Origin of the sequence: Sphingobium sp. LMC3-1-1.1 (genome assembly GCF_040676285.1) — a bacterium.
Taxonomy (GTDB): domain Bacteria; phylum Pseudomonadota; class Alphaproteobacteria; order Sphingomonadales; family Sphingomonadaceae; genus Sphingobium.
The window spans coordinates 275,200-390,542 of record NZ_JBEGHQ010000001.1 but is presented as its reverse complement, the minus strand read 5'-3'; the positions used below and the strand labels follow the sequence as shown (position 1 = coordinate 390,542).

Sequence of the window (115,343 nt, the reverse complement as noted above, 5' to 3'; positions counted from 1 at the left end):
GGTCTGCGCGTGGAAGGCGATCATCGGACCATCGCCTTCCTTGAATTTCAGCGTGTCGGCCGAGGCCAGGTCGCGATGCCCGCTCATCGCCCTGATCCAGCCGCGTTCGGACAGGATCACGGTGATCGGCTCGCGCTCGATCATCGCCTCCAGCGGGATTTCCCGCGCCGGCGCCGCTTCCTCGACCAGCGTGCGCCGGCGGCCGAAATCGCTTTCGGGCGAATAGCGCTTGCGAAGGTCGGCCAGGTCCTTCTTCAACCGCGTCCGCTGCCGCGCCGGGCTTTCGACCAGCCTGGTCAGCTCGTCGCGTTCCTTCAGCAATTCGGAATGCTCGCGCCGCAGTTCCATCTCCTCCAGCTTGCGCAAGCTGCGCAGCCGCATGTTGAGGATCGCCTCGGCCTGCCGGTCGTTCAGGCCGAACTCGGCCATCATCACCTCCTTGGGCTCATCCTCGGTCCGGATGATCTCGATCACCCGGTCCAGGTTCAGATAGGCGATGATATAGCCGTCCAGCAGCTCCAGCCGCGCCGCGATCTTGTCCAGCCGGTGCTGCGCGCGCTTCACCAGAACGTCGATCTGGTGCCTCAGCCATTCGACAAGGACGGTCTTCAGGCCCAGAACGCGGGGCGTGCGCGTCGCGTCGAGCACATTCAGGTTCAAGGGAAAACGGTTTTCCAGATCGGTCAGCCGGAACAGGCTGTCCATCAGCACGTCCGGATCGACGGTGCGCGCGCGCGGCTCGATGACGATGCGGATCTCCGTATCGCTCTCGTCGCGCACATCGGCCAATATGGGCAGCTTCTTGTCGTTGATCAGCACGGCGATCTGCTCGATCAGCTTGGATTTCTGCACCTGAAAGGGGATCTGTGTGACCACCGCGACCCAGGTACCGCGCCCGCCATCCTCCTTGTGCCAGCGCGCACGAGTTCGAAACGATCCCCGCCCCGTCGCATAAGCCTCTGAAATCATGGAAGCACTGTCCACCAGCACGCCACCAGTGGGAAAGTCCGGACCGCGCACGATCTGCATCAGCTCGGCATGTTCGGCTTCCGGATTTTCGATCAGCAGGCTCGCCGCATCGATCAGTTCCGCGACATTGTGCGGCGGGATGCTGGTCGCCATGCCGACAGCGATACCGGTGGCGCCGTTGGCCAGCAGATTGGGGAACAGGCCGGGAAAGACCTCCGGCTCCTGGTCCTCGCCATTATAGGTCGGGCGGAATTCGACGGTGCCTTCGTCCAGCCCCGCCATCAGGTCGGCCGCGGCCTGGGTCAGCCGCGCCTCGGTATAGCGCATCGCCGCCGCATTATCGCCGTCGATATTGCCGAAATTGCCCTGCCCATCCACCAGCGGCGTGCGCAGCGAGAAATCCTGCGCCAGACGCACCATGGCGTCGTAGACCGAGGCATCGCCATGCGGGTGATATTTGCCGATGACGTCACCAACCACGCGGGCGCATTTCTTGTACGACGTGGTGTTGCGCGCCGGATTGGCGACCAGCACGTCGGGCGACGCGCCGCCCGGCTCCATCCGCAGCAGCCGCATCGCCCACAGCAGCCGCCGGTGCACCGGCTTCAACCCATCGCGCAGGTCCGGCAACGACCGCGCCGTGATGGTGGAAAGCGCATAGACGAGATAGCGCTGGGACAGCGCATCGTCGAACGGGTGATCCTTGATAGCGTCGAACGGGTCGCGAAATTCGGTCATCGCAGGGGGGAATAGCAGTGCCGCGACAAAACGGAAACGGGGTTTAATCCCGAAGATGCCGACCGGAATGGCTCAGGCCGGTCGCAACCTGCCCCGCAACCGCCACGCGCGCCTGCCTCTCCGCCGTGCTCCCACCATCCCGCCGTGCTCCTGCGAAGGCAGGAGCCCAGTTCCGACGCCGCGATTTCATGCCGCGACAGAAACAGCATCCCATAAACCGCTAGCCCGCGTCCCACCCCTCCGCAACACCACCCCCATCATCGCGGCAGAAACCGGGCCTCCGGGTCCGCGGCGATTTCCCGCCTGAATTCCGCGGAAATCCAGTCGCGAAAGGCCTTCACCTTGGCCGTGTTGCGGGCGTGGGCAGGATAGACCACCCAATAGCTCGCCCGTTCCCGGACATAGGATGGCACCGCCTCCACCAGCAATCCCGCCTCCAATTCCGTCCTCCACATGAAGGGATTGACGATGGCAACGCCATGCCCGGCCATCGCGGCGCGGCCCTCCATCACCTGGGAATCGAGCGCGATGGCGGGCGGCAGCCCCCTACCGTCCTCGTCCACCCCCATGGCGACGAACCATTCCTGCCACCAGCTATCGCCGGGCGACAGCCGCGGCATGGCGTGCAGCACCCGCGCATCGGCAATCGGCCCATTGGCCGCCAGCCATGACGGGCTGCAAAGTGGCGCCAGCCGGTTATGGGTCAGCAGCTTGGCCTCCAGTCCCGGCCATTCGCCCCGCCCGCCCCGCACCGCCACGTCGACGCCGTCGCGGGCGAAGTCCACCACCCGGTCGGTCGCGTCGATCCGCACGGCCAGCCCCGGCTGGCGCATCTGGAACGTCCCGATCCGCTGCGCCAGCCAGAGATGGGCGAAACTGTTGGTGCAACTGATCGTCAGGATGGTCGAATGATCCTGCGTCAGCGCGGCGAACCCCTCCCGCATCTGGTCGAAGGCGCGGGACACGACCATGGCGATCTCGCGCCCCTTCTCGGTCAGCGTCACCTTCCGCCCCGTCCTCTGGAACAGGCTGATGCCCAGCCGCTCCTCCAGCAATTTCACCTGATAACTGACAGCCGCCTGCGTCATCCCCAACTCCTGCGCGGCGGCCGTGAAATTCTCCAGCCTTGCCGCGGCTTCGAACACGCGAACGGCCGACAGGGGAGGCAATGGGTTCATCCGGTCCAGATAAGCCAGACTTATGATTCGCGTCCATCCTTTTGTTGGCTGCCGCTACGGAAATCAGCGATAGGAATTGCCACGAAACGCAATCCATTCACCGGATCATTCATGGAAAGGCACGTCATGCACTTGTCGAACGACGCCCGGTTGCCCACCCGCAGCCATGAAACCACCAGCGGCCTTTCAGGCCTCCTCACCTCCATCATGCAGGCCTTCTGCGCGCTTCATCGCATCAGCTGGTCGGCCCCCTGGACGGAGCAGGGGCAATGAGATCCCCCAAAAATCGCCAGGATCGTTCAACAGGGCTTGCACTATCCGCGCCACGCGCCAACTTGCGCCCGTGCACGATTCCCGTCTTTCCCCTGTTCCCGATCTTCCCCCTCCGCCGCCCGGGCTGCTGACCGGCGCCGCCTTGTTCCTCGATTTCGATGGAACCCTGGCTCCCATAGCGGATACGCCCGACGGGGTGGTGGTCGATGACGATCTGCTCACCCTTCTGGAGCATTTGCGCGACCGGCTGGATGGCCGGCTTGCCATTGTCAGCGGCCGTTCCGTCGCGACGCTGCGCGATTTCGGCTTCGGCCAATTCCTGCTGGCCGGCACGCACGGACTTGAGCTGGCGGAACCCGGCCGCCCGGTCGAGGCGCCTGCCCGCCTCCCCGCCATCAACGAGGCCGAAGCCGCCTTCCAGACCTTTGCCGCCGGAAAGGCCGGCGTCCTTGTCGAACGCAAGACAATCAGCGTCGGCCTTCATTTCCGCGGCGCACCACAATGGGGTCAGGAGGCCGGCGACCTCGCCACCGGCCTGGCGGATCGGCTCGACCTTGCCCTGCAACCGGGCAAGATGCTCTACGAATTGCGCCCCGGCGGCGCCGACAAGGGCAGCGCCATCCGCGCGCTGATGCGCCGCACGCCCATGGCAGGCGGCACACCGCTGTTCATCGGGGACGACGTGACCGACGAAGAGGGTTTCGCCGTGGCGCGCGACCTGGGCGGCGCCGGCATTCTCGTCGGCGTGCCCAGGGCAACGCTCGCCGCATTCTCTTTGGAACAGGTTGCCGCCGTCAGGCATTATCTTGCCCAGGGGGTTGCTGGCGCCGTCTGATCCGATCGTCCGGCACCCCTGTCGTGCACGAACAAGGGGGACGGACCAATAGAAACGCAGAAAAACGACCTTCCGGGCGGGAATGAACGCTCGCTCGACCTGTGGCCCATCGGCAATTGCCAGGCATCAGCGCTGATCGACCGCGCCGGGCGCATGATATGGGCCTGCGTGCCCCGCGTCGACGGCGACCCCGTATTCTCGGCCCTGCTGGACGACGGGGCCTGGGACGAGCCGGATTCGCGAGGCTTCTGGGCCATAGAGCTCGAGAATTGCGTCCGGATCGAGCAGCATTATATCCGCAATACTCCCGTGCTGGTGACGCGCCAGACCGATGGGCAGGGCAATGCGATCGAGCTCTATGATTTCTGCCCGCGCCACAAGCATCAGGGCCGGATGTACCGCCCGGTGGCGTTCGCCCGCGTCGTCCGGCCGGTGTCAGGCAGCCCGCGCGTACGGGTCAGATTGCGTCCCACCACCTCATGGCATTCGGAACGGGTGCCGATCAGCTATGGCTCCAATCACATCCGGCTGGTACTGTCCTATATGGCAATGCGCGTTTCCACCAATGCGCCCATCGGCCTCATTTCCCAGGAAAGCTGGTTCCGGCTGGAACATGACATGCATTTCTTCCTGGGTCCGGATGAGAGCTTTTCCGACGCCCTTCGCCCCGCCGTGGAGCGGATGCTGGACGACACGATCCACGAATGGCAAATCTGGGTCCGCGGCCTGGCCATTCCGGCCGAATGGCAGGAGGCGGTGATCCGCTCCGCCATCACGCTCAAGCTTTGCCAGCATGAGGAAACCGGCGCCATCGTCGCCGCGCTGACGACCAGCATCCCCGAACATGCCGACAGCGGCCGCAACTGGGATTATCGCTATTGCTGGATCAGGGACGCCTATTACACGGTGGAGGCGCTGAACCGGCTGGGCGCGCTGGACGTTCTGGAAAGCTATCTCGTCTATCTCCGCAACATCGTCGATGGCGCGCGGGGCGGCCATATCCAGCCCCTCTACGACGTGCGCGGCAAAGCCACGCTGGAGGAGCGGGAGGCGCAGAACCTGCCCGGCTATCGCGGCATGGGACCGGTTCGCGTCGGCAATGCCGCCTATTCCCAGGTGCAGCATGACGCCTATGGCCAGATCGTCCTGTCCTCCGTTCAGGGTTTCATCGACCAGCGCCTGCTGCGCATGGCGGGACTGTCGGACTTCGAGGCGCTGGAGGCGGTCGGCGAACGGGCGTGGCAGGTCTATGACCAGCCTGACGCCGGCCTGTGGGAATTGCGCACCCGGGCCCATGTCCACAGCTATAGCGCGGTGATGTGCTGGGCGGCATGCGACCGCCTCGCCCATGCAGCAGCCGCTCTCGACCTGCCGGAACGCGAGGTTCATTGGCGCAAGCGGGCGGAGGTCATGAAGGCACGCATCCTCCAGTCAGCGTGGCGGACCGACAGCAATGCCATCTCCGCCAATTTCGAGGACGATGCCAGGGACGCCTCCCTGCTCCAGTTGATCGACCTGCGTTTCCTGACGGCCGACAATCCCATGTTCCTGGGAACGCTGAAGGCGCTGGAAAAGGATCTGCGCCGCGGCAATGACATGTTGCGCTATAGCGCGCCGGACGATTTCGGGGAGCCGGTCACGGCCTTCAACGTCTGCACCTTCTGGCTGATCGAGGCGCTGCACCGTACGGGACGCGGCGAGGAAGCCCGCGCCCTGTTCGAGGAGATGCTGTCCCGCCGCACCGCCGCCGGGCTGCTTTCCGAAGACATCGATCCCGTTACCGGAGAATTGTGGGGGAACTATCCCCAAACCTACTCATTGGTCGGCATCATCAATTGCGCCGTGCTCTTGAGCAAACCGTGGAGCGTGATGCGATGAGGCGATTGCTGTGGAGGCGCTCGGCATGAGCCGCCTGATAGTCATTTCCAACCGGGTCAGTCGCCCGACCAAGACCGGCAACCAGGGCGGCCTCGCTGTCGCGCTTTCCCAGGCCCTTAGGGAAAGCAGGGGCATATGGGTCGGCTGGTCCGGAGAGGTCACCGAGAATTTCACCGGCCAGATCGGCTTTTCCGAGGATGAAGGGGTCAAGACCGCGACGATCGACCTGGAAGAGCAGGATGTCGACGAATATTATAATGGCTATGCCAACAAGACGCTGTGGCCGCTGTTCCACTTCCGCATCGACCTGGCCGAATATGCCCGCGATTTCGAGGGTGGCTACAACCGTGTCAATCAGCGCTTCGCCGACACGACCAGCCCGCTGATCGAACCGGACGACATCATCTGGGTCCAGGATTATCACATGATCCCGCTCGGCCGGATGCTGCGCGACCGGGGCCATGACAATCGCATGGGATTCTTCCTGCACATTCCCTGGCCGCCTACGCGGCTGCTGGTGTCGCTGCCCCATCACAGCAAGCTGGTTCAGACGCTGTTCGCCTATGATGTCGTCGGCTTCCACACGGAGGAATGGCTGGAGTCCTTCCGCCACTATGTGGAGCGGGAGATGGGCGGATCGGTGGACGGCGATTTCGTGACGCTGGGAAACCGCACGATCCAGGCGATCGCCTGCCCGATCGGCATCAACGCGCAGGAATATGCCAGCGCCGCCGTCAGCGACGCGGCGAAGGATATGTATGAAAAGGTCCGCCGTTCGCTTCAGGATCGTCCCATGATCGTGGGCGTCGACCGCCTCGACTACAGCAAGGGGCTGGAAGAGCGGTTCAACGGCTATGCCCGCTTCCTGAAGGATCATCCTGAACAGCATCGCAACATCGTGCTGACGCAGATCGCGCCGCCCTCCCGCGGGGAGGTGGAAAGCTATCAGCAGATCCGCGCCACGCTCGACGCGCTGGCGGGCCGCATCAACGGCGAATATAGCGACGTCGACTGGACGCCGATCCGCTACGTGAACCAGGGCTATCCGCGCGACAAGCTGGCAGGGATATATCGCGCGGCGAAGATCGGCCTGGTCACGCCGCTGCGCGACGGCATGAACCTGGTCGCCAAGGAATATGTGGCGGCACAGGATCCCGACAATCCGGGCGTCCTCATCCTGTCGCGCTTCGCCGGCGCCGCGCAGCAGCTCAAGGACGCGCTGCTGATCAACCCCTACAGCCCGGAGGAGATGTCGGACGCGATCACCCGCGCCCTTGCCATGCCGCTCGACGAACGCAAGCGCCGCTGGCGCGCCATGATGGACATCGTCGAGAAACAGGACATCAGTTGGTGGCGGCAGCGCTTCACAGAACGGTTGATGGCGGTACAGCGCAATGGCGAGCTGAAGCCGGAGGCGCAGCCCGCTTAACTTTCCCGCACATGCCGCTACTGTAGGTGCAATGGAAGACGAGGAAGAAGCGGGCGGCACCCTTGCCGCCATTCGCGCCAGATCAGGTGTCATATTGGGCATTCTCGGCCTCGCGGCGTGGCTGGCACTGATCTGGTTCATGTTCGGTGACGTGTTGTAACGAACTTCGGCGCCTGAAACGGGGCCATTTGCACCCCCGCTCCTTTTGGTCTAAGGGCCAGCCCAAGCAGCCCCGGCACCCGCTGATCCCTCCCGATTCGCGTTTGCCGGGGCACATTCTTTCCGGAGCAGGCCATGATCCGATTCATCGGTTATGGGCCTGCTCCAGTTTTTGATTCACCGCGTTTTTGAAGCAGGTGATTCCACCTGCTTCAAAAACGCTCCAGGGAAGACAGGAACCGCATATGGCCCGTCGCCGCCAGATCTATGAAGGCAAGGCAAAGATCCTTTACGAAGGCCCCGAGCCGGGTACGATCATCCAGTATTTCAAGGATGACGCGACTGCCTTCAACGCCCAGAAGAAGGGCACGATTTCAGGCAAGGGCGTCCTTAACAACCGCATTTCCGAGCATATTTTCACGCTGCTCGGCCAGATCGGGGTTCCCACCCATTTCATCCGCCGGCTCAACATGCGCGAGCAGCTCGTCCGCCAGGTCGAGATCGTGCCGATCGAGGTCGTAGTGCGCAACGTTGCTGCCGGCTCGCTCAGCAAGAAGCTCGGCATCGAGGAAGGGACGCAGCTTCCCCGCACCCTGATCGAATATTGCTACAAGGACGACGCGCTGGGCGACCCGCTGGTGTCCGAAGAGCATATCGCCTGCTTCGGCTGGGCCAGCCAGGACGAGATGCATGACATTGCCGACATGGCGATCCGCATCAACGACTTCATGTGCGGCCTGTTCGCGGGCATCGGTATCCGCCTGATCGATTTCAAGCTGGAGTTCGGCCGGTTGTGGGATGGCGAATATAGCCGCATCATCCTGGCTGACGAGATCAGCCCCGACGGTTGCCGCCTTTGGGACATGGCCACTGGCGAAAAGCTGGACAAGGATCGTTTCCGCCGCGATCTGGGCGGCGAAGTCGAAGCCTATCAGGAAGTCGCCCGGCGCCTGGGCCTTATGCCCGAGGGCGTTGATACGACGGTCCTGGACCTCGACACCCACCGCAAGAAGCGGAGCAAGGACTGACGCGAATGGCGGACGCGCCGTTCAGGCGAGCAGCGCGTCCGCCATCAGCTTGATCCCCAGCAACACCATCAGCACATAGATGAGCGTGTAAAATCGCGCGGCATCGACGCGACGCACCAGTACGACGCCCGCCAGAGTCGATGCGATAGCCACGGGGATCAGGGCCGCCGTCGCTAGCAGATTGGCCCTGGTGAACTGCCCCAGCGCCGCATAGGCGGGCACCTTGATCCAGTTCACCGCGGCAAATGCGATGGCGGTAGTCCCGATGAGCGTGTCGCGCGGCAAACGCTTGGGCAATACCCACATCTGGAACGGCGGAGATCCGGCATGGGCAATATGGCTGGTGAAGCCGCTCGCCACGCCGAACAGCATGCCGATCCAGCCCGGCGAATTGGACGGCAGCACCATCGCACCGCCGCGCTCGGCCCATAGTCGTTGAAGCCCGAAAAGAGCCGAAATCAGGCCCAGTACACCAAGCACCGCGACTTCGGACACCTGGGCCGCAAAAAGATAGCCGATCGCAACCCCTGCGGCCATTCCTGGCAACATAACCATCAGAACATGCCTGTCCCAGTGATGGCGGAACGACCAGACACTGACGACGTCCTGCAGGATCAAAATGGGCAGCATGATCGCCGCCCCCCTCACTGGATCCACGCCCAGTGCCATGATGGGCATGGCGAGTGCCCCGATCCCGGCAAATCCGCCCTTGGCGAGACCAGTGAGGATCACGGCGGTGATGGCGCAGGCATAATAGAAATAGTCCGGATTCATGGAGCCCGCCTAAAGCAAAGCATCCCATCCGGGGAGCAAATTTTGTTGTCGAACAATCAGCTCTGGGCGCGATAGCCGATCAGGACGCCGAAGGTGAAGGTCGCAAGGAGCGTCAGTTGAACCCGGCCATGAGGATCATCATAGCCCATGATCTGCTGACCAAAGGCGAAAAGCCCCACGAACATCGCCAAAGCAAGACCGGCCATGCGAAAATCCTTCCCTCCGCTGGCCACCATAGGGGCACGGCGCTAACAAAAGCATAATGCCAGGGTTAAGGCCGCGCAGCACCTGGGCGTTACCAAGAGGCTGATGCCTCAGCATCACTGCATCCTGGTATAATGCCTTGCCTGCGGAGCGCTCCGCGACTAGAGGGCTGGACGATTCAAACGATCGCCAGCCCTCCGGTTTTCGCGGCTTGCGCATTCTGCAAGCAGGATGCCCTGGGGGCGCGAAAGACTGTCTTATGGAGTCCCACGCTCATGAAAGCCCGCATCTTCGTCACCCTCAAGGGCGGTGTCCTCGACCCGCAGGGCAAGGCGATCCATCACGCGCTCGAAGGCCTGGGCTTCGCTGGCGTCAATGATGCGCGCGCGGGAAAGCTCATTGAACTGGATCTGGCCGACGGCACCAGCGACGAGGATATTGACGCCATGTGCCGCAAGCTGCTGGCGAACACGGTGATCGAAAATTACCGCATCGAAAAGGTGGCCTGAGCCATGAAGAGCGCCGTCATCGTCTTTCCCGGCAGCAATTGCGACCGCGACCTCGCCGTGGCGTTCGAGAAAGCGACCGGCGCGAAGCCTGCCATGATCTGGCATCGCGATACGGAACTGCCAGACGATATCGACCTGATCGGCGTGCCGGGCGGTTTTTCCTACGGCGACTATCTGCGTTCGGGGGCGATGGCGGCCCGCTCGCCGGTGATGCAGGCGGTGGCGAAGGCGGCGGATCGGGGCGCCTATGTGCTCGGCATCTGCAACGGCTTCCAGGTATTGACGGAAAGCGGGCTGCTGCCCGGTGCGCTGCTGCGCAATGCGGGCGGGCATTTCGTCTGCCGCGACGTGGCGCTTACGGTTGATAATGCGCAAAGCGCTTTCACCAGCCGTTATGGGGCGGGGGAAGCGATCAACTTCCCGGTGGCGCATCATGACGGCAATTATTTCGCCGACGCGGAAACGCTGGACCGGCTGGAAGGCGAAGGCCGCGTGGCGCTGCGCTACGCGGAGAACGTTAACGGATCGGCGCGGAACATTGCGGGCATCCTGAACGAAGGTGGCAATGTGCTGGGCATGATGCCGCACCCGGAGCGCGTGATCGAGACCGCCCATGGTTCGACCGACGGCCGCCGGCTGTTCGAAGGATTGGTGGAAGGGCTGCTTACCCAAGCCTGAGTCCGACGGATATCGCGTTCGACAACTCGACCGGGTCTGGCAAGCAGGGACGGCCTTGTACCCGTCATTCGCACGATCATTCTTAGCGCACTAAGCAAATTTTCCGTCTTAGTCGCGCCGCGCTACTTGGCTCACCCGCCACGATGATAGTCATATTCAAAGGCACGGCCTTCCTGTTTGGTGAGGATCGCGCCAATGATCGCCCCGCCCGCCCGGCGCAACCGATCGACGGCGACGCGCAGGCCGCCATGATGATTGCGTCCCCATTCGACGACCAGCAGCGTCACCTGCGCCTTGCTCGCCAGCAGGCAGGCGTCGGACAGGCCCAGAACGGGCGGCGCATCGATCAGCACGGTGTCGTACCGCCCCCGGACGGTTGCCAGCAGGGAGTCCATCGCGGGCGTCACCAGTAATTCGGCGGGATTGGGCGGGATCGCGCCGCAGGGCAGCAGGGCTACCCCCGGCAAGCCGCTGTCCACGACAACCTCCTCCATCTTCGCCTGGCCCGTCATCAGTTCGCTGATCCCCCGCGCCGGCGAGATGCCGAACAGGCTGTGCTGCTTGGGCCGACGCATGTCGGCATCAATCACCAGCACGCGCTTGTCCAGCTTCGCCAACGCCTTGGCCAAGGCATATAGGGTAGAGGACTTCCCCTCCCCCTCCTGCGCACTGGTGACCAGGATGGAACGCGGCAGCCCCGCTGCGGACCCCAGAAGCAGGGAGGAAGCCATCGGCGCGAAAATCTCCGCCGCCGGCTTCTCGCCCGCCGGGACCGCGCCGAGCAAAGGCAGGTTCACCCGCTCCGCCAGCGTGTCGGCAGACGTAACGGCGTCATCAAAAATATGCCGCCCGACCACTGCCATCAGCCCGAGGATCAGCCCGCCCAGCGAAGCGAACAGCATCGTGATGCCGATATTGGGCGAGGATGGCCGGGAGGGCACGGCCGCCCGGTCCAGCGGCTGGATACGCCCCGCCTGGAACCCAGCCTGCGATGCCATGTCGCGATAGCGCTGGAGCAGGCTATCGTGCAGCAGGCGATAGGTATCGACCTGCCGTTCCAATATGCTCATCTGCACGCCGCGTCCACGTTCCGCCGTGGCCTGCCGCTCGACCTTGGCGATCTCGGACTGGATCTGCTTTTCGCCATGGACGGCGACGTCATATTGTTCCTTGAGCGACGCGCGGATCGTGCCCGCCATTGCTTCGGCCTGATCATCCAGCGCCGCGAGCCGGGCGCGCGCCTCGCGCATCTCAGGATGGGCGTCCTTGCGGAACTGGCGTTCCTGCACGACCTGAGCCCGCGCCTGCGCCCGTTCCGTCATGATCTGCTGCATCGCGCCATTGTTCAGCACTTCGGGCAGGGTCTCGACACTCGACATGCGGGCGCTTTCCCAGCGCTTTTGCGCCGCGATCCGATCCGCTGTCGCCTGCGCGCGGAAGGCGTTGAGCTGGGCAAGCCGCGTTGCCGTAGTGCCATCGGGCGCGGGATCGGCGCCGCCATTGCGATCGGATTCGGGTGGCATCATGGCTCCGGCATTGGCCGCATAGACCGCCAGGTCGCGCTCCGCCCGTTCCAGATCCTTGCGCGCGCCGTCCAACTCTCCCAACAGGAATCGTCGGGCCTGAACCCCGGATTCGAATCCACGCTTCAAGTCCGTCCGGATCAGGCTGTCCGCATAGCTGTTGGCAACCCGCGCCGACAGCACCGGATCAGCGCTTGTGAAGCTGATGCGGATGACCCGCGACTTGCCGGGCAACTCAACGTGCAGATTGTCGCGTAGCAGGCTGACGACGGTTTCGGTTTCGACCTGCCGCTGGCTGAGCGAGCCAGTCCCCTGTTCCGGCCGCCGGACATTCATGCCCTCGAAGAAGGTTCGACTGCCGATCAAGGCCAGTTCGCGCGCCACATCTTCAGCCAGAGCACGGCTGCGCAGCACTTCCAGTTCGGTCTGCATCAGCGCTTCATTGTCGGACGGCGCCGTCTGCCGCTGCGCTGCGGCAGCTCCCGCGGCACCAGCCGGGACATCCTCTACCTCCACGGAAGCGGTGGCGCTATAATCAGGCGTGGACAGCAGGATGAAGACCACGCCAGCCAGCACGCAAAGCGCCATGGTGACGAACAGGATGATGCGATGCCGCCGTACCGCCGTCCACGCCGCGCCGGCCGTTGTCGCGAAACGCGCGGCGCGCCCCTCCATGGAGGAAGAGGCGCCGCTGTCGTCGATCAGCAGTCCCGAGCGCGCCATCAGAGCCCTCCATCCAGCGCGACGAACCCTGCACCAACGGCAGGAAGCGCCAACAGCGCGCCACCCAGGATCGCCTTCGCGCGCGACAGGCCGACGATGATGGTGTCGCCCGGCAGGATTTCGGGATCGGGCGCCTCTCCCTTGCGAATCGCGCCAAGGTCGAACATCGCGGCCTTGCGCTCTCCCTCCGCTTGCCGGACCACGACGATCTGCCCCATGCTGGCAAGGCGGGTCGGGCCCCTGGCCATCGCGATCGCCTGCAGGAGTCCGACGCGACCGTCCACGGGAAACAGGCCCGGCTCGCGAACCTCTCCATCCACGGTGATGCGGCGGCCCACCGCCTTCTTGATGAACACCGTCACCTGTGGCGAGACGAGATAGCGCTCACCGAGGCGCCCGGCGATGACATCGGATGCTTCACTGGCGGAGAGGCCAGCCACGGAAACGTCGCCGACCAGTGGCATGCGCACCATGCCTGCGGCTGTCACCTGGGCGTCCTCAAGGGACAGGCCGGGTTCGTGATAAACCTGTATGCGCAGGACATCGTCGGGCGAGATGCGATAATCCATCCCCACGGCAGGAGCGGGCGGGATGACGGCATAAGCCGCCTCGCCCTTCGGCGCATCCTCCACGGTCGAGCAGGCGCTGAGCAAGAGGCAGGCCGTGACCATGATCCTCGCTCGGCTCTTGCTGTCGGTCGGCCACCTCATGCCGCTAAAGTCCCCCGCAATTCAGTGGGCACGCGCAAAGCCTGCCATTGCGGGCGGGGTTAACGACGCGACGGGGACATGGCAACCATTCGCCGGGCGAACGCGGCGCCGATGCGCCGGATCAGATGGCGATCCGGGCCTGTTCCGGGACGGCCTGACCCGAGGTCGGCCGTCGGGGCTGATCCGGCCAGACGCCGCGGGTGTCGTAGACCGCCTTGTCGGCGCGTTCGTCCACCGGAACCGATTTGAACATGTCATGATCGACAAGAATGACGAAAACGCCGCATTGTTCCAGAGCCGTATCGAGATCGGTCAGTTCAGCGCCGGTTCCGGCAAATTCCATCGGCAGGTCATGGGCATAGGGTTCGACCAGCCTGATGCGGCGGCCATAACGCTTGGCGAGGCGCGCCGCGACCTTCACGGCCGGGCTCTCGCGGAAATCGTCGATATTGGGCTTGAAGGCAAGACCAAGGCAGGCGACCGCTTCGCCCGGAAATTCATCGATCAGGTCGGACGCCTTTGCCACGACATAGTCGGTCTTGCCGTCATTCACTTCGCGAGCCGTGCGGATGAGACGGCTGTTTTCCGGATCGCCATGGACGATGAACCAGGGGTCGACAGCGATGCAATGCCCCCCGACGCCAGGCCCGGGCTGAAGGATGTTGACGCGCGGGTGACGGTTGGCGAGGCGGATGACCTCCCACACGTCGATGTCCATCCGCTCCGCGATGACGGACAGTTCGTTGGCAAAGGCGATATTGACGTCACGGAAGCTGTTCTCGACCAGCTTCACCATTTCCGCCGCGCGGGCGGACGTGGTGATGCAGGCACCGCGAACGAACTGGCGGTAGAAACCCAGCGCCTTGCGGGCACAGCGCGGCGTGATGCCGCCGATGCAGCGGTCATTGTCGATCAGTTCGACCAGAATGCGTCCGGGAAGGACGCGCTCCGGACAATAGGCGACGGCGATGTCGCCCGCGACGCCAGGCTCCGGCATTTTGAGATCGGGGCGAAGTTGCGCGAAAAGGTCGCGCATGGCTTCGGTGGTGCCGACGGGGGAGGTGGATTCGAGGATGACGGTGTCCCCAGCCTTCAGAACCTGCGCGACCGTACGAGCGGCCTTGAGGACATGGCTGATGTCAGGGGCGCGATCTTCAGCCACGGGAGTTGGCACGGCGATGATGAAGACGTCGCTGGCTTCTACTTCCAGGCTGGCGCGGAGATTGCCGCGGGACACGACACCCTGGACCAGGCCATCCAGGTCGACTTCCTCTATATGGACGCGGCCGGAATTCACCGTCTCCACGACATGGGCGCTGACATCCACGCCGACGACCTGCGCGCCGCCGCGGGCGATCAGGGCGGCGGTCGGCAGGCCGATATAGCCGAGGCCGATGACGGATACCTTCTGCTGGAGTTTATCGAGGGGCATTGGGCGGGGTCCTGGGGAAGCCGATGATCTGCACCGGTTTGTGACGGGAAATGCTGAAGATTTGGGTAACGGAACGTCGAGTCCCATCGCCAGTTCGTCGCGGGCCTGCGCTCAGGCGGCCCGTTCCAAATTCCCTTGCGATCTTGCGCTTGCGGCTATGATGCCCGCAATGCGTTCCGACGCATGGCCGTCGCCGAAGGGATTATGCGCGCGCGACATGGCGGCATAGGCAGCATCATCATCCAGCAAGGTGACAACGGAGCGGACGATCCTGGCGCGATCCGTGCCAACCAGCTTCGCCGTGCCGGCCTCCACCCCTTCCGGACGTTCGGTGGTTTCGCGCATCACCAGCACCGGCTTGCCGAGTGAGGGAGCCTCCTCCTGCACGCCGCCGCTGTCGGTCAGGACCAGGTCGCTCATGTCGAGCAGGCGTACGAAATGCGGATAGTCCAGCGGCTCGATCATCGCGACGTTGGCAAGGCCGCCCAGCACGGCGTCCATCACCGGGCGGACATTGGGATTGGGATGGACGGGGAAGATCACGGCGACGTCGGGGCGCGCCGCAATGTCGGCCACCGAACGCGCAATCGCCTCCATCCCGCCGCCGAAATTCTCGCGGCGGTGGCTGGTGACCGCAATGATGCGCTTCCCGGTGAACCGCCGCGCAAGGCCGTCCAGGCCCGATGCAAGAGGGGGTTCGGACAGCACCCGTTCGCGAGTGGCGAGGAGCGCGTCGATCACCGTATTGCCGGTCACGAATATGCTGGCCGGATCGCGATTTTCCGCCAGCAGCGCATCCGCGGCCGCCTGGGTCGGCGCGAAATTCATGTCCGCAATGCAGGCGACCACACGGCGGTTCACCTCTTCCGGCCAGGGGTGATGAATATCGCCGCTGCGCAGGCCCGCCTCGACATGAGCCACGGGAATCTTGCGATAATAGGCCGCCAGGCTGGCGACCATGGTGGTCAGCGTATCGCCATGCACCACCACACGGTCGGGCTTTTCCGCGTCGAACGCCTTCCCCAGTTCCACGATCAACTTCGCCGTCAGGCCATCCAGAGTCTGGTTCGGCGTCATCACGTCGAGGTCTATGTCAGGCACGATCCCGGCGATCTCCAGGACCTGATCCAGCAGGCCTCGATGCTGCGCGGTCACGATGACGCGCGGCTCTACATCGTCCCGGGCCTGAAGCGCGTGTATCACGGGAAACAGCTTGATCGCCTCAGGGCGCGTCCCGAACACCAGAGCAACCTTCATATCTTACCCTTTGCAAGCCGTCTTTCGGGTAAGTGCTTGGCAGAAAATGGTAACCATCCCCTGAACATGAGTACTCCCGACGCCCGCTTTCGCTTAGGCAAGTAGCTGTGCTAGAGGCCAGCCGGACCTTTTCCCATTCGAGGGCTCAGTTACTATATGAAGATCACGATGATCGGCACGGGCTATGTTGGGCTGGTGTCAGGCGCCTGCTTTGCCGATTTCGGCCATGACGTGGTGTGCGTGGACAAGGATGCCGGCAAGATCGCCGCCATCGAATCGGGCCGCATGCCGATATATGAGCCGGGCCTCGACCATCTCGTCGCGAGCAATGCTTCGGCAGGGCGGTTGAACTTCACCACCGATCTGCCGGCAGGCGTGAAGGGCGCGGATGCGATTTTCATCGCCGTTGGCACGCCTTCACGACGCGGCGATGGGCATGCGGATCTGAGCTATGTCTACGCAGCGGCGAAGGAAATCGCGGATTCGCTCGACGGGCCTACCGTCATCGTGACGAAATCCACCGTGCCGGTCGGCACTGGCGATGAGGTCGAACGGATCGTCCGGGAAGCCCGACCCGATCTGGACATACAGGTCGTGTCCAACCCGGAATTCCTGCGCGAAGGCGCAGCCATCGGGGATTTCAAGCGGCCAGACCGCGTCGTGGTCGGCACCACCGGGAGCCAGCGCGCGATCGACGTCATGGGGCAGATCTACCGTCCGCTGAACCTCAACCAGGCGCCTGTCATGTTCACGGGGCGGCGAACCGCTGAACTGATCAAATATGCCGCAAACGCCTTCCTTGCGACGAAAATCACCTTCATCAACGAAATGGCGGACCTGTGCGAAGCCGTGGGCGCGGAGGTACAGGACGTGTCGCGGGGGATTGGGCTCGACAACCGCATTGGCGCGAAATTCCTGCACGCGGGTCCGGGCTATGGCGGCTCCTGCTTCCCCAAGGATACGCTGGCACTGGTGAAGACCGGCCAGGATTATGACACACCGATCCGTATCGTCGAAACCGTGGTGCAGGTGAACGATCTGCGCAAGCGAGCCATGGGACGAAAGATCGTGAAGGCTCTGGGCGGCGACGCGCGTGGCAAGAAAGTTGCGCTGTTGGGCCTGACCTTCAAGCCCAATACCGACGACATGCGCGATGCGCCGAGCCTTGCCATCGTGCTGGCGCTGGAAGATGCGGGCGCGCAGATCGTCGCCTATGACCCGGAGGGCATGGATGTCGCCGCGCCGCTGATGCCGGGCGTGACCATGACGAAGGATGCCTATGAAGCCGCGACCGGTGCCGACGCGCTGGTGCTGGTGACGGAATGGGATGCATTCCGGGCACTGGATCTGAAACGTCTGGCCGCCTTGATGAACGAACCCGTGCTGGTCGACCTGCGCAACATCTATCCGCGCAGGGAGGCGGAAACGGCCGGCTTTGCACTCACGCGGGTCGGCGGCAAGGGCGTCCTGGCCTGATGCTGCTGAAGCCAAGGGAAGGACGCGATGAGCCCGCCCTTCCCCGGTTGCATCATTGGCTGGTGGCGGCCATTGCCTTGTTCGCGATCATGCTGATCGTACCCGTCATTGCCGGGCTGACCTGATCCGGTCCGGCCGGTTTCAAGTTCAGGCTTACGCCTTCAGCTTCCAGCCGCGCTTGAGCAGCACATAACACAGCACGCCCAGTGCGACATTGAGTCCCAGCAGAACCACGCTGCCCACCACGACATCGCCGTCCGCCGCAGCGACGAAACCATAGCGGAAGCCCGAAATGGCGTAGAAGAAGGGATTGGCATGACTGATCGCGCGGAAAATAGGGGCAAGGCGATCGATCGAATAGAAGGTGCCCGACAATAGCGTCATCGGTCCGATCACGAAATTGGTGATGGCGGCGGCATGATCGAACTTTTCCGCCCAGATCGACGTCAGCACGCCGATAAAGGCCGTCAGCCCTGTACCCATCAGACCGAACCAGAGGATGGCCCAGGGATGCGCCGGAGTTACGTGCACGCCCGGCCACAGCGCCATCGCGCCCCATAGGGCAAGGCCGACGCAAAAGGCCCGGGTCACCGCCGCGCCGACCAACGCCAGCAGCAGCTCGCCGACCGACAGCGGCGGCATCAGATAGTCGATGAGCGTCCCCTGCATCTTTCCCGCAAGCAGGGAGAAGCTGCTGTTCGCGAAGGCATTGTTCATCATTCCCATGATCATCAGGCCCGGCGCGATGAAGTCGGCAAAAGGAACGCCCAGCACATGGCGATTGGCTCCGCCCAGCGCCAGGGTGAAGATGACGAGGAACATCAGCGTCGTGACGGCTGGCGCCCAGATGGTCTGGAGCTGCACCTTCATGAAGCGTCGCACTTCCTTGCGATAGAGCGCGCGGGTGCCGGCCCAGTTCACATTGCGGATGACCAACTCCCCAGGTTCGTGGAAAGGCGCCTGATGCGATGGGGAGGCAGCAATTTTGGACTGGTCGTTCATGGTCGGATCGACTATCGGCTGAGGGGTTGTGCCGCAAGGGCGTTGTGCACGGGAAATTGAACCCGCGCTGGCGCGCCCCATATAGGGTGCGAATTTGAAATTTTGAGGAGTCATTCATTGTCCTGGACCGACGAGCGCATCGACCAGCTCAAGGCAATGTGGGAAAGAGGCCTGACCGCCAGCCAGATCGCCGACGAACTGGGCGGCGTCAGCCGCAACGCCGTGATCGGCAAGGCTCACCGGCTGGGCCTGCAATCGCGTCCTTCGCCGGTGAAAGCCAACGAAGTACCCAAAAAGGCGGCCCCGCCTCTGCGCAAGCCAGCGCCCGAAGCCGAAGCGCCAAAGCCTGCCGCGCCTGCGCAGCAGGCCGCGCCCGCGCCCGTTCGTCCGACCGCGCCTGCGCCAACCCCTGCCGTTGCAGCTCCCGCAGCAGAAGCGCCGGCCACGCCGCAGCCGCGCATCATCTCGGTCGGCCCCGGCGGCTTTCTACGCCAAGGTCCGGGCGACCAGCAGGCACCGATCCCGCCCGCCCCGCCACGCCGTCTGGTGCCGGCAAAGCCCAGCCCTGACATTGCCGGCAAGACCACGTTGCTCGATCTCACGGAACGCATCTGCAAATGGCCGATGGGGCATCCGGGCGAGCCGGATTTTCATTTTTGCGGCGAAGCGGTGAACCCTGGCTTTCCTTATTGCGTCGAACATTGCGGGCGCGCCTATCAGGCACAGTTGCCGCGCGGCACCCGCCGTCCGCCGCCGCCCCTGCCCTTTGGTGGCCCGCGGGTTCGCTGATCGCTGGCTCCCCAACATGAAAAGGGTCGCCCCTCCGGGAGCGGCCCTTTTTGCTGGGCAATGCAGTGATCAGCCCCAGGCTGCTGCTTTGCGGACCAACGCGCTTGCGCCCGCCGTCCGCCGGCTTATAGCTTGTGCCCATGTCTGAAGACCTGTTCGCAGCCAACACCTCCTCCACGCCGCAATATGACGCCTCCGCCATCGAAGTGCTGGAAGGGCTGGAGCCGGTCCGGCGCCGCCCCGGCATGTATATCGGCGGCACGGACGAACGGGCGCTGCATCATCTGGCGAGCGAAGTGCTGGACAACAGCATGGACGAGGCGGTGGCAGGACATGCGACGCGGATCGAGGTGTTGCTGGAGCCGGGCAACAGGCTGACCGTCATCGACAATGGCCGCGGAATCCCGGTCGATCCGCATCCGAAATTTCCGGGCAAGTCGGCGCTGGAGGTGATTCTGACCACGCTCCATTCCGGGGGCAAGTTCACCGACAAGGCCTATGCCACCTCTGGCGGTCTGCACGGCGTGGGCATCAGCGTGGTCAATGCGCTATCAGTCGTCACCGTCATCGAGGTGGCGCGGAACAAGGAATTGTTCCGCCAGAGCTTTGCCCAGGGCTTGCCCACCAGTGGGCTGGAAAAGGTCGGTGCCGCCCCCAACCGGCGCGGCACGTCGGTCAGCTTCATCCCCGACCACGAGATTTTCGGGGAGCAGAAGTTCAAGCCCTCTCGCCTCTATCGCCTCGCGCGGTCCAAGGCCTATCTGTTCGCGGGCGTGGAAATCCGCTGGAAATGCGCACCGGAACTCATCACGGACGACACGCCGCCCGAGGCGGTGTTCCAGTTTCCCGGCGGCCTTGCCGATCACCTCAAGGAACAGGTGGGTGACCGGGAATGCGCCACCAGCGCCTTTTTTTCCGGATCCCAGGATTTTCCGGACGCCGCAGGCCGGGTGGAATGGGCCGTGGCGTGGCCGCTCTGGTCGGACGGTTCCTATTCCTGGTATTGCAACACCATTCCGACGCCCGACGGCGGCACGCATGAAACGGGGCTGCGCGCTGCATTGGTTAAGGGCATCCGTGCCTTTGGCGAACTGGTCGGAAACAAGAAGGCGAAGGACATCACCGCCGACGACATCGTGACTTCTTCGGAAATCATGCTGTCGGTCTTCATCCGCGATCCCCAATTCCAGAGTCAGACCAAGGACCGACTCACCAGTCCGGAGGCAGCGCGGCTGGTGGAAAATGCGGTGCGTGACCATTTCGACCATTACCTCTCCGACCATATGGAGCGTGGCAAGGCACTGCTCGCCTATGTGCTCGACCGGATGGACGAGCGGCTGAAACGCAAGCAAGAGAAGGAGGTCAAGCGCAAGACCGCCACCAGCGCGCGCAAGTTGCGGCTGCCGGGCAAGCTGACCGACTGTTCGAACGACGATCCGGAGGGAGCGGAAATCTTCCTGGTCGAAGGTGATTCAGCCGGCGGCTCGGCCAAGCAGGCCCGTGATCGCAAGACGCAGGCAATCCTGCCCCTGCGCGGCAAGATATTGAACGTCGCTTCCGCCAATACCGCCAAGATCCTGGCCAATCAGGAGATTGCCGACATGATCCTGGCGCTGGGCTGCGGCACGCGCAAGGACTGCAATCCCGACAATCTGCGGTACGAACGCATCGTCATCATGACCGACGCCGACGTCGACGGCGCGCACATCGCGACGCTGCTGATGACCTTTTTCTTCCAGGAAATGCCGGAACTGGTGCGGCGCGGCCATCTCTATCTGGCGCAGCCGCCGCTTTACCGCCTGACCGCCGGCGGCAAGAGCCTCTACGCCAGGGACGACGCCCATCGGGAAGAAATACTGGCCAAGGAGTTCAAGGGCAAGAAGGTCGACATCAGCCGCTTCAAGGGCCTGGGGGAGATGAACCCGGCGCAGCTTCGCGAAACGACAATGGATCTCAAGACCCGCAGCCTGATCCGCGTCACCCTGCCCGACGACATTGAGGACCGGCAGCAGGTCCGCGAACTGGTCGACCGGCTGATGGGCACCAACCCGGCGCATCGCTTTGCCTTCATTCAGGAGAATGCGGCAACAGTCGATGAGGGGGCAATCGACGCCTGACGAGTGATTTTCCGGGAAATCCCGGAAAACCGGATTGTCGTGATTTGCCTCAAAAATGGCCGGGCAAAAATTTGCCGGCAATTTTTTGCCTACTGCCGCGTTAACCAGCGCGGGGCACCGGATGTTCAATTTTCGGCGCGATACGGGCAAGCATGTCAGGCTTCGTCCCGCTCACTCGCTCATCGGTCCTGCGCCGCCTCGCGCTTGGTACCACCTCCTCTCTGCTATTGGTTGCAGCGAGCGGGCATGCGCTGGCGCAGGCGCCCCTGGGGGCGTTTCCGGACGTCTCCGCGCAAAATCGAACGGCCTACGCGCCCGCCGACCGCGTCACCGCAAATCTCCTCGCGGGCGGTATGAGCCGTCTGGCGGCCATCAGTGCGCAGCAAGGGGGCGCGGTCAGTTCGGTGCCCTGGGGCACACAGCCGGTCGCACCGGATACGATCGTCAACGATTGGCGCATCAACGACTTCAGCGGCAAGTTGCCCGGCTGGCGGCTGGAGGGCGTCCAGCTTTCCGTGCTGAGCTTTCGTCAACCAATGCTGGTGCCGGGCTTCATGCAGGGATTTTTGACGACGCAGACGGCTACCGAAATGCCGCAGGGCAGTGCCTTCGTCATGCCGGCACGATCGATCCACGCGCCTTCGGACCGGATGATCGCACCGCGCAATGGGCAGCCTGACGTTTTCAGATCGGTCGCCATGCCGATTTCCCGAACATTGCTCGACAGCAAATGGGCTTCCGTTTCCACAGCGCTGCCCGGCAAGGGGGTGTGGAGCGCTATTCTGAACACGGCGCGCGGTTCGGCGGCACAGCAGCAGGTGGAAACGATCAACAGCTGGGTCAACCGCCGGCTGCATTTCGTCGACGACAGGCAGGGTGGCGACAACTGGGCATCGGCAGCGCATACATTGCAAAGCGGCACCGGCGATTGCGAGGATTATGCCATCGCCAAGATGAAGCTGCTGGAAGCGGCCGGCTTCGACCGTCACGCCATGTTCCTGGTGATCGCCCGTGATCTGGTGCGACAGGCTGACCATGCCGTCCTGGCGGTGCGGATCGGCGATGAATTGATGATCCTCGACAATATGACCGACCGGGTGCTGCCATCCTCCAGCGTCAGCGACTATCGCCCGATCATGAGCTTCAACGCCTTTGGCCGATGGACCCACGGCTATCGCGTGACGTCGCCTGCAAAGGTGCAGTTCGCGTCGCGGTGAAACTCAAGCGCACCCACCCTTTCAAAGGAAAGTGCCGCTCTCTGGCAGGCTCAGAGCGAAGGGTGAATTTCGTCACCTTTCCCTGAGCGCTTCCGATCGAGCCTTCATGATCGGCTTCAGCAGGTAGGCCAGCACTGATTTGCGGCCGGTCAGTATCTCCACATCGCATACCATGCCGGGCGTGATCGGCAGCTTGTGCGCGCCCGATCCGAGCCAGGCGCGATCCGTCTCCACGACCACGGTGAAATAGGCCTCCCGCGTCGCTTCGTCATAGACGCTGTCGGCCGACACCTGCTGCACCGTGCCGGTCAGCCCCCCATAGATCGAGAAGTCGTAGGCGGTCACCTTCACGACCGCCCGGTCGCCGGTCTTGATGAAGGCGATGTCGTTCGGCTTGACCCGCGTCTCTACCAGCAGCTTTTCGCCAATGGGCACGATCTGCATGATCTTCTGACCCGGACTGACATAGCCGCCGATGGTCGTCACCTGCACGTCATTGACCACACCGTCGACGGGCGAGCGGATCTCCGCCCGCTGCGCCCGTCCCCTCGCGCCCCGAAGAGACTCGCTGTTGACGGCGATCTTCGCCTCCAACTGGCTACGCTCGTTGAGCGCGTCCTGACGGAACTGGAAATTCGCTTCCGAAAGCTGTGCCTGCGCCTCGCGGATCGCAGCCCCGGCGCGGGAGGCCTGCTGCTGCGCAGCGTTCAGGCGACCCTGCGCGTCGACCAGCTCACGCCGGGCATCGAGCAATTCGGTCTGCGGGATGATCGACTTGGCGGCGAGCGGTTCCAGCATCGCCACGCGCTGACGGGCCAACTGAACGCTGCCGGTCAGGCTGTCGATGGTCGCCTGCGCCTCGCCCTGTTCGCGGCGGCGCTGGTCGACCTGGGCCGCCATCGCATCCTGCTTGCTGCGAAGCGCCGACTGGCGAACGGCGGCGAGGGCCTGCTCCTGCTGGCATTCCGGCCCGCCGGTCGTGCAGGCGGCGCCCTCACCTGTACCCTCCCTCTCCAAACGTCCGGCGCGGGCGGTCAGCGAACGCGTCTCCGCCTGAAGCTGGCCCAGTTCGGAGGCGAGCATCGCATCGTCAAGCCGAACCAGCAGCTGCCCCTTGCTCACCTTCTGACCGGAGCGGACCAGGATTTCCTCGATCGTGGTCGGCTCTGCGGACTGTATGACCTGCGCCTTGCTGGACGGGATCACCCTGCCCTGCCCGTGTGTCACCTCATCCACTGGGGCGAGGCTGGCCCACATGAGGAAGACCAGCAGGCCGCCGCCGCTGTAAAGGATCACCTGCTTGTTGCCCGGTTGCCCCCGCAGCCAGCTTATCCAGCGCGAAATCATGGTTGCACCCCTTGGATATGATGGTCGTCAGCGGCCAGCGTCACTGGCGCGGCCTTCTGCTGGGCGGCGAGCAAATTGCTCAGGGCGCCCTTTGTTTCTGCAGGATCGGGAATGGACAGCTTCCACCCCTTGGTCGGATCCATGCGCCCGCCGACATCATTGACCGCCCGACGTTCGGGCAGCGCAGCGACCGGCGGATAGTCGATGACTGGCTGGGACGCGGCGGCAAAGCGCGACGGATCGAAGGCCGGAATGATCTCGCCGCCGGCATAGCGGCCCGTGAAGGCCGTCGGCTGGCCCCAGCCTCCTGGCCAGCGATAGAAGATATGCGCGCCGATCTGCGCCAGCTTCGCCAGATGCGGCGCCCAGCGCGGGAAGACATAATCGGCGTGATAATGGGTCGCGGTGCCCACCTGCTTCTCGACCCGCCCACTCAGCGCGTCGGCAGCGATCCGCTTCGCCCGATTCCAAAGGTCTGGCAGGGGATGCCGCGCCAGCGATCCGTCACAGACGAAGCTGAACTGGCAAACGGACGCGTCGAAACGCTGATAGACCACGCCGCATACGGTCTTCGCAAAGGCGGGATGGCGAACGCGGTTCAGCACCACTTGCGCGACGGCACGCTGACCGCTTTCCGGCTCGCGGGCGGCTTCATAATATACCGCCTGGGTCAGACATTGGAGCGCGTGATCATGATCCTCACCAGCCGCAATCAGCGCGCGAAACGGCTTGGCGACGCCGATCACACCGCCGGAGAAGCCGAGACGCTGATTTTCCTCGCGAGCCCTGTCACCTTCTGCGGCCGGGGTGCTCTGCTCCGTCATCTGAACAAGAGCGAGATATTGGCGGGGAATGGCGGGGGCGGTTTCCACGATCTTCGTCTGAATGGCGGGGCGCTGGGACTCATGAGGCCAGAGAAAAACCGCCGCCATCGTTGCGATTCCAAGCCCAAGGAACCACGCGCTCCAGGTTCCTGCGAAGGCAGGAACCCAGTTCAGACGGCGGGGCTGGGTCGAGCCAAGCGACTTGTCTCGCCTCGATGCCTTCGCAGGAGCACTTCGGATGGAATGGACGGGATGAGTGCTCATTGCCCGGCCACCCGCTGGAGTTGGCCAATGATCTCGTCACGTGGCCCATCCGCCAGCACCACACCCTGATCGATCACGATCAGTCGATCCACGATCCGCAACAACGCATGACGGTGTGTCGACACCATCAGTGTCTGGCCGGGATCGAGCGCCTTCTCCAGATGATCGATGAAGAGATTTTCGGTCTGGTTGTCCATCGCGCCGGTCGGCTCGTCGAGGAAGAGCAGCTTTGCAGGCTCCACCAGAGCGCGCGCCAGCACCAGAAAGCTGCGCTGACCGCCGGACAGGCGGTTGCCGCGCTCTCCTATATGCAGGTCGAACCCCGCCGCATCGCGTCCGAAGAACCGCGCCGCCCCCGATCTCTCCAGCGCTTCCAGTAGCTTTTCGTCGCTGGCCTCGCGGGCGCCCAGCAGCAGGTTTTCGCGCACCGACCCGCTGAACAGTTCGGAATCCTGCCCGACATAGCGGAAGGCGGAGCGGAGTTCATGGGGATGATATTGACGGCTGTCGATCTCATCCAGGTTGAGGGCGCCGCCGGTCGGCGGATAGAGACCACAGATCACGCGACCCAGCGTCGACTTGCCCGACGCCACGCGGCCGATGATGCCGATGCGCTCGCCCGGCTCGATGCGCAGGTTAATGCCCTTGAGGCTGGGCTGGCTGGAGCCCGGATAAGCAAATTCAAGGCCCTCTGCGACAATGGCACCCTTGCGGATCCTGGGGATGATGCCGCGCGCGCCGTCCAGCCTTTCGTCGGGCTGGTCGATCAGCGTCTGCAGGCTGTCGAGCGTCGTCATCGCCTGCCGCGCCCGCACGATCACGAAGGCAAGCTGCCCTACCGGCGCCAGCGAACGGCCGGCCAGCATGACGATGGCGATGATCGCACCCATTGAAATGTCGCCTGCCGCGAACATGTAGAAGCCGCCGATGACCAATGCGATGCTTGTCACCTGCTGGCACAGCGACGCCAACGTCACGCTCTTGGACGACAGGCGCCGCAGCTTTTCCTGCGTGGCCGCGCTCATCCGGGCATAGCGGCGCCAGCGCTCCAGCATTCGTCCTTCGGCACGGCAGGCCTTCAGCGTCTCAATGCCGCCGATGGCCTCCACCAGCGCGGCGCTTTGCAGGCTGGAATCCGCCTGCGCATCGCGGGACAGGCGGGCCATGGACCGTTGCAGGAACCATCCCGCAGTCGCCATGATCCCCATCATCACGACCGGTACGATCGCGAGCCAGCCCCCCAGGAGCGCGATGATGGCGACGAAGAAAAAGAGGAAGGCGATGTCCACCACCAGGACCACGGTGGTCGAGGTGAAGAATTCGCGCACGGATTCGAATTCCGACACGCGCCGCGCCAGCGCCCCGGTGCTGCCGGAACGGCTTGCGAGCGGCGTGTTCAGCACCTTTTCAAACAGGCGTTGCGAAAGGCGTTCGTCAATCTCCCGCCCCGCCTCGTCCACCAGTCTTGCCCGGGCGATGCGCAGTGCGAAATCCAGGCTGAAGGCCAGCATCACGCCGATGCCAAGCACCCAGAGGCTGGAGGCCGCCTTGTTCGGAATGATCCGGTCATAGACGTTCATCGTGAACAGCGGCAGCGCGAAGGCGAGCAGGTTGATGATGCCCGCCGCCAGCATGACATAGCCGAAGCCGCCGCGTGCACGCCAGACTTCGCGCCAGAACCAGTGCTGCCGCACCCGTTCGTCCCAGGGACGCTCCTCTGCCCGTTCACGACCGTGATCGGCCATGACGACAAGCGCTTCCCCGGTGAAAACGCCTTCCAGATCGCTCAACGGCGCCCAGACCGCTTCATCCGCATGAGGAAGCTGGACCAGCGCGTCGCCGGCCTTGATGTCCATCAGCAGCAGGAACCGCCCGCCCCGCAGCGGCAGGATGGCCGGCAGATTGCCAGGACGCCATTTGTCCAATCGACCGCGGACGTGGTCGCTCAGCAGGCCGATCTGGTCGAGCGCCGATTCCGCCTGATGAAAGGGCAGGCGCCCGGATTCATCTACGGCGAGGCCGGCTCGCAGTCCCACTATGCCGGGCGAACGGTCGAAATGCCGCGCCGCATGGGCGATGCTCTCGACCAGTTCGTCACCGGGCGTGCCTTGATGGTCCAGCCATTCGGCCAGACTGAGTGTGCTTCGTTCCAACATTGTTTACCCCGCGCCATCCCGGCTTGCGCCAGGATGGCCCCCAATAATGAAACTCAGCCCGGATAGCGCCGCCGCTGCAATTCAGCGGGCGGCAGATCAGGGACATTATAGGTCTTCCGCGCATCGGCCTTGGCGTCCGAAGGCGTGGCCAGGCCCAGCGTATCCAGCAGCGTGTTGGTGGCCGCCAGGATCTGATATTGCGCGAACATTTCCGAGAAGCGGGCCGTTTCCGTCCGCACCTGCGTGTTGAAGCGGGTGTTCTGGCTGTCCAGAACGTCCAGCAGCGAGCGCCGGCCCACGTTGAACTGCTCGCGATAGGAAACCAGCAGTCCGTCGGAGACCGTGCCCTGACGCGACAGGTCGGTGACGCGCTTCTTTTCCGTATCCCAACGGTTCCAGGCGGTGCGGACATCCTCCTCCGCCTCGCGCAACCGCTGGCTCAGGCGGAAGCGCGCTTCGCTTGCCCGGCGGGTCATTTCCTGGACCTTGGCCCGGTTGATGCCGCCATTGTAAAGCTGCCAGCGCAGGACCACCCGGCCCTGGATGTCGTTGGTGCTGCCCCGGAAGCCGTCGACATCCTGGCCGACGCGGCCGGTGCCCTCCACGGAGACCGTCGGCCCAAGCTCCGACTTGGCCTCATCCACCACGGCATGCGCGGCCTGGATATCGGCCTCAGCCTCGCGAACCAGCGGATTGTGCGTCCGCGCGGCGGCTATGGCTTCGTCCAGCGTCGGAGGCAGAGCGCTCGTCACAGCATCAGGCATGGTCACCTGATCGATCGACAGACCGGTCAGGGTGCGGAACTGAATGGCCGCATTGGTCATGTCCTGCTCCGCCTCGCTCTTGCGGACGAGGGCGGCCTGCAGCCTTTCCTCCGCCTGCTGCTGGTCGGCAATGCTGATGGACCCCTTGCTCACGCCCTCGCCCAGATCACCGAGCAGCTTGCGATGGAAGGCGATATTGTCCTCCGCCGCCGCCACGACCCGCTGCTGGAGCATATAGTCCAGATATTGGCGGGTGACGTTGAGCGCCACGAACTGCGACCGTTCGCCGACACGCAACGCAGCGCCATCGGTGCGGGCGGCCTGCCGGCGCTTCTCAGCGCTGCGATAGCCCGAATCCCAAAGCGTTTCCTCGGCGCGAACGCTGGCTTCAAGCGGCCAGAGAGTCTCATTGTCGAGATTGAGCGCGCGGCGGGTGGCGTTTTCCAGGCGGCGGACGCCAGCCGACCCCTCGACGCTGACGCGGGGCAGGTAAAGACCCTGCGCCTGTTCGCGTTCGAATTCGATGGCCTGCTTGTTCTCTATCGCCTGGTTGATCTCCGGATGGCTGTCGAGTGCAGCAGCGATCGCGCTCTTGAGATCCGTCGTCTGGGCCCAGCCCGTACTCACCATGGCCGCCGCACAAAGGGCGATCAGGCTGCCACATGTTTTGCGCATGATAGTCATGCCGTCCTCCCCTTAATTCGCGCTGGCGGTGATTTCGACCCGACGGTTCATCGGTTCGCGCACACCATCGGCGGTTTCGATCTTGAGCTGGGTTTCGCCCAGGCCGTTGACGGTCATGGCATCCGTGGGGATGCCACCCTGGCTGAGCAGATTGGCGACATTCTGCGCGCGGCGCAGCGAAAGGCCGTCATTATAGCGGTTGCTGCCCGAAGTATCGGTATAGCCGGTCACGCCAAAGCGCTTCCACCCGCATTGCGCCGCCGTCTGGGTCAAGGTCGTGACAGTGTTCACCCCTTCCGGCAGCGGCATGTCCATGTTCCAGTCGAAGAAGATGGACACCGCCGGCGCCGTGCAGTCCAGCGCGGGTGGGGCTGAAGCTGCCGACACCGGCGGCGGTGGCGGCGCCGTGAGGCGTGCCACAAAGTCGTCGCACTTGTTGATGCTTTCCGCATCCTTCGTGCCGGATTTGATGAAGCCGATGGCGATGCCGCACTGGTTCTTCGCCTCCACGGCGTAGGTCCAGCGGCTGTCCTGGGCCGCGCGGATGCTGGCGTCGCCCACGGCCTTGACCGCCGTGTCGTAACGGCTGTCGAGTGCATCCCGCAATTCCGACTTGCCCAGTTGCAGCAAGGGCGAAGCAGGCGCCGCCCAGGCCGCTGTCGTCGTCAGCATGGCGGTCGTCAGCCCAACGGCCACCGCCTTTCCAACAGCATTTCGCATATTCACTCTCCCCAAAATTCCCCGCGAGAAAATTTCTAGATCAACCCCAAGTTCAGGCATGCCCGGCTGCCATCGCTTCATGCGCGACCATCGCCGCGTCGAAGATGGCTGTCGCCGCCGCCAGATGCCCGCTGTCCACTGCCTCGCCCGCGACGGGGTTGAGCAGGAAGGGCGCGGCGGCATGTTCGCCGCCCGGCAGCGCCGCCAGCAGCGCATCGATGTTCGGCGCGTCATGGGCGCCCAGCGCTTCCTTCACGACCTCTGCCGCATCGGCAGCCGGAGCCGCCTGCTGCGCCGCCAGAACCGCCGCGGCATTGCCGTCGAAGGCGGGAGGCAGGTCGATCGATTGCGCCAGCAGCCCTTCATGACCGCTGAGCTCGGGCTGAGCCGCATCCGCCGTTTCGACAGCAGCATGCGCGTCGTTGCCGTCGGACAGGCTGGCATGTTCCGGCGCGGCTTCCTCGCTGGCATGGCCAGTCGGCGCAGGCTGCTCATGCACGGCCTGATCGTCGCTCGCGGCGAGCGTGGTCGGCGCGCTTTCCTGCGTGGCGGTCGGCTCGTCCGAAACGGTATCGGTCGGCGCGGTTTCCGTGACTGGAACGTTGCTTTCGGTCACGGTCGGCTCAGGCTGCTGCTCGGTCGTCGCCTCGGCGGCGCCCGCCACCGCAACCAGGCTTGCCGCAACCAGCGCCTGGTTGAAGCCGCTGCTCGTGCTTTCCGTCTTGCTGGCATCGCTGCTGGTGCCGGTGCGGAAAGTGACGTCGCCGATCGTTCCGGTTGTGCCATCGGTGCGGGTGAAGCTTGCCTCGCCCAGAACCGTCACATCGCCATCGGCAGCGACATAGCCATTGCCATCGGCCGTCAAGTTGATGGAGGCGATGCCCATGTCGGCAAGCGACTTGAACTCGCCCGCATCCACAACGCCGTTGCTGTTCGCATCCTGCCACACGCCGAACTCGGCAAATGCGGTATCCGTTGCGTCGAACACGCCGTCGCCATTGCTGTCATAGGCAAGGCGCAACCCTTCCAGGTCGCTCGACGCATTGGGCGCGTCGTCGGCGAAGACGATGTCGTAGCCGCCGCCCGTCGCATGGGCGAGCAGGCCGTCGTCGGAGGACACCCAGGCGGTGTTGACCGCACCGGCGCCATAGTCGTGCGTGACACCAGCGGAAAGGCCCAGAAACTCCAGCCCGTCTCCATCCAGGTCGATGGCGACCGGTGGAACGGCGACCGGGTTCAGCGTGACGCTGATCGCGCTGTTGACGCTGTCGCCATCGGCATCCGAAGCCACGATGGCATGGTTGATGTTGATCGGCGTGCCGCTGTTCAGCGTCTCGACGGAGAAAATGCCGAGGTCGAACGGATTGTTGACGTGCGGCGATTCCACCAGCACCGCGTCAAAGCCCTGGGCGCCGACAATCTCATATTTGTCGTTCACCTGCAGGCCGGAGATGAAGACGCTGCCGGAGGAGAAGGTGACGCCGAAGCCCGCCTGGGTGCCATCGGCGGTGAAGGTATAGACATTGCCCGTGCTGAAATCGGTCACCGAGACCTTGACGATGCCTACGAAGCTTTCACCCGCCTCTGGAGATGCGGACGAGTAACCCAAATCCTGGTCATTGTCGGCATTGATCGCCGTGACCTTGACCGTCACGCTGTTGTTGGGGCTGCCGCCGACCTGGGCGATGCTCTGCTCGAAGCTGATAACGCTCTGGTGATCGACATAGGCGAAGCCCGTCGTCGTGCCCGCGCTGGTGGTCAGGGTCTTCACCAGGTCGATGCGAACCGCTTCATCGGGATTGACCGAGTTGTTATCGACGCCGATGGAGTCAGCGTCGGTATTGATCGACCCACGCCCACCGGAAGAGTTGCGTCCGGAGAGGAGTACGTCGATGGCGTCGGTGGTGTCGACCCCCAGCCCGCGATAATCGGTATTACCGGCCTTGGCGGAACTGAAGCTGCTGATCGAGATTTCGCTGCCATTGGTGATCGTGCCATGCAGGTCGAACACATATTTGTCCGTCCCCGGCTGCAACGTCACCGTATAGCCAATGTCGCCATCGGCCGTCCTGGCGGTCAGCACATTGGTGCCATTGCCGAAGATGAACAGGTCTTCGCCATTGAACCGCAGCGTTGCGCCGCTGGTGTCCTTGGCGGGCGCACCATCGGTGATGTTGAACAGCGCATCGCCGACACCGTCAGCCCCCGCCACGCTGGCAAAGTTCAGGTTGAAGGCCGTCGCCGGGCTGTCATTGTTGGCGACCGCCCCGGCCGCAGGCGTGAAGGCGCTGGGCATATCGTCGTCAAAGCTGATGTTGAGCTGGCCGACCGCCGACGATGTCGGGTTGGTCGACAGATCATAATCGCTGTCGGTGACGAGGAAATTGAGGCTGACGGAGGCATCATTCTCATTCCCGCCCGCCGCATGCAGGACGTTGTCGAGCAAGGTCACCGTATAGGCGCCGGTCGTGGGGTTGACGACCACCTGGAACAGCGGCGTACCGCGCCCGCCAACCGTCGTGATGGTCGCGGTCAGCGTGTTGCTGGCGCCGTTCCAGCTATAGGAAACCGTGTCCGTGCCAACAGTGCCGGTCAGGCCGTTCATGTTGGCGAAGGTCACGCTGCCGCCGCCGTCATCACCGAAGGTGAATCCCAAAGTGCCGCTGAAGCTGGCCTCGCTGGGGCCTGCGTCGTTGTCGCCCACATTGGCGTCGACATCGCCAATCGTGCTCAGCGGATTGCCGCCGGTCAGGCCATCATCGTCCAGCTTGGCGGCGGTGTTGTCCGCCGTCGGCTTGTTCGCGTCGCCCTGGAAGGTGAACTTCAGCGTCGCGCTGGCCGTGTCGTTGTCGGCATCGCGCATGACATAGGTGAAGCTGTCGGTCGATCCCGAAGGGACCGAAACCTTGGGCGTGTAGATGTAGCTGCCGTCTGAGAACAACTGCAACGTACCATAGGTACCGACGATCGTCTGGCTGCCGCCCAGCGTTATGGCGCTGCCGCTAACCGAAACCACCGCGCCGGGCGTGTCCGCGCCGACATGATCGTTGGTGAGGACATTGCCGGTCGATGCCAGCGCCTTTTCGATGGTCGTAACATTGTCATCGGCGGCTGTCGGGCTGTCATCCTCGATAGTGACGGCTATGCTGGTGCCGACCGTCGTGGTGCCGTCGCTGACATTCACGGGGACCGAGAAATTCTTCAGATCCTCTACATTGATGCCGCTGTGATCGACGGACTGGAGCAGCGTGACCGTATAGGCGCCCGCATTGTTGATCGTGATCGTGATGACCGGCACACCGCCAGCCGATCCGGTCAGGGACTGCGTGCCGACACCAGTCCAGGTGACGGGCAGGCCGTCAGCGCTGAGTACCGCGCCGGGGTCGCCCAGGGTCATGGTGACGGCATCGCCATCCACATCGGTTGCGGTGATCGTGCCGCCCGCCGTCACCGAGTTCGTCGTATCGCTGGGGGTGCCGGCCGTGTCCGCATTGGCGCCTGACAGCCCCTCTTCGGAAACCACCGCAACCCCGCTGCCGACCTGCGGCGCGTCATTCGTGCCCTGGATCGTGATGGTCAGCACGGCAGTGGTGCTGTCCCCGTCCCCATCGGTGATGGTGTAGGTGAAGCTGTCCTGCAGCGTTTCGCCATCGTCCAGTTGCTGGACGGCGGCCAAGCCGTTGTTCAGCGTATAGGTATAGCCGCCCGTGGAATTGAGGACGAGCGAGCCGTAGCTGCCGATGGCATTGCCGCCGATGGCGCCCCCGGTGACCGCCGTGACCGCGCCACCCGCCGCCGGGCCATCGGCGCCCAGCGAGTCCGCACCCGCCGGATTGCCGTCGCTGCCCGCGCCCGTCAGCACATTGCCGCTGGCGCTCAGCGTGACGTCTTCCTTCACGACGTCGGTATCGTTGGCCGCGACCGGCGTGTCGTCGTCGACATTGATGGTCAGCGTGCCGGTGGCGGTGTCATTGTCGGCGTCGCTCACCCGATAGGCGATGTCGAAGCTGACATTATTCTCGTCGCCGCCAAGCGGATGGACGATGGCGGCATTCTGCACCACCGAATAGGTGCCCGCGACCGGATCGGTCAGCGTCACGGTCAGCACGGTGGTGCCGCCCTGCTTCACCAGCAGGACAGTGCCATTGCTTTCATAAGTGAAGCCGACCGGCGCGCCCGTGCCGAGCAGGGTAATGCCGCCCGGACCGTCCGCGCGATAATCATGCGCGAGCGTGCCCGTGGCGTTGACGCTGTTCGCATCGTCGCCCGTGCCATTGGCGTTGCCGCCCAGCGCATCGTCGTCCAGTTGCACGGTCGGATTGGCGCTGACGACCGGCAGATCGTCGGACACGCTGACCGACACGGTGCCGGTGGCGGTGTCGCCATCGCTATCCTGCGCGATCACCTGCACCGAACCAAGCGCGACCAGATCATCGGCATTGATACCCGGATGGGTGTCGTAATTGTCGTTCAGCGTGGCCGTCACGGTTGCAACGGTGCCGACGACCGACAGGTTCAGCGTCACGACGACGCCGCGCTCATCCGAACCGGTGATCTGCGTGTCGGACACCCGCAGCCAGGTCAGGTCGCCCGTCAGGCTGCCCGTGCCGCCGAAAACGATCGAGACGATCGCATCCGAACCGGGTGTGAAGGTGATGGAGCCGCTGTCGAAATCAGGGTTAGCCTCGCTGGTACCGCCAGCCAGGTTCTGGTCGTCCAGCGCCAGGCTGATCGGGCCGCTCGCGGTCGGAATCGCACCATCGGTGACCGTGATCGGCTGGTTCGCCGTCGACTGGTCGCCATCGCCATCGGTGATGACATAGGAGAAGCCCGCGTCGACACCGCTCGCATTGTTGAGGTTGGTGGACGGGTTGAAGGTCCAGGCACCCGCCGCCGTGAACGTGTAGGCGCCGAACGCCGTGTTCACATTGGTCGTGCCCACAGCGTTGATCGCCGTGGTGACGCCGCCGATGGTGACCGAAGTCAGCGTGGCGCCATCCGCGCCCAGCGTGTCGTTGGCCAGGACATTGCCGTTGATGTCTGCGCCATCCTCCGCCACGGTCCGGGCCGCGTCGTTCACGGCGGTCGGAACATCGTCCACCACATCGATGGTGATGGTGCCATTGGCGACATTGCCCGCACCGTCGACCGCCTGATAGGTGAAGATTTCGGCGCCCAGGAAAGTCTGCGGACCGTCATTGGTGGTCGGGCCATCGACAGGCGAAGTCAGCGTATAGGTATAGCTGCCATTGCTGTTCAACTGGATCTGCCCATAGCCGCCATTGGCGGAGCTGGTCAGCGTGTAGCTGACGGCGCCGGTGACATTGAGCTGACCAGTCGTCGTCTCGGTGGTTTCGCCGGGCGTGCTGCCGGTCACGCTGCCCGCCGCGATGTCGTCGCCGGTCACGCTGGTGTCCAGTGCCGCCTCATAGACAGTCTTGGTCTGGTTGTCTGCCGGCAGGGCAACGTTCGCGACGTCGATGGTCAACGTCGCCGTCGCCAGATCGCCGTCCGCGTCGCGGATCGTGTAGACGAACACGTCCTGCTGATCCGCAGAGATCGCGTTGGGCGTCGCATCATAGCGATAGCTGCCGTCCGCGAAGAGGGTCAACGTGCCGTAGTTGCCCGCGACCGCCGTGCCGACATGGCCGCTGACGGGGGTGTTCGCATCGCTGCCCTTCGCCACGCCGACCACACCCGGCGCATAGCCGTCCGCGCCCGGTTGGTCGTTGACAAGCACGCCATTGGCCGCCGAGACGATCAAGGAGCCGCCCTCATCGACCGAGCCGCTGTCCGCTACCGCGATGGGCGCATCGTCCAGCACGGTCACGTTGATCGCATCGGCTGGCGAGACATCGCCATCGCTGTCCGTCACGCGCACGGCGAAGGCATCGCCCGCCTGGGGGTCGGCCGCGCCGCTGATCCCGTCGCCGTCCAGCGGATCATTGTCGGGATGGGTGGGATCGTTGACCGCCAGCGTATAGCTGTAGCTGTAATGGCCCGCCCCGTCCGAAGTCACGGTCAGCGTGCCCGCCGCGCCCGCGACCACGACCGGCGTTCCCGCCGTCGCCGCGGTCACATCAACCCAGGCACCGTTCTTGTCCTGCACCTCTACCTTGGTCAGCGTGTCGCCGCCGGTCGCGATGGTCATGGAACCGGTCGCCGTCTCGCTGTCCCCGGCTGCCTGCGTGCCGCCGGGCAGGCCAGCTTCCGACACAGTCATGTCGGTGACGCTGACGGTCGGCGTCGAATCCCTGAGCAGGTTGATCGTCACCGTCGCGGTCGACGTGTCGCCATCGCCGTCGGTGATGGTGTAGGTGAAGCTGTCGCTGCCCTCAGCGCCCGCATTGGGGGTATAGAGGAATACGCCATTGCCCTGATAGACGACGCTGCCTTTGGCCGCGCCGGTTTCCAGCGCGACGCCGCTGGCGAGGTCGACGCCATCGGCCCCGGCCACGTCATTGGCGAAGACATTGACGGTTACCGACGCATTTTCAGCAAGCTGGCCTGCACTGTCGTTCACCGCGGTCGGCACATCGTCCACCACGCGGACGTCCAGGCTGGCCGTGTCAGTCGATCCGTCGGTGTCGGTGACGACCACCGCAAAGCTGTCCGTCAGGCTGCCATCATTGGCGCCCGCATGCAGCAGCGTATTGTCGTTCAGCGTATAGCTATAGCTGACCGTCCCGCCGGTGACGTCGCCATCCGCGCCGATAACGGGCGTGAAGCCGGTGATGGTCAACGTGCCATAGGCGTTGGACAGGGTGACGCCGCTGATGAAGCCGCTGGCACCGAAGATCGGCTGGCCGCCAACGGTTATGGTCGCCACGCCGTCCGGCGCGGAGAGGGAGAAATTGCCCGTCTGGGTCAGCGCCGCCGCATCCGCCGAGCTGCCGTCCGCCAGATCGTTTTCGAAGACGGTTTCTTCCGCGCCCTCGCCGTCCAGGCCATTGATGGTCACGCCATCATCGCTGCCCTGGATGGTGATGGTGATGGTCGCGCTGGACGGATCGCCATCGCCATCGGTCAGCGTGTAGGTGAAGGTTTCGGTCAGCGTCTGGTTCTTGTCCAGGCCCTGGACCACGCCATTTTCATTGTCCAGCGTATAGGCATAGCTGCCGCCCGGCTGGATCACCAGCGAACCATAAAGACCGGCGAGTGGTGCGCCGACCGTGCCGTTCGTCCCGGCAAAGGCGATGGCGGTGACCTGCGCGCCGTCGGCGCCCTGCACGTCGGCATTGCCGTCGGTGGCGTTGGCGTCCGTGCCGCCCGATCCGGCGATGACATTGCCGTCGGCGACCAGCGGGCCATCCTCACGCACCGAATCCACGTCATTGGTGGCAGTCGGAACGTCATCGATGATCGTGATGGTCAGCGTGTCGGTCGCCTGGTCGCCGTCCACATCGGTGACGGTGACGACGAAGCTGTCGGTCACATCGTCGCCATCGGTATTGGTGGTCAGCGTATAGCTGTAATCGATGCTGCCGTCGCTGATGCCGGTGACGGTCAGAATCCCCTTGTCGGTAACGATCTGCTGGCCGGGGCCAGTGATCAGGACACCGTTGATGGTGACGGTCGCGGGGCCGTCCGGCGCGGTATAGGTGATTGTGCCGTCAGTGGTCTCGACATCGGTGCCCGCCTCTGACCCGACCGGGTCGTTGAGGCCTGCTTCGTCGACGATCGTGCCCTCGCCAACCTTGGGGATGGAGATGATCATGACGTCGCCATCGGCGATATCGATCCGCAATATGGCGCTGGACGTGTCGCCATCGCCGTCGAGCAGCGTGTAGCTGAAGCTGTCGCTGACGCCACCCGGCGTGCCTGCGGCACGGACATAGCTGTAGCTGCCATCCGCATTGAGCGTCAGCGTGCCATATTCGCCTTCAAAGGTGCCGGTGGTTGAAACCATCGCCCCGTCCGCGCCCTTGACGTCATTGGTCACGACATTGCCGGTGACCGGGCCATAGGTGCCCGCGGCAATCGACCCGGCATCGTTGTTGGCGGTCGGGACGTCATCGACGATCTGCACGTCGATACTGGCATTGGCGGTCGATCCGTTGCGATCGGTCGCCACCACGGCAAAGCTTTGCAGGATGCTGTCCGCGCCCGACGCGTCATGGTCCAGGCTGTTGTCGGTCAGCAGGAAGCTGTAGGTGAAGGTGCCCGCGGTCGGCACGCCGCCCTGGGTCGCCGTCGCGGTGAAGCCGGTGATGGTCAGCGTGCCGAGCGGCGTCGTAACCACCTGTCCGGCAACGAAGGCGCCATTGGCCAGCACCGAAACGCCGCCAATGATGACGCCCGACAGGCCGTCCGCGCCGCTGACGGCAAAGGAACCGGTCTTCGTCAGCCCGGTCGCGTCAGGCGAACTGCCGTCCGACAGGTCGTTTTCCAGCACCACGAGTTCGGCGCCCTCAAGGCCGAGCGCGCCGTTCAGGCCGGTGATGGTGATGCCGTCATCGGCGCCGTTGATGGTGATCGTCAGCGTTGCGCTGGACGTGTCGCCATCCGCGTCGGTGATCGTATAGCTGAAGCTGTCGGTCAGCGTCTGGCCAGGCACCAGAAACTGCACCGCCGGGTTGGCATTGGCCAGGGTATAGCTGTAGGCGCCCGACGCCGTCAGCGTCAGCGTGCCATAGGTGCCCTGGAAGGTGCCGGTGGTCGTCACGGCCGCGCCGTCCGCACCCTGCACGTCGGCCACGCCGTCCGTGCCGTTCGCGTCGCTGCCACCGCTGCCGGTCATGACATTGCCATCCGCGACCAGCGGGCCATCCTCGGTCACGCTATCGGCATCGTTGACGGCCGTCGGCGCATCGTCGGCGATGGAGATGGTCAGCGTGGCGCTTGCCTGATCGCCGTCATTGTCGGTGACGACGACGGTAAAGACTTCCGCAGGCGGCGCGCCGACGACATTGTCGCTCAGCGCATAGCTGTAGCCGATCGAACCATCCGCGATCGAGGTGATGGTCAGCACGCCCAGCGGCGTCGTTACCGTCTGCCCCACGGTCGTGATCGCCACACCGTTGATGGTCACGCTCGCCAGCCCGTCATTGGCGTTGATCGCGATGGTGCCGATCGTCCGCTCGCTATCCCCCGCAGCCGCCGAACCGGCCGGTTCGTTGCCGCGCGCGGGAAGGCCCGCCTCGCTCACACCGGCCGTCGCGGCCGTCGCCCCAGCAGGCTGATCGGGCGTGATGATGGTGACTTCCGGCGGATCGTTCGGCGCAATCGGCAGGATCTCGCGCTCTTCGGGCTGGCTGAAAAGCAATTCGGTCGGCGGCAACAGGTCGCCCAGGCCATGGGGATCGCCCACATCGCCGTCAGGACCGATGAAATTGCCGCCGGAACTGCGCGGCGGACCGGCCGCAGGCTGCGGTTCCTCCCCGATCAGGAGAGCCGCCAGGTTGACGGAAGGAATTTCGACATCGCCGACAACCAGGCGCGGCATGACCACCGCCCCCTCCAGGATCACCAGATCGGTGCCATCGGGCAGGTGGACGATCAGATTGCGGCCGGAAACCTCGATCTGGTTGATATCCGTGCCCGCAGGCAGGACAATGGTACCGTCCGGATTGGGCGCGACCGTCCTGACGACATCCGCGGCATGCGACTTTCCGGGCTGGGCCAGCTTGGCCTTCGCCGCCAGTGCGGCTGCCTCCGGGTGAAGGGCCTGCTGATGGTCAGCGGTATCTTTGCCATCCCAATCGCGCTCGTAATCCATTGTCCATCCCACCTGTCGCCATGGGGGCATGGAAGAAGCGCGCAAAAGGGCTTGCCCCGAATGCCTGATGCATTCGGACCTGACGCCTTTTCCCGACATTGCGGCAATCAGCGGATCAGCTATTGCCCCTAGTCAACGTTCTCCCGCCGGCAGGACCGTTTGAAAGTCGGCTGCCGCCCCGGATTAACATTTTGCATCTGTATTTTTACTGACCCGATGGCTGATCTTATTCGTCGTCCTCGAAATGAGTCACGCAGATTCCAGTTTTGTTAACCATTTTAATACGATACAGCCGAAAAAATAACTTTAGGATTATTACTAAGGATATATATAGTTTCAGAAAATTATATCTTTTCGACTATGCCGATCTTGGCCTTGGTTAACAAATTGGGCTGAGGGCATATGCGACTCGGACAATTCGTTTGCGGTTCGACTCGTCGCGAACCTGGCACGAGCGGACTTTGGCAAATAACGAATTTGGATCGGGACCAGATGAAACGACGGGCGCTTTCCATCCGGAAATGGAAACGGGCGGCCGGTTTACGCAACCGACCGCCCGCCCTAATGCGACCCATAGGCTTATCTTTCGGAGCCGTGCTTTCCTTCCCGCGGCTTCGTCCAGTCGGCCTGTGACCGGCGATAAGCTATGGAAATTCAATCCCCCTCCGACAAGAATCAGGAATAACGGTTGCGTAATTTTAAACAATTGACCCGATGACTTATATCCAAGGTTAATCGTTCAAACCACTGCGGCAGAACGCAAGGATATTCTTCGTCAGGGACGAATTTGGTCTATGGCCGTTGCTGCATCGGGCGAAGGTTTTTCCACATCATTCCCCTGCCCTGTGGATTGATCGGACGATTTGATTGCATGATCCTGTTCATTCGCCCCGCCGCCCGCGACAATTTCGACCGATCCGGCGGAAGGGAAGGAATCCATCGTCACAGCGGGCCTGGGCATGTCGGCCAATATCCGTTCCATCCGCTGACTGCGTGCGCTCCCCGAACCGGTGGTGCGCCGGAAACTGGCCAGGGCATAACCCGCCAAAGGCTCAGCTGCGTCATAGCGTTTGCGCGCCATGTAGAAATCAACAAGATTTTCCAGGGCAAGCTGCGTGTTGGGATCGTCACCCCCCCTGGTCCGCAAATAGCTGTCGAACACGCGCCGATACAGGCTTTCCGCCTCCCTGAACTGCCCGATGGATTCCAGTTGCAACGCCAGGTCGTTGGCGGAAATCAGCGAGCGGGGATCATCCGGGCCGAATAGTTCATCGGCCAGCGCCAGGCCTTTCCGTGCGGGATCGATGCCATCGGTCGCCTTGCCCGACGCATAGGCAGCCTGGGACGCCGCCACCAGCTTGCGCCATTCCTTTTCCCGCGCTTCGGTCACGTCCGGGACATAAGGCGCTTGCGCGTGCGCGGGCGAAGCAATGCACAGCAGCAGGGCGCCTCGCACCATCCAGACCCTTTTGCCGACGCCCAAGCCACTCTCCCTTCGCAATCTTTCGGCTGATGGATGCTATGTCCAACAGGCTTAAGAAAGTGCAAGCGCGGACTTTTACGCTGTCAGCGCCTCGACCAAAGCCCTGACCTTCTTTTGCCGCCATTGCGGCAGGGGCGCGATCAGCCAATAGGCCAGTATCGAAGGCGCAGCGTCGCCCACCTGCCGCACGCGCCCAGCCGCGATATCCGCCTGGGCCAGCAGGAAGGGCACGCAGGCATGGCCGAATCCGTTGGCGGCCGCTTCGATCGCCAGCCCCGCATCGGCGACGCGGATCGTTGATGGCACATCCTCCTTGGGACAACCGGGCCATTCGATGCGATGATCGGAACCGTCCTTGACCGCTTCCACGGTTACAAAGGCCGCCTCGCCCAGCTTCACGCCCTCATTCTCGCCCGGCCCCTCGGCCAGACGCAAGGCGAGGTCGAGATTGGCTTCGGTGAAGTCCAGCGCCTCGTCAGCCGCGACTAGCGCGAACTTGAGGTCCGGCTGGCTGGCCGCATAGCCCGCCAGACGGGGCTGGAGCCATTTGGCCGTGATGTCTCGCGGCGCCGCTATGGTGAGCGAACTGCTGGACTGACCCGCCTGCATGGCGCGCACCGCTTCCTCGAACTCCAGGAAACCGGCACGCAGGGCAGCGAGGCCCGCTTCGGTCTCAGGCGTCAGTTCCAGCCCCTTGGGAGTCCGGCGAAACAGGACGACGCCCAACAGATCCTCCAGCGCGCGAATCTGCTGCCCCACGGCAGCTGGCGTCACGGCCAGTTCATCCGCGGCGCGCGTAAAGGACAGGTGCCGCGCCGCGGCATCCAGCACGCGCAGGCCGTTGAGCGGCAAATGGGTACGCTTCATTCGGCCACCGCCGGCGCGATCAGCGCGAAATGCGGGATGGCGATGTCGAACGTCTCGCCGCTGGCGCCGATCATGTGATAATGCCCCTTCATCGATCCCGTCGGCGTATTGAGCGGGCAGCCTGATACATAGTCATAGCTCTTGCCTGGCTGCACCACTGGCTGTTCCCCCACGACACCGTCTCCATCGACACGATGCTGCGTGCCGCGCCCATCGGTAATGATCCAATGACGCGTCAGCAGTTGCACCGGCTGGTCCCCGTCATTCTCGATACGGATATGATAGGCCCAGAACCATCGGCCCCGGTCCGGCTCCGACTGTTCGGGCAGGAATGTGACCGCGACGTGCACGTTGATGTCGCGCGTTGTCGCGTGGAAGGGAAAAAGTGCGTTCACGGGTTAAGAAATGCGCCTTTCACCCCTGTCCCGTCAACGCCCTATCGACTTCAGCGCGCGATCCAGATCCTCGATGACATCCTCCGGATCCTCCAGCCCGACGTTGAGGCGCAACATGTCCTCGGTGATGCCGACCTCCAGCCGCGCCGCTTCCGCCATGCCGTAGTGCGTGGTGGATGCGGGGTGCGTCATCAGTGAGCGGGCGTCGCCGATATTGTTGCTGATGTCGACCAGTTCGAGACCGTTGAGCAGACCATGCGCTTCGGCCCGGCCGCCGCCGACATAGAGCGAGAAGATGGGCCCGGCCATCGCCATCTGCTTCATGGCGAGCGCGTGCTGGGGATGGCTTTCCAGACCCGGATAGAGCACCCGAGCCACCCGGCCTTCCAGGAATTTCGCGACCTTCAATGCATTTTCGCTCTGTCGGCGGATGCGCAGGTCGAGCGTCTCCAGCCCCTTCAGCACCACCCAGGCGTTGAACGCACTGAGCGTCGGCCCGGTGTTGCGGTGAAAGGGCAGCAGCGTGTTGATGATGAAATCTTCCGTGCCGCAGATCGCGCCCGCGAGGACGCGGCCTTGCCCATCCATCATCTTGGTCGCGCTATAGGCCACCACGTCCGCGCCATATTCCATCGGACGCTGGAGCGCGGGCGTAGCGAAGGCATTGTCGACAACGCTGGTGATGCCATGGGCCCTGGCGATGCCGCAGATGGCGGCAAGGTCCACCACGTCCATCGTCGGATTGGCAGGCGTCTCAAAGAAAAACACCTTCGTATTTGGCCGAACGGCAGCTTCCCAGGCAGCATTGTCGGTCGCATCGACCGTGGTCGTCTCGATACCGAATTTGGGCAGCAGCGTGTCGGTCAACCAGCGGCAGGACCCGAACAGCGCCTTGCCCGCTACCACATGATCACCCGCGGAAAGCTGGCACAGCAAGGCAGCCGTCATCGCCGCCATCCCCGTTGCGGTCGCGCGGCAGGCTTCGGCCCCTTCCAGCAGGGCGATGCGCTTTTCCAGCATCTCGACCGTGGGGTTCTGAAGGCGCGAATAGGTCATGCCCTGCTGCTCGCCGGCAAAGCGCGCCGCGGCGTCCTCAGCCCGGTCGTAGCTGTATCCGCTGGTCAGGAACAGCGCCTCGGACGTCTCGCCATATTCGGTCCGGGCGCTGCCGCCCCGCACAGCAAGGGTCGCGGGACGCCAGGTCCGGGTGATTTCGGGATTCTGCCCGCTCTTGCGCTTCATTTCCTTATCCTCGGATCCCGAAATTTCAGACCAGAGCCGCCAGCACGGCATCGCCCATTTCAACCGTATTCATCGTGCCGCCCAGATCGAAACTGCGCGCGCCATCGGCAAGCGCCTTCGCCACGGCGGCGTCGATCCGGTCGGCCTGCTCCGGCATGCCGAGCGAGTAGCGCAGCATCATGCCTGCGGACAGGACCGTTGCCAGCGGATTGGCCTTGCCCTGTCCGGCAATGTCGGGCGCGGAGCCGTGGATCGGCTCATACAGTCCCTGATTACTGTCGTTGAGCGTGGCCGAAGCCAGCATGCCGATGGATCCCACGCACATGCTCGCCTGATCCGAAAGGATGTCGCCGAACATATTGCCGGTGACGATGACATCGAACTGCCCAGGATTGCGCACAAGCTGCATCGCGGCATTGTCGACATACATGTGGCTGAGCGCGACGTCGGGATAGTCCGCCGACACCTCTATCACCACGTCGCGCCAAAGCTGGCTCGTCTCCAGCACATTGGCCTTGTCCACCGAGCAGAGCTTACCCCGGCGCGCGCGCGCTGCCTTGAACCCCTGATGCGCGATCTTGCGCACCTGCTCCTCATTATAGGACATGATGTCATAGCCTTCGCGCAGCCCCTCCGGCGTCTTGCGCATGCCCTTTTCGCCGAAATAGACGTCGCCATTGGTCTCGCGCACGATCAGCAGGTCGATGGCGCTCGCCACCTCCTGCTTGAGGGCGGAGGCGTCAGCCAGCTCGGGAAAGACCTTTGCCGGGCGCAGGTTGGAGAAGAGACCGAGTTCCTTGCGCAGGCCCAGAATCGCCTGTTCAGGGCGGAGATGGCGTTCCAGTGAGTCGCAATCCGGATCGCCCACGGCGCCGAAGAGGATCGCGCTGGCACGCCTGGCAAGGTCCAGCGTTTCGGGCGGCAGCGGATGGCCAACGGCCTTGTAGGCCGCGCCGCCGACCAGCCCTTCCTCATAAATGATGCCATCGATCGCCAGCGCATCGAGCACGCGCCGTGCCTGCGCGACGATCTCGGGACCGATACCGTCTCCGGGGAACAGGGCGATCAACATGGGGCAACTCCTTCAAACGCGTGGCTGCCCCTTATGAAGCGCGTGCGGCCAGCGCAAGCGTTTAGGCGAAGGAGAAAGCGCCCGCTCCCGCAAAGGCAGAAACGTGAAACAGGCAAATTCAGGCAACAGCTCTTTTGAGCCGCTCCACCAGACGCTCCCGCGCGGCCAGCACATCGGTCCGCCAATCGGTCAGCACCGATCGTTCGAGGAAGAAGCCCGTCAACCGCAGCCCGTCCAATATGGCGGGCCAATCCCCTGCTCCACCCTCCAGCAGAAAAGCGGGCAGAGGCAACAGCCGGTCCTCATAGCCCGCAGCGCCCGCGCGGCTGACTCCCGCCGCACTGCGAGGACTGACATAGGCGAGGTCGTCGTTCCCGCCGGTCGCAGCGCACCGGGTTAGATCCAGCCCGAAGCCCAGTTCCGCCAGCAACAGCAATTCATAGCGGACCAGCGCCACTGCCCAGCCCCGCGCGGCGGGCGCGGCCTCCACAGCGCCCAGCACGCCGTCCAGCGCCGCATAAAGCGCTGGATAGGGCGTCCCCTCGGGCAAGGCCACGGCCGTGAGCGCGCAGACCCAGTCGATCGCTGCCGCAGGCAAGGGCTCCGCCAGAAGGGGAGCGCGGCTATGGTCCAGTTCGACTGTCAGTCCGGCCAATTGCTCCTCGGTCCGGGCGCGGAACTCGGCCTTGACGGCATTGCCGGGAAGCAGGACGGGGCGGAGCTGGCGCGACCGTCCGCCTCGGACGTAGCCTGCAAGCAGGCCATGATCGGGCGTCAGAAGACGCGCGACCGCCCCATGTTCGCCATGGGGCCGCAACGCGCACATCAGGGCCGGAGTGATCAGCGTTGCCATATCCCTTCATATCGGCCCGCAGCCCCCCGCGCCATCCATCTCCTCTTCAGCTCGACTGTCCCAGAATCGCGCAGAAATCGCCGCCCAGGGCAAGGCCGCCTTTTGATATAGGTTGCTTTTCCATCAGGCCATGCGCACAATCATGCGGGGACTTGTCGGGGGACAAATTTCACCATGTATCACATGCCCTTGGCATCATCTTCCGCGATGGACCGCTTGGTGCTTTGGCTGGGACGTTCGCCGACGCTGGGTTTTGCCATATCCCGCGTCGCCTTTTCGGCTGCGGCGACGTGGCAGATCGAAGCGATGTTCAGCAACGAGCCGGATTTCGCCCACACGGCCTTGCTGCTGAAGGCTGCCGTGTGGACATGGACGGCGATCAGCATCGCGCAAAATTCGCTGACGCCGCCTCTGGGCCTGCTGCTGCGTCCCATTTTCCTGATATTCGACCTTATCGCCTTCCTGACGGTCATCGTGCTGTGCGAACCCTTGCAGATCGCGGCGCTGGGTTGCCTGTTCTTCGTCGCCTGGTCAGCATCCGACCGTTTCGGTCGCGGGGCGGTCCTCATCCTGGGGATATGCCTGATCTTCGCTTTCATCGCGCGGGGATATTATGAAAGCTGGGCTTCGGCCCGCCACGTGGCCGCAGTGGACCGCGCGATCGACAGCCTGACCATCGTCATCGGCTGCGTCATCGCGGCATCCATGTTGAGCATGAACATATTGGAACGGCGACTGATAAGCTGGTCGGAAAGGCTGCAAGGCGTCGGTCTGTCCTTCCAGAAGTCGCTGGCGCAATTTCTGGTGGAGCAGGTCTCCCAGTTGATGAACTCCCGCTATTGCGCGTTCGTTTGGGAGATGATGGACGATACCACCGTCCACTGCGAACTGTACGACGGCGACGGCGTGCGGCATCTCATTCTGCCACAGAAGCAGATTGACGGGCTGTCGAATGTCACCCCGCGGGAAGCGCCCTTCCTCTATTCCACCCAGTCGCCACGGCTGTTGCTGCGCAGCCGCCTCGGCATATTGCGGAACGAGCGGGCACCGGATCTGGTCGACAGCATATCCGACGTCTTCGGCGCAGGTCAGGGCGCGAGCATTCATATCCAGGCGGGCGAACTGCGCGGCAGGCTGTTCATCGGGACCAGCCATGGCTGGTCGCCCGCCGTGCTGTTGCGTTGCCTTCGCATACAGGAGGGGATCGACCTTTTCCTGGAGCGCCATTTCTTCTTCCTCGCCTGGCGCCAGCGCACCTTTGCCGAAGCGCGCCAGGCGCTGAGCCGCGATCTTCACGACAGCGTGCTGCAGACATTGGCCGCGCTTCGCGTCCGGCTGGCGACCACTATCCATGGCCTCTCCAACGCCGCCGTTCCTGACCAGTTGACGGAACTCAGGTCGATGGAGGAACTGGTGACGGCCGAACAGGCGCATCTGCGTCGGTTGCTAAGCCAGCAAAGTCCGGTTGCGGCTGAGACGGATGTCGACCTTGGCCGGGAGGTCGAACGCTGCTGCCGCTTCATCGCCCTGCAATGGGCGATAGATTGCCGCCTGAACCTGGCCGAACGTTCGATGACCGTATCCGCCGAAACGGCGGCGGAAGTCGAATATCTGATCCGCGAGGCCGCGGCCAATGCCGTCAAGCACGCAAATGCGCGCCACATCACCGTATCGATCGCACAGGTCGAGGATGAGATATTGATTGCATTGAAAGACAATCCCGGGCCGCAGGCGGTCGCCCGCGAAAACTATACCGGCGATTTCGAACTCCAGTCGCAGTCCATCATGAAGCGACTGGGCAAGATCGGCGGAACAGCATATTTTCATAATCTGAGTATGAATTCGCTGATCTCGATCAGATTACCCTCCTCCTTACCAAGGTCTCCGATATGATGGCCCAGATAGCGATAGTCGACGATCATCCGATCTTCCTGGATGGCATGGCCCAGTTCCTGAGCTCCCACGGCCATGACATATTGTTCTGCGCCCGGTCGGTCGAAGAAGCGCTGGAACGGATGCAGGCGGGCGAGCCCGACCTGCTCATCCTCGACGTCAGCATGAAGAGCGGCGGCGGCCTTGCGATCCTTTCTGCCATCCGGAATAGCGGCAGCACCGTACCGGTCATCTTCATGACCGTGCATATCCGCCCGGAACAGACGCTGGAAGCGATCAAGCTGGGCGTTGACGGGGTGGTGCTGAAGGACAGTGACCCCAATGATCTGCTAGGCTGCATCCAGCAGGTCCTGAGCGGCAACAAGAGCATCGCACCCTTCGTCATGGAACAGGCGCTGGTGCACAGCATTTCCGCTCCCGCCAGCGAAGCCAATGTGCTTGCCGTCCTGACCGACCGGGAACTGGAGATCGCCGGCCTGATCCGCGCAGGCCTGCGCAACCGCGAAATAGCGAACCGGTGCGGTTTGACCGAGGGGACAGTGAAGGTCCACCTGCACAGCATCTTCCAGAAATTGAACATCAAGTCGCGATCGGAACTGATCATCATGATGATGTCGATGGACAGCGAAATACCCGCCGTCGGCATGGAGCATTAGAGGACGCAGATCGCGCACTTCAAATCGTTGTTCTCACATCATTTGAAGCGTAATCCGATCCCTACCTTTCTGCTCGATGCTTCCTTGTTTTCAGCGATTTTCTTAACCAGCAACAGGTTGCGATCGCGTGAAAATCGCCATTGTCTTTTAATGCCGCATTTTCCGAGCCGTTGACCGTAAACGGTCGACTTGAAAATACTTTAGAGCATTTTCGGGTTGCGCCGAGTCATATGTTCTGATTCGAAGGTGTCGGTTAATCGGCGAGGCTGAGATGACGGCACCCTTATCCCAGGATTTGCGCAAACGGCTTGTCGCGGCTGTAGCGAAGGCAGTTCTGCCCGCGCGGCAGCGGCCCGGTTTCAGGTGAGCCCGGCAGCGGCGGTGAGCATCGTGCGCCGAGCACGGGAGACCGGTAGTACAGAGCCTGCCCGGATCGGCGGTTATCGTCGGCCGCTTCTGGCGGATCATGAGGCCTTGTTGCGTGAACCGATGTCCACCCGGAAGGGTATCACGCTGGCCGAGATCAGGGCGGAACTGGTCGAACGAGGTATCCAGCCGGGTTCGCTCTCGACGATCTGGTCAACCCTCAAGCGGTTTGGCCTGTCCCATAAAAAAAGTCGCTGAGGGCCGCCGAGCAGGATCGGCCTGACGTTGCCGATCATCGTCAGCGCTGGCGGGTGTGGCAGCGCTTCATGGACCCAGCCGCGCTTGTGTTCCTGGATGAAACCGGCGCGACCACCAATATGGCTCGACGCTATGGCTGGAGTCCCAAGGGCGAGCGCCTGATCGACGCTGCCCCATTCGGTCATTGGCGAACGACGACATTCATCGCGGGCCTGCGTTCGACCGGAATCATCGCTCCGATGGTCCTCGATGGCCCCATGACAGGCGAAACCTTCCGCGCCTATGTCGAACAGTTTCTGGCACCGACGCTGTCGCCGGGCGACGTGGTCGTCCTCGACAACCTGCCGGCTCATAAGGTCGCCGGCATTCGTGAGGCCCTCACCGCCGTTGGCGCCAGCATCCTGTACCTTCCGCCCTACAGTCCGGACCTGAACCCGATTGAGCAATTGTTCGCCAAACTCAAGGCGCTTCTGCGAAAGGCGGCGGCTCGCACCCGCGACGCCCTGTGGGATACCATCGGTCGTTTGCTCCCCGCCTTCAGCCCTACAGAATGCCGCAACTACATCGAAAACTCAGGATATGCCTTCGACTAAAACAAAAATACTCTAGCTGAGCCCGCGAACAAAATCGGGCAGGCGTGCCGCGCCGCTGGGATTGGGGCCGGCCATGTAAAGGGCCATGATCGTGCCCAGGGCAATCGCTACGCCATAGGGTATCGGTCCCTTCTTGTCGAACAAGGCAATGGGGGAGCCTTCCCGTACTCTCTGCGGCACCAGCCGCCGTCCGGCCATGAGCACCAACGCCAGCAAGCCGCCGCCTATGGTGACATAGATCAGCCACGGTATCACGCCCGTCCAGTCAAACCACAGCGCGCATGCTGCCATCAGCTTGACATCGCCACCGCCCATCGCGCGCATGGCGAACAGGCCGCAGCCGACCGCGAACATCCCCAGGAAAACGGTGCCGTTACGCCATATGTCATTTTCCCAGCCGACCGTGGCGACCCAGACCGCATAGAGCCCGACAACCAGCAGGGGAAAGACATTGGATATGCGCAATCGGGCCATGTCCTCCACCGCCGCCGCGATGAGCAGGAGTGAAAGGGCAAGCAGAACCAGATCCTTCATCATTTCCCCGCAGTTTTCATGCCGTCCAAAGCCGCAGCGGCATCCGGCACGAAGCTGTCGCCTTCGGTCATCGCCCGGCTTAGATAGGCCTGCGCCTTGGGCAGGTCGCCCATTCGCATCGCAACCTGTCCGGCGTTGCTGAGCCGGCGCGCCCATTCATCGGCTGTGTCGCCGGGCCGGCGGCTGATATCGCGGCCCGCCATGACATAGGCGGTGTCGCCATTGGCGATGATCCGTACATCGTCCGGCGCGGTTTCGCGCGCCTTGTCGAATATCACCGCGGCCTTCGCTGCCTTCCCCTGCTTGAGCAGCGACAATCCGTAATTGTTGAGAACCTGGGACGGCTTGTCCGTCAATTGATACGCCCGCTCATAAGCGGCATTGCTCAGCGCCCAGGATTGGGCCTCGTCATAAGCAACGGCCAGCGCATTCCAGGAACGCCAGCGTCCCTCGCAATCCGCCACGGCCCGCCGCAACGACTCCAGCGCCTCCTGTGCCCGGCCCAGCCGCAGCAAAGCGATCCCTTTTCCCTCACCGACGCGGCAGTCATTGAGACCGCCCCGCTCCAGCGAGGAGAAACGGGCCAGCGCCTCCTCGTCACGCCGTTTTTCGAGCGCCATGCGCGCATCGGCGATCTCTATCGCCTGCAGCGCGGCCGGTTGCGCGGCGACCCGCCACTGGCCCAACATCGCATCCGCCTGGATGATGCGGCCACCGTCAATCGCCTCATCCACCAGCCGAGCATAATCGAGCGGCGCAGGCGCCGCCCCGGCGACCGGCGTCGCGGCCGCCAGAAGCAGCGCCAGGATCATCCCCGCCGGCCTTTCCGATCGGGCTGCGCCATCGACTTCCACAGCCGTTCAAACAGTCCGTCATAAGCCGGCCTGACGTCCTCGCCTGCGGCAAACTTCGGCAAAGACGCCGCATCCGGCCTGCCGACGGTGATGATCGGAGCCGTCAGTTCAGACCGCGCCTGGCTTTCCGCCACCGTGACGATCCGGGTCGTCAGTTGCGGGTTTGTACGTTCCGTCGCGGCCGCATCCATCGTCCGCAACCGCACTTCTCCCAGAGACATGCGTTCCAGCTCGACGCTTGCCGTTCGTACCGGAGAGCCGACCGGAACCGCCGACGCCAGTTGCGCCAGGGTCGAACGAGCGACGACGGTCGCGCCCTTTGGCGCTGCGCCTGCCTGGGCGAGCAAAGCGTCAGCTTCGCTGTTGAAGCCCTGCGCCGACAGACTCCGCGCGAAATTGCGGGCAATGCGCTGATCTTCCGGCGCACGCGACAGCGCCAGTTCGAAAAACTCCCGCGCCAGATCATGCCGTCCCATGGCCGCATAGCTGATCGCGACCCCGTTCAGCCCATGCGCATCGGTCGGATCGCTGCGCACAGCGCGGCGGAACGCATCCAGCGCCAACGCATACTCTCCGCGCGAAAACAGCACGTCACCCCGGACCAGCGCATCCTGCGCTGGTCCGGAGGCTTGCTGGTTGACGGGCCTGATCGAAAGGACGCCCTTTTGCGGCCCGCTGCACGCCGCTGTCGCAATGATGAGAGCGACTGCCACTATAGCTTTGTTCATGGTCCCCCCTCCCTCTTTCTAACGAGTCATGACTGGCAGGATGTCGCGCGCCACGCGAACCACCGCCGGCAACATCAGCACGCCAATCATCACCGGCAGCATGCAGGCGACCAGCGGCACCGACAGCAGAACCGGCAGGCGATGCGCCTTTTCCTCGGCGCGCATCCGCCGCTTCTCGCGCATCTCCGCCGCATAGACGCGCAAGGTCTGTCCAATGCTCGACCCCAGTTGATCGGACTGGATCAACAGCGTCGCAAAGGAGCGGATCTCGTCCACATCGACATCATCCGCCATGCGCCGCAAGGCGTCCTGCCGACTACGCCCCGCGCGCAGTTCCAGAACGACCTTGCCGAGCGCAGCCGATACCAGCGGATGCGATACCGCCAGTTCCCGGCCCACGCGATCCATGGCCGCCTCCAGTCCAAGCCCCGCCTCGACGCAGACCAGCATCAGGTCCAGGGCATCGGGAAAGCCGTGTATGATCGCCTCCTGACGCCGCGAAGCCTTTGCCGAAATATAGAGGTTGGGCATGTAGAGCCCGAGTACCGCCAATATCGACGCCACCATATAGAGCGTCAGCGGAGTAGGCGGTTCCGGATTGCCGAGCGATGTCAGCACGAATATCGCAGGCAAGGTGAATGTCAGCACGAGACGGAAAAAGGTGAAGAGCTTGGGTGCATCCGGCGACATATAGCCGGCCGCGATCAGCCGCCGGCGCAGAGTCACATTGTTCGTGTCGACCAGCGAGATGCCCATTTTCTCGATGCGGTCGATCAGCTTCTTCCATTCGCTGTTGTTGCGATCACCACGCAGCGTCTGACTGCCGGATTGGGATGAGCTGCCTTCACCTACCACGTCCAGCCGACTGCGCACCCGCGCGTTGCGCATCACCAGTTCCGACAGGCCGAACACCAATGCAACGATGGCGATGAACAGAAGGCCGAGAATGAACGGCCGCAACTGGGTCAGGAATGCGGGATTCAGCATCGCATCACACCTTTAGATCGACCATGCGGCGTATCGTGACGAAGCCGATGATGTAGAGCAGGATCAAGCCGGTAAAACCGATGATGAACATGTTGTCCTGGGCAACGTCCAGATAAAAGGCCGGATTGACCAGGAACAAGCCACAAAAGGTCAGGATCGGCAAAGCGGTCAGCATCACCGCAGTCATTCGACCTTCCGAACTGAGCGCCCGAACCTTCATGAACAGGCTGGCCCGCTCCCGGATCACGGTCGAAAGATTTTCGAGGATCTCGGCAAGATTGCCACCCGTCTCGCTCTGCACCGACAGGGAAATGACGAACATGTGCATCTCGTTCATATCCCAGCGCTCCGCCATGCGCTGCAACGCATCGCGCAGGTCGGCGCCATAGGTGACTTCGTCCACCACGATACCGAATTCGCTGCCGATCGGATCGCGCATCTCCTTGGTCAGCAGGTCGAGCGCAGCGGCGATCGGATGCCCGGCACGGAGACCGCGGACGAAGGTATCCAGCGCCACCGGGAACTGCTCCTCCATCTTCTTGCGCCGCCGCTGGGCAAGGCGGGTCAACACCATCATCGGCAATGCGATGCCCAGCGCACCCGCGAAGGCCAGGGCCATCACGAACATGCCCGCCGTCAGCGCATAACCGGCGACCATTCCGCCGATCATCACCAGCAGGAACAGCACGCCCGCAGCAATCAGCATCAGGGTCAGCACGGTACGCGCCGGAAAGGTCAGTCCGGCGCCATGCAATACCCGCATGACCCCCAATCCAGCACGGCCGAAAAGGGAGCTGCGGTCGAAACTCACCGCCTCATCGCTGCGCCGCAATTTGGAGAGTACCGTGCTGCGTTCGAAACCGGCCGCGATCATCTTCAACCGCCGGTTGACCACGCGATCCGTGGTCGCGCGAGCGCGCATCCAACCTGCAATGCCTTCTATCGTCAGGATCACCGCCGCGAACAGCAGGACGAGGACGAAGGCGCGGATATAGAGCGGTGTCATCAGTGGATCACCGCATCGGGCCGGAACAGTTCCGCCGGAAGCGCGATGCCCCGATCGGCCAGTTCGCTCATGAATTTGGGTCGAATGCCCGTTGCTTCGAAATGACCGCGCACCATGTTGTTCTCATCGCGGCCGGTCATCTTGAAGCGGAAGATTTCCTGCATGGTGATGACTTCCCCCTCCATGCCGGTGATTTCCGAAAGGCTGAGCAGACGGCGACGCCCGTCGGCCAGCCGCCCCACCTGCACGATCACGTTCAATGCAGACGCGATCTGCGCGCGGGCGGAGCGCGGCGAAATGTCGATGCCGCTCATGCCGATCATCTGCTCGACACGGGAGAGCGCGTCGCGCGGCGTGTTGGCGTGCACTGTCGTCATCGACCCGTCATGACCCGTATTCATCGCCTGAAGCATATCGAACGCCTCACCTGCTCGGACTTCGCCCACGATGATGCGGTCGGGACGCATGCGCAGGGCATTCTTCACCAGATCGCGCTGGGTGACTTCTCCCTTGCCCTCGATATTGGCGGGACGGGTCTCCAGCCGCGCGACATGGCGCTGCTGCAACTGCAGTTCGGCCGAATCCTCGATGGTGACGATGCGCTCATGCTCGTCGATAGCGGCGGACATCGCGTTGAGCAGCGTCGTCTTGCCTGAACCAGTACCACCGGAAATCAGCACATTGCGCCGCGCCTCCACCACCGCCGACAGGACCTGCGCCATGGGCGCCGGCACGCTGCCCAATTCGGTCAGGCGCGCCATGCTGATCGGCACCTTGGCGAATTTGCGGATGGAAAGCAGCGATCCGTCGATGGCCAGCGGTGGAACCACCGCGTTGACGCGGGAGCCATCGGCCAGGCGGGCATCGACAAAGGGCGATGACTCGTCGATCCGTCGACCAACCGCCGCCACGATCTTCTGGATGATACGCAGAAGATGCTTCTCATCCTTGAACCGGGTGGGCGTTTCGACCAGTCGGCCGTTTCGCTCCACGAAGACGACCTTATGGCCATTCACCAATATGTCGGTGATGCTGTGGTCCTTCAGCAGCGGCTCGAGCGGCCCCAGGCCCAGCAGTTCGTCCAGAATGTCGGAGACCAGGCGGCGGCGCTCCTCCAGGTTAAGCGCATGTTTCTGAAGCGCGAGTTGCTCATGGACGATCTCGCCCACTTCGGCTTCCACCTGTGCCCGCGACATGTTGTCCAGAGCGGAAAGATTGATGAGGTCAATCAGCTTGTGATGCAGCGCCACCTTGAGTTCGGTGTGCCGGTCCTCCTCCAGATGCGAGGCCTCCATCTCGGTCGGCCCGACCTCATCGCGGGGATCGCCACGTTCGCTCTTTCGAATCTGCCACATCAGCCCTTCTCCGTCTGACGTTCGGCCTCAGCGGCCTGGACGCAGCAATGGACAATGTCCTGCATATCCTTGCAGATACGGCTGCGCGCCTTCAGTTCCTGGATCAGCACGCCCTGATCAAGCGCAGAGCTGACCAGCGGAAAGTCGTTGGCGATGCTGAGCTTCACCGGATGGTCCAGCGCCGCCGCCGCGTCCTCCAGACCGATGGCGCGGAAGAATTTCTTTTCCACGCGATTGGCGATGACATGGATGCGGGCGGGATCGATGTCCTGATCGCGCAACAGCGAAATCTGGCGCCGCGCCTGCCGCAGGCTGGCGATGGTGAGTTCGCACACCAGGAAAACGACCTGCGAACGCGCCACAAGCGACATTGACCAGTTTGTCCAGTTGCCCGGCAGGTCAAGATAGACCGTATCGAACTGCCGTTGTGCAAGTTCGACGATGCGGAAGACCTGATCGGCATTCACAGCTTCGATCGGCATGATCTCGGTCGGGGCAGTCACCACTCTCAGGCCGGTTGCGGTTTCTACCGTGACACTCCGCAACAGTTCATTGTCGACGCGGCTGCCCGCGTTGAGGAGGTCCGCCAATGTCAGCGTCGAGGAAATCCCCAGGAAGGTGCCCGCATTGCCGAACTGGACATCGAAATCGAACAGGCAGACTTCGCCGCCTTTCGCCTTGGCCGAACGCGCGTGCAGGCTGGCCGCCTGCGTCGCGATGGTCGTTGCGCCGACGCCGCCCACACTCTTGATGATCGACACGAGCTGGCCGGTCTTTACTTCATCCTGCCGACTGGCCGCGATGCGGCTGCGCAGATCGTCCAATATCGCCGTCAGGTCATGGGCGCGCAGGGGCAGTTCGATGACGTCGTTGATCCCGCTGCGCAACAAGGCGCGCACCACGGCGATCTGCGCACCGCGCACGGCCGCCACCAGCATCAGCCTGGGATTGGCTGCCCGCAGCCCCGCGAGCCTGATCATGGATGCTTCATCGTCGGGCTGAACCTCGATGATGATTGCCTTGGCTTCGGCCACCAGTTGCGCGGGCACGGCCTCGTTGGCGTCGAGCATGGACAGGGCGAGCGACTGGCCCACCAGTTGATCGCCCAATATGTCGGACGCCTGGACCTCCTGCTCCGACAGGATGAGATGAAGCCCCTCATCCCCGATATTGAGGGTCCAGTTCTCGGCGGGTTCCGCTGTGTTTGTCACGATGCCCACTATCTTGTCCCTCAATTTGATGCCGTGCCCTGGCCGTCTTCCATGGTCAGAGCGGCGCTGAAGCTGGGTAGAGTGATGGTGCCTGCAAAAAATCTGAAAAGGAGCGGCCGAAAGGTCAGTTGTTTCAGTGAAACCCTTACCAGCGGCGAGACATCCGATCCATTAGGGTCGCCCGCATAACCGAGACCGGAATAGTCGTAGTCGACTGTAACGTTGCCCGAAGCGATTTCCGGCATGAACAATTGCATCCGGTTGACGATATTGTTGAATGCCGTGAGGGCGTTCGCGCTGTTGCTGACCAGCGGGCTGGGGCAGGTCCCACCGCTCTTGCAAGAGCAGCTCACTGCACCGGCGTTGACCAGACAGGATGCGCCCCCAAACGCTGACTGCGGGATGGCATCGCCCTGCGTAAGTCCACCGCTCACCACAAAACTATATGCGGCAAGGCCGTTAGGAACCATGTCCGTAGCGACTGCATAGCGCACCCCCATCTGCGTCGCCTTTTCCGCGCGATTCCAGGTCCACATGAGCCGTCCGACGTCGATGACGCCCAGGAGCAGGATGAGCAGCAGCGGCAAGACCATCGCAAACTCCGCCGCCGACGAGGCGCGGCGATCAACGAGCAGAGGGGCGAGCCGGCGCATCATATGCCTTGCACCGTAGCTTCGGATTCGGAAACGAGATTGAGCGTACTGCTGGTGAAACCAAGATTGTTGAACAGCGAGCTATAGGGGACCGTGGCCGAAACCTTGACCTTGGGCACGTTGGACATGCCCTTGTAAATCCCGGAATAATTGCCCCCCGTAATCGCCGTGCAACTGACGGTTACAGATACGGTCGTCGGCGTCGTCCAGCCGACCAAACGGGCGGAGCCGCCACTAGCGATCTGTCCGGTACGCGTGATGTTGCGGGTTTTGTCGACAACGTCGGACGCCACTGTATTGGGACATGTAAAGTCAGTGAAGGATCGCCGTGAAGCGTAGCGGGCACCGTCACGCACAGCCTTGGCCACCACATGTTCGCTCAGGAAATAATTCCCCAGCTCGAACGAACCGAACATCAGGACGATGAGCAGCGGCGTCACCAACGCCATTTCCGCGGCTGCGGCGCCGCGCTGGCATATCAGCAGAGAGGCAAGAAAGCGTCGCATCGTCACTCTATCAAATAAGGAACAGAGCGCTGGATGACTTGAGGATTGCTGGCTCCGTTCACGCCACTGCCTGTCTCTCCAATGACTTCGACATACACCTCCTTCTTGTCGGTATATTGGTTGGCGCCGTTCCCGCGATCGATCGACGGTTCCACCAGGAACACGTCGAGCCATTTTGCGGGATCTATGCCCGAAGTCTTCCCATGCAGCGTCAGCGCCCGGCAATTGAGGACTGCGACGGAAATGCGCCGCCTATCCACACCGGCCGAACTGGGCGTTATGCCCGCTACGCCGTTGGCGGGAGAACCGAACCCTCTATTATTGCCGGACAACGTCTGGGGAACGCCAATGCCGCGAGACGCAGAAGCAACGACCACTGAGGGGTGCGCCACCTCCCAATTATAGACTTCATACCGAGTGGCGGTGGAGCCAAGTCCCGTTCCCGTCATCCAAGCGGCTTGAGTGTCCCAACCATAGTTGACGCGAAAATAGGCGTCGCGATCCCAGGTCCCGCTGCCAACAGTGCCGCATGTCTGCGCACTTGCCTGCACCGCATGGCAAAGATCGCGAGGATAGCCCATTATGTCCGGATCGGTTGCGCCACCCGCCGTCGGCAAAGGGGCCACGGTTGTCGGTCGATAGGGATTGCTTGAAACGCCGAAACCGTTGCTGCTGTTGCAGGTGGTTCCATTGGTCGAAGTGCACACCAGGTCCTTGCGCGTATTGCTGGACGGGGAGCAGATTCCGCCATATTGGGACGGGCAGGTATTGCCGTTCGCATAGACATCGAAGCGGGTATTAAGCGAATCCAGTACCGAAGTGCTCATGCCCGTCTTCGTGGTGACGCCATCGGTCTGCTGGCAATCCGCCTGAACGGTGTCATAGCCGAGCGCAGCGCCCAGACCATTGGCGCCATTTGCGAACGTCGCCTCCAGCCAACCAAAATTTCCCGGCGCATCCGCATTGCCAGTGATAAGCTTCAGACCAACGCCTCTCGTTGGATTGAAAGCATAATTCTCATCGCTGTTGTCGCTCGGCTCGTCCGGGTTGCAGATCATGACGGGCGGCACTTTGCAGATCGCCGATCCGACCCCTGCATACGCCTTCGCCGACAATGCGCCCGACGACAGAACCGATACGATCGGCGTCAAGGCGAAGCGGGCAGTACGGGAATTGACCGTAACCTCAACGAAGTTGGCATCCGCGTCGGTCAGCGTCCCCGTGTCACTGCGGTCCTTGTTCTTGTAGAATTTGATGAAACCAGTGCGATCGCAACTTGACTCATTCTGGATCGTCACGGCCAGGTTGCCGCCGTCATTCGCGAAACGGGCATCATTGCGGATCAACCCGCTTGCAGCGCTGGCAGCGCGGCTGCAGGCGTTGACCTTTCCATCCAACTGCGTCGCCGCCGCCAGCGCCGCCTGATCCGCTGCGTTCTGCAACTCCGAATCCAGCCCCGCCATCCGCGCATAGTCAAAAGCGATCCCGCCAGCCGCGATCAGGCCGAAAAGCGACAGTGCAACCGTCGGCGCAACAGCGCCGCTGGTCGACTGCAACAGGCCTTTCCCACCGCCGGACATGAATTCACTCCTTCTCTCTCGATCAGTTCGCGCCGCCGCCAGAGGAGCCCCCGCTAATGCCGCTGGTCGTACGGATCGACTTGGGCTGTTTCACCTTGTCGGTGCGATAGCGTTCGACCGCCGCCGCGGAAGTCTGCCCGTTACCACCCTCGACCAGCGTTCCTTCATAATGGGGGTCGGGATTGATGACCTGCATCGCGTAATTGCTGCGCACCGCGCCGCCGAAGGTCGGGTCGTTCGCCGTACAGCCCGCCAACAGCGGCAGCAGCAGGGCGCTTCCAAGGTAAAGTGCACGCATCGTCAGCCTCCTGCTCACAGCTCATAGCCGCTGGGCGCCTTGCCCGAAGCGGGCGCTTCCTTCGCCGGCACCGGTGCAGGCGCGGGCGCATTTTTCGGCGCCTCGGGCGGCATCGCGTTCGGATCGAGCGGGTTGATGCCCACCGCCTTGTCCGTCCGTCCCATCAGGAACAGGTCCAGTTCATGCGGCGGCGCCACGCGATCGGTGGGCAGGCGCACATCCTCTGCGCGCATCGGTTTCACGAGACGCGGCGTCACGATGATGACCAGTTCGCTCTCGCTCTTCTGGAAACCGCTCGACCGGAACAGCGCGCCGATGATCGGGATGGAGCCCAGGATCGGGAACTGCCGCACCGTATCCTGGAAATCCTTGCGCAACAGTCCGGCCAGGGCAAAGGACTGCCCGTCGCGCAGTTCCAGCGTCGTGCTGGCTCGCCGCGTTTGCAGCCCTGGGATGGTAAGGCCGTTGACCGTAACCGATGCGGACGGATCGATGGAACTCACCTCAGGTTCCACCACCAGATTGATGATGCCGTCCTCCAGCACCGTGGGCGTGAAACCCAGGCTGACGCCGAAAGGTTTGAATTCGATGGTGATGGCATTGCCGCCCGTGCCGCCGGTGCTGCCGCCGCTGTTGCTCTGCGCGACCGGTATGGGGAACTCGCCGCCTGCCAGGAAGGAGGCGGTTTCACCCGAAAGCGCTATCAGGGTCGGCTCGGCCAGCGTGGTCACAACCCCCTTGCGCTCCAGCGCGTCGAGCGCGGACGTGAGGTTGAGGCTGCCGATCGAATATTTCGCCGCGCCGATGCCGAAACTGTCGAGTATCTTGCTCAGATCAACGATGGGCCGTCCATTGGCGTCAGACAGAAGCGCCGAAGACTGGGCGGCATTGCCGATGCCGCCCACCACCTTGCCGCTGTCCGACAGGAAGGCCGTGTTGATGCCGAACTGCTTGGCCGCGCCGCGCGACATTTCGGAGAAGCGCACTTCCAGCATCACCTGCTGCGCCGCGCCCACCGACATCATGTTGACGACCTTGTCGCCAGCATAGGTCTTGGCGATCTGCATCGCCCGATCGACCGCCGCCGCACTCGACACCGTGCCGGTCAGTACGACTGAATCATTGGAGATCCGCGCCCCGATGGGCTGACCGGGCAGCAGTTCCGACAATTGTCGCTTCAGCGTCACGACATCCGGCCCCACGGCGACATCGACGACCGCGATCATCATGTTGCGGTTGTCGTAGAGCGTCAGGCTGGTCGTGCCCATCTTCTTGCCCAGCACATAGACCGATCGGTTGGTCATGGGCAGGACATCGGCGATTTCCGCGTTGCCGACCAATGCCTTCGCAAAGGGCCGGTCCACGGTCAGCACCTGGCTCTTGTTGAGCGGCACGTCGAGTTGACCGGCATGACTGGCGTTGTCGACGCCCAGCGAGGCGATCTGCGCCTGCGCAGGCATGGGCAGCATCGACGCTCCGGCGCCCAGCGCCAGCACGGATGCCAGCATCGGCAAGGATTTAGCGGGAACCATAGCGCTTCACCTCATAGCTGGTGCCAGTCGTGCCGCGCACGATCTCGACCGATGCGGTCGAAGGCAGGGCGTTCGTATTTTTGGGAACGGCGCGCCGGGCGGGCCGGAGGCCGGATGCGACACGCGGTGGCAGATAGGCAAGGTCCGCGACGCGGGCACGAGGGCCAGCATAGCCGCCGACATAGGCGCCGTCGCGCAAATCCTCTATGCCGACGGTCTGTACCGCCGGATTGGGTTTGTCGGTAAGGTTGCGCAGCACGAGCGTGAGTTGCCCGACCTGTTGCGCCAGAACCAGCTTCTGCGCATCGACCTGGTTGACCTCCAGCGTGGCCGTCTTGCCGACCGCGGGGTCTTTCGTGCTGTCATTGGCGTTCTGGTCAATCGCGATCACCCGCGTCCCTTGAAGCAGAACGTCCGTGATCTGCTGGCTGCCACCACCCATGGGATCCTGAAGCGTGCGCGTCACGAACACATCGACGGTGTCGCCGGGAAGCACAAAGCCGCCCGCGGCGGCTACATCGCTTACGCGTACGGCGACGGCCCGCATTTCCGGGGCCAGGACTGCCGACATTGTGGCTCGCCCCCCTTCGCCGGAGAGCTTGGAGGCCAATATGGGTTCGCCCGGTTCGATCTGCCGGATGACCACCCGCCCCTTGCCCAGCGATGTCAGTTGGATAGGGTCACGAAATGATCCGGGTGGCACGGAACTGGCAGGCCAGTCGACCATCCGGATCTTTTCAGGAGTTACTGCCGTGCCAAAGGGCAATGGTACAGTTGCAACGACAATTTTCGCCATACCGCCATCCGCCTGCTGCACCTTCTCGGCGCTGGTCAGATAGCTGTTGGCGATGAAAACGGCTGCCAATCCCAGAAGAATTGCAAAGCCGAGAATTATGAGTGATCTGCGCTGCCCCACGACAACTCCCCCCGGAATTGAAGTTTACAAGGAAGCCAGTCTTTGACCGGCTTCCCCACTTCCGTGATTAGCAGTTTGCCGCCGGTGCATTTCCGGTGCCGACTGTGGCAACGCAATTGGTGGCGGCGTTCATCGAGTTCTTGATCGCGCCGCCAAGGTTCCAGGCAGCGAGAGCAATGCCGGTGCCGACAATCGCCAGGATCAGCGCATATTCAGCAGCCGAAGCGCCGCTTTCGTCAGCCCAAAGATTCTTGATGAAAGTCATGTCCGTAACCCCTTTTAAATGTTTAGCAGCTCGGCTGTGTATTGGTGCCGACGGTCTTGATGCAGTTAGTGGCGGTATTCATCGAATTCTTGATCGCACCGCCCAGGTTCCAGGCCGCCAGCGCAATGCCGGTGCCCACGATCGCCAGGATCAAGGCATATTCAGCAGCCGAAGCGCCGCTCTCGTCGGCCCAGAGGCCTTTCAAAAAGGTCATATCTTTTACCCCTACTCACTGGGAGCGATTCCCAGTTGCCCTTGCTCCGCTCCACGGTAGGGGCCTGTCCACCTCGCGACCCCGGTGCCGGTATGCTCCGGTCACCAGGCAGTTGGCAGTTCCCGTAGAACTTGGGTTCAAATTGAACCAATGCTGACCCAAGTCAACATGGTAAAAAATATCTCTATTTTTCAACCTGTTACGGCAATTTTTTGTTAACCATTTGCCTCAACTACGTTCGTTACCATAAGTAAATGATAGTAGTCACTGAATATATCTTTGGATATATACTTTTGGAAAATGACGGGTTTAAATGAAATTTATTGTAGTTTTTATTTCTCTATATTTCTTACAAAGACAATAAAACGCCCAATAAACAGAATATATCGTGTTTTTTATTTGGAATACGTTAAGATATCTGCGTGATCCGATCGAACCTATTTGCGTATAATATTTGCCGTCGGAAAGCCGAATTACCGGGCAGACTAATACCTTCGGTGTAGGCTATTCGGGACAGTCTAGTTCGAAGACTTGAGCAGCAGAGACGCCCGCCAGCGCACGGGTCGTCGCGAATCAGATACGACTCGGCGCACAAAGGTCCGTAAACAAAGAGCTTTGCATCTGTCCCGTTCAGGGACAATATTGCCGATATCGTTACGTGACACTCACCCGATGACGGAAGGTGAGGTTCACGCGATCGGACAACAGCAGATAGGGCAGCCAGATCGCGGCACTGATCAGGACCTTCTTCACATTGCCCGTCAGCATGTCCAGCAACGCGGCGTCCACGCCCCGCGGCACTTCATTGATCCCCGCGACCAGATGCGCAATGCTCAACTGGGCAAGCAGATCAACACCCCATACCATGACCAGAAAGCGCGGGAACAGAGGCACCAGGCGCAGCGCCATGGCGAAGGCAAACATGTAAAGGCTGGACAGGATCACCACATCGGCGAGCATCACGGAATAAAGGCTGACGAACCAGGTCGGCGAATAACTGCCCAATGCCGGAATGGAACTCAGAAATTCCAGCGTGCGCACCGGCACGTTCACGGCAATTCCAACCAGCAACGACGCCATCACGCCGTAAAGGCCGAATTGGGACATCTCCCGCGCCTTGAGGCAGTCGACCTTGCGCCAACGTCCTACCTGCGCCAATCGAAAAGCGGGCTGCGCATGGATGCGCCCAGCCGGAAACAGCTTCAACCCCAGCAGCAGCGATCCGACGGGTGCACCGACGACCAGCAGATAGGGCAGCAGACCCACACCGCTGCCCCACGGCGTTCCGCTATAGGGCGTTGCCGGAAAGGCCAGCCGCATGCCGCAGGCAAAGGCAGCGATCATGATCCAGATTGCAACGATCCGTTCCAGATTGACCTGCATGGACAGCACGACGGTCACGCTCTTGCGGTAAAGATGATCCCTCACCATTCGCACCATGGAACCGGACCCCCTTCCCAACGCCGAAATCTGATCGCGACTATCCGCGATGTTGGTAAACGCCGGGTAAATGCGCAGCCGCGAGGAAAGTTCTGCGCGAACTTCAGATATGGTCTGCAAAAGAAGAAAATAAAGCCCGCCGGCGGCTCATTTACGGGGCACGGTGATGCGGATCGTCGTGCGGCCGCCAATATTCTGAAGGAACACTTCCCCGCCCAGCATCTGTATCCGCCGCATCAGTGACCGCGAAGGCACCGCCCCGCTCGACCCGAGCCGGGCCATATTCGGCACGCCATCGTCGCTCACCTGAAGGGCAATGCGGTTCCCGTCCGGTTCCAGCGCGAAATTCACGCTGGCGGCCCCGGCATGGCGAACGGCATTGGCGACGATCTCCCGCACGGCGAAACTCAGTTCCCTGCCGATCAGCGCGCTGGTCGCGCAATTGCCGTCCTCCACCTTCAGCTGGCAATCTATACTCCACTGTTCGCCAAGGGAGCGCACCACCATCGCCAGCGTCTCTGGCAGATAGGCGAAATCCTCCTCATCGACCTCCGGATTGATGATCCAGCGAATGGTGGCGATCTGGTCCTTGGCGATGCGGTCGACATTTTCGATCACGGGACGCGCCTCGACCTCGCGCCCGCCCAGCAAGGGGGCGATCTGGAAACGGATGCTGGCCAGCGCCTGCAGGACGCTGTCGTGCAGTTCGCGTTGCAAGCGCTCCCGTTCCCGCGCGCCGGCAATGACATGGGCCAGGTCCAGGCTGTTGCGAACGGTAAGTTCCTCGCACGCGCTTTCGAAAACGCGCTGGGCGATGGCGGCGCGATCTTCATGACAGGGATCGTCCAGGCAGGCCGCGCCGACCGCCTCGAAGGTGCCGATGGTGACCCTGACCGTCAACAGCGTTTCGGCATCCAGCAGCGCCGCCCATGCCCGACCGCCTGCCGACAATGATCCCAATGTGGCTATCCCGTCCGCCGCCAGCGAAATCGACGCGTCCCGGGTTCGATCGTGCCAGCCAGTCTGAACGGCCAGCAAATTGCCGACGCCCATGGAAGGCATTTCCCGCGCAGCGCTGCTGGCGAAGCGCAAGGGCTCATGACTCGCCAGCCGGAACAGCACCGCTCCCCCCTGCCCGCCGGTGGCAAGCCGCAGGGCATGGAGCAGGAACGGCCCGTAATCACGCTTGGCGGGTGGCAACTCCCCCTCCAGTAGCAGCCGGTCGCGCTCGAATTCCAGCAATGTTTCCCGGCGCGGCCCCAGCAGCACTCCCGTCACGAGGATCGCCACCGCCAGATAGCAGGCGCGAAGCACGACCCGCTCCGCTTCCGGTTCTGACGGCAGGGAGGCGATCTGGTCCAGCCATGTCATGGAAACCGCAGCCAGGCCGGCCGCCACAGCGACAAGCAGATGGAGCCGCCGCCGCACGATCAGCGCCACCTCCACCGCAACGAAAAAGCTGCCCGAAAAATAGGGGCTGTTGGAGGGATTGGTGACGAGCAGCAGGGTCAGGAACAGCAAGGTATCTAGGCAGATGACGGGCCGCCTGATCCGCATGTCCATCACCCATGACCGCGACGACAGGAAGACCGCCGAAAGCGCCAGCGCCAGCATGAGCAGGATCACCCCATGCTCCGCAGGCTCCGCCCAGTGACGCGCGCTGGAAAAGCCGAAGCTTACCGCCGCGTAGATCACGGCCAACAACAACCGCGTATAATCCAGCGTCTGCCAGGGCCGCAGCGCCGACAGGGTCCGCCTGTCCCACCTGCTCAAGCGCATCGCGATTTCGTTCCGCCCGTTCATCGCGTGACGCACATCCCCGATCCGACCCGACGCATGTGTCTGCCGGGCAGCTTCTTATGGAAAGGAAATCATGTTTCGGTCAAATGCGATGATGAGATGCCGACGGGTTCATCGCAAGCGCGGCGGACGCTTCAGGCAGGGCAGCGGACATCCGCCCCCTCCCCTGCAATCGCTCAGCCGTGAAAATAGTCATAAACCTGCTGCGCCACGGCCTTCGAAACACCCGGCGCCTTCAACAGATCTTCCAATGCCGCGCTTTTGACGGCCTTGGCGGTTCCGAAATGCATCAGCAGCGCCTTCTTGCGGGAAGGACCGATGCCCGGCACCTCATCGAGAGAACTGACGGTGATCGCCTTGCTGCGCTTCTGCCGATGCGCGCCGATGGCGAAGCGGTGCGCTTCGTCCCGCAGACGCTGGAGGTAGAAGAGCACGGGATGATTGAGCGGAAAATTGATCTCCCGCCCGTCAGGCATGTGAAAAACCTCCCGCCCTTCGCGCCCGTGATGGGGCCCCTTGGCGATGCCGATCATGCAGACATCCTCTATGCCCATATCCTCCAATATCGCGCGAGCAGCGGACAATTGCCCCTTGCCGCCGTCAATCAGGACCAGGTCTGGCCATTCGCCGCTGTCGCGATCCGGATCCTCCTGCGCCGCCCGGCCGAAGCGTCGCTCGAACATCTCGCGCATCATCGCGAAATCGTCCTGTGAGATTTCGGGATTTTTCATGTTGAACTTGCGATAGGCGCTCTTGCGGAAACCCTCCGGACCCGCCACCACCATCGCCCCCAGCGCATGACTGCCCTGGATATGGCTGTTGTCGTAGATCTCTATCCGGTCCGGCAGGCCGTCCAGGCCAAATGCCTCGACCATTTCCTCCAGCACCTTCGCCTGCGTCGTCGTTTCGGCGAGACGGCGGTCGAGCGCCTCCACGGCATTGCGCTGCGCCTGTTTGATGAGACGTGTACGGTCGCCGCGCTGAGGGACTTCGATCCTGACCTTCGAGCCGATACGCTCGCGGAGCGCTTGCGCCATCAGGTCGCATTCCGCCGGAGCGCGATCGGCGAGAATCAGCTTGGGCGGTGGCACCTCCTCGTAAAATTGCGCCATGAAGCTGGCCAGCACCTCCTCCTCCGCCACTTCCGCGGTGTGGACGGGGAAAAAGCTGCGATGCCCCCAATTCTGCCCGCCGCGGATGAAGAAGGCCTGTATGCACATGGCGCCGCCCTTGGTCGCGAGCGCGAAAATATCGGCGTCGCCCAGCCCTTCGGCATTGATGGCCTGGCTGCCCTGGATGAAGGTCAGCGCCTTCAGCCGGTCACGCAGAACCGCCGCCTGCTCGAAATCCATCGCATCGGACGCCGCCTGCATCGCCTCGCCCAGCTTCTTCTGCACGGCTGTCGATTTGCCGCCGAGGAAGTCCTGTGCATCCTTCACCAGTTCGCCATAAGCGGCATCGTCGATCCGGCCCACGCAGGGGGCGGAGCAGCGGCGGATCTGATAGAGCAGGCAGGGCCGGGAGCGATTGGCGAAGAAACTGTCGGTGCAACTCCTCAGCAGGAACAGCTTTTGCAACGCATTGATCGTTCGCGTCACCGATCCGGCGCTGGCAAAGGGCCCATAATAGCGTCCCTTAAATTTGCGCGCGCCGCGATGCTTCTGAACGCGTGGAAAATCATGATCTTCACGCAACAGGATGAAGGGGAAGCTCTTGTCGTCGCGCAACAGGACATTATAGGGCGGCCGGAAACGCTTGATAAGTTGCGCCTCCAGCAACAGCGCTTCCGCCTCGCTGTTGGTGGTCACGATCGTCATGGACCGGGTCTGCGCGACCATGCGCTGGAGCCGCTTGGGCAAGCGATCGACCTGCGTATAGTTGGTGACCCGGTTGCGCAGCGCCCGCGCCTTGCCCACATATAGCACGTCGCCCCGCGCATCCTGCATGCGGTAGACACCCGGTCGCGTCGGCAGGGTTTTGAGCGTCGTGCGGATCGCCTCCACGCCAGCGTCGATGTCGGGCTGACTGCCGGTGACGGTAAAGGTAGCCTTGTCTTCGTGAAAGCGATCGGGTGACTGGGGACGCGACATGAGGCAGAAATAGCGGCGTACGCCCGGATCGCAATGGCATGCAGCCAAATTTAGCGTCCGCGTCGTTGATCCCTCGCCAGCTCCGATCCGAATGGGCGGCACGCGCTATCCCTGCGTTTCCGGGCATGAGGTCGTTGATCATGTCACCGCCGTCGGCGGCGCAGTCACCCGGTTCAGGGTCAGCGACACGGTGGGCGTCGGGTGTATGGTCGACAGTTGCCAGCTTGTTCGGCCTGCAACAAAGGGGCGGAGCAATATTGCGAGAACGGCTTTGTCGGAACCTATAATGATGCACGCAGGACGCACCTGGCCATATGTTCGGCGGCTATTCGCAGAGCATCACCATCAGCGAAAAGTTCGTCCTGAGGATCAGCCATCCCGCGGATCAACTGGCGCCGGTGCCCCCGCTGCTCCGCGCAGGCATGATCACCTACTCGCCATTGGCCGGACCCGGCAAGAAAGTCGGCATCGTCGGGATCGGCGGATTGGGTCATATGGGGATGAAGCTCGCCCATGCCATGGGCGCCCATGTCGTGGCCCTCACGACGTCAGAGAATAAACGGCAGGATGCGCTGGACCTTGGTGCACGACATCGAAAGCGCCTATAGCAGGATACTGAAAAGCGACGTCAAATATCGCTTCGGCATCGACAACGCGTCACTCGCGGGAAGCTGATAACGGGATCGATGGTCAACCTCATCGCTGGTGCTTGATCGACCCCGCATATGTACGGCTTGAAGACGCCACCCAGAGACGTGCAGAGGAATTTAGTCCCTGTCGATTAAGGTCATGCGGAGAAGTGAAAACCGGCTTTCCGTCGAAATGATGCAGTAACATAGTGAGCGGATTTCGATCTGATTGAAGCAGACCAGCATCCAGATGCTTTGCTTCCCACGATGTCTTGATCAGCAAATGGTTTCTATAGCTTGGGAATCGCACATGAGAAAAAACCGGCGCGTACACCGCACCGGCTTTTCTTTCAGTCTTTGCCGGCCGGTCAGACGGTCGGACCAAGTCCCTTGATCGCATCATCGATCAGCAGTTTGTCTGCCTTGGCATCATGGCCCTGGACGATCAATGCTGCGGCTGCTCCAGTTGCGGCGTTCACAGCTTTCGTCCGAATAGCTGCGACCGCTGCCCGCTCTGCCGCGCCGATCTTGTCCTCCGCCATTTTGTGACGGCGAGCCACCAGCGCGACAGCATTGGCCTTCGCGTCCTCCAGCAGCGTTTCCGCTTCATGCTCGGCCGATTTGCGCATCGCTTCGGCCTCGCCTGCGGCAGCCGCCAGCCTGGCCTCATATTCGGCCTTGAGCGCTTCCGCTTCGGCACGCAGCTTGGAGGCTTCCTCCAATTGCGTCTTGATCTGGGCGATCCGACCATCCAGCGCACCGCCGATGAGACCGGGAACCTTCTTGATCACCAGGATCAGGATGAACACCGCCATCGCCAGGCTGACCCAGGCAGTGGCGTCCATGCCGACAGCCTTGGGGTCGGTATGCGGAACCACGCCCTCATGAGCCACGGTACCGACCGGCTCCATCCCCTCGGAATGGATCGCCTGGTTCAAATGCGAGGCATCCGCCTCGCTATGCTGTGCTGCTGCCTCAGCCATGGACCAGTGCCGCCTTTACTGCGTTGCGGGCCGCATCCTCCGACGCGTTCACGCCGGAAATACGAGCCACCATGTCGCGCGCTGCATCAGCGGCAACGGTTTCAATCTCTGCCATGGCTGCATCGGTTGCAGCCTTGATGCGGGCTTCGGCCGCATTGATCTGGCTTGCAATATCCGCATCCGCGGCCGCCAGCTTGGCTTCGGAAGCCTTGGCGGCCTCCGCCTTCGCCCTGGCCAAACTTGACTGGGCGGCAGCGCGGCTTTGGGCGTCACGGGCGCGATAGTCGGCCTCCGCCTCGTCGGCGCGAGCAAAAGCTGCCTTGGCGGCGTCCAGATCGCCGGTGATCTTCGCGTCGCGCGCATCAGCCGTCGCCTGGACTTTGGGCACCATGCCGAGGCCGATGACGAAGAAAACGAAACCAAAGGTCAACAGCAGCCAGAAGATCTGCGATGAATAGGTTTCGGCAATTTGCGCGATTTGAGGCATTTTTCGGGTCCGTCCGATCAGGGCGCGGTCAATCAGGGGATAGGCGTGGCGACCAGGCGGCCGTCCATGCCCATCCCAAGGCGACTGTTCAGGCCACGAACACCAGGATCATGGCGATAACGAACGCCAGCAGACCCAGAAGTTCTGCGGCGGCGAAGCCGATGAACAGGCGGCCCTGCTGACCGTCGGCGGCGCCGGGATTGCGCAGTGCGCCTTCGAGGAATGAGCTGAAGACGTTGCCCACACCGAGGGCAGCGATGCCCGCACCGATTGCGGCCAGACCAGCACCGAGCAGCTTTGCGGCTTCTGCGTCCATGTTCTAAACTCCTTTTCTAAACTCTATTCGAACGTTGAGGTAATGGCGGAAAATCAGTGCAGGTTCTCGGCATCGTTGATGTAAACCGAGGTCAACAGCGCGAAAACATAGGCCTGGATCACTGCGACCAGCACTTCCAGAGCGCTGATGCCGATCATCAGGATGAAGCTGGCGCTGCCGACGGTGAGGCCATAGCCGACACCCGCATTCGATGCGTTGATGACGAAGCCCGCCAGCACCTTGAGCAGCACGTGACCGGCGGTCATGGCGACGAACAGTCGCAGGCCGAGACTGAACGGACGCACCATGAACGAGATCAGCTCGATCGGGAAAATGACCGGGATCATCGGCAATGGCGTGCCGTGCGGCACGAACAGCGAGAAGAAGTGCAGGCCATGCTTGTAGAAGCCCACCGCCAGCACGATCGAGAAGCTCATGATCGCGAGCACGCCGGTCGCGGTGAAATGGCTGGTGAAGGTGAAGGGGTGGAGGCCGACGAGACCCAGCGGCAGCAGGCCTAGCAGATTTGCCAGCAGGATGAACATGAACAGCGAGAAGACATAGGGAATATACTTCTTGCCGCCTTCGCCAACATTGGCGATCAACAGGCTCTTGATGAAGCCGGTCATATATTCGACGGCCATCTGCCAGCGACCGGGCACCAGCTCGCGCTTCATGCCGCCCACGACGAAGATCCAGAGCACCACAGCGGCCGCCACCATATAGAGCGCGCTGTTGGTGAAGGCGATGTTGAAGCCGCCGACCGACAGATGATCCGTACCGAACAGCGGTTCGATCGCAAACTGGTGCATCGGATCGATTTTACCGGATTCTGCCACGCTGGACCCCTGTAACGTCTGTGCAATCGGACTAAGACAAAAGCGTCCCTATTCGTCGGGACGCTTTGTCGTCGTCAATCTGATGATGTTCCTGAACGCAGCCACGATCCCAAGACCGAGAAATGCCAACAGGAGCCAAGGGGATGTCCGCAGAAAGTAGTCCAGAGTCCCACCAACCACGGCACCGCCAGCAAGACCACCGATCAGTTCCGCGAGAACCCTGTTGCCGAGGCGGGACCCATCGTCCGCCTGCTGCACCTGTGTCCCCTGTCTGACCTTTTCGGCATGTTCGGCCTGCGCGATCCGCTCCTCCAGAGAAGCGATCCGCGCATCTTCACCCGCCGGGTCCTGCCCCGGTGCATCCGCCGCCATCCAGCCATCCTTTCCGTTCGGGCTTTGAACCCAACGTCAGGCGGCATGGCGCTTGCGGCTGCACCCGTCAAGGCGCGGCCCGTTTAGAAAGGGCTTTCAGGAGTGTCAACCATCGTTGGACAGGAGAATTTCCTGTCCGAACGAAGCCGGGTCCAAAGTCCACTAGCCGGGCGAGACCGGCGTGAAGTAAATCAGCCGGCCGTGGCGCAATAACCCGGCAACGCAATAGGCCCGGCGCCCTTGGTCTGCCACGCACCCGCGCCGATCCGATAGACCTGTCCGGGCTTCACCCGACTGCTGAGCGTCTGGCATCCCGTTGCAGCCGCCACGTCCTGCACCGTCACGCCCCGCTTGCCGGCAAGGTCGGTATAAGCGGCCCTCCGCTTGATGTTGATTGATTCGACTTCCTGCCGGACCGCATCGCTTACAGAGCCGGCAATGCCCAGATAGCCGTCGGCCTGCTCGCCCACCGTTCCGGCGCTGAGCGCCGCGGCCACAGCGCCCGACTGAGCGCGGGCCGGAGAAGTCATGATAAGGCCAGTGGCCAGCGCGATCGCGGCCGAGGCGGCGATCATCAAAAACTTGCGTGTCATTGCGGGAACAACTCCGGGTTATTCTGGATCAAATCCTGCGCATCGCGCTGGAGCCGAACGACGACCTCCTGCTGCACCTTCACATTGAGGTTGATTTCTATCGGCTTGTCGGGTGCCTTCACCTGGATGCAGCCTCCCAGGGCCAGACCGGCGAAGCCCGCCGTTATGATCGTTCGCTTCTTCATTTCTGCTCCCCGTTTCGCATAGCTTCGCTTTCGGCAGGCTGAACTGCACCCCCCTGTTGCCCGATCCCGGTACGCATCTTTTCCTGCATCTGGTCGCCTATACTATTTTGTATGAGCGTCGAGGGGTCGATGAAGGATTGCGCGGTTCCCAAAAGCCCCCGGAAGGGCGCCGCGATCCGCACGTTGAATATGAAGGGCAGCCCCGTGAAATTCCGCGCCAGACCCGCTGGCGCCCCACCAATCTGACCGCGATTGACGCCGTTGAAGACGACGTTTGTGACCATCTCTCCATCCAGCGCGCCGTCCATCAGGATCGTCAGACATTTATACTGCAGGTTCTTCAGCGCGTCGAAGGCCAGACGCCCCATTGCGCCCAATTGCTCGTTCGACACCGGTCCTACATAGGAAAGCGTGCCTGACTGTCGCGACGGATCACAGGGGACGGTGGGCAACACGCCTTCCGGCATCATCAGGGGCGGCATGCCTTGCTGCCTTGCGGTCAGAACGCCGCCCGCGACGCGTCCGCCCTGCCCATTAAAGATCAGAGGCATGATGCCGTCGAACGTACCTGTCGCGGAAATATTTTTGAGGTCCATCGCCTGAATGAAGGCGCCCGCATCCAGGCCGATGACGCGGAAAGTCAGATAGCGGTCCACATCGGCGCTGAAATCCATGGTCGTCGGCAACAGCACCAGTTCGCCGCCGGAGAACGGCCAGCCGCCGCCTTCGACGCGCACCTTCTGCCCTGCCTCCAGCCGGTAACGCACAATGCCGTCGCGAACTTCAACGCCGGGGTTGACCGATCTGATTCGCGCTTCCTGCCCTGGCGCGCTGACCAGTCCAAGCAGGTCAGTGAAGCGCAATTGTCCCGACAGCCCCTCCACCGGACCGAAGGCCGCGGCAAGGCTGGCATTGTCTGTCCGGAACACCCCATCGCTGGTCACATGCGTTCCATCCCAGCGAACATGCCCTTCCCCGCTGACCCGCGCAGTCACATTCGCCACTACGCCCAGCGCAAGGCGAGTCACATCTTCCGGCTGAAGACCAGGACCAAAGGATAATCCCGGCACCGCCAGATCTGCCTTGCCCCGCCCATTGCCCAGATCATGTGCAATGACGGCATGCGCCACCAACGCATCATTACGCGGCGCCCGCAGCGATCCCGTGGCGGCAATCTTCCCGTCCTTCAGAATCAACGCGAAATCAGGCACCTTGAGCGGCTCGAAGCGACCCGGCGCCTGCGCGTCACGCACGGTCATTCGCGCCGCCAGCTTCAGTATTCCTGCGGTAAAGCTCCAGTCCCCCGCACCATTTTCCACGATCAACGGCACGGACCCGATCCGACCGCCCGCTCCGGTCAATGTGCCGCCCAGCCCCTTGTCCGTCGCTTTCCCGGCGAACATCGCCGCGCTCAGTCGAACCGGCGAATCCTGCGGCCCGATCGCCAGATCGGCATTGACGAGCGCGAAACCCTGCTGCCCTATGGCAAAGCGCGCCTTGTCGGCGGAGAGCCGCATCGGGCTGTCTCCGCTCTTGCCAGCCAAAGCGAGCTTGCGGATTTCCGCACCACCGCGCACACCGCCCGAACCCATGGCAATCAGCGACTGCCCGATCGGACAAAGCGTCTGCTGCGTGCGGCCGAGGGAGAAATTGCCGTAACGCGCCTCTATCAGCGAGACCGGGACACATCGCTGGTTGATCGCCAGCGCCCCATCGGCGCTCACCTGCCCTTCGACCGGCGCCACCAACCCACGCAGCCTTCCTCCGGGGAGTGGACCATCCAGCCGCACCTGCGTCACAAAGCGTGTATCGCCCTTCGGCCCGGCAACGAAGCGCACCGGCTCCAGAGACAGCCGGGCATCCCCCGCGGCATAGGGTTCAAGAAATAATTGTCCGCCAAAGCCTCCGCCCTGCCTGCGCCCAAGCCGAAGCGCAGCCCTTGGCAACCCGCCGCCTTCTGTCGTGATCGCTCCATCCAGCGCCCAGTCGATCGCCCGCCCGCCTTTGGCCGGCCAGCCGATGGTCACGCGCCCTTCCTGAGCCACGGCAATCTTCGCACCGCTGCGCGCCCAAAACCGAGTGCCTGTCAGGACCAGACTGCCGCCCTTCCCCTGCTGCGCAAAGGCCAGGCTGGTTTGCAGGATATTGTTCTCGGCCGCCCGTCGCACCGCATCAGCCAATCGCGCCGCGAGCGGCCCTACAGGGGTCCCGGTGGTCGATTCGCGCACAGATCGCAGGGGATCACGGCCCGCAGTCCGCAATTGCCGGACATCCAGTTGCCCCTTCAACGCAGCATTGCCTTTGTCGATGTGCCAAGCGCCCTGGAACCTTGAGGTGCCTGCCATCGCGCTCCCGAATGACAGGGCGGTCGCCCCGATTCGGGCTCGCCCGGCGGTCGCGGCGGCAGTCCCGTCCAAGTCGATCAGGCCCGAAGGTTCGACCAGGACCATCTTGCCGGCTCTGAGCGCCTCCCCCGACAGATAGACATGGCCAGTCCAACGATCCAATGCCTTGCCAAATCGCACATCCACGTCCGCCGCTGGTTTTGCGACGGCAATGCCGGCATCGCGACAGGCCAGTGCCTTGCCGCGCAACGGGCCAGAAAGATGCGGGCGGCCCTCCTGCATCGCCACCTCCAGCGTCGCCCGCAGATCAGCCAGGCCGCAGCCCCCGGCCCCGGCATCAGGCATGACCGCTATCAGCCGCCCACGGAAGCCCGAGTGAAGATTTCCCCGCCCGTCGATCTGCATGCTGACCGGCCCGGCATCGGTGTCCAGCTTCAGCCGCGCATCGCTGAGGGCCAGCAGGACGTCAGGCAGGCTGAAGGGAGCCGCGGATCGGGAATCGCGGAACTTGTCGATCTCTCCCAGTTTCAACATGCCATCGTGAAGCGAACCGCGCATCCGGACGCCCCCCGCCCGCACGGCCGCCACTTGCGGTGTAAGTCCAGTGAAGGCGATGTCGACCTCTACCCAGCGCGCGGTCAGGTCGGGATGGGCAGGATCGCCCAGCACGATATTCTCGATCCGCTGGGTCCGCAGGCCGATATCCGCCAGATCGTAGCTGCCCTGCACGCCGCGCCTGTTAAGTTCGCGGCTGATGAAGTTTTCGGCGATCGGCGCGCGCTGCGTCCACAGCGCGGCCAGGATCAGCGCCAGCGACCCTGTCCCCACTCCAAGCCAGCGAAGCCAGCCCCGGCGAACCTCCTTTTCGCCGTCCTCGTCGTCCATGCCTATGGTCAAACCCGCGTGCTCAATTCCGTAACGCCTGCATAACGTATGATCTGTCCTAAATATCCTTGCCCGATAAATCCGCAATGAATAGCGTCGATCCGAATGTGGGGAACAGGTAAGACCTTGTCGGATCAGGATTTGAAGTCCACGCACGATGGCGTGGGGCACCGTGCCCGGCTACGCCAGAAGCTGGCGGAGAACGGTGGCGAAGCTCTGCACGACCATGAACTGATCGAATATCTGCTGGCGCTTGCCATACCCCGCCGCGATACAAAACCGCTGGCCAAGGCGTTGCTGCGGGAATTCGACGGCATCGGTGGGTTGATGACCGCGGACTGGCAGGCGATTGCCCGCGTGCCCGGCATGGGCGAAACCAGTATTGCCGCGATCAAGATCGTCCAGGCCACCATGCTGCGACTGCTGCGGAACGAAGTGGCGGAAAAGCCTGTGCTGGCAAGCTGGCAGGCGCTGCTCGATTATCTGCGTGCAGACATGGCTTTCCTGACCGTGGAAAGGGTGCGCGTGCTGCACCTCAACAGCCGGAACATGCTGATCCGGGACGAGCATATGGGCGACGGGTCGATCGACCAGGCGGCGATCTATACGCGGGAGGTTATCAGACGGGCGATCGACCTCGGCTCCGCAGCGTTGATCCTGGTCCACAATCATCCAAGCGGATCACCTGAACCCAGTCGGCAGGACATAGAGATCACCCGGCAGATCGCGGAGGCGGGCAAGCGACTCAACATCGCCGTGCACGACCACATCATCATCGGAACCCAGGGGCACAGCAGCCTGCGCGCCAAAGGATTGATCTGAAGCATTTTCAAGGTGACGGTTTGGAGTCAAAGGCACGGGAAATGCGGCATAGGCCGTGCCTTTGAAGGCTTCAGGCAAGCACCTCAGTAATTCCACTGCACCTGCGTGCGGACGAGATTGCCCCTGGCGCGCCCGGTTCGGCGTTCATCGGCTTCGGCGCGCCTCGTGCGAGCGAAGGCGAGAGTGAATTCCAGTACCTTCCACGGTTGCCATTCGATGCCCAGTTCCAGTTCGTCGGTTGCCAGGCGCGGGGCGTTGGTGCCGGCCTTCCACCCTCCGCGATAATATTGCCAACGCGCATAGGGTATCAACACGCCAAGAGAATCCGTGGGCGCGCGGTACATCATCTGGACATATCCGCCATTCAGGTTCCTGGTCAGGATAGACTGAGCGACGCGGTCATATTCAGGCCCTTTGCCCCAGTTCCATTCAGCCTGAATGCCGAAAGGTTGCGGATAGAGCATGGCATGAATGCCGACCCGATCATCATCATAGGCCACCGCACTGATCGTTCCGCTGCGCAGTTCGGGCTGAACCTCGTTCATCATCGCAGAGCCACCGATTTCGAACACCTGCCCGGCAAATGCGCTGCCCAGCCCGTCCAGCTCGAACGGCCATGTGGCGAAAGCCACCTTCATAAGGCCGCGATTTTGTTCCGTCCTGTTGGTGCCTTGTCCGTTGAAGGCGCCGATACCGAAAGCACCGTAATTGCCAAACAGCTTTTGCCCGTCATGCGCCAGCCGGTCCCAGATCTTCTGGACCGAAGGCGGAGTATAGTAGCCAACGATGCCGAGGTCTCGCTCGCTCGGCACCGCGCTATTGACCGCATCGCTGCGGTCGAGGGTGAGCCGGTTGGAGGAGGATTGCATGTTCTCCCAGCCGAAGGGGACCTTGGACTGACCGAAGCGCAGGCGAAAGCTTTTTCCCTTGTCCAGAAAGACGTCGGCATAGGCGTCACGCAGTTGCGCAAAGCCCTCCCGCCGCTCGCTGCCCGCCTGATTGTTCACGGCCGTGGCGAAATCGGATTGCAGATAGAGCGAGACGCGATCGGAAATGTCGCCCTGAAGAACCAATCTCGCCCGGCGCAGCGAAAAGCCGCTGCGATCGGAGATCGAACCGTCATGCACCGAACGAAGACGGGAAACACCTGCCGGAGCAACATCGTCGCCGGAGAGGAAGGCATTGTAGCGCATCTGGGTATAGCCACGCAGCGAGAGCCGTTCATACCATGGCTTCGACTTTGGTGCGGGGGTCGATGGGGGGGCGGCCGCCGGCAATTGGGCGGAGGCGGCAGCCAGTTCAGGAGACGGCACAGCAGCAGGCGCAGGAGCGGCCGCGAGAGGTTCGGCCGAGGCGGCGACTTGCCTGCTCTCGGCGAGTGCGGACGTCAGCACCTTTACCTGCGCCTTCAATTCATCAATCTGGCGCTGCAGGTCCACATTGCTCTGGGCGAGCGCCGCCTCCGGCATCAGCGCCAGCAGGCTGACCATCAAAATTCCGCCACCAAATGACTTTCGCCGCACTATCCGACTCCCCTGAACAAGTCGGATGAGGCAGCTATGGCATTTCAGTGACAGAAAAGTGACAATGTTATTTCATTTTGGTGACAAACCCGCCGAAACTGAAGGTCATGAGGAGCGACAGCCCTCCTCCGTCAATGGCCCCTGAGGCGTGTAGATCGCCCAGAAACCGCCATCGAGTCCGCCCTTCTTCATGCGCGGCAGGTCGACCTGGGTATAGTCACCATGGACTTGATGCTCCTCCTCGATCGACCAGCCGGGCAGATCGAGAGAGGCGGGCGTATTGAGATGGCTGTCGAGCGTCAGCATCTTCTGATGAAGCTGATAGACCTTCTTCGCCACTTCCTGCGCCTGAGCCGCAACAGGAAGGAGCGCCATCAGCGCCGCTTCCGCCATCAATCTTTTCCGCATCAAATCTCGCCCGAATTGGTGAACTGGAAAGTGCGTGGAGGCTGCGGCCGGGAGAAGCTGTCGCCCGTTGTGGAAGAGGAGATAAAGGACAGTCTGTCCTTGTCGACGATATTATCGACATCGAACCGCGTCCTCATGACATCAATGTTGAACATGATGAAACTCTCAATCTGCGCCAGGCTGACGGTAGACGGATGACGGAATGGATTTCCTCCATTCCAACGCAGGCAAATCCGCGATCATTACCATTTTAGCATCCATGATACTACTGTTTCTAATAACCAGAAATTCTGATACATATGAATCATGATAACGACCAACGCCACCCCATGGCTTGCGCTGCTGCATCAATTGCCTGCCAAGCCGCCTTATCTGCGCGTGAAGATTTGGCGGAGGCTCCAGGCCATAGGTGCGGTACCGCTCAAAAATGCGGTCCATGTACTGCCTCGTTCAGAAGAAAGTGCAGCCGCCTTCCACAGCCTGATGACGGAAATCCTCGACAATGGCGGCGACGCGACGCTGGTCGAAGTGCGGCTGCTGGCCGGCCAGTCAGATGGTGACGTACGCGCCCTGTTCGATGCGGCGCGGCGCGCGGATTATGAAGAGATCACCCAGCTTGCCCGCCGGTTGTTGGAAACCGGCCCCCCCAGCGGAACGGACATCGCGCGGCTGCAGAAGCGGCTGGAGGATGTCGGACGGCTCGATTTCTTCAACGCATCCGGTCGACAGCAAGCCGAAGCGGCGCTCATGGAACTGGACCAACGGCGCTTCCAGCATCCGGACGTCGGCCGAACCCATCCTGCCGTCGGAACCGAGCCGATCGATCTCGCCGAAAAAACATGGGTGACGCGCAGCGGCGTCCATGTCGATCGCATCGCCTGCGCATGGCTGATCCGCCGCTTCATCGACCAGAACGCCCGATTCAAATTCGTGGATAAGCGCCGTTATGATCCGGCCGACGGCGAGCTGCGCTTTGACATGGCCGACGCCGAATTCACCCATGAAGGCGACCGGTGCAGCTTTGAAACATTGTTGCTGCGGGCGGGTCTTGCGAACGACCCCGCGCTGGTTGCGATCGGCGAGGTCATCCATGATCTCGACATCGGCGACAGCAGGTTCGAGCGACCGGAAGCCCCCGGCCTGGGAGCCATATTGGCGGGCGTCTGCGCATCGACCGACGACGACCTGCAGCGCATCGCCATGGCAAGCGATGCGCTCAACCAGTTTTATTCCTTTTTCAGCAGCAGAAGGGCGGACCGATGACGGCCAAGACATCCTCCACCATTCCGGCACATTCTCCGTCCGATGGTCATCACGGAATATCGTTGAGCGAAGCAACGCGCCTATGGGCGCGGATCGCGGCGCTCAGCTTCGGGGGACCGGCAGGACAGATCGCCGTAATGCATAGGCTGCTGGTCGAGGAAAAGCGCTGGATCGGCGAGGAACGGTTCCTCCACGCCCTCAATTATTGCATGCTGCTGCCGGGACCGGAAGCGCAGCAGCTTGCCGTCTATATCGGCTGGCTCCTGCACAAGACCAGGGGAGGGCTGATCGCTGGGATATTGTTCGTGCTGCCGGGCTTCCTGGCTATCCTGGCGCTCAGCTACATCTATGTGCTGCTGGGCCATGTTCCAATCATCGAAGGGCTCTTCTTCGGCCTTAAGGCAGCGGTACTGGCCATCGTCATGCAGGCGGTGGTGCGGGTGGGATCACGCGCGCTGAAGAACAATGCGATGCGCGGGATCGCGGTCGGCGCCTTCCTCGCCATTTTCTTCCTTGGCGCGCCTTTTCCGCTGATCATAGTGGCGGCTGGCCTCATCGGCTTCCTCGGCGGGCGCAAAGGGCTTGCAGCCTTTCGGGGCGGCGGCGGTCATGGCGCTGCGAGCGGACATGTGGTCCATGATTGCGACACGGCATTGGGCGAGCGATTACCGGATCATGCGCGCCCTTCCCTCAGCTGGTCGCTGCGTATCTCGGCGCTGTTTCTGCTGCTGTGGCTGGGGCCGGTGCTGGCGCTGTTCCTGACGCTGGGGCCCGACAATGTGTTCACCCATATCGCCAGCTTCTTCAGCCAGATGGCCGTCGTCACTTTTGGCGGTGCCTATGCGGTCCTTGCCTATGTCGCGCAGGAGGCGGTCGGCACCTTCGGCTGGCTTCGGCCGGGCGAAATGCTCGACGGCCTGGGCATGGCGGAAACGACGCCGGGGCCGTTGATCATGGTCACGCAGTTCGTGGGATTTCTGGCTGCGTTCCGCGAGTCCGGGGCGATGCATCCGCTGCTGGCAGCGACCCTGGGCGCCATGCTGACCACATGGGTGACGTTTGTGCCCTGCTTCCTCTGGATTTTCGCTGGCGCTCCTTTCGTCGAGCGCCTGCGCGGCAACCCGGCGCTTTCGGCGGCGCTGACGGCGATCACGGCCGCCGTGGTGGGCGTGATCCTGAACCTTGCCATCTGGTTTGCCATTCACACCCTCTTTCGGCAGGTCCAGCGGCTGGGTTGGATCGACATGCCCGTGCTGTCCAGCGTCAATATTCCTGCTGTCCTGCTGTCGGCGGGCGCAATGATCGCGGTATTCCGGTTCAGGATCGGCGTGTTGCCGGTCCTGGGTGCCTGTGCGGGCATCGGTGCCGCTTATATCCTGCTGGTCTGAACATGGGGCCGACATGAAAGGGCCGGCGGAGCGACGCTCCACCGGCCCTTTTCATATGAGAGCTTTGAGAACTTCCCCGGTTGCGGGCGAGCCGCTGGCCCGCCCGCAACGCGATCTTAGAAGTCCATGCCGCCCATGCCGCCCATGCCGCCGCCGGGCATACCCATCGGCGCCTTGTCGTCGGAGGGCAGTTCAGCGATCGTGGCTTCGGTCGTGATCAGCAGGCCGGCCACCGAAGCGGCATCCTGCAGCGCGGCGCGGACGACCTTGGTCGGGTCGATCACGCCAGCGGCAACGAGGTTCTCATAGGTGTCGGTCGCAGCGTTGAAGCCCTTGGTCTCGTCATTTTCACGCAGCAGGTTGCCGGCAACGACCGCACCATCGACGCCCGCGTTCGTGGCGATCTGGCGCAGCGGCGCTTCGATGGCCTTGCGGATGATGTCGATACCGCGGGTCTGGTCGTCATTGGCGCCCTTGAGGTCCTTGAGGGCCTTGACAGCGTACAGCAGGGCCGTGCCGCCACCAGGGACGATGCCTTCTTCCACAGCCGCGCGGGTCGCGTGCAGCGCGTCGTCGACGCGGTCCTTGCGCTCCTTCACCTCGATTTCGGTCGCACCGCCAACCTTGATGACGGCAACGCCGCCAGCCAGCTTCGCCAGACGCTCCTGGAGCTTCTCGCGGTCGTAGTCCGACGTGGTCGATTCGATCTGCGCACGGATCTGCTCGGTGCGGCCCTTGATCGCTTCGGCGTCACCGGCGCCATCGACGATGGTGGTGTTGTCCTTGTCGATGGTGATGCGCTTGGCGGTGCCGAGCATGCCGAGGGTCACGTTCTCAAGCTTGATGCCGAGGTCTTCGGAAATCACTTCGCCCTTGGTCAGGACGGCGATGTCTTCCAGCATGGCCTTGCGGCGGTCGCCGAAGCCCGGAGCCTTGACCGCAGCAACCTTCAGGCCGCCGCGCAGCTTGTTGACGACCAGGGTCGCCAGCGCTTCGCCTTCGATGTCCTCGGCGATGATGAGGAGCGGACGGCCCGACTGCACCACGGCTTCGAGGATCGGCAGGATCGACTGCAGGTTCGACAGCTTCTTTTCGTGGATCAGGATGTAGGGGTCAGCCAGTTCGACCTGCATCTTTTCCGGGTTGGTGATGAAATAGGGCGACAGGTAGCCGCGGTCGAACTGCATGCCTTCCACGACGTCCAGTTCGAAATCGAGGCCCTTGGCTTCCTCGACAGTGATCACGCCTTCCTTGCCGACGCGCTCCATCGCTTCGGCGATCTTCTGGCCGACTTCAACGTCGCCATTGGCCGAGATGATGCCGACCTGGGCGACCTCGTTCGAACCGGCAACCGGCTTCGAGCGGGCCTTGATGTCCTCGACGACCTTGATGACGGCGAGGTCGATGCCGCGCTTCAGGTCCATCGGGTTCATGCCGGCGGCGACCGACTTCATGCCTTCGCGAACGATCGCCTGGGCGAGGACGGTCGCGGTGGTGGTGCCGTCACCGGCGATGTCGTTGGTCTTCGAAGCGACTTCGCGGACCATCTGGGCGCCCATATTCTCGAACTTGTCTTTCAGTTCGATTTCCTTGGCGACCGAAACACCGTCCTTGGTGATGCGGGGCGCGCCGAAGCTCTTGTCGATAACGACGTTGCGGCCCTTGGGGCCCAGGGTCACCTTGACCGCGTCGGCCAGGATGTCGACGCCGCGCAGGATGCGCTCACGAGCGTCACGCGAAAACTTTACGTCCTTCGCTGCCATGATCTTCTACCTCTCTTTGAGAATTGCAAATCTTGCGAAGTTCACACCGTTACAGGCACGAAAATCCGCCAAAAACTGGAATGTCAGTCCGGTTCGCCGCTTTACGCGACGATGCCCAGAATGTCCGATTCCTTCATGATCAGCAGGTCTTCGCCATCGACCTTGACCTCGGTGCCCGACCATTTGCCGAACAGGATGCGGTCGCCGGCCTTGACGTCCAGCGGGGTGACCTTGCCATCTTCCGACTTGCTGCCGATGCCGACGGCGACGATTTCGCCTTCCTGCGGCTTTTCCTTGGCGGTGTCGGGGATGATGATGCCGCCGGCAGTCTTCTCTTCCGCCTCTACGCGGCGAACGAGAACGCGGTCATGCAACGGACGAAATGCCATGTTGAGTGCCTTTCCCTCTTTACGACGTTGAAGGGGATCGGATGGAATCGCTGCGCGAATCCGGTTCCTTCTCCCCGATGAACCCGTGTCTGTTAGCACTCCTCTTCAGGGAGTGCCAGCGCCGTTGCATATGGACAGGCTGGATCGGAGATCAAGGGGGGACAAGGAATTTTTCCGCGAAGATTTTCCCTGCATGGCATCGCCGCCGGTCGCCATCCTCTTCAGGCAAATAAACACGGACGCCGCCCATAGCACAGCCCCGTCCCCTCGGATGCCGGAAACTGTTGCAGATATGCCTCAACGTGCAGAAAATGCGACAAGTGATTGAAGTCGGCCAGAGATTATTACTTTACGATAATAAAACAGGAAGGCACCCTTTCCCGCAGCCATAGTCCATATGGCGTAAAGCAGGGGTCGCGCGACGACCGGCACGCATAGCCGGCGCGCGCGCAACAGGGGTATTTTCATGTCCATCAAGAAGACGTTCGCCGGGCTGCGCCATGGGGTCGCCATTTCCGCCTTTGCCATCGGCACCATCGGGACAGTGCCCGCTTTGGCCCAGTCGTCACCGCAGACCGCGACCCCAGACGAGGAAGGCGCAACCATCGTCGTCACCGGGTCGCTGCTGAGCCGCGCAAATGCGGAAACACCCTCCCCTGTCAGTGTGATCACCGCCGAAACGCTCAAGCGCGCGGGCGTTACCAACATGGCCGACGCGATCCGCCAGGCTTCGGCCGATGGCGCCGGCTCGATCGGCATCGGCTTCACCAGCGGCTTCTCCGCCGGCGGCTCCGCCGTTTCGCTGCGCAATTTGGGCGTCTCGTCGACGCTGTTGCTGGTCGATGGCCTTCGTTCCGCCAACTTCCCGCTCAGCGATGACGGCCACAACAGCTATGCCGACCTTGCCAGCATCCCGCAGGTCAACGTCCAGCGGGTCGAAGTGCTGAAGGATGGCGCATCGTCGACTTACGGCGCCGATGCGATCGGCGGTGTGGTGAACATCATCACGCGCAAGCAGTTCAATGGGATCGAAGGCAGCGCCGAGTCCGGCGTCAGCCAGGAGGGCGACGGCCAGAAATACCGGCTGAGCCTGCTCGCCGGCTATGGCGACTATGACAGCCAGGGCTGGAACCTCTATGTCGGCGGCGAATATGAGAAGGGCGGAAAGGTCACGGCCAACTCGCGCGGCTTCCCCTTCAACACGCAGGACCTGCGCGCCATCGGCGGCATCGACAACAACCGCGCCGACGACACGCTGACCAGCCCGACGACCAACGCCGTCGTCACGCGCGTCACCCAGACCGATCTCAACAATCCGCTGGCGGGCAGCGTCGCAAACGCCACGTCGCCGGCGATCTTCACCTCGCTGACGCCGCTCGCGAACTGCCCCTACGGCACCTTCTCGGAGAATACGACATCGCGCGTCGGCACCGCCTGCGCGCACGACCTGACCCGCGAATATGTCCAGATACTGCCCAAGCAGGAACGCTATGCTGCCGTCGCCCGCTTCAGCTTCCGACTGAGCGACAATATCGAGGGCTATGTCGCGGGCAGCTATTCGCACAACAAGGTCGACATCACCCTGCTGCCGCGCGGCATCCGGCAGAACCAGGCGTTTGGCGGCTCGCCATCGACCTCGACGTCGAACCCCGGCATCGTGCTGCCCGTGTGGATCTGTCCGTCGGGCGTCAACTGCGCCGATCCCGCGACGCCGGGCCGCACGCTGAACCCCAACAATCCCTATGCCGCCGCCTATGCCAACAATCCCGCAGCCGGCGCGGCGCGCATCTATTATCTGTTCGGCGACGTGAAGTCGGGTTCTGTCCGCACCAACGAGTTGTATCGCATCACCAGCGGCCTCAACGGCACGTTCGGCGACAGCTGGAAATGGAATCTGGAAGCGGGCTATTCGCGCGACGACCTGAAGCTGGTCCAGACGGGCTGGGCCAATCTCGCCGGTCTCACGCAGGCGATCAACACCGGATCGTACAACTTCGTCAATCCAGCCCTGAATTCGCAGGCCGTCCGTGATTCCGTGCTTCCGCCGATCACCTCGCTCTCCAATTCGAGCGAATTCACCGTCGATGGCTCGCTCAGCCGCAGCCTGTTCACCCTGCCGGGCGGTGACCTGCAGGTCGCCGTGGGCGGTCAGTATCGCAAAGAGAAGCTGACCAACCGGAGCGCCAACCCGAATCTCGACGTTCCTGGCCTTTCGACCGCGCAGGCCTTTGGCAACCGTGACGTCTGGGCCGGCTATTTCGAAATCGACGCGCCGATCCTCGACTCGCTCGAAGTGAACGCGTCGGGCCGCTACGACCATTATTCGGAAGGCTTCAGCCACTTCTCGCCCAAGTTCGGCGCGAAGTTCACCCCGATCAAGCAGATCTCGCTGCGCGGCACCTATTCGGAGGGCTTCCGCGCCCCGACCTTCGCCGAAAGCGATCCGCGCAGTTCCTTTTCGGGCTTTGTCGGCTACACGCCAAATGCGGCGTTCCGCGCCGATCATAGCCAGAATGCAGCCTACTTCGCTCCCTATTCGGTCGGTCGCGGCTTCGTCGGCAACCCCGATATCAAGCCGGAAACCTCGACCAGCTACACGCTGGGCGCGGTGTTCCAGCCGACCAACAGGATCAGCTTCACCGTCGACTATTTCCACGTGAAGAAGAAGGGGCTGGTCACGGCCGGGCCGTTGGCGGGTGACGCGATCAATGCCTATTACTCGGTCGCGGGCCAGACCTTCGCCTCGGCGGCGGCGGCTTCGGCGGCCGGGTGCGCCGCGGTCGCTGCGGTCGGCGCGGGCTATTCGTGCAACGTCATCGACGGTGCCGATCCCTTCGCGCTCAACGCCCTGCCGCGCCTGCTGGTGGTCAATGCGCCTTATGTGAACTCGAACTTCGACGTCACCACGGGTCTGCAATTCGGCGCCGACGCGCAGTTCAATATCAACGACAACGTCCAGTTCCAGAGCCGTCTGGACCTGCAGACGACGCTGAAGTTCAACCGCCACCTCGCCAGCGGCGCGGTGCAGCGCTTCGCGGGCACGGTCGGCCCGGCGGATCTCTCGTCGGGCGGCGGCACGCCGAAGTGGCGCGGCAACTGGCAGAACACGCTGACAGTCGGCAAGGTCTCGCTGACCGCGACGACCTATTATGTGGGCAGCATGAAGGGCGTCGCGACGGACCAGGGCAATCTGGACACATCGTGCGCTGCCACGCTCTACGGTGGCGGACCCGCTTTCTGCAAGATCAAGACCTTCGTCTATGCCGATCTGAACGCCACGGTGGAGGTGAACGAGAATTTCAGCTTCTTTGGCTTCATCGGCAACTTCACCAATGCCGGGGCGCCGCTTTATGCGAACACGCTCTATACGACTCAGCCCAACTATCTGGCCTCGTGGCACTTGCCGGGCCTGATCGGTCGCACCTACCGCGTCGGGGCGAACTTCAAGTTCTGATCCTCGGCAAGGGGAAAGGAACGGAAAGGGCGGTCTCCCTTGGGCCGCCCTTTTTGCAGATCGAGAAAGGTAAATATGGGCGGGCCGCGCTTGCGGCCTACCCTTCTGCTCCCTACCTGCAGGGCCATTGCCAATCAGCGGAGCACGCCTGCATGAGCCAAGACTATATACCACCGCGCGTCTGGACCTGGGACAAGGAGAATGGCGGCGCCTTCGCCAGCACCAACCGGCCGATCGCGGGTCCGACCCATGACAAGGAACTGCCGGTCGGCAAGCACCCGTTCCAGCTCTATTCGCTCGCCACGCCCAACGGCCAGAAGGTGACGATCATGCTGGAAGAGCTGCTGGCGGCGGGCAAGGATGCCGAATATGACGCCTGGCTGATCCGCATCAGTGAAGGCGACCAGTTCGGCAGCGGATTCGTGTCGGTCAATCCCAACAGCAAGATCCCGGCATTGATGGACCACAGCGTCTCGCCGCCGCGGCGGGTGTTCGAGTCCGGGTCGATCCTGGTCTATCTGGCCGAGAAATTCGGCGCTTTCCTGCCGACCGATCCGGCGAAGCGGACCGAGACGCTCAACTGGCTGTTCTGGCAGATGGGCAGCGCACCGCTGCTGGGCGGCGGATTTGGGCATTTCTTCGCCTATGCGCCGGAGAAGTTCGAATATCCGATCAACCGCTATGCGATGGAAGTGAAGCGGCAGCTGGACGTGCTCGACCGGCAACTGGCCGAGCATGAATATGTCGCGGGCGACGAATATAGCATTGCCGATATCGCGATCTGGCCCTGGTATGGCGGGGTCGTGCTGGGCCGCGCCTATGATGCGGCGGAATTTCTCGACGCGCAGAGCTACACCAATGTGCTGCGCTGGGCGCGGCAGATCGATGCGCGGCCCGCAGTTGCGCGCGGACGCATGGTCAACAAGGCGAACGGGCCGCTGGAGGGACAGCTTCGGGAGCGGCATGACGCCGGCGATTTCGAGACGCGGACGCAGGACAAGCTGGAGCCGGCGGACTGAGACTCCCGTCGGAGGGGCGGGTCCGGCACGGCCGGGGCGCCGCCCCGCCCTTCAGTCCCCTCCCCTGACGGGGAATTTCGAGTGCCTGTCTAGCCGGCGGCCTTGACGATTTCTGCCCAGGCGGCTTCATCGATGACGTCGATGCCCAGCGCCGCCGCCTGCTTGAGCTTCGATCCGGCGCCAGGGCCCGCGACCACAAGGTCGGTCTTGGCGCTGACCGAGCCGGCCGCCTTGGCGCCCAGCCTTTCGGCCTGCGCCTTGGCCTCGTCGCGGCTCATGGTTTCGAGCTTGCCGGTGAACACCACCGTCTTGCCCGTGACGGCGCTGGCCGTGGTTTCGACCACATAGTCGGGCGGGGAGACTTCGTTCAGCAGGTCGTTCCAGACGTCGACATTATGCGGTTCGTGGAAGAAATCGGCCAAGGCGTGGCCGACCGCCGATCCCACATTCTCGACGCCGATATGTTCCGCAATCGCCTTGTCCAGACGGTTGCGGAAGCGGGATTCCTCCTCCCCCTCCGCAAGGGCGGCGGCATCGCGCAGCGCGATGATCCCGACAGCGAGCGCGCGGATCCCCTCCAGCGTGGTATAGCGCTTGAGCAGGTCGCGGGCAGTGACCGCTCCGACATGCCGGATGCCGAGGCCAAAGAGCAGGCGCGCGGCGTCGGGCTGGCGCTTTGCCTCTATCGCGGCGAGGAGATTGTCGACGGACTTTTCCTTCCACCCCTCCCGGCCCAGCAGGTCGGCCCGGCGTGATTTCAGGCGGAAGATGTCGGCCGGTTCCGCGATCCAGCCGAGGTCGAGAAATTCCTCGATGCTCTTTTCGCCCAGCCCCTCGATATCCAGCGCGGCGCGACTGACGAAATGGCGCAGGCGTTCGAACCGTTGCGCCGGGCAGATGAGGCCGCCGGTGCAGCGTATGTCGACCTCCCCTTCCTCCCGCACGGCCTCCGACTGACAGACGGGGCAGTGGTCGGGAAAGGCGAAGGGCGCGCGCGGTTCGTCCCGCGTGAGGTTGTCCACCACCTGCGGGATGACGTCGCCGGCGCGCTGGACGATAACGCGATCGCCGGGGCGGACGCCCAGCCGCGCGATCTCGTCGGCATTGTGCAGGGTGACGTTGGAGACGACGACGCCGCCGACGGTGACGGGAGTGAGGCGACCCACGGGGGTCAGCTTGCCGGTGCGTCCGACCTGTATGTCGATGGCCTCCAGCGTCGTCTGGGCGCGTTCGGCGGGGAATTTATGAGCGATCGCCCAGCGCGGGGCCTTCGCGACGAAGCCCAGGCGCTGCTGCCAGTCGAGGCGGTCGACCTTGTAGACCACGCCATCAATGTCGAAGGGCAGGTCGGCGCGCGCGGCTTCGATGGCGCGATAATGGGCGATGAGCGCCTCCAGCGTGTCGACGCAGGCCAGGCGGTCGGACACGGGCAGGCCCCAGCTTGCGATCGCCTGCATGACGCCAAGCTGGGTCTCCGCGGGGACGGCGCTGACCTCGCCCCAGCCATGGGCGAGGAAGCGCAGCGGGCGGATGGCAGTGACCGCGGCGTCCTTCTGACGCAGCGAGCCGGCGGCGGCGTTGCGGGGGTTGGCGAACTGGCGGGCCTTTTCAGGGTCTTCGGCTTCGGCGAGAAGGCGGGCGTTGAGCGCGACGAAATCGGCCTTCGCCATATAGACCTCGCCCCGCACCTCGAACAGGTCGGGGATGCCGGGGCCGGCGAGCGTCTGGGGAATGTCGGCGATGGTGCGGACATTGGCGGTGACATCCTCCCCGGTCGTGCCGTCGCCTCGCGTGGCGGCGAGGACCAGTTCGCCCTTTTCATAGCGCAGCGAGCAGGACAGGCCGTCGATCTTCGGTTCGGCGGTGAGCGCCACGGCGGCGTCCTCCGGCAGCGCGAGGAAGCGGCGGACGCGGGCGACGAACTCGGCAATGTCCTCATCGGAAAAGCCGTTGTCGAGGCTCATCATGCGGACGGCGTGCTGGACCTTCCGGAGGGCGGAGGTCGAGGCGGCGCCGACCAGGGCATTGGGGGAATCGCTGCGGACGAGATGCGGGAAGGCGGCTTCCAGCGCGTTGTTCTCGCGGATCAGGGCGTCATAGGCGGCGTCCGTGATCTCCGGTGCGTCCTGGTCGTGATAGAGCCGGTTGTGGCGCGCAATCTCCCGCGCAAGGCGCATCAGGCGGTTGGCGGCTTCGGCTTCTGTCATTTGCGCGGGGTCGGTCATGGACACGTCTTTAGCGTCGGCCTTTGCGCGCGGGTAGCGGATATTCGGGGGTGGCAGGGGAGAGCGGGCATTGTGGTGGTGATGGGTGAGAGTGGACCCGCTGAAGGAGCACGACAGCGTTTGCGGAAAGGGGTGGTTAGCGGAAAGTCCGCTTCCGCGTCTGTAGCCGGTGTTTTAGCCATCCAAGCCCAATGCCCATTGGTATCGATACGGTGACTAGCATCACTATCGAAAGCGACCATGACCATCCGCGCTCTTTGGCAAAAACCAAGAATGCGTATGTGCAAAGCACTCCTATAATGGTGAAGCCATAGTCGTAGCGGTCGGGTCTGGAGCGTCGCATTTGGAGGGTATGCCCTGACATTCCAGCGTCCGCAATTGGAAGCCGCAATAGCGGCAGCGTTAGTCAATTTCTGGTCGAGAGTTGCCGTTGCGAGGGTGCTCGTCGTGCGGCGGGGTTCGCGAAAGCCGGTCAGTCGGGAGGCTACATTTGTGGACGGCCCCCTGGGGCAAGTCTTTTGGCCGGGCGTGGTTCTGATCGCGAATGGTGCGTTCATATGTCCGGTCTCAAGGGAGCGCCGAACCCCCATCCATTTGACTTGCCCCGCTCGATATCAGAGGCCTGATTGCTGGAGTTCGGCATGATATGCCGCATAGGCTCGTCCCGAGCGACTGGCGCCTTCCAGATATTCCGCGGGGACGAGATGGTATGGCGGACGAGGGTCGCCAATCCGCACCCAACCGGCCGCGTTCATCCGCCCCCTTTCGAGCCCCACGGCGAACTTCGAAAATTCCGTGAACTCACCACGCGGGAACAGGCCCTGTTCGCATTGCTGGAAACGGTCGGCGATCGCCTTGGCATTGCTCCAGTCGCCGCTGACTTTGGCCTTGGCCACCGCGTCGCGCAACGCCAGCGCCGGCCGTGGCCCGCACAGCGCGCTGCTTGACCAGAACGCAGTCATCCTGTCCGGAGCAATACGCGAGGCGGCATAATAGTCCGCCTCGTGCGTCAGGAAGCGGATATCGGGAGCAAGGTTGAGGTCGGCCGCCAACAAACCGATTCCGAGATATTTGCAAGCAACGACCTGCGGCAGCTTGCCGACCTGGGCCCAGAACGGACGGGGGAATTCGAACTTGAATGCCTCGCTGTTGGCATAGATCATGATCGCCGTGTCGGGGCAGGCTTCGCTGACATCATTATAGAATTGAACGGCTGTCGCGACATCGTTCTTGCACCACATCGGCACGCCCAGCATCGTCCCCGAAACGCCAAGCTCGTGCATCGCCCGGGTCTGGGCAATGACCTCACGGGTATTGGGGGCTGTCGTACCAGCGAAAAACGGGATGCGTCCGCCAATGGTCTCCATGACGCAGCCGACGAAGGCCAGCTTTTCATCCCAGGTCAGGCTATGGCACTCACCATAGGTGCCCAGGCTCAAAAGCCCATCGACTCCCGCCTCGATCAATGCCTCAACCATTCGCGCCGTTTCGTCGAGATCGACAGTATCGCGGCTACGCCAGTCCGAAGCGCCTTCCTTCGACGGCGTGGGCAACATCGGCCACAGGCCATTGATTCCAGCAGATTCGATCCTGAGTTTCGGGGCGGACATTATCTTCTCCTTGAAGGGGCATCCGAGGCACTAAAGCGACTTCCAAGCGATCGGAACCGATCGCTGATAAAAAATCGCGGCAATCAAGGAAGCCAGAGTGGCAATCTGATTCAATCAGATCGAAACCCGCTCTAACGCGGGTAATGCTGTCAGAACAATCGCCATTGTCTCCGTTTGACGCGAAGGGGACCAATGCGGGTGCTATTTCTGGATGGACGGGCGCGTTACAGCTTTTCGAGCAGCCGTTCCGCCTGTGCCCGCGCTTCTGCCGTGATCTCCGCGCCGGACAGCATGCGGGCGATTTCCTCGCGGCGTTCGCCGTCGCTCAGCGCATGGACGCCGGTTCGCGTTACGGTGCCGTCGCTGGATTTTGCGATCAGCATATGGTCCTGCCCCCGTGCCGCGACCTGCGGGCTGTGGGTGACGACGAGGATCTGGTTGGTCTGCGACAGACGGGCGAGGCGTTCACCGATGGCGGAGGCGACGGCGCCCCCTACCCCGCGGTCGATCTCGTCGAAGATCAGCGTGTCCGCGCCGCCCTGCTGTGCCAGGGCGACCTTGAGCGCGAGGATGAAGCGGGACAGTTCGCCGCCGCTCGCGATCTTGACCAGCGGGGCGAAGGGCGCGCCGGGATTGGTGGAGATTTCGAATTCCACCCGGTCCATGCCATGGGCGCCCCATTGCCCTTCCTCCTGCGGCGCGACGACGGTGCGGAAGCGGGCGGCGTCCAGTTTCAGCGGGGCGAGTTCGGCGGCGACGGCGGCGTCGAGCTTGCCGGCCGCCATCTGGCGTTCGGCGGAAAGGGCCTGGGCGGCGGCGCAATAGGCGGCGGCGCGTGCCTTCACCTCGGCCTCCAGGGCGGCGAGATGTTCCTCCCCGCCTTCGATCGCGGCCAGTTTCGCCGCCATGTCGTCGCGCAGTGCGGAGAGATCGTCGGGCTGGATATGATGCTTGCGGGCGAGGCCGCGCAGGTCGAACAGGCGGGTTTCGATGGCGTCGAGTCGGGCGGGGTCGAAGCTGAGCGCTTCGGCGGCTTCATTGAGGCGATCCTCCGCCTCGCTCGCCTCGATCACGGCGCGGTCGAGGGCGGCGAGAACCTCGGCCAGCGGTTCATATTCGCCGGCGATGCGGTCGAGGCGGCGGGCGGCCTGCCGCAACTGGGCAAGGCCGCCATCGGAGCCGGTGAAGCATTGAGTGACGGCGGAAAGATCGTCGGAAAGGCGCGCGCCCTTCTGCATGGTGGCGCGTTCCTCCGCCAGCGTCGCTTCCTCGCCGGGTTCGGGGGCGAAGCGGGTGAGTTCGTCCACCGCATGGCTCAGATAATCGCGGTCGCGGGCGGCGGTCTCCACGCTGGCGCGGCTTTCCGCAAGGCGGTCGGCGGCGGCGCGCCATGCATGATAGGCCTGCGCCGCCGCGCCCGTGTCGCAGCGGCCATAGGCGTCGAGCAACGAGCGGTGCCCGCGCGGGTTGAGCAGGCCGCGATCGTCATGCTGGCCGTGGATTTCGACCAGCGCGCTGCCAAGGTCGCGCAGCAGCGCCGCCGAGCAGGGCTGATCGTTGACGAAGGCGCGGCTGCCGCCATCGGCCTTTACCATGCGACGGATGATGAGCGGTTCGCCGGGTTCCACGTCTATGCCATTGTCGGCCAGCAGGTCCGTCGCGCGATGATCGGCGGGAGGCGCGTCGAAGGTGGCGGTGACGCTGGCCTGCGCCTCCCCGCTGCGGACAAGGCCGCTGTCGGCGCGGGCGCCCAGTGCGAGGCCCAGCGAATCGAGCAGGATCGACTTGCCCGCACCCGTCTCACCGGTCAGCACGCCTAGGCCCGACCCGAAATCCAGGTCCAGCGCCTCTATCAGCACGACGTTGCGGATGGACAGGGCAGTCAGCAAGGGCGAGCGACTCCCCCCTCCCGCAGGCGGGAGGGGCCGGGGTGGGTGCACCGCGCCAGCGGCGCTGAATTGGGCAGGAGGGAACGCTCGCTTCGCTCGCGATCCTCCCCTGAACAGAGGCGCGTGATGCCGTTCGACCCCGCCCGCCTGCGGGAGGGGGAACAGGACAGGTCAGGCCTTGTTCGGATGTTCGCGCATCAGCTTGAAGCTGCGCTCATACCATTTCGAACCCGGATAGTTCCGGCCCAGCACCGCAGCGGCCTTCTGCGCTTCGGCGGGGATGCCGAGCGAGAGATAGCTTTCCACCAGGCGCTCCAGCGCCTCCGGCGTGTGCGTGGTCGTCTGATATTTGTCGATGACCGTGCGGAAGCGCAGAGTCGCCGCCAGCCACTGACCACGACGCTGGTAGAAACGGCCGATCTCCATCTCCTTGCCGGCGAGGTGATCGTTGACGAGGTCGAGCTTCAGCCGGGCATCGGCGGCGTAGCGCGTGTCGGGATAGCGGCGGATCAGTTCGCCCAGCGCGTCCAGAGCCTGTTGCGTGATCTTCTGGTCGCGGGTGACGTCGGCAATCTGTTCATAATAGCAGAGCGCGATCAGATAATAGGCGTAGGGTGCGTCCTTGTTGCCGGTGTGGATCGACAGGAAGCGCTGCGCCGCGCCGATCGATTCCGGATAATCCTGATTCATGTAATAGCTGAACGCGGACATGAGCTGCGCGCGGCGGGCCCAGGGCGAATAGGGATGCTGGCGCTCCACTTCGTCGAAGAGCGCGGCGGCAAGCTTGTACTGGCCGCGATCCAGGCGGTATTTGCCCGCATTGTAGAGCGTCGACACGTCGCGGGCGACATATTGCGTGTCGGATTTGTTCTTCGACGTCGCGCAGCCCGAGAGCAGGGCGGCAAGCAGAAGCGGTGCGGTAGCCGCGCCGATGCGCGTCATGGTTTTCGTCAGCATGGCCGGGTCATAGCGGAGCGAATGCGCCTCGCCAAGCGGCAGAATGTGCATGTCGGTCGCTATGCGCGGGCAGGCAGGTCAAGCCGTGCTATCGCGCCGCCCTTTACCGAGGGCATCAGGGAGAAGCGGCCGTTCAGTTGCAAGGCCAGTGCATTGGAAATCCGCAGGCCCAGACTCTGGCTGAAGCCGGGATCGAAATCGGCGGGCAGGCCCCTTCCATCGTCGGTGACGTCAAGGATTATCGTGCCGTCGCTGACGTTCAGGCTGACGTGGATGCTGCCGCCCCGATGCGGCAGGCCATGTTCGATGGCGTTGTTGACCGCTTCGGTCACGATCAGCGCCATCGACACGGCGATGTCGGGTTGCAGGGTCAGCGCATCGGGCGCATCGACGGTGAGAGCGATGTCGTCGCGACCGCTGGCCGCCAGCACATCGGCGGTCAATGTCGTCAGGAAGGCGCGGACGTCCTGCCCCTCCCCCGATGGATTGTAGAGCTCCCGGCTGATCCGGCCGACCAGCGCGAGCCGGGCCGAAGCGTCGTCCAGCGCCCGGCGGGCCAGGTCATGGTCGACATGGCGTCGCTGGAGCGAAAGCATGGCCGCGACGACCTGAAGATTGTTGGACACGCGGTGCTGCAATTCGTGGAACAGCAATTCGCGATTTTCCGCCAGGGCGCGGCTGCGTTCCCGCTCCAACGCCAGTTTGAAGTTCGCCTTCTGCAAGAGATGGATCAGCGCGATGTCGATGATCACGACGATGCCGTAGAAGGCGAGCGCCAGCAGCACGCCTGGATGGAAGTCGAACGTCATGCGTGGCGGAATGAAGAAATACCAGGACAAGAGGCCGCACAACACGCCCGCATAGATGCCCGGCCGCACCCCGAACAGGAAGGAGGTCAGGATCACGACGGGAAAGAAGGAGACGAAGGGATAGCCCACCGGCATGGCGATTTCGGCGACGGCGCGAATGGCGAGGGCGATCAGGCAGAAAACGGTCGCCAGCAGATAGGCATGCCAGGGTCGACGCAGGGCCAGCGGCAGGCGCTCCACGAATCGTTCGTTCCTGCGCTGCATAAATCCCCCCACAGCTTGATCGTTACCCTATCACAACTTCCGCCCAGGCCAATTGGAGATCAGAAAAGCATTCAAATTCATCAAAAAGGGCGCCCGGATGACCGGGCGCCCTTCCTGTATTATCGGGCCTGATGGACCGGGATCAATCCTGGGTCAGGAAGTCCGGCAGACCGGCATTGGAGCCGTCGTCATCGCCATTGCCCCGGCCTTCGCCGCGCGGGCCGCGGTCACGGCGGGGGCCGCGATCACCCCGGTCGCCACCGCGTCCGCCGCGGTCGCCGCCACGGTCGCGGCGATTGCGGTCGCCACGGCCGCCTTCACGCTCACCGCCGCGATCGCCCCTGGGTTCGCGGGGAGGACGGGTATCTTCCAGTTCCTCGCCGGTTTCCTGATCGACGACGCGCATGGACAGGCGAACCTTGCCGCGCGGATCGATTTCGAGAACCTTGACCTTCACTTCCTGGCCTTCGGAGACGACGTCCGTCGGCTTTTCGACGCGCTCATTCTTCATTTCGGAGACGTGGACGAGGCCGTCCTTGCCGCCCATGAAGTTCACGAACGCACCGAAGTCGACGATGTTTACGACCTTGCCGGTGTAGACCTTGCCGACTTCCGCTTCCTCGACGATGCCGAGAATCCACTTCTTGGCGGCTTCGATCTGGTTGATGTCGGACGAGCTGATCTTGATGATGCCCTCATCGTCGATGTCGACCTTCGCGCCGGTTTCCGCGACGATCTCGCGGATGACCTTGCCGCCGGTGCCGATGACGTCGCGGATCTTCGCCTTGTCGATCTGGATCGTCTCGATGCGCGGGGCATGGGCCGACAGCTCGGTGCGAGTCGAGGACAGGGCCTTGCTCATCTCACCCAATATGTGGGCGCGGCCTTCCTTCGCCTGGCGCAGAGCGACCTCGAAGATTTCCTGCGTGATGCCGGCAACCTTGATGTCCATCTGCATGGTGGTGATGCCCGCTTCCGTGCCCGCCACCTTGAAGTCCATGTCGCCGAGATGATCCTCGTCGCCCAGAATGTCGCTGATGACAGCGAAATCCTTGCCTTCCAGGATCAGGCCCATGGCAATGCCGGAGACGGGGCGCTTCAGCGGCACGCCGGCGTCCATCATCGAGAGCGAACCGCCGCAGACCGTCGCCATCGATGACGAGCCGTTGGACTCGGTGATGTCGCTGAGGACGCGGATGGTGTAGGGGAATTCTTCCTTGCTGGGCAGCACGGGGTGCAGGGCACGCCATGCCAGCTTGCCATGGCCGACTTCGCGACGGCCCGGCGCGCCGAAGCGGCCGACTTCACCGACCGAATAGGGCGGGAAGTTGTAGTGCAGCATGAAGCTTTCATAATGAACGCCGGTCAGGCCGTCGACCATCTGCTCGGCGTCCTTGGTGCCGAGCGTGGTGGTGCAGATCGCCTGCGTTTCACCGCGGGTGAACAGGGCCGAACCGTGGGTGCGCGGCAGGAAGCCGACCATCGCCTCGATCGGGCGGATCTGCGTCGTGTTGCGGCCGTCGATGCGCTTGCCGTCCTTGAGGATGGCGGTGCGGACGATTTCCGCTTCCAGCTTCTTGGTCAGCTTGATGCCGGCCATGACCGTCTGGGCGTCGAGGCCTTCCTCGGCGAACCAGGCCTTTGCCTTGGCGCGGGCCTCGTTCAGCGCGTTGGAACGGGCGGACTTGTCGGTCAGCTTGTAGGCGGCCGTGATGTCCTTGCCGATCAGCTTCTTCAGCTTCTTCTTGAGGTCGTCGAGATTGTCGCCCTTGGCAACGTCCCACGGATCCTTGGCGGCCTGCTCGGCGAGGTCGATGATCGCATTGACGACCTTCTTCGACGCTTCATGCGCGAACAGCACGGCGCCGAGCATGACGTCTTCCGACAGTTCCTTGGCTTCGGATTCGACCATCATCACGGCATTGCCGGTGGCGGCGACGACGAGGTCGAGTTCGCCTTCCTTCGCCTGGTCCAGCGAGGGGTTCAGCTGATATTCGCCATCCTTGTAGCCGACGCGGGCGGCGCCGATCGGACCCAGGAAGGGAACGCCCGACAGGGTCAGCGCGGCCGAAGCGGCGATCATCGCCACGATGTCGGGCTCACTTTCGCCGTCAAAGCTCAGAACCTGGGCAATGACGTTGATTTCGTTGTAGAAACCTTCGGGGAAGAGCGGGCGGACCGGGCGGTCGATCAGGCGGGAAACCAGTGTTTCCTTTTCCGTCGCGCCGCGTTCACGCTTGAAGAAGCCACCCGGGATGCGGCCGGCGGCGGAATATTTTTCCTGATAATGGACGGTCAGCGGGAAGAAGTCCTGCCCTTCCTTCACCGACTTGGCGGCGGTCACGGCGCACAGCACCACGGTTTCGCCATAGGTCGCCAGCACGGCGGCGTCGGCCTGACGCGCAATACGGCCGGTTTCGAGCGTGAGGGTCTTTCCGCCCAGCTCGATTGATACCTTCTTTACATCGAACATGTTGTTTTCCTTCGCCCGCCTGGCCCTATTGCCGGGCGGGGCCTGTCATGCGGGCTAAACCGGCCCGCAGCGGTTTCGGAGCATCGTCTGGCCCCTTGGTCGGAACATCCTGCCGAATTGCAGGAGCCCCGGAATCGGAAACGGCCCCGACATGGGGGCCGCTCCTTCTTTAGCAGGCTTACTTGCGCAGGCCCAGCTTGGTGATGAGGTCGGTATAGCGACCCGCATCCTTTTTCTTGAGATAGTCCAGCAGCGAACGACGCTTGTTGACCAGCATCAGCAGGCCGCGACGGCTGTGGTTATCCTTGTGATGACCCTTGAAATGCTCGGTCAGGTTCGAAATGCGCTCCGAGAGGATCGCAACCTGGACTTCCGGCGAACCGGTGTCGCCTTCGGCGCGGGCATGTTCCTTGATCAGCGCTTCCTTGCGCTCGGCAGTAATCGACATCGGCTTCCTTTCGTAACATCTAGAGATTGAAGCCGCGCACCACCCTGATTTCCCTACGGGTTTCTGGGCCACTGGCCTCCACCAGCGCGACGGGCGTTTCGCCCTCCATCGCCAGTAACAAGCCGGTATGCGGTTTCCCCACGAGCACCTTCCCCTGTCGGAGAGCCAGCGCGTCGTCGGGAGAGACTGCTAGAGCCGGGATGTCGTCCAGCCCTGCGGTCAACGGCAGCATAAGCTGCGCGATGCCGCCGCCCGTAGCAGCTTCGTCCAATTTGTCCAGCGAAATCGCGGTTTCCAGGGTGAACGGCCCGGCCTTCACCCGGCGGAGCATGGTGACATGGCCGACCGTGCCGAGCGCCAGCGCGATGTCGCGCGCGAGGGAACGGATATAGGTGCCCTTCGACACATGGGCGCGCAGGGTGACCTCCCCTACCATTTCCTCCTTCGCGATCTCGCGGGAGGGACGAAGGTCAAGGCGGTGGATGGTCACGGCGCGCGTCTTCATTTCCACCTCCTGCCCCGCGCGGGCCAGGTCATAGGCGCGCCGGCCGTCGATCAGGATCGCGCTATAGGCGGGCGGCACCTGTTCGATGGGGCCGGTGAAATCGGGGAGGACGGCCTCCACCTCCGCCAGGGTGGGGCGATGCGCGCTGGACGCGACCTCCCTGCCCTCCCGGTCGAGCGTGTCGGTCTGCACGCCCAGGCCGATGGTGAAGTCATAGATCTTGTCGCTGTCGAGCATCCGCCCGGCGAGCTTCGTCGCCTCTCCCACCGCCACCGGGAGAACACCGGTCGCCAGCGGATCGAGCGTGCCGCCATGGCCGACCCTAAGCTTTCCCGCGCCGCTTTGCCGCAAGGCGCGCTTCACCGCGCTCACGGCCTGCGTCGAGCCGAGGCCCAGGGGTTTGTCGAGGATGATCCAGCCATGCATGGCGGGCCCTCTATAGCGGGCGCCGCCTGCTGTCAGCCCTTCTTTGTCCTGGCGGGCGGGCCGGCGCTGTAGGTGAAGCTGGTGATCGGGCAATGCTGGCCGCGCACGACCAGCGTGCCGAACCTGTCGAGCGTATCGATGCCGCGCGTTTCGAAGCCGATGGCGTTGGCGAAGGGCAGGTCGAAACAGTTGCTCATCAGCTTCGCATAATACCATTGGCGATGCTGGTCCTGCACATAGACGCCGCGCGATCCATCGGCTTGCCAGTTCCAGACCCCGCCATGGTTGACGAAGGGAATGGATGCTTCACCGCTTGCCGGCTGCTGCATCGCGGCCATGGCCGGGACGCTCGCGAACATAAGGGGAAGGGCCAGGAAAGCGGCCCGATATCTGGCGAACATGCTCTGTCTCCTGCAAGAGCGGATTTCGATTTGATGGGATCAGATCGCCGCTCCATCTTCATGACGCCGATATGGGTAGAAGGCCGCTCCGTCGGGAGGACGAGGCGACAATTTGATACAAGATTCAGCGCTGCATCCGCTCCGCGAAATGGCGGCGGCAGAGCGCGACATAGCGGTCATTGCCGCCGATTTCGGTCTGCTCGCCCCGCCGGATCGGCGCGCCCTGCGCATCGACGCGCAGGTTCATCGTCGCCTTGCGCCCGCATTCGCAGATCGTCTTTATCTCGTTCAGCGTGTCGGCCAGGCCCAGCAGCGCGGCGCTGCCCTCGAACAACTTGCCCTGGAAATCGGTGCGGATGCCGTAACAGAGCACCGGAATGTTCAGCCGGTCGCAGACAGTGGCGACCTGCCAGACCTGTTCTTCGTTCAGGAACTGCGCCTCGTCGATCAATATGCAGGACAGCGGGCTGTGCGCCTGCTGGGCGGCGATGGCGGCAAAGAGATCGGTCGCGGCATCGAAGATATGGGCCTGCGCCTCCAGCCCGATGCGAGAGACTATGCGTCCGGCTCCGTAACGATCGTCCACGGCGGCAGTCCACAGCATGGTTTCCATGCCACGCTCACGATAGTTGAAGCTGGACTGGAGCAAAGTGGTCGATTTGCCCGCGTTCATCGAGCTGTAGTAGAAATAGAGCTTCGCCATGGTCAGCGCGCCATTGGCGCGATCTGCTTGAGGAAACGGACCAGGGCGTCGGCCAGCGCGATACGCTTGTCGGAAAAGCCGTGATCGGTGGGCCAGACCATCAGCCGCGTGTCGGGATTGGCCGATTGCGCGTCCGCCGTCACCTTGCGCGCCATGGCGCCGATGCCCCGCTCCGCCCCGATGATGATCAAGGGGCGGCGGCCATAGCCCACCAGCCTGCGGCCGAGGTCGAACTTTTCGACATTGCCGCTGATTTCGGCGGTCAGGCTGTCATAGCTGGCGCCATGGAGCGGGGGCAGGTCGTCGGCAACTTCGGCCTTCCAAGCGGCTTCGCCCTGCGGCGTGGAGAGGGCGGCGGCGGTTTCGGCTGGATCCCAGGGATCGATCAGGAAGAGGCCCGCGACATGGGGTTCGGCGGCGGCGACGTCGGCGGCCATGAAGCCGCCCATGCTGTGCCCTGCGACGACGATGGCGCTCGTGTCGATGCGATATTTCGCCACCGTGGCGGATTGCTGGAGATATTGCAGCGCGTTCCAGGCGTCTTCCGAAGCGTGGGTGAAGGAGAAGTTTCCGGGACTGCCCCAGGAACCGCGATAGTGGAGCGTCAGCACATTCCAGCCGGCACGGCGGGCCGCCTGCGCCAGGTCCAGATTCTGCTCATTGCCGGGAAAGCCGTGGAGGAGGAGGAGCGTCGGGTGCAGGCCCGAACCGGCGGCGGTATAGAGGACAGCGTTGAGCGCGCCATCTCCGGAAGGGATGACGAAGGCGCTCATGCCGGCGGGATAGGCGGGATCAGGGGCCGGGTCCGTGGTGACAGCCGGATGGACCGGCGCTTCCCTGGCAGCGGCGGGCGTGGCGAGCGCCAGAAGCGCGGTTGCGAATATGCCCGTTCTTTTCATCTGCCCTGCCCCTTGCCTTGCCTTGCCTTGCCTGCGGACAAGACGCTGTTAGCCGGGCTGCGCCGTCGCGTCGATGGGGACGATGTTTGTCGGGCAGCGGCCTATTCGCCCTCGGCCTCGGGCTTGTCCAGATCGCGCGCTACCTTGGGATCGCGCAGCAGCCTGTCGATATGGTTGCCTTCGTCGAAGCTTTCGTCCGCAAGGAATTTGAGCTTTGCCGCATATTTGAGGCGCACGCGGGTCGCGACTTCGCGCTGGAGATAGGCGGTGTTGGTGCGCAGCGCCTTCAGCACAGCCTCCTCATCCTGGCCGAGCAGCGACTTGATGAAGACCGTCGCGTGGCGCAGGTCGGGCGACATGCGGACTTCGGTGACGCTCACCACATGGCTGGCGAGCACATCGTCATGGACGTCGCCGCGCTGAAGGATCTCGGAGAGCACATGGCGCACCTGTTCGCCCACGCGCAGCAGGCGGACGGAGGGACCTTCCTGCAAATTGTTCATGCCATTCACTCCGGCAAATCGGTAAAGAAGGTCAAATTATTTCCGGCCGGGTCCGTGATCGTGATTTCAAGGCTGCCCCATTCCGTCTCGACCGGTTCCCCCGGCCGGGCGTTGCCGAAATGCTTGGCGCGCAGCTCCGCCGCATAGGCCCGCACGTCATCGACGGCGATGCGAATGCCCGAACCCGGCGTCCCGTCGCCATAATGTTCGGACAGGTGCAGTACGCATCCCTCACGCGCCACGCCCATGTAGAGCGGCATGCCAGGTTCGAAGCGATGTTCGAACACCACCCCGAACCCCAGGAAGTCGCAGTAAAAGGCGCGCGTCCGCGTTTCATCGAAGCTGCGGAGGATTGGCGTGACCTTGCCTAGCATGACCATGTCCTTTTCCTCCGCGCCGCGTCGAGCGCGCTCTTGTTACAGCGTCCGGGCGCGTTCCTCGACCTCGAACAGCTCGAGCGTGTCGCCAGGCTTGATGTCGTTCGTGTCCTGAAGGACCGCGCCGCACTCCATGCCGGCGCGGACTTCGGCCACGTCGTCCTTGAAGCGACGGAGCGAGGCGATGTTGGTGCGCGACACGATGACATCGTCGCGGGTAAGGCGCGCGGACAGTCCCTTGCGGATGATGCCGTCGAGGACGAGCAGGCCCGCCGCCTTGTCCTTCTTGCCCGCGGGGAAGACCTGAAGCACCTCGGCCCGGCCGACGATGGTTTCGATGCGTTCGGGGGCAAGCTGGCCCGCCATTTCGCCGCGAACCTCTTCGAGCAGGTCGTAGATCACGTCATAATAGCGCAGCGAGATCTTCTCGCGCTCCGCCAACTGGCGCGCCTTGGCATTGGGACGGACGTTGAAGCCGATCAGCGGCGCGCGGCTGGCGGCGGCCAGCGTGACGTCGCTCTCTGTGATCGCGCCGACACCCGAATGCAGGATGCGCACCTTGATCTCGTCGGTCGAAATGCGGTTCAGCGACGACACGATCGCTTCAACCGAGCCCTGCACGTCACCCTTCACCACCACCGGATATTCGATGACGGTCGTGTTGAGCGCCGAGAACATGTGCTCGAAGCTGGTCGGCGCGGCAGTGGTGCGCTTCTTGGTCGCCTGTTCCTGACGATAGGCGGCGACTTCGCGGGCGCGCGCCTCATTCTCGACAACGGTGAGCTGGTCGCCCGCCATCGGCACGCCGGAGAGACCCAGCACCTCGACCGGCGTCGAGGGACCGGCGACCTTCACCTGCTGGCCCTTGTCGTTGATCATCGCGCGGACCTTGCCGCTTTCCGAGCCGATGACGAAAGTGTCGCCGATCTTCAGCGTACCCTTGCGCACCAGAACGGTGGCGACGGCGCCGCGCCCCTTGTCGAGCTGCGCCTCGATCACATTGCCTTCGGCGGCGCGATCCGGATTGGCGGTCAGTTCGAGCAACTCGGCCTGGAGCAGGATCTTTTCGATCAGCTCGTCAAGGCCGGTCTTCTTGAGTGCCGAAACCTCCACGTCCTGGACGTCGCCGCCCATATCCTCGACCACGACCTCCTCGCTCAGCAGGCGCTCGCGCACCTTCTGCGGATTGGCATCGGGCTTGTCGCACTTGTTGATCGCGACGATCATCGGAACGCCGGCCGCCTTGGTATGGTTGATGGCTTCGATCGTCTGCGGCATCAGGCCGTCGTCCGCCGCCACCACCAGGATGACGATGTCGGTGACGTTGGCGCCGCGGGCGCGCATTTCCGAGAAAGCCTCGTGACCCGGCGTATCGAGGAAGGTGATGATGTCGCCGCTCTTCGCCTTGATCTGATAGGCGCCGATATGCTGGGTGATGCCGCCGCTTTCGCCGGACACGACATTGGTGCCGCGCAGCGCGTCGAGCAGAGAGGTCTTGCCGTGGTCGACATGGCCCATGATGGTCACGACCGGCGGACGCGACTTCAGCGTTTCGGGTGCGTCAACCTCACCCTCCATGCCGATTTCGACGTCGGCATCGGACACGCGCTGGATGCGGTGACCGAATTCCTCCACCAGCAATTCGGCCGTATCCTGGTCGATCGCCTGGTTGAGCGTGACGGCGGTGCCCATCTTGAACAGGGCCTTCACCAGGTCCGCGCCCTTTTCGGCCATGCGGTTGGCGAGTTCCTGGACAGTGATGCTTTCGGGGACCACCACGTCGCGCGACTGCTTTTCCCGCTGCTGGGCGCCGCCCGAATAATGGGCGCGGCGTTCCTTCTCGCGGGCGCGCTTGAGCGCGGCGAGGCTGCGGGCGCGGGCGCTGTCATCATCCGCGAGGGCGCGGGTGACGGTGAGCTTGCCTGCCTGACGGCGATTGTCGTCGCCGCGCTTGGCCCGCTCCGGCTTGGCCGGTTCGGGGCGCTTGACCGGGGCGACCGGCGTGAAGCGGCGCGGCGGGGGCATGGTGGACGTTGCGGGCTTCGTTTCGGCAGCGGCCGGCGCGGCCTCGGCCGGGGCATCGGCCGCGACAGGCGCGGCTTCCTCAACGTTCGCCTTGGCCGTTTCCTCGACGGTCCCCGCGTCCACTTCGGGCTGGCGCGCGACTTCGGCCTCGGAAGCCTCTGCGGCCAGGCGATTTTCCTCGGCGCGGCGCTTTTCCTCCTCGCTTGCGGCAAGGCGCTGGGCGTCTTCGCGACGGCGCGCGTCCTCCAGCGCGGACATGCGGGCTTCCTCCGCCTCGCGCAGCAGCTTCGCTTGCAATTCCTGACGGGACATCAGGCTCTGCGGCGGGGCCGGGCGCGCGGGAGCCGGCTGCGGCGCGCGCGCCTGCGGCTGGGGCGCCGCCGGAGCGGCGGGGGCAGCCGCAGGCGTGGGATCAGCCTGCGGTTCAGGCGCAGCGTGGCCGGCTTCGCCCGGCTTGCCCAGGATGCGGCGCCGCTTCACCTCAACCACGACCGTGTTCTTGCGGCCGTGGCTGAACTGCTGCTGCACCTGACCGGACTCGACCGTGCGCTTGATCCCCAGCGGCTTGCGGCCCAGAACCGGCTTGTCTTCCTTGCTGTCACTCATACGACTGAACTATACCCTTCACATCAACCCGACCGGCAAGGCCCGTCGGCGCCTTCATTCCAATGCCAACTCAGGCATTCCAATACCAACTCAGGCGCCCAATGCCCCTGCGGAGTCCTGCTCCCCATGCACCGGCGCTCCGTTAGCGCAACCCAGATAGCTTTCCAAGCGGCCTATGGCGCCGCGCAGACGTGACGCCGCACGCGAGTCGGTCACCGCGATATGGACGACATTGTCCCGCCCCATTGCCATAGATAGGGCGTGTCGGTCCACAGGCAAGACGATGCCCGCCAAATCCGTGCCTTCCGCCTCCTGCCCGACGCGCAAAGCCTGGTCGAGCTTGCGGTTGCCGTCGGGGGCGGCGTCGGCGGCGTGGAGCAGCATCGTCACCTCCCCCTTGCGGCAGGCGACATCGATTTTTTCAGAGCCCGTGAGGACCATGGATGCCTTCGCCTCCAGTCCCAGCCGGTCGAGCAGCGCCTTGCGCAGGCCGTCCTCGATCAGCGCGGGGAGGTTGTCGGGGATTTGCAGGTCGCCGGTCTTGAACGCCCGAGCGAGCGCGCCCTTGAGCTTGCCCCTGGCGAGCGCCTGTTCGACTTCCGCGCGGGACACTCCGATCCAGGCGCCACGGCCGGGGGCCTTGGCGCGGATGTCGGGCAGAATTTCACCATTCGGGCCGCAGGCGAGACGGACGAGCATGTCCGGGTCGGCGCGGTCGCCCGACAGGATGCATTTGCGTTCGGTCATGACGCGCCCTTTCCGAACGAAATCCGTATTCCTGCCAGGGCAGGAATCCAGTTCCACCTTTTCGGGTGCGCACGACCTCTGGACTGGGCTCCCGCCTTCGCAGGAGCACGGCTGTCCGTCAGTGCTGGGGAAGCGCTTAGCCTCTCATTGGGAAGTGACCGCGGCATTGGCGTCCTCCCCTGTCGGCCGGGGCGCGACCCGATCGGCCATGAGCTGGCCGGCCGAGCCGTAATTTTCCATCGAGATTTCCGAAATCACCACCTGCACGGCAGAGGCCGGCTTCCCGAGACGCTCGACGAGCGACCGGGTGACGTCGGCGACGATGGCCGCCTTCTGTTCGCGGGTGGCGTTTCCGGCCAGACGGATATCGACGAACGGCATCTGCGCTTATGCTTCCTCGTCTTCGAACCAGTGGGCGCGGGCGGCCATGATGATCTCATTGCCCTGCTCTTCACTGAGGCCATATTCGGCCAGAATGCCGCCCTTGTCCTCGCTGCCTTCGTTGCGGCGGCGGCGCTGGTCGACGCGCTTCTTGGCGATCAGTTCGTCCGTGGCCAGATCGGCCAGGTCGTCCAGCGTCTTGATGCCCGCCTTGCCCAGCGTCACCAGCATCGCCTCTGTAAGGTGCGGCATGTCGGCCAGCGCATCCTCGACGCCCAGCGCCTGACGCTCCTCGCGGGCAGCGGCCTCGCGGCGGTCCAGCGCTTCCTGCGCGCGGCTTTGCAGTTCCTGCGCCAGTTCCTCGTCAAAGCCCTCGATCGCGGCCAGTTCGTCGATGCCGACATAGGCCACTTCCTCCAGCTCGCCAAAGCCCTCGGCCACGAGGAGCTGCGAGAGGGTTTCGTCGACGTCCAGTTCGTTCTGGAACAGTTCGGAACGGGCGACGAATTCCTTCTGGCGCTTCTCGGACGCGTCGGCCTCGGTCATGATGTCGATGGCCTTGCCGGTCAGCTGGCTGGCGAGACGGACATTCTGGCCGCGACGGCCGATGGCGAGCGAAAGCTGATCGTCGGGGACGACGACCTCGATGCGTTCCTCTTCCTCGTCGATGACGACGCGGGCGACCTGCGCGGGCTGAAGCGCGTTGACGACGAAGGTCGCGGTATCCTCCGACCAGGGGATGATGTCGATCTTCTCGCCCTGCATTTCCTGCACGACGGCCTGCACGCGGCTGCCCTTCATGCCGACGCAGGCGCCGACCGGGTCGATGCTCGAATCGCGGCTGATGACGCCGATCTTGGCGCGGCTGCCCGGATCGCGGGCGGCGGCCTTGATCTCGATCACCCCGTCGTAGATTTCGGGCACTTCCTGCGCGAACAGCTTCTTCATGAATTCGGGATGCGCGCGGCTGAGGAAAATCTGCGGCCCGCGGTTTTCGCGGCGGACGTTCAGGATCACCGAGCGGATGCGGTCGCCGACGCGGACGACTTCGCGGGGGATCTGCTGGTCGCGGCGGATGACGCCCTCGGCCCGGCCGAGATTGACGACGACATGGCCGAATTCGACGGACTTGACGACGCCGGTGATGATCTCACCCACGCGGTCCTTGAATTCCTCATGCTGGCGCTCGCGCTCTGCGTCGCGGACCTTCTGGAAGATCACCTGCTTGGCCGACTGGGCGTCGATGCGACCAAGGTCGATGGGCGGCAGCGGATCGACGATGAAGTCGCCCACGACCGCGTCCTTCTTCAGCTTGGTAGCCTGCTTCAGGTCGACCTGCTTGAAATAGTCGTCGACCTGCTCGACCACCTCCACGACTCTCCAGAGACGAAGGTCGCCGGTGTCCGGGTCCAGCTTGGCGCGGATGTCGTTCTCCGCGCCGTAACGGGCGCGGGCTGCGCGCTGGATCGCGTCTTCCATCGCCTCGATGACGATCGCCTTGTCGATCATCTTCTCGCTGGCGACGCTGTTCGCAATGGCGAGCAGCTCGGCCTTGTTGGCGGAAATGGCGTTGGCCATGGTCGTAAACCCTTATTCTTCGGTTTCGAACTCGTCCGCCCCATCGGAGGAGAGCGGCATGCTAGCAGAAATCAATGCGTCGGTCAGTATCAGCTTGGCGTCGCCCACCAATGCGAAGGGGATCACCACATCGCCCGCCTTCACGTCGGTGAAGAGAATGCCCTCCCCCTCTATCCCGTTCAGAACACCACGGAAGCTCTTGCGGCCCCCGACGGCTTCGGTGGCGGAAATCTTCGCCTCATGCCCGGCCCATTCGAGAAAATCGGTGAGGCGGGTCAGCGGACGGTCGATACCGGGCGAGCTGACTTCGAGGCGATAGGCCTCCTCGATCGGGTCGGCTTCGTCCAGCACGTCGGACAGGCGGCGGGAGATGGCGGCGCAATCCTCAATGACGAGCTGCTTCGTCTCCGGCCGCTCGGCCATGATCTGCAGCGTATACTCGTCACCCGAGCCGAACAGCTTGATGCGCACGAGGTCGAAGCCCAAGGCCTTCACCTCCGGTTCGATCAGGGCTGTCAGTTCGGCGATGTCCGCCATGGGGTCTCCAAAAGAACAAAATTGCAGCTTCCCGTCGCCGCAGGCGATCCGCCCGCGACCCCGACATGTTTGACGATGTAAGGAAGCAGGGGCGATATAGGCGGGATGCCGCAAAGCTGCAACATTATTTGTCGCGAGGCATTTGATAAGCCTTCTGTTAGCGTCATCAGCGCCGAAATTCAGCCCCGGAGGAGACGATATGCGCCATCTTGCCCTGACTGCCCTGCCGCTGGCCCTGATCGCCTGTTCGGCTGACAATGCCGTGGGGCAGAACAGCACCACCTCCGCGACGAAGCCGTTCAAGACCTCCGTGATCGCGGATTTCGATGCGCCCTGGGCCATGACCTTCATGCCCGACGGACGGATGCTGGTCACCGAAAAGGCGGGCGAGATGATCCTGTTCGATCCGAAGAACGGAACGAAAATTCCCGTCGCGGGCATTCCGCCGGTCGACAGCGAAGGTCAGGGCGCGCTGATGGACGTGGTGCTGGCGCCCGATTTCGCGCGGAACCGGTCGGTCTATTTCAGCTTTTCCGAGGCGGGTCAGGGCGGCAAGGGCGTGGCGCTCGCCACCGGCGCCTTCCACCAGGCGAGCGATGGGACGACGAAGCTGGACGGCGTGAAGGTGATCTTCCGCGCAAGCCAGTATGTGGATGGAAACGGCCATTATTCCGGGCGGATCGCCTTCTCGCCCGATGGCAGATATCTGTTCTTCACCAATGGCGAGCGACAGAAATTCGATCCCGCGCAGGATCCCAAGTCGACATTGGGCAAGGTGCTGCGGCTGAACCTGGACGGCACCCCGGCGGCGGGCAATCCGCTGGCGGCGAAAGGCTTTCATCCGGCGGTCTGGTCCTATGGCCATCGCAATCTGCTGGGGATCGCCTTCGACAAGGACGGGCGGCTGTGGGAACAGGAAATGGGGCCGAAGGGCGGCGATGAGGTGAACCTGATCAGGCCCGGCCTCAACTATGGCTATCCGCGGGTTTCCAATGGCAGCCATTATGACGGGCGGGACATTCCCGACCACAAGGCAGGCGATGGCTATGAGGCGCCCAAGCTCTGGTGGAACCCGGTCATCTCGCCGGCGGGGCTGGCCTATTATTCGGGCGACCTGTTCCCGCAATGGAAGGGGTCGCTGTTCATCGGCGGGCTGTCGAGCCAGGCGCTGATACGGGTGAAGCTGGACGGGGACAATGCGTCCAAGGCGGACCAATGGGACATGGGCGCGCGAATCCGGGAGGTGGAGCAAGGGCCGGATGGCGCGCTCTGGCTGCTGGAGGATGGCGGGCGGGGTTCTGAGGGGCGGTTGTTGAAGTTGACGCCTGCCCAGGGTTAGGGTGAAACGGGGCCATTCCGGCCCCGCTCCTCCTTTATACCAGCCGGCTCTGCTTCACCGCCGCTTCGATGAAGCTGGCAAAGAGCGGATGCGGGTCGAAGGGCTTGGACTTGAGTTCGGGGTGGAACTGCACACCGACAAACCAGTGATGATCGGGGCGTTCGACGATTTCCGGCAGCGTGCCGTCTGGCGACATGCCCGAGAAGATCAGGCCGCCCTTTTCCAGCGGCTCGCGATAGCCGGCATTGACCTCATAGCGATGGCGGTGCCGCTCGCTGATTTCGGTCGCGCCGTAAATGCCCGCCACCACGCTGTTGCCAGCGAGCCTGGCCGGATAGGCGCCAAGCCGCATGGTGCCGCCCAAGTCGGTTTCGGCGGTACGCTTCTGCAGGCCTTCCTTGCTCATCCATTCGGTGATGAGGCCGACCACCGGCTCGCTGGTTTCGCCGAACTCCGTGGTGGAGGCGTTCGCGATTCCCGCCGTGTTCCGCGCGCCTTCGATGCAGGCCATCTGCATGCCCAGGCAGATGCCGAAAAAGGGCACGTTGCGTTCGCGGGCGAATTTGACCGAGGCGATCTTCCCCTCCGACCCGCGCACGCCGAAGCCGCCGGGGACGAGGATGCCGTGCATCGGCTCCAGGCGAGCGGCGATGTCCGCGCCCTCTTCCTCGAACAGTTCGGCGTCGAGCCATTTGATGTTGACCTTGACCCGATTGGCGAGGCCGCCATGGGTCAGCGCTTCATATAGCGACTTGTAGGCATCGGGCAGGCCGACATATTTGCCGACGACGCCGATGGTGACTTCGCCCTCCAGATTCTGCTGCCGGTCCATGATGTCGTGCCAGCGGTCGAGCTTGGGCGCGGACGCGCCCTCCATGCCGAAGGCGCGCAGCACTTCGTCGTCCAGCCCCTCTGCATGATATTGCATCGGGACCGCGTAGATGCTGCTGGCGTCAAGCGCCGGGATCACCGCTTCGGGGCGGACATTGCAGAACAGGGCGATCTTGCGCCGCTCGCTTTCCGGCAGCGGATGTTCGCAGCGGCAGAGCAAGATGTCGGGCTGGATCCCCAGCGACGTCAGTTCGCGCACGCTGTGCTGGGTCGGCTTCGTCTTCAGTTCGCCCGCCGCCGCGATATAGGGGACCAGCGTCACATGGACGAAGATCGACCGGCCGCGGCCAAGGTCGTTATGGAGCTGGCGGATCGCCTCCATGAAGGGCAGCGATTCGATGTCGCCCACGGTGCCGCCAATCTCGCACAGCACGAAATCGAGATCATCGGATTCGGCCATGGCAAAGGCCTTGATCTCGTCCGTGACGTGCGGGATCACCTGGACCGTCGCGCCCAGATAGTCGCCGCGCCGTTCCCGCTGGATGATGGTCTGATAGACCCGGCCCTGCGTCACATTGTCCGACTGCCGCGCCGAAACGCCGGTGAAGCGCTCATAATGACCAAGGTCGAGGTCGGTTTCCGCCCCGTCGTCGGTCACATAGACCTCGCCATGCTGATACGGGCTCATCGTGCCCGGATCGACGTTGAGATAGGGATCGAATTTCCGAATGCGCACACGGAAACCTCGCGCCTGCAGCAGTGCTGCGAGCGAAGCGGCCATCAGGCCCTTGCCAAGCGAGGAGACCACGCCGCCGGTGATGAAAATATACCGCGCCATGGGGGGAGAGGCTTAGCCTTTTACAAACGAGTTGGGCAAGCGCGCGAATCATCGCGCGTGCGAAAAAAGCGAAATTGGGAGTGTCGCGCGCCTAGTTGGCGAGCGGGACAGCGCCGTTGGAAGCCTTGCCGCTCGCCGCGCCGGCGGCGCCCGCCAGCGGATCCTTGCCGGTCGCCGGGGCCGGCGCGGACGCCGGAGAAGATGTCGGAGCCTGGGGCGCCTGCTTCACCAGCGAGGTGTCGATGTCGCTCGGCCGGTGCTGAATGGAGGCGATCACCGCCAGCACGATCGACAGCGTCACGAAGATGCCGGCGAGAACCGTGGTCGAGCGAGTCAGGAAATCCGCCGCGCCGCGCGCCGACATGAACCCCGCCGGGCTGCCGCCGACGCCCAGGCCGCCGCCTTCCGACTTCTGCATCAGGATGACGGTGACAAGCAGGGCAGCGACAAGAGCCTGCACGACGAGAAGGAAGGTGAACATGAGACGAATATCTGTCCGGTAAAGGGAGCGTTGCCGCGCACATAGCGATGATAGGGCGCGGGGGCAACCGCCCCTGTCTTTCCCGCCCCCCTCCCACAGGCGGGAGGGGATTGTCATCCGTCGGCGGTCAGGCAGCAGCCGCGATCACCGGAGCGAATTTCGCCGCTGCAAGGCTCGCGCCGCCGATCAGGCCGCCATCGACGTCGGCCAGCGCCAGAAGCTCCGCCGCATTGTCGCCGTTCATCGATCCGCCATAGAGGATTCGCGTCGCGTCCGCCTGCGCGCCGATCCTGCCAGCAAGAGTGGCGCGCAGGGCCGCGTGCATCGCGGCGACCGCTTCCATGGTGGGGATTCGGCCCGTGCCGATGGCCCAGATCGGTTCATAGGCGATGGCCAGCCAGTCCGCCGCCGCTCCATCCGGCAGGGAGGCCAGCAATTGCGCCGCAACCACCGCCTCCGCATTGCCGGCGTCGCGCACGTCGAGGCTTTCGCCCACGCAGAGGATGACCTTCAGACCCGCGGCCCGCGCCGCCAGCGCCTTTGCCGCGATGTCGGCGTCGGTTTCGCCCTGGTCCTGTCGCCGTTCGCTATGGCCGACGATGGTCCAGCTTGCCCCTGCCTCCGCCAGCATGGCCGCGGACAGGCAGCCGGTATGCGCGCCGCTTTCCTTCATGTGGCAGTCCTGCGCGCCGATGAAGGCCCCACCCTTGACGCCGTCCGCCGCCGCGATCAGCGTCGCGGGCAGGCACAGCCCGACCTCCACCGCCGGATAGTCGCGCGCCAGGGCGCCGATCGCCTCCACCTCGCCCAGCTGGGCGCGCAGGCCGTTCATCTTCCAGTTACCGACAATCAGCTTCCGCCTGCTCATCGATCTTTCCCCTTATGGTTATTGCTGCACGGTCCCCCGCGGCGCAGCTCTCCAATCCGAACCGCCGGGTTGGCCGAGCCGATGAACGGCGTGCGGCCATTTGTCCAGCCTTGCAGCCCCAGCGCCCCTTGCCCGCGCGACGATCCGCCCTTAAAGCGGGCCGCCATCAAAGCCGCTTTTACGGACTTTCCTCCATGCTTTCAGTCTTTCGCCGTTTCATCCACTCCAAATTCGGCGCCTTTGCTGCGCTGATATTCCTGGGGATCATCGCGGCCGCCTTCATCATGGGGGACATTACGAGCGGCAAGTTCGGATCGTCCCTTGGAGGCGGCGAAACCGCCGCCAAGGCAGGCGGCGCGCGCCTGACCATGACCGAATTCCAGGACCGTGTGCAGCGCGTGTTCGAAAATGCGCGCCGGTCCAATCCGGGGTTGCAGATCGGCGATTTCCTGGCGCAGGGCGGCGCGGCGCAGGTCTATGACCAGCTTGTCGCGTCCCTGACGCTGAAGGAATATGCGAGCGACCAGAAGGTGCATATCTCCAAGCGGCTCGTCGACGCCCAGATCGCGCAGATTCCCGCCTTCCAGGACGCAGCGGGCAATTTCAGCCAGGAAAATTTCCGGCAATTGCTGCTGCGCGAGCGGATCACCGAGCAGGCGCTGCGCGATGACATCAGCCGCGAGATATTGGAGCGGCAGATGCTGGCGCCGCTGGGACTGGGCGTGAAGCTGACCGATTCCCTGGTGCTGCCCTATGCCTCGCTGCTGCTGGAGGCGCGTCAGGGCACCATCGCCCTTGTCCCCGCGACGGCGTTCATGGACATCGCGGAGCCGACCGACGCGCAACTCGGCGATTTCTACAAGAAGAATGCCGCGCGCTATACGATCCCGGAACAGCGCCGCATCCGCTATGCGGTGATCGACGCCGAACGCTTCGCCCAGGCGGCACAGCCCAGCGATGCGGAGATCGCGGGCTATTACAACCAGAACAAGACCGTCTATGCCGCGAAGGAAAGCCGCAGCTTCGAGCAGTTGATCCTGCCGACGCAGGCGGCGGCAAAGGCGATCGCGGAACAGGTGAAGGGCGGCAAGTCGCTCGCCGCAGCGGCGCAATCGGCCGGCCTTTCGGTCGCCGAACTGGCCGACCAGAGCCGCGAGAAGCTGGCCGCCGCAGCGTCCGCCTCCGTCGCCGATGCGGGCTTTGCCGCGAAGCAGGGCGATCTGATCGGGCCGCTGCGCGGGTCGCTGGGCTGGGTGCTGCTGCGGGTCACGGCGGTCAGGACGACCCCTGCCCGTGCCCTGGCCGCCGCGCGGGACGAGATCGTCACCACGCTACGCGCCCAGAATGAGAAGCGGCTGCTCAACGACTTCACCGGCAAGATCGAGGATCAGATCGCCAATGGCGGCAGCTTCGAGGAAGTGGTGAAGGACAATGGCCTGAAGCTGGAAACGACGCCGTTCCTCCTTTCCTCCGGCAAGCAGGTCGAGGATGCGGCCTATCAGGTGCCGGCCGACGTCAAGCCGCTGCTTGCCCCTGTCTTCGGCATGAGCCAGGACGATGACGCGCAACTGGTGCCGATCGCGGCGGACAAGCGCTATGCGCTGGTTGCGCCCGGCGACATACAGGCCCCTGCGCCGCCGCCGCTTGCCAAGGTCAAGCCGCTGGTGGCGATGCAGTACAAGCTCGCCCAGGGCAATGAAAAGGCCAAGGTGCTGGCCGAGCAGATCCGCGCCAAGGTCGCCAAGGGCATGACGCTGGACCAGGCGGTCGCCTCCGCCGGCATCGCCCTGCCCAAGCCGCAGATGGTGGGCGGGCGCCGTGCCGACATCATGCGCGACGGCCAGCGTCCCCCCGCGGAAGTGGCCATGCTGTTCACCATGGCGACCAACAGCGTGAAGACGCTGCCGGCCGGGCAGGATCGCGGCTATTTCGTCGTGCAGTTGAACGGCATCAAGCGCGGCGATGCGGGCACGGACAAGGCGCTGGTCAATCAGGTTCGCGACCAGCTCAGCGAAGTGGTGGGCCAGGAATATGACCAGCAGTTCGAGCGCGCGGTCGAGAAGGAACTGGGCGTGAAGCGCAATGCCAATGCCGTCGCCTCCGTCCAGCGCGCCCTGGTCAGCGCCAATGGCAGCGGTCAGTAAGATGGGCGCAGGGGGACCGGCGGCAATGGACGGCATAGAAAGCGCACGCAGGGCACTGGCGGCGGGACAATCCGCGCTGGTGTGGCGGCGCCAGATTGCCGACACCGATACGCCGATCTCCGCCGCGCTCAAATTGTTCGAGGCCGATCGCGGCGACTTCCTGCTGGAATCGGTCGAAGGCGGGGCGGTGCGGGGCCGTCACAGCCTGATCGGCCTGGCCCCCGACCTCGTTTTCCGTGCGCAGGGTCATGCGGCGGAGATCAACCGGCAATGGGCGACCGATCGGGATGCCTTCGTGCCGGAAGAGGCCGATGCGCTCGACGCGCTGCGGGCGCTGGTCGCGGAATGCCGGGCGGAGCTTGACCCCGTCCTGCCCGCCGCCCTGGCCTGTCTGGTGGGCTATTTCGGCTATGAGACGGTCGGGCTGGTGGAGAAGTTGCCGCGTCCTCCCGAAAATTCGATCGCGCTGCCGGACATGCTGTTCGTGCGGCCGACCGTCATATTGGTGTTCGACCGGCTGGCCGACGCGCTGTTCCTGGTCGCGCCCGTTTGGAAGGGCAGTTTTGCCGATGCCGACCGCGCCGTCGAACAGGCGCTGGAACGGATCGACGCCGTCGCCGCGCGGCTGGCGGCTCCCCTGCCCGCACAGACCGCCCCGGCCGAAATCGCCGATGTCGCGGTGACGCCAATGCTGGAACCCGGGCGCTATGCCGCGATGGTCGAGAAGGCGAAGGACTATATCGTCGCGGGCGACATTTTCCAGGTGGTGCTGGCGCAGCGCTTCACCAGTCCCTTCACCCTGCCGCCCATCGCGCTTTACCGGGCCTTGCGACGGATCAATCCCTCGCCCTTCCTCTATTATCTCGACCTGCCCGGCTTCGCCCTGATCGGGTCGAGCCCGGAGATCCTGGTCCGGGCGCGTGACGGCGAGGTGACGATCAGGCCGATCGCCGGCACCCGTCCGCGCGGCCGCAATGCCGTCGAGGACGCGGCCAATCGCGAAAGCCTGCTGGCCGATCCCAAGGAACGGGCGGAACATCTGATGCTGCTGGACCTGGGCCGCAACGATGTGGGCCGGGTGGCGACGGCGGGCAGCGTGACGGTGACGGACAGCTACAGCGTCGAATTCTACAGCCATGTGATGCATATCGTGTCGAACGTGGTAGGACGGCTGGCACCCGGCAAGGACGCGCTGGATGCCCTGTTCGCGGGCTTTCCGGCCGGCACGGTGTCGGGTGCGCCCAAGGTGCGGGCCTGCGAGATCATCGCGGAACTGGAGCCGGAAACGCGGGGCGCCTATGCCGGCGGCGTCGGCTATTTCGGGCCGGACGGCAATATGGACAGCTGCATCGTCCTGCGCACGGCGGTCCTCAAGGACGGGGTGATGCACGTGCAGGCGGGCGCCGGCATCGTCGCGGATTCGACGCCGGAATATGAGCAGCGGGAATGCGAGGCGAAAAGCGGCGCACTGCTCGCGGCCGCGCGGGAAGCCGTGACGCTGGCCCGTGCTTCGGGATTTGGGCAATAAAAGTTGGATGGGCGACGGCGGGGAGCGAGTAGTCCGTCGCTGACATTCGCGGTTCCCTGAACCGGGCAGAGCTGGGGGACCAGAACCGGCTGCCGCCTGTAATTCGCTATCGCAACGACCGGATCAGACCCAGCCTTCCAGCACCTGATTGGGCGGTCGATGGCCATCGACCCAGCTGCGGATATTGGCGATCACCCGTGCTCCGGTGGCGTCGCGCCCTTCGATGGTGGCGGACCCCATGTGCGGCAGCAGCACGACGTTCGAAA

General features: G+C 63.4%; 96 protein-coding genes and 3 pseudogenes (2 of these 99 only partly in view). 25 read left to right on the top strand and 74 right to left on the bottom strand.

Annotated elements, in window-relative coordinates; all coding sequences use genetic code 11:
• A protein-coding gene (parC, locus tag MRBLMC3_RS01955) for a DNA topoisomerase IV subunit A (protein ID WP_363825449.1) crosses the window boundary here: on the bottom strand, positions 1-1,707 show its 5' portion. 582 nt of this gene lie to the left of the window's left edge; the window shows 1,707 of its 2,289 coding nt (coding positions 1-1,707); its start codon is at positions 1,705-1,707; its stop codon lies beyond the left edge, outside the window.
• A 257-nt stretch (positions 1,708-1,964) separates the two neighbouring features.
• On the bottom strand, positions 1,965-2,885 hold the full coding sequence (locus tag MRBLMC3_RS01950) for a LysR substrate-binding domain-containing protein (protein ID WP_363825446.1): 921 nt from the start codon (positions 2,883-2,885) through the stop codon (positions 1,965-1,967).
• Positions 2,886-2,996: 111 nt separating this feature from the next.
• Here MRBLMC3_RS01950 and MRBLMC3_RS01945 point away from each other — a divergent pair, with 111 nt between their 5' ends.
• The 6 genes from MRBLMC3_RS01945 (at position 2,997) to purC (ending at position 8,487) form a co-directional block, all read left to right on the top strand.
• Positions 2,997-3,158 (top strand): hypothetical protein, encoded by a 162-nt coding sequence (locus tag MRBLMC3_RS01945; RefSeq protein WP_363825443.1) that lies wholly within the window; start codon positions 2,997-2,999, stop codon positions 3,156-3,158.
• Positions 3,159-3,228: 70 nt separating this feature from the next.
• A complete protein-coding gene (gene otsB, locus MRBLMC3_RS01940; RefSeq protein WP_363825441.1) occupies positions 3,229-3,993 on the top strand; it encodes a trehalose-phosphatase in 765 nt (254 codons plus the stop codon).
• A 99-nt stretch (positions 3,994-4,092) separates the two neighbouring features.
• Positions 4,093-5,871 carry a glycoside hydrolase family 15 protein gene (locus MRBLMC3_RS01935; RefSeq protein ID WP_363826599.1) on the top strand — a complete coding sequence of 593 codons (1,779 nt, stop codon included), beginning with the start codon at positions 4,093-4,095 and terminating at the stop codon, positions 5,869-5,871.
• A 25-nt stretch (positions 5,872-5,896) separates the two neighbouring features.
• Positions 5,897-7,300 carry an alpha,alpha-trehalose-phosphate synthase (UDP-forming) gene (gene otsA, locus MRBLMC3_RS01930; protein WP_133651859.1) on the top strand — a complete coding sequence of 468 codons (1,404 nt, stop codon included), beginning with the start codon at positions 5,897-5,899 and terminating at the stop codon, positions 7,298-7,300.
• Positions 7,301-7,331: 31 nt separating this feature from the next.
• The gene (locus MRBLMC3_RS01925) at positions 7,332-7,460 is read left to right on the top strand and encodes a hypothetical protein (RefSeq protein WP_363735079.1); all 129 of its coding nucleotides are present in this window, start codon (positions 7,332-7,334) and stop codon (positions 7,458-7,460) included.
• Positions 7,461-7,704: 244 nt separating this feature from the next.
• Positions 7,705-8,487 carry a phosphoribosylaminoimidazolesuccinocarboxamide synthase gene (gene purC / locus MRBLMC3_RS01920; protein WP_133651858.1) on the top strand — a complete coding sequence of 261 codons (783 nt, stop codon included), beginning with the start codon at positions 7,705-7,707 and terminating at the stop codon, positions 8,485-8,487.
• Positions 8,488-8,508: 21 nt separating this feature from the next.
• Here purC and MRBLMC3_RS01915 read toward each other — a convergent pair whose 3' ends face one another.
• Complete coding sequence (locus MRBLMC3_RS01915) at positions 8,509-9,261, bottom strand: sulfite exporter TauE/SafE family protein (RefSeq protein ID WP_363735080.1); 753 nt, start codon at positions 9,259-9,261, stop codon at positions 8,509-8,511.
• A gap of 56 nt (positions 9,262-9,317) precedes the next feature.
• Positions 9,318-9,467 carry a hypothetical protein gene (locus MRBLMC3_RS01910; RefSeq protein ID WP_166666297.1) on the bottom strand — a complete coding sequence of 50 codons (150 nt, stop codon included), beginning with the start codon at positions 9,465-9,467 and terminating at the stop codon, positions 9,318-9,320.
• A 273-nt stretch (positions 9,468-9,740) separates the two neighbouring features.
• Here MRBLMC3_RS01910 and purS point away from each other — a divergent pair, with 273 nt between their 5' ends.
• Entirely contained in the window at positions 9,741-9,974 is a 234-nt protein-coding gene (gene purS / locus MRBLMC3_RS01905) for a phosphoribosylformylglycinamidine synthase subunit PurS (RefSeq protein WP_133651856.1), read from the top strand.
• Positions 9,975-9,977: 3 nt separating this feature from the next.
• Positions 9,978-10,652, top strand: coding sequence for a phosphoribosylformylglycinamidine synthase subunit PurQ (purQ, locus tag MRBLMC3_RS01900; RefSeq protein ID WP_363735081.1), 675 nt, complete (start codon positions 9,978-9,980; stop codon positions 10,650-10,652).
• 131 nt (positions 10,653-10,783) lie between these two features.
• Here the strand turns inward: purQ and MRBLMC3_RS01895 are convergent, their stop codons facing one another.
• The 4 genes from MRBLMC3_RS01895 to wecB all read right to left on the bottom strand — a co-directional run bounded on the left by MRBLMC3_RS01895 (position 10,784) and on the right by wecB (position 16,297).
• Complete coding sequence (locus tag MRBLMC3_RS01895; RefSeq protein WP_363735082.1) at positions 10,784-12,898, bottom strand: GumC family protein; 2,115 nt, start codon at positions 12,896-12,898, stop codon at positions 10,784-10,786.
• On the bottom strand, positions 12,898-13,608 hold the full coding sequence (locus tag MRBLMC3_RS01890; protein ID WP_363735084.1) for a polysaccharide biosynthesis/export family protein: 711 nt from the start codon (positions 13,606-13,608) through the stop codon (positions 12,898-12,900). The genes MRBLMC3_RS01895 and MRBLMC3_RS01890 overlap by 1 nt, the downstream gene beginning before the upstream one ends.
• A gap of 121 nt (positions 13,609-13,729) precedes the next feature.
• Positions 13,730-15,040, bottom strand: a complete 1,311-nt coding sequence (wecC, locus tag MRBLMC3_RS01885) for a UDP-N-acetyl-D-mannosamine dehydrogenase (RefSeq protein ID WP_363825438.1) — start codon at positions 15,038-15,040, stop codon at positions 13,730-13,732.
• Between the two features lie 111 nt (positions 15,041-15,151).
• Complete coding sequence (gene wecB, locus MRBLMC3_RS01880) at positions 15,152-16,297, bottom strand: non-hydrolyzing UDP-N-acetylglucosamine 2-epimerase (protein ID WP_363825435.1); 1,146 nt, start codon at positions 16,295-16,297, stop codon at positions 15,152-15,154.
• Between the two features lie 156 nt (positions 16,298-16,453).
• Between wecB and MRBLMC3_RS01875 the strand changes: the two genes are divergently transcribed.
• Together MRBLMC3_RS01875 and MRBLMC3_RS01870 are read left to right on the top strand one after the other, a co-directional pair.
• On the top strand, positions 16,454-17,773 hold the full coding sequence (locus tag MRBLMC3_RS01875; RefSeq protein ID WP_363825432.1) for a UDP-glucose dehydrogenase family protein: 1,320 nt from the start codon (positions 16,454-16,456) through the stop codon (positions 17,771-17,773).
• Positions 17,773-17,898 (top strand): hypothetical protein, encoded by a 126-nt coding sequence (locus tag MRBLMC3_RS01870; RefSeq protein ID WP_363735092.1) that lies wholly within the window; start codon positions 17,773-17,775, stop codon positions 17,896-17,898. Before MRBLMC3_RS01875 ends, MRBLMC3_RS01870 begins: the two co-directional genes overlap by 1 nt.
• Positions 17,899-17,926: 28 nt before the next feature.
• Here the strand turns inward: MRBLMC3_RS01870 and MRBLMC3_RS01865 are convergent, their stop codons facing one another.
• Complete coding sequence (locus MRBLMC3_RS01865) at positions 17,927-18,775, bottom strand: ABC transporter permease (RefSeq protein WP_133651849.1); 849 nt, start codon at positions 18,773-18,775, stop codon at positions 17,927-17,929.
• Between the two features lie 117 nt (positions 18,776-18,892).
• On the opposite strand from MRBLMC3_RS01865, the gene MRBLMC3_RS01860 reads away from it, so the two are divergent.
• The 3 genes from MRBLMC3_RS01860 to MRBLMC3_RS01850 all read left to right on the top strand — a co-directional run bounded on the left by MRBLMC3_RS01860 (position 18,893) and on the right by MRBLMC3_RS01850 (position 22,898).
• Positions 18,893-19,564 (top strand): GcrA family cell cycle regulator, encoded by a 672-nt coding sequence (locus MRBLMC3_RS01860; RefSeq protein ID WP_363735094.1) that lies wholly within the window; start codon positions 18,893-18,895, stop codon positions 19,562-19,564.
• A 140-nt stretch (positions 19,565-19,704) separates the two neighbouring features.
• Entirely contained in the window at positions 19,705-21,681 is a 1,977-nt protein-coding gene (gene parE / locus MRBLMC3_RS01855) for a DNA topoisomerase IV subunit B (protein WP_363825429.1), read from the top strand.
• A 152-nt stretch (positions 21,682-21,833) separates the two neighbouring features.
• Complete coding sequence (locus MRBLMC3_RS01850) at positions 21,834-22,898, top strand: transglutaminase-like cysteine peptidase (protein ID WP_363825426.1); 1,065 nt, start codon at positions 21,834-21,836, stop codon at positions 22,896-22,898.
• A gap of 72 nt (positions 22,899-22,970) precedes the next feature.
• Here MRBLMC3_RS01850 and MRBLMC3_RS01845 read toward each other — a convergent pair whose 3' ends face one another.
• From MRBLMC3_RS01845 to recO, 12 genes are all read right to left on the bottom strand, one after another.
• Entirely contained in the window at positions 22,971-24,245 is a 1,275-nt protein-coding gene (locus tag MRBLMC3_RS01845) for an HlyD family type I secretion periplasmic adaptor subunit (protein ID WP_363754015.1), read from the bottom strand.
• Entirely contained in the window at positions 24,242-25,177 is a 936-nt protein-coding gene (locus tag MRBLMC3_RS01840) for a cell wall hydrolase (protein WP_363825423.1), read from the bottom strand. Before MRBLMC3_RS01840 ends, MRBLMC3_RS01845 begins: the two co-directional genes overlap by 4 nt.
• A gap of 152 nt (positions 25,178-25,329) precedes the next feature.
• Positions 25,330-27,489, bottom strand: a complete 2,160-nt coding sequence (locus tag MRBLMC3_RS01835; RefSeq protein ID WP_363825420.1) for a type I secretion system permease/ATPase — start codon at positions 27,487-27,489, stop codon at positions 25,330-25,332.
• A 53-nt stretch (positions 27,490-27,542) separates the two neighbouring features.
• The gene (locus MRBLMC3_RS01830) at positions 27,543-28,937 is read right to left on the bottom strand and encodes a TolC family protein (protein ID WP_363825417.1); all 1,395 of its coding nucleotides are present in this window, start codon (positions 28,935-28,937) and stop codon (positions 27,543-27,545) included.
• Positions 28,938-28,949: 12 nt separating this feature from the next.
• Positions 28,950-29,657 carry an OmpA family protein gene (locus MRBLMC3_RS01825; protein WP_208108027.1) on the bottom strand — a complete coding sequence of 236 codons (708 nt, stop codon included), beginning with the start codon at positions 29,655-29,657 and terminating at the stop codon, positions 28,950-28,952.
• A 52-nt stretch (positions 29,658-29,709) separates the two neighbouring features.
• A complete protein-coding gene (locus MRBLMC3_RS01820; RefSeq protein WP_363825415.1) occupies positions 29,710-39,375 on the bottom strand; it encodes a beta strand repeat-containing protein in 9,666 nt (3,221 codons plus the stop codon).
• A gap of 775 nt (positions 39,376-40,150) precedes the next feature.
• Positions 40,151-40,858, bottom strand: coding sequence for a tetratricopeptide repeat protein (locus MRBLMC3_RS01815; protein WP_363735107.1), 708 nt, complete (start codon positions 40,856-40,858; stop codon positions 40,151-40,153).
• Positions 40,859-40,933: 75 nt separating this feature from the next.
• Positions 40,934-41,725 (bottom strand): LysR family transcriptional regulator, encoded by a 792-nt coding sequence (locus tag MRBLMC3_RS01810; protein WP_363825412.1) that lies wholly within the window; start codon positions 41,723-41,725, stop codon positions 40,934-40,936.
• Entirely contained in the window at positions 41,722-42,120 is a 399-nt protein-coding gene (gene apaG / locus MRBLMC3_RS01805) for a Co2+/Mg2+ efflux protein ApaG (protein WP_025546552.1), read from the bottom strand. Before apaG ends, MRBLMC3_RS01810 begins: the two co-directional genes overlap by 4 nt.
• 33 nt (positions 42,121-42,153) lie before the next feature.
• Positions 42,154-43,362, bottom strand: coding sequence for an O-succinylhomoserine sulfhydrylase (gene metZ / locus MRBLMC3_RS01800; protein WP_363825410.1), 1,209 nt, complete (start codon positions 43,360-43,362; stop codon positions 42,154-42,156).
• 25 nt (positions 43,363-43,387) lie between these two features.
• Positions 43,388-44,434: a 3-isopropylmalate dehydrogenase gene (gene leuB / locus MRBLMC3_RS01795; protein WP_363825407.1), complete on the bottom strand. Its 1,047-nt coding sequence runs from the start codon at positions 44,432-44,434 to the stop codon at positions 43,388-43,390.
• A gap of 118 nt (positions 44,435-44,552) precedes the next feature.
• Positions 44,553-45,287 carry a DNA repair protein RecO gene (recO, locus tag MRBLMC3_RS01790; RefSeq protein ID WP_363825405.1) on the bottom strand — a complete coding sequence of 245 codons (735 nt, stop codon included), beginning with the start codon at positions 45,285-45,287 and terminating at the stop codon, positions 44,553-44,555.
• 207 nt (positions 45,288-45,494) lie between these two features.
• On the opposite strand from recO, the gene MRBLMC3_RS01785 reads away from it, so the two are divergent.
• From MRBLMC3_RS01785 to MRBLMC3_RS01775, 3 genes and pseudogenes are all read left to right on the top strand, one after another.
• Entirely contained in the window at positions 45,495-47,180 is a 1,686-nt protein-coding gene (locus tag MRBLMC3_RS01785) for a sensor histidine kinase (protein WP_363825402.1), read from the top strand.
• Complete coding sequence (locus tag MRBLMC3_RS01780; RefSeq protein WP_133651835.1) at positions 47,177-47,836, top strand: response regulator; 660 nt, start codon at positions 47,177-47,179, stop codon at positions 47,834-47,836. The genes MRBLMC3_RS01785 and MRBLMC3_RS01780 overlap by 4 nt, the downstream gene beginning before the upstream one ends.
• Before the next feature lie 271 nt (positions 47,837-48,107).
• Positions 48,108-49,053 (top strand): annotated as a pseudogene (locus MRBLMC3_RS01775) (IS630 family transposase).
• 12 nt (positions 49,054-49,065) lie between these two features.
• Here the strand turns inward: MRBLMC3_RS01775 and MRBLMC3_RS01770 are convergent.
• The 18 genes from MRBLMC3_RS01770 to uvrC all read right to left on the bottom strand — a co-directional run bounded on the left by MRBLMC3_RS01770 (position 49,066) and on the right by uvrC (position 67,022).
• The gene (locus tag MRBLMC3_RS01770; RefSeq protein ID WP_363735116.1) at positions 49,066-49,590 is read right to left on the bottom strand and encodes an A24 family peptidase; all 525 of its coding nucleotides are present in this window, start codon (positions 49,588-49,590) and stop codon (positions 49,066-49,068) included.
• Positions 49,587-50,399 carry a hypothetical protein gene (locus MRBLMC3_RS01765; RefSeq protein WP_363825399.1) on the bottom strand — a complete coding sequence of 271 codons (813 nt, stop codon included), beginning with the start codon at positions 50,397-50,399 and terminating at the stop codon, positions 49,587-49,589. The genes MRBLMC3_RS01770 and MRBLMC3_RS01765 overlap by 4 nt, the downstream gene beginning before the upstream one ends.
• Entirely contained in the window at positions 50,396-51,169 is a 774-nt protein-coding gene (locus MRBLMC3_RS01760; protein WP_363825397.1) for a tetratricopeptide repeat protein, read from the bottom strand. The genes MRBLMC3_RS01765 and MRBLMC3_RS01760 overlap by 4 nt, the downstream gene beginning before the upstream one ends.
• An 18-nt stretch (positions 51,170-51,187) precedes the next feature.
• Positions 51,188-52,156, bottom strand: coding sequence for a type II secretion system F family protein (locus tag MRBLMC3_RS01755; RefSeq protein WP_363825394.1), 969 nt, complete (start codon positions 52,154-52,156; stop codon positions 51,188-51,190).
• A 4-nt stretch (positions 52,157-52,160) separates the two neighbouring features.
• Entirely contained in the window at positions 52,161-53,162 is a 1,002-nt protein-coding gene (locus MRBLMC3_RS01750; RefSeq protein WP_363825392.1) for a type II secretion system F family protein, read from the bottom strand.
• Positions 53,162-54,517 carry a CpaF family protein gene (locus tag MRBLMC3_RS01745; RefSeq protein WP_363735121.1) on the bottom strand — a complete coding sequence of 452 codons (1,356 nt, stop codon included), beginning with the start codon at positions 54,515-54,517 and terminating at the stop codon, positions 53,162-53,164. Before MRBLMC3_RS01745 ends, MRBLMC3_RS01750 begins: the two co-directional genes overlap by 1 nt.
• Positions 54,517-55,728, bottom strand: a complete 1,212-nt coding sequence (locus MRBLMC3_RS01740) for an AAA family ATPase (RefSeq protein ID WP_363825390.1) — start codon at positions 55,726-55,728, stop codon at positions 54,517-54,519. Before MRBLMC3_RS01740 ends, MRBLMC3_RS01745 begins: the two co-directional genes overlap by 1 nt.
• Positions 55,729-55,748: 20 nt before the next feature.
• Positions 55,749-56,384: a TadE/TadG family type IV pilus assembly protein gene (locus MRBLMC3_RS01735; RefSeq protein WP_363825387.1), complete on the bottom strand. Its 636-nt coding sequence runs from the start codon at positions 56,382-56,384 to the stop codon at positions 55,749-55,751.
• A complete protein-coding gene (locus MRBLMC3_RS01730; RefSeq protein WP_363825384.1) occupies positions 56,381-56,887 on the bottom strand; it encodes a TadE/TadG family type IV pilus assembly protein in 507 nt (168 codons plus the stop codon). Before MRBLMC3_RS01730 ends, MRBLMC3_RS01735 begins: the two co-directional genes overlap by 4 nt.
• 2 nt (positions 56,888-56,889) lie before the next feature.
• A complete protein-coding gene (locus MRBLMC3_RS01725) occupies positions 56,890-58,467 on the bottom strand; it encodes a pilus assembly protein TadG-related protein (protein WP_363825382.1) in 1,578 nt (525 codons plus the stop codon).
• A gap of 22 nt (positions 58,468-58,489) precedes the next feature.
• A complete protein-coding gene (locus tag MRBLMC3_RS01720; protein ID WP_363735127.1) occupies positions 58,490-58,765 on the bottom strand; it encodes a hypothetical protein in 276 nt (91 codons plus the stop codon).
• Between the two features lie 14 nt (positions 58,766-58,779).
• A complete protein-coding gene (locus tag MRBLMC3_RS01715; protein WP_363825379.1) occupies positions 58,780-60,297 on the bottom strand; it encodes a type II and III secretion system protein family protein in 1,518 nt (505 codons plus the stop codon).
• Positions 60,284-61,213 carry a Flp pilus assembly protein CpaB gene (gene cpaB / locus MRBLMC3_RS01710; RefSeq protein WP_208108026.1) on the bottom strand — a complete coding sequence of 310 codons (930 nt, stop codon included), beginning with the start codon at positions 61,211-61,213 and terminating at the stop codon, positions 60,284-60,286. The genes MRBLMC3_RS01715 and cpaB overlap by 14 nt, the downstream gene beginning before the upstream one ends.
• Before the next feature lie 67 nt (positions 61,214-61,280).
• Positions 61,281-61,478 (bottom strand): Flp family type IVb pilin, encoded by a 198-nt coding sequence (locus MRBLMC3_RS01705; RefSeq protein WP_133651823.1) that lies wholly within the window; start codon positions 61,476-61,478, stop codon positions 61,281-61,283.
• A 22-nt stretch (positions 61,479-61,500) separates the two neighbouring features.
• On the bottom strand, positions 61,501-61,692 hold the full coding sequence (locus tag MRBLMC3_RS01700; protein WP_133651822.1) for a Flp family type IVb pilin: 192 nt from the start codon (positions 61,690-61,692) through the stop codon (positions 61,501-61,503).
• Positions 61,693-62,346: 654 nt separating this feature from the next.
• Positions 62,347-63,132 (bottom strand): DUF2569 domain-containing protein, encoded by a 786-nt coding sequence (locus MRBLMC3_RS01695; RefSeq protein ID WP_363825376.1) that lies wholly within the window; start codon positions 63,130-63,132, stop codon positions 62,347-62,349.
• 147 nt (positions 63,133-63,279) lie between these two features.
• Entirely contained in the window at positions 63,280-64,935 is a 1,656-nt protein-coding gene (locus tag MRBLMC3_RS01690) for a sensor histidine kinase (RefSeq protein WP_363825373.1), read from the bottom strand.
• Between the two features lie 173 nt (positions 64,936-65,108).
• Positions 65,109-67,022, bottom strand: coding sequence for an excinuclease ABC subunit UvrC (gene uvrC, locus MRBLMC3_RS01685; RefSeq protein ID WP_363826596.1), 1,914 nt, complete (start codon positions 67,020-67,022; stop codon positions 65,109-65,111).
• A 77-nt stretch (positions 67,023-67,099) separates the two neighbouring features.
• Between uvrC and MRBLMC3_RS01680 the strand changes: the two are divergent.
• Positions 67,100-67,609 (top strand): annotated as a pseudogene (locus MRBLMC3_RS01680) (alcohol dehydrogenase catalytic domain-containing protein); the annotation flags it as partial.
• Between the two features lie 410 nt (positions 67,610-68,019).
• Here MRBLMC3_RS01680 and MRBLMC3_RS01675 read toward each other — a convergent pair.
• From MRBLMC3_RS01675 to MRBLMC3_RS01640, 8 genes are all read right to left on the bottom strand, one after another.
• Positions 68,020-68,634, bottom strand: a complete 615-nt coding sequence (locus MRBLMC3_RS01675) for a F0F1 ATP synthase subunit B (protein ID WP_363825370.1) — start codon at positions 68,632-68,634, stop codon at positions 68,020-68,022.
• Positions 68,627-69,121, bottom strand: coding sequence for an ATPase (locus tag MRBLMC3_RS01670; protein ID WP_363735138.1), 495 nt, complete (start codon positions 69,119-69,121; stop codon positions 68,627-68,629). Before MRBLMC3_RS01670 ends, MRBLMC3_RS01675 begins: the two co-directional genes overlap by 8 nt.
• Positions 69,122-69,209: 88 nt before the next feature.
• Positions 69,210-69,437 (bottom strand): F0F1 ATP synthase subunit C, encoded by a 228-nt coding sequence (locus tag MRBLMC3_RS01665; RefSeq protein WP_004207392.1) that lies wholly within the window; start codon positions 69,435-69,437, stop codon positions 69,210-69,212.
• A gap of 53 nt (positions 69,438-69,490) precedes the next feature.
• Positions 69,491-70,276, bottom strand: a complete 786-nt coding sequence (locus MRBLMC3_RS01660; RefSeq protein ID WP_133651818.1) for a F0F1 ATP synthase subunit A — start codon at positions 70,274-70,276, stop codon at positions 69,491-69,493.
• Positions 70,277-70,324: 48 nt separating this feature from the next.
• Positions 70,325-70,648 (bottom strand): AtpZ/AtpI family protein, encoded by a 324-nt coding sequence (locus MRBLMC3_RS01655; protein ID WP_133651817.1) that lies wholly within the window; start codon positions 70,646-70,648, stop codon positions 70,325-70,327.
• A 191-nt stretch (positions 70,649-70,839) separates the two neighbouring features.
• Positions 70,840-71,241 (bottom strand): YdbL family protein, encoded by a 402-nt coding sequence (locus MRBLMC3_RS01650; protein ID WP_363825369.1) that lies wholly within the window; start codon positions 71,239-71,241, stop codon positions 70,840-70,842.
• Positions 71,238-71,426 carry a YnbE family lipoprotein gene (locus MRBLMC3_RS01645; RefSeq protein ID WP_363735140.1) on the bottom strand — a complete coding sequence of 63 codons (189 nt, stop codon included), beginning with the start codon at positions 71,424-71,426 and terminating at the stop codon, positions 71,238-71,240. The genes MRBLMC3_RS01650 and MRBLMC3_RS01645 overlap by 4 nt, the downstream gene beginning before the upstream one ends.
• Entirely contained in the window at positions 71,423-74,656 is a 3,234-nt protein-coding gene (locus tag MRBLMC3_RS01640) for an intermembrane phospholipid transport protein YdbH family protein (RefSeq protein WP_363825366.1), read from the bottom strand. Before MRBLMC3_RS01640 ends, MRBLMC3_RS01645 begins: the two co-directional genes overlap by 4 nt.
• Before the next feature lie 126 nt (positions 74,657-74,782).
• Between MRBLMC3_RS01640 and radC the strand changes: the two genes are divergently transcribed.
• Entirely contained in the window at positions 74,783-75,478 is a 696-nt protein-coding gene (radC, locus tag MRBLMC3_RS01635) for a RadC family protein (protein WP_363754346.1), read from the top strand.
• An 83-nt stretch (positions 75,479-75,561) separates the two neighbouring features.
• On the opposite strand, the gene MRBLMC3_RS01630 is transcribed toward radC, so the two are convergent.
• From MRBLMC3_RS01630 to MRBLMC3_RS01620, 3 genes and pseudogenes are all read right to left on the bottom strand, one after another.
• Complete coding sequence (locus MRBLMC3_RS01630) at positions 75,562-76,968, bottom strand: porin (RefSeq protein ID WP_363825363.1); 1,407 nt, start codon at positions 76,966-76,968, stop codon at positions 75,562-75,564.
• Between the two features lie 141 nt (positions 76,969-77,109).
• Positions 77,110-77,409 (bottom strand): annotated as a pseudogene (locus MRBLMC3_RS01625) (membrane dipeptidase); the annotation flags it as partial.
• Complete coding sequence (locus MRBLMC3_RS01620; protein ID WP_363826668.1) at positions 77,409-77,564, bottom strand: hypothetical protein; 156 nt, start codon at positions 77,562-77,564, stop codon at positions 77,409-77,411. The gene MRBLMC3_RS01620 and the pseudogene MRBLMC3_RS01625, both read right to left, overlap by 1 nt.
• Before the next feature lie 151 nt (positions 77,565-77,715).
• On the opposite strand from MRBLMC3_RS01620, the gene MRBLMC3_RS01615 reads away from it, so the two are divergent.
• Together MRBLMC3_RS01615 and chrA are read left to right on the top strand one after the other, a co-directional pair.
• Positions 77,716-78,672, top strand: a complete 957-nt coding sequence (locus MRBLMC3_RS01615; RefSeq protein ID WP_363825360.1) for a chromate resistance protein ChrB domain-containing protein — start codon at positions 77,716-77,718, stop codon at positions 78,670-78,672.
• A complete protein-coding gene (chrA, locus tag MRBLMC3_RS01610; RefSeq protein ID WP_363825357.1) occupies positions 78,669-80,060 on the top strand; it encodes a chromate efflux transporter in 1,392 nt (463 codons plus the stop codon). The genes MRBLMC3_RS01615 and chrA overlap by 4 nt, the downstream gene beginning before the upstream one ends.
• Positions 80,061-80,176: 116 nt before the next feature.
• Here chrA and groL read toward each other — a convergent pair whose 3' ends face one another.
• Positions 80,177-81,823, bottom strand: coding sequence for a chaperonin GroEL (groL, locus tag MRBLMC3_RS01605; RefSeq protein WP_363825354.1), 1,647 nt, complete (start codon positions 81,821-81,823; stop codon positions 80,177-80,179).
• 101 nt (positions 81,824-81,924) lie between these two features.
• Positions 81,925-82,212, bottom strand: a complete 288-nt coding sequence (gene groES / locus MRBLMC3_RS01600; protein WP_363735148.1) for a co-chaperone GroES — start codon at positions 82,210-82,212, stop codon at positions 81,925-81,927.
• Between the two features lie 466 nt (positions 82,213-82,678).
• Between groES and MRBLMC3_RS01595 the strand changes: the two genes are divergently transcribed.
• Together MRBLMC3_RS01595 and yghU are read left to right on the top strand one after the other, a co-directional pair.
• Positions 82,679-85,666 (top strand): TonB-dependent receptor plug domain-containing protein, encoded by a 2,988-nt coding sequence (locus MRBLMC3_RS01595; RefSeq protein WP_363735149.1) that lies wholly within the window; start codon positions 82,679-82,681, stop codon positions 85,664-85,666.
• A 152-nt stretch (positions 85,667-85,818) separates the two neighbouring features.
• Entirely contained in the window at positions 85,819-86,685 is an 867-nt protein-coding gene (yghU, locus tag MRBLMC3_RS01590; RefSeq protein WP_363735151.1) for a glutathione-dependent disulfide-bond oxidoreductase, read from the top strand.
• 89 nt (positions 86,686-86,774) lie between these two features.
• On the opposite strand, the gene ligA is transcribed toward yghU, so the two are convergent.
• From ligA to rimP, 18 genes are all read right to left on the bottom strand, one after another.
• Positions 86,775-88,910 (bottom strand): NAD-dependent DNA ligase LigA, encoded by a 2,136-nt coding sequence (ligA, locus tag MRBLMC3_RS01585; RefSeq protein WP_363825351.1) that lies wholly within the window; start codon positions 88,908-88,910, stop codon positions 86,775-86,777.
• Positions 88,911-89,524: 614 nt separating this feature from the next.
• Positions 89,525-90,520: a dihydrodipicolinate synthase family protein gene (locus MRBLMC3_RS01580; protein ID WP_363753961.1), complete on the bottom strand. Its 996-nt coding sequence runs from the start codon at positions 90,518-90,520 to the stop codon at positions 89,525-89,527.
• A 224-nt stretch (positions 90,521-90,744) separates the two neighbouring features.
• Positions 90,745-92,409 carry a DNA repair protein RecN gene (recN, locus tag MRBLMC3_RS01575; protein WP_363825348.1) on the bottom strand — a complete coding sequence of 555 codons (1,665 nt, stop codon included), beginning with the start codon at positions 92,407-92,409 and terminating at the stop codon, positions 90,745-90,747.
• Positions 92,410-92,580: 171 nt separating this feature from the next.
• Positions 92,581-93,366, bottom strand: coding sequence for an outer membrane protein assembly factor BamD (locus tag MRBLMC3_RS01570; RefSeq protein ID WP_133651988.1), 786 nt, complete (start codon positions 93,364-93,366; stop codon positions 92,581-92,583).
• 59 nt (positions 93,367-93,425) lie between these two features.
• Positions 93,426-94,439: a sensor histidine kinase gene (locus MRBLMC3_RS01565; protein WP_363753955.1), complete on the bottom strand. Its 1,014-nt coding sequence runs from the start codon at positions 94,437-94,439 to the stop codon at positions 93,426-93,428.
• Between the two features lie 142 nt (positions 94,440-94,581).
• On the bottom strand, positions 94,582-96,912 hold the full coding sequence (pnp, locus tag MRBLMC3_RS01560; protein WP_363735158.1) for a polyribonucleotide nucleotidyltransferase: 2,331 nt from the start codon (positions 96,910-96,912) through the stop codon (positions 94,582-94,584).
• 178 nt (positions 96,913-97,090) lie between these two features.
• Positions 97,091-97,360 (bottom strand): 30S ribosomal protein S15, encoded by a 270-nt coding sequence (rpsO, locus tag MRBLMC3_RS01555; protein WP_046763409.1) that lies wholly within the window; start codon positions 97,358-97,360, stop codon positions 97,091-97,093.
• A gap of 19 nt (positions 97,361-97,379) precedes the next feature.
• Positions 97,380-98,291 (bottom strand): tRNA pseudouridine(55) synthase TruB, encoded by a 912-nt coding sequence (gene truB, locus MRBLMC3_RS01550; protein WP_363825345.1) that lies wholly within the window; start codon positions 98,289-98,291, stop codon positions 97,380-97,382.
• A gap of 32 nt (positions 98,292-98,323) precedes the next feature.
• A complete protein-coding gene (locus MRBLMC3_RS01545; protein ID WP_363735161.1) occupies positions 98,324-98,692 on the bottom strand; it encodes a DUF6491 family protein in 369 nt (122 codons plus the stop codon).
• A gap of 124 nt (positions 98,693-98,816) precedes the next feature.
• On the bottom strand, positions 98,817-99,395 hold the full coding sequence (locus MRBLMC3_RS01540; RefSeq protein WP_363735163.1) for a thymidine kinase: 579 nt from the start codon (positions 99,393-99,395) through the stop codon (positions 98,817-98,819).
• A gap of 2 nt (positions 99,396-99,397) precedes the next feature.
• Positions 99,398-100,294 (bottom strand): alpha/beta hydrolase, encoded by an 897-nt coding sequence (locus tag MRBLMC3_RS01535; RefSeq protein ID WP_363825342.1) that lies wholly within the window; start codon positions 100,292-100,294, stop codon positions 99,398-99,400.
• 101 nt (positions 100,295-100,395) lie between these two features.
• Positions 100,396-100,797, bottom strand: coding sequence for a 30S ribosome-binding factor RbfA (rbfA, locus tag MRBLMC3_RS01530; protein WP_133651794.1), 402 nt, complete (start codon positions 100,795-100,797; stop codon positions 100,396-100,398).
• Positions 100,798-100,802: 5 nt separating this feature from the next.
• Positions 100,803-101,177, bottom strand: a complete 375-nt coding sequence (locus tag MRBLMC3_RS01525) for a glyoxalase superfamily protein (RefSeq protein WP_133651793.1) — start codon at positions 101,175-101,177, stop codon at positions 100,803-100,805.
• 36 nt (positions 101,178-101,213) lie between these two features.
• Complete coding sequence (gene infB / locus MRBLMC3_RS01520; RefSeq protein WP_363735165.1) at positions 101,214-103,805, bottom strand: translation initiation factor IF-2; 2,592 nt, start codon at positions 103,803-103,805, stop codon at positions 101,214-101,216.
• Between the two features lie 90 nt (positions 103,806-103,895).
• Positions 103,896-104,552 carry a DUF448 domain-containing protein gene (locus tag MRBLMC3_RS01515; protein WP_363735166.1) on the bottom strand — a complete coding sequence of 219 codons (657 nt, stop codon included), beginning with the start codon at positions 104,550-104,552 and terminating at the stop codon, positions 103,896-103,898.
• Positions 104,553-104,696: 144 nt separating this feature from the next.
• Positions 104,697-104,933 (bottom strand): tautomerase family protein, encoded by a 237-nt coding sequence (locus MRBLMC3_RS01510; RefSeq protein ID WP_133651790.1) that lies wholly within the window; start codon positions 104,931-104,933, stop codon positions 104,697-104,699.
• Between the two features lie 6 nt (positions 104,934-104,939).
• On the bottom strand, positions 104,940-106,511 hold the full coding sequence (nusA, locus tag MRBLMC3_RS01505; RefSeq protein WP_363735168.1) for a transcription termination factor NusA: 1,572 nt from the start codon (positions 106,509-106,511) through the stop codon (positions 104,940-104,942).
• Between the two features lie 12 nt (positions 106,512-106,523).
• A complete protein-coding gene (gene rimP / locus MRBLMC3_RS01500) occupies positions 106,524-107,048 on the bottom strand; it encodes a ribosome maturation protein RimP (protein ID WP_133651788.1) in 525 nt (174 codons plus the stop codon).
• A gap of 199 nt (positions 107,049-107,247) precedes the next feature.
• On the opposite strand from rimP, the gene MRBLMC3_RS01495 reads away from it, so the two are divergent.
• Complete coding sequence (locus MRBLMC3_RS01495) at positions 107,248-108,387, top strand: PQQ-dependent sugar dehydrogenase (protein ID WP_363825339.1); 1,140 nt, start codon at positions 107,248-107,250, stop codon at positions 108,385-108,387.
• Between the two features lie 34 nt (positions 108,388-108,421).
• On the opposite strand, the gene MRBLMC3_RS01490 is transcribed toward MRBLMC3_RS01495, so the two are convergent.
• From MRBLMC3_RS01490 to tpiA, 3 genes are all read right to left on the bottom strand, one after another.
• Positions 108,422-110,056 carry a CTP synthase gene (locus MRBLMC3_RS01490; protein ID WP_363735170.1) on the bottom strand — a complete coding sequence of 545 codons (1,635 nt, stop codon included), beginning with the start codon at positions 110,054-110,056 and terminating at the stop codon, positions 108,422-108,424.
• A 91-nt stretch (positions 110,057-110,147) separates the two neighbouring features.
• Positions 110,148-110,537 carry a preprotein translocase subunit SecG gene (gene secG / locus MRBLMC3_RS01485; protein WP_363735171.1) on the bottom strand — a complete coding sequence of 130 codons (390 nt, stop codon included), beginning with the start codon at positions 110,535-110,537 and terminating at the stop codon, positions 110,148-110,150.
• 127 nt (positions 110,538-110,664) lie between these two features.
• Positions 110,665-111,405: a triose-phosphate isomerase gene (tpiA, locus tag MRBLMC3_RS01480; RefSeq protein ID WP_363825336.1), complete on the bottom strand. Its 741-nt coding sequence runs from the start codon at positions 111,403-111,405 to the stop codon at positions 110,665-110,667.
• 194 nt (positions 111,406-111,599) lie between these two features.
• Here tpiA and MRBLMC3_RS01475 point away from each other — a divergent pair, with 194 nt between their 5' ends.
• Entirely contained in the window at positions 111,600-113,549 is a 1,950-nt protein-coding gene (locus MRBLMC3_RS01475; RefSeq protein ID WP_363825333.1) for a peptidylprolyl isomerase, read from the top strand.
• Positions 113,550-113,574: 25 nt separating this feature from the next.
• On the top strand, positions 113,575-115,077 hold the full coding sequence (gene trpE / locus MRBLMC3_RS01470) for an anthranilate synthase component I (protein ID WP_363735400.1): 1,503 nt from the start codon (positions 113,575-113,577) through the stop codon (positions 115,075-115,077).
• Positions 115,078-115,200: 123 nt separating this feature from the next.
• Here trpE and MRBLMC3_RS01465 read toward each other — a convergent pair whose 3' ends face one another.
• Positions 115,201-115,343: the end of a 2-hydroxyacid dehydrogenase gene (locus MRBLMC3_RS01465; protein ID WP_363735174.1), read on the bottom strand. The gene runs 856 nt beyond the window's last position; only the last 143 of its 999 coding nucleotides appear in the window; the start codon falls outside the window, past its right edge — the gene reads right to left on this strand; the stop codon is at positions 115,201-115,203.

Coding starts and splice junctions, on each gene's coding strand:
- MRBLMC3_RS01780 (WP_133651835.1), top strand. CDS start 47,177: ATGATGGCCCAGATAGCGATAGTCGACGATCATCCGATCTTCCTGGAT.
- MRBLMC3_RS01535 (WP_363825342.1), bottom strand. CDS start 100,294: ATGAAAAGAACGGGCATATTCGCAACCGCGCTTCTGGCGCTCGCCACG.
- MRBLMC3_RS01690 (WP_363825373.1), bottom strand. CDS start 64,935: ATGAACGGGCGGAACGAAATCGCGATGCGCTTGAGCAGGTGGGACAGG.
- chrA (WP_363825357.1), top strand. CDS start 78,669: ATGACGGCCAAGACATCCTCCACCATTCCGGCACATTCTCCGTCCGAT.
- MRBLMC3_RS01595 (WP_363735149.1), top strand. CDS start 82,679: ATGTCCATCAAGAAGACGTTCGCCGGGCTGCGCCATGGGGTCGCCATT.
- MRBLMC3_RS01565 (WP_363753955.1), bottom strand. CDS start 94,439: ATGCAGCGCAGGAACGAACGATTCGTGGAGCGCCTGCCGCTGGCCCTG.
- MRBLMC3_RS01915 (WP_363735080.1), bottom strand. CDS start 9,261: ATGAATCCGGACTATTTCTATTATGCCTGCGCCATCACCGCCGTGATC.
- MRBLMC3_RS01745 (WP_363735121.1), bottom strand. CDS start 54,517: ATGTGGCAGATTCGAAAGAGCGAACGTGGCGATCCCCGCGATGAGGTC.
- MRBLMC3_RS01700 (WP_133651822.1), bottom strand. CDS start 61,692: ATGACCTTTTTGAAAGGCCTCTGGGCCGACGAGAGCGGCGCTTCGGCT.
- MRBLMC3_RS01705 (WP_133651823.1), bottom strand. CDS start 61,478: ATGACTTTCATCAAGAATCTTTGGGCTGACGAAAGCGGCGCTTCGGCT.
- MRBLMC3_RS01695 (WP_363825376.1), bottom strand. CDS start 63,132: ATGGTGCGAATGGTGAGGGATCATCTTTACCGCAAGAGCGTGACCGTC.
- MRBLMC3_RS01490 (WP_363735170.1), bottom strand. CDS start 110,056: ATGGCGCGGTATATTTTCATCACCGGCGGCGTGGTCTCCTCGCTTGGC.
- MRBLMC3_RS01760 (WP_363825397.1), bottom strand. CDS start 51,169: ATGAACAAAGCTATAGTGGCAGTCGCTCTCATCATTGCGACAGCGGCG.
- MRBLMC3_RS01945 (WP_363825443.1), top strand. CDS start 2,997: ATGGAAAGGCACGTCATGCACTTGTCGAACGACGCCCGGTTGCCCACC.
- metZ (WP_363825410.1), bottom strand. CDS start 43,362: ATGAAGCGCAAGAGCGGGCAGAATCCCGAAATCACCCGGACCTGGCGT.
- MRBLMC3_RS01615 (WP_363825360.1), top strand. CDS start 77,716: ATGATAACGACCAACGCCACCCCATGGCTTGCGCTGCTGCATCAATTG.
- ligA (WP_363825351.1), bottom strand. CDS start 88,910: ATGACCGACCCCGCGCAAATGACAGAAGCCGAAGCCGCCAACCGCCTG.
- MRBLMC3_RS01630 (WP_363825363.1), bottom strand. CDS start 76,968: ATGGTCAGCCTGCTGGCGCTGATGCCGGAGGCGGCGCTCGCCCAGAGC.
- MRBLMC3_RS01950 (WP_363825446.1), bottom strand. CDS start 2,885: ATGAACCCATTGCCTCCCCTGTCGGCCGTTCGCGTGTTCGAAGCCGCG.
- rimP (WP_133651788.1), bottom strand. CDS start 107,048: ATGGCGGACATCGCCGAACTGACAGCCCTGATCGAACCGGAGGTGAAG.
- infB (WP_363735165.1), bottom strand. CDS start 103,805: ATGAGTGACAGCAAGGAAGACAAGCCGGTTCTGGGCCGCAAGCCGCTG.
- MRBLMC3_RS01755 (WP_363825394.1), bottom strand. CDS start 52,156: ATGCTGAATCCCGCATTCCTGACCCAGTTGCGGCCGTTCATTCTCGGC.
- MRBLMC3_RS01645 (WP_363735140.1), bottom strand. CDS start 71,426: ATGAAGAAGCGAACGATCATAACGGCGGGCTTCGCCGGTCTGGCCCTG.
- MRBLMC3_RS01725 (WP_363825382.1), bottom strand. CDS start 58,467: ATGTCCGGCGGTGGGAAAGGCCTGTTGCAGTCGACCAGCGGCGCTGTT.
- MRBLMC3_RS01730 (WP_363825384.1), bottom strand. CDS start 56,887: ATGCGACGCTTTCTTGCCTCTCTGCTGATATGCCAGCGCGGCGCCGCA.
- truB (WP_363825345.1), bottom strand. CDS start 98,291: ATGCATGGCTGGATCATCCTCGACAAACCCCTGGGCCTCGGCTCGACG.
- MRBLMC3_RS01875 (WP_363825432.1), top strand. CDS start 16,454: ATGAAGATCACGATGATCGGCACGGGCTATGTTGGGCTGGTGTCAGGC.
- MRBLMC3_RS01675 (WP_363825370.1), bottom strand. CDS start 68,634: ATGGCTGAGGCAGCAGCACAGCATAGCGAGGCGGATGCCTCGCATTTG.
- MRBLMC3_RS01495 (WP_363825339.1), top strand. CDS start 107,248: ATGCGCCATCTTGCCCTGACTGCCCTGCCGCTGGCCCTGATCGCCTGT.
- MRBLMC3_RS01545 (WP_363735161.1), bottom strand. CDS start 98,692: ATGTTCGCCAGATATCGGGCCGCTTTCCTGGCCCTTCCCCTTATGTTC.
- MRBLMC3_RS01895 (WP_363735082.1), bottom strand. CDS start 12,898: ATGGCGCGCTCGGGACTGCTGATCGACGACAGCGGCGCCTCTTCCTCC.
- MRBLMC3_RS01540 (WP_363735163.1), bottom strand. CDS start 99,395: ATGGCGAAGCTCTATTTCTACTACAGCTCGATGAACGCGGGCAAATCG.
- parE (WP_363825429.1), top strand. CDS start 19,705: ATGTCTGAAGACCTGTTCGCAGCCAACACCTCCTCCACGCCGCAATAT.
- leuB (WP_363825407.1), bottom strand. CDS start 44,434: ATGTTGATCGCCCTGTTCCCCGGAGACGGTATCGGTCCCGAGATCGTC.
- trpE (WP_363735400.1), top strand. CDS start 113,575: ATGGACGGCATAGAAAGCGCACGCAGGGCACTGGCGGCGGGACAATCC.
- MRBLMC3_RS01715 (WP_363825379.1), bottom strand. CDS start 60,297: ATGGTTCCCGCTAAATCCTTGCCGATGCTGGCATCCGTGCTGGCGCTG.
- purQ (WP_363735081.1), top strand. CDS start 9,978: ATGAAGAGCGCCGTCATCGTCTTTCCCGGCAGCAATTGCGACCGCGAC.
- MRBLMC3_RS01570 (WP_133651988.1), bottom strand. CDS start 93,366: ATGCTGACGAAAACCATGACGCGCATCGGCGCGGCTACCGCACCGCTT.
- recO (WP_363825405.1), bottom strand. CDS start 45,287: ATGGCAACGCTGATCACTCCGGCCCTGATGTGCGCGTTGCGGCCCCAT.
- MRBLMC3_RS01750 (WP_363825392.1), bottom strand. CDS start 53,162: ATGACACCGCTCTATATCCGCGCCTTCGTCCTCGTCCTGCTGTTCGCG.
- MRBLMC3_RS01720 (WP_363735127.1), bottom strand. CDS start 58,765: ATGCGTGCACTTTACCTTGGAAGCGCCCTGCTGCTGCCGCTGTTGGCG.
- wecC (WP_363825438.1), bottom strand. CDS start 15,040: ATGCCCCTCGATAAACTCCAGCAGAAGGTATCCGTCATCGGCCTCGGC.
- rbfA (WP_133651794.1), bottom strand. CDS start 100,797: ATGAACAATTTGCAGGAAGGTCCCTCCGTCCGCCTGCTGCGCGTGGGC.
- MRBLMC3_RS01825 (WP_208108027.1), bottom strand. CDS start 29,657: ATGCGAAATGCTGTTGGAAAGGCGGTGGCCGTTGGGCTGACGACCGCC.
- MRBLMC3_RS01845 (WP_363754015.1), bottom strand. CDS start 24,245: ATGATTTCGCGCTGGATAAGCTGGCTGCGGGGGCAACCGGGCAACAAG.
- pnp (WP_363735158.1), bottom strand. CDS start 96,912: ATGTTCGATGTAAAGAAGGTATCAATCGAGCTGGGCGGAAAGACCCTC.
- MRBLMC3_RS01640 (WP_363825366.1), bottom strand. CDS start 74,656: ATGGACGACGAGGACGGCGAAAAGGAGGTTCGCCGGGGCTGGCTTCGC.
- MRBLMC3_RS01770 (WP_363735116.1), bottom strand. CDS start 49,590: ATGATGAAGGATCTGGTTCTGCTTGCCCTTTCACTCCTGCTCATCGCG.
- MRBLMC3_RS01835 (WP_363825420.1), bottom strand. CDS start 27,489: ATGTTGGAACGAAGCACACTCAGTCTGGCCGAATGGCTGGACCATCAA.
- MRBLMC3_RS01655 (WP_133651817.1), bottom strand. CDS start 70,648: ATGGCGGCGGATGCACCGGGGCAGGACCCGGCGGGTGAAGATGCGCGG.
- nusA (WP_363735168.1), bottom strand. CDS start 106,511: ATGGCCAACGCCATTTCCGCCAACAAGGCCGAGCTGCTCGCCATTGCG.
- rpsO (WP_046763409.1), bottom strand. CDS start 97,360: ATGTCGATTACTGCCGAGCGCAAGGAAGCGCTGATCAAGGAACATGCC.
- wecB (WP_363825435.1), bottom strand. CDS start 16,297: ATGAAGGTTGCTCTGGTGTTCGGGACGCGCCCTGAGGCGATCAAGCTG.
- MRBLMC3_RS01650 (WP_363825369.1), bottom strand. CDS start 71,241: ATGACACGCAAGTTTTTGATGATCGCCGCCTCGGCCGCGATCGCGCTG.
- secG (WP_363735171.1), bottom strand. CDS start 110,537: ATGTTCACCTTCCTTCTCGTCGTGCAGGCTCTTGTCGCTGCCCTGCTT.
- MRBLMC3_RS01785 (WP_363825402.1), top strand. CDS start 45,495: ATGGACCGCTTGGTGCTTTGGCTGGGACGTTCGCCGACGCTGGGTTTT.
- groES (WP_363735148.1), bottom strand. CDS start 82,212: ATGGCATTTCGTCCGTTGCATGACCGCGTTCTCGTTCGCCGCGTAGAG.
- MRBLMC3_RS01510 (WP_133651790.1), bottom strand. CDS start 104,933: ATGCCGTTCGTCGATATCCGTCTGGCCGGAAACGCCACCCGCGAACAG.
- uvrC (WP_363826596.1), bottom strand. CDS start 67,022: ATGTCGCGTCCCCAGTCACCCGATCGCTTTCACGAAGACAAGGCTACC.
- MRBLMC3_RS01580 (WP_363753961.1), bottom strand. CDS start 90,520: ATGTCCGCCCCGAAACTCAGGATCGAATCTGCTGGAATCAATGGCCTG.
- MRBLMC3_RS01910 (WP_166666297.1), bottom strand. CDS start 9,467: ATGGCCGGTCTTGCTTTGGCGATGTTCGTGGGGCTTTTCGCCTTTGGT.
- otsA (WP_133651859.1), top strand. CDS start 5,897: ATGAGCCGCCTGATAGTCATTTCCAACCGGGTCAGTCGCCCGACCAAG.
- MRBLMC3_RS01475 (WP_363825333.1), top strand. CDS start 111,600: ATGCTTTCAGTCTTTCGCCGTTTCATCCACTCCAAATTCGGCGCCTTT.
- MRBLMC3_RS01765 (WP_363825399.1), bottom strand. CDS start 50,399: ATGATCCTGGCGCTGCTTCTGGCGGCCGCGACGCCGGTCGCCGGGGCG.
- MRBLMC3_RS01665 (WP_004207392.1), bottom strand. CDS start 69,437: ATGGACGCAGAAGCCGCAAAGCTGCTCGGTGCTGGTCTGGCCGCAATC.
- tpiA (WP_363825336.1), bottom strand. CDS start 111,405: ATGAGCAGGCGGAAGCTGATTGTCGGTAACTGGAAGATGAACGGCCTG.
- MRBLMC3_RS01840 (WP_363825423.1), bottom strand. CDS start 25,177: ATGGCGGCGGTTTTTCTCTGGCCTCATGAGTCCCAGCGCCCCGCCATT.
- groL (WP_363825354.1), bottom strand. CDS start 81,823: ATGGCAGCGAAGGACGTAAAGTTTTCGCGTGACGCTCGTGAGCGCATC.
- MRBLMC3_RS01735 (WP_363825387.1), bottom strand. CDS start 56,384: ATGATGCGCCGGCTCGCCCCTCTGCTCGTTGATCGCCGCGCCTCGTCG.
- purC (WP_133651858.1), top strand. CDS start 7,705: ATGGCCCGTCGCCGCCAGATCTATGAAGGCAAGGCAAAGATCCTTTAC.
- MRBLMC3_RS01515 (WP_363735166.1), bottom strand. CDS start 104,552: ATGACCGAACGCAAATGCATCCTGTCGGGCGACCGCGCCGACCCGGAC.
- MRBLMC3_RS01830 (WP_363825417.1), bottom strand. CDS start 28,937: ATGACTATCATGCGCAAAACATGTGGCAGCCTGATCGCCCTTTGTGCG.
- yghU (WP_363735151.1), top strand. CDS start 85,819: ATGAGCCAAGACTATATACCACCGCGCGTCTGGACCTGGGACAAGGAG.
- MRBLMC3_RS01810 (WP_363825412.1), bottom strand. CDS start 41,725: ATGAAGCGTACCCATTTGCCGCTCAACGGCCTGCGCGTGCTGGATGCC.
- MRBLMC3_RS01620 (WP_363826668.1), bottom strand. CDS start 77,564: ATGTTCAACATTGATGTCATGAGGACGCGGTTCGATGTCGATAATATC.
- MRBLMC3_RS01525 (WP_133651793.1), bottom strand. CDS start 101,177: ATGGTCATGCTAGGCAAGGTCACGCCAATCCTCCGCAGCTTCGATGAA.
- MRBLMC3_RS01890 (WP_363735084.1), bottom strand. CDS start 13,608: ATGAGGTGGCCGACCGACAGCAAGAGCCGAGCGAGGATCATGGTCACG.
- MRBLMC3_RS01865 (WP_133651849.1), bottom strand. CDS start 18,775: ATGAACGACCAGTCCAAAATTGCTGCCTCCCCATCGCATCAGGCGCCT.
- purS (WP_133651856.1), top strand. CDS start 9,741: ATGAAAGCCCGCATCTTCGTCACCCTCAAGGGCGGTGTCCTCGACCCG.
- MRBLMC3_RS01670 (WP_363735138.1), bottom strand. CDS start 69,121: ATGCCTCAAATCGCGCAAATTGCCGAAACCTATTCATCGCAGATCTTC.
- MRBLMC3_RS01820 (WP_363825415.1), bottom strand. CDS start 39,375: ATGGATTACGAGCGCGATTGGGATGGCAAAGATACCGCTGACCATCAG.
- MRBLMC3_RS01850 (WP_363825426.1), top strand. CDS start 21,834: ATGTCAGGCTTCGTCCCGCTCACTCGCTCATCGGTCCTGCGCCGCCTC.
- MRBLMC3_RS01925 (WP_363735079.1), top strand. CDS start 7,332: ATGGAAGACGAGGAAGAAGCGGGCGGCACCCTTGCCGCCATTCGCGCC.
- MRBLMC3_RS01870 (WP_363735092.1), top strand. CDS start 17,773: ATGCTGCTGAAGCCAAGGGAAGGACGCGATGAGCCCGCCCTTCCCCGG.